The organism is Pseudarthrobacter sp. NIBRBAC000502772 (genome assembly GCF_006517235.1).
In the GTDB taxonomy this organism is placed as follows: Bacteria; Actinomycetota; Actinomycetes; order Actinomycetales; family Micrococcaceae; genus Arthrobacter.
Window position 1 is genome coordinate 627,131 of sequence record NZ_CP041188.1, and the last position, 115,343, is coordinate 742,473.

Annotated in this window: 98 protein-coding genes and 3 pseudogenes (2 of these 101 running past the window's edge); 40 read left to right on the forward strand and 61 right to left on the reverse strand. The window is 64.6% G+C overall.

Features of this window, described 5'->3' with window-relative positions:
• Positions 1-448 (forward strand): annotated as a pseudogene (locus tag NIBR502772_RS02935) (amylo-alpha-1,6-glucosidase); its annotated part reaches 615 nt to the left of the window's first position; the annotation flags it as partial.
• Between the two features lie 17 nt (positions 449-465).
• Here NIBR502772_RS02935 and NIBR502772_RS02940 read toward each other — a convergent pair.
• From NIBR502772_RS02940 to NIBR502772_RS02985, 10 genes are all read right to left on the reverse strand, one after another.
• A complete protein-coding gene (locus NIBR502772_RS02940) occupies positions 466-1,686 on the reverse strand; it encodes a glycosyltransferase 87 family protein (protein ID WP_210412379.1) in 1,221 nt (406 codons plus the stop codon).
• Between the two features lie 61 nt (positions 1,687-1,747).
• Complete coding sequence (locus NIBR502772_RS02945) at positions 1,748-3,100, reverse strand: glycosyltransferase family 87 protein (RefSeq protein WP_141139007.1); 1,353 nt, start codon at positions 3,098-3,100, stop codon at positions 1,748-1,750.
• A 131-nt stretch (positions 3,101-3,231) separates the two neighbouring features.
• Entirely contained in the window at positions 3,232-4,341 is a 1,110-nt protein-coding gene (locus NIBR502772_RS02950; RefSeq protein ID WP_104060267.1) for a GTP pyrophosphokinase family protein, read from the reverse strand.
• Positions 4,342-4,394: 53 nt separating this feature from the next.
• Positions 4,395-5,432, reverse strand: coding sequence for a LacI family DNA-binding transcriptional regulator (locus tag NIBR502772_RS02955; protein ID WP_141139008.1), 1,038 nt, complete (start codon positions 5,430-5,432; stop codon positions 4,395-4,397).
• Positions 5,433-5,494: 62 nt separating this feature from the next.
• On the reverse strand, positions 5,495-6,613 hold the full coding sequence (locus NIBR502772_RS02960; RefSeq protein WP_210412380.1) for a Gfo/Idh/MocA family protein: 1,119 nt from the start codon (positions 6,611-6,613) through the stop codon (positions 5,495-5,497).
• Positions 6,598-7,296 carry a ThuA domain-containing protein gene (locus NIBR502772_RS02965; protein WP_141139010.1) on the reverse strand — a complete coding sequence of 233 codons (699 nt, stop codon included), beginning with the start codon at positions 7,294-7,296 and terminating at the stop codon, positions 6,598-6,600. Before NIBR502772_RS02965 ends, NIBR502772_RS02960 begins: the two co-directional genes overlap by 16 nt.
• A gap of 42 nt (positions 7,297-7,338) precedes the next feature.
• A complete protein-coding gene (locus tag NIBR502772_RS02970) occupies positions 7,339-8,517 on the reverse strand; it encodes a Gfo/Idh/MocA family protein (protein ID WP_141139011.1) in 1,179 nt (392 codons plus the stop codon).
• 26 nt (positions 8,518-8,543) lie between these two features.
• Positions 8,544-9,446, reverse strand: a complete 903-nt coding sequence (locus tag NIBR502772_RS02975; protein ID WP_141139012.1) for a carbohydrate ABC transporter permease — start codon at positions 9,444-9,446, stop codon at positions 8,544-8,546.
• Positions 9,446-10,348, reverse strand: coding sequence for a carbohydrate ABC transporter permease (locus tag NIBR502772_RS02980; RefSeq protein ID WP_210412381.1), 903 nt, complete (start codon positions 10,346-10,348; stop codon positions 9,446-9,448). The genes NIBR502772_RS02975 and NIBR502772_RS02980 overlap by 1 nt, the downstream gene beginning before the upstream one ends.
• Before the next feature lie 2 nt (positions 10,349-10,350).
• Positions 10,351-11,655, reverse strand: coding sequence for an extracellular solute-binding protein (locus tag NIBR502772_RS02985; protein WP_141139014.1), 1,305 nt, complete (start codon positions 11,653-11,655; stop codon positions 10,351-10,353).
• Positions 11,656-11,933: 278 nt separating this feature from the next.
• Between NIBR502772_RS02985 and NIBR502772_RS02990 the strand changes: the two genes are divergently transcribed.
• The 4 genes from NIBR502772_RS02990 (at position 11,934) to NIBR502772_RS03005 (ending at position 16,654) form a co-directional block, all read left to right on the forward strand.
• Positions 11,934-12,986, forward strand: a complete 1,053-nt coding sequence (locus NIBR502772_RS02990) for a LacI family DNA-binding transcriptional regulator (RefSeq protein ID WP_141139015.1) — start codon at positions 11,934-11,936, stop codon at positions 12,984-12,986.
• Positions 12,987-13,172: 186 nt separating this feature from the next.
• Positions 13,173-14,228, forward strand: a complete 1,056-nt coding sequence (locus tag NIBR502772_RS02995) for a nucleoside hydrolase (protein ID WP_371706757.1) — start codon at positions 13,173-13,175, stop codon at positions 14,226-14,228.
• Entirely contained in the window at positions 14,229-15,656 is a 1,428-nt protein-coding gene (locus NIBR502772_RS03000; protein WP_141139016.1) for an MFS transporter, read from the forward strand.
• Positions 15,653-16,654 (forward strand): ribokinase, encoded by a 1,002-nt coding sequence (locus NIBR502772_RS03005; RefSeq protein ID WP_141139017.1) that lies wholly within the window; start codon positions 15,653-15,655, stop codon positions 16,652-16,654. Before NIBR502772_RS03000 ends, NIBR502772_RS03005 begins: the two co-directional genes overlap by 4 nt.
• Before the next feature lie 87 nt (positions 16,655-16,741).
• Here NIBR502772_RS03005 and NIBR502772_RS03010 read toward each other — a convergent pair whose 3' ends face one another.
• Entirely contained in the window at positions 16,742-17,701 is a 960-nt protein-coding gene (locus NIBR502772_RS03010) for a polysaccharide deacetylase (RefSeq protein WP_141139018.1), read from the reverse strand.
• 52 nt (positions 17,702-17,753) lie between these two features.
• The gene (locus NIBR502772_RS03015; protein WP_246848672.1) at positions 17,754-19,280 is read right to left on the reverse strand and encodes a cytosine permease; all 1,527 of its coding nucleotides are present in this window, start codon (positions 19,278-19,280) and stop codon (positions 17,754-17,756) included.
• Positions 19,281-19,389: 109 nt separating this feature from the next.
• Here NIBR502772_RS03015 and NIBR502772_RS03020 point away from each other — a divergent pair, with 109 nt between their 5' ends.
• On the forward strand, positions 19,390-20,943 hold the full coding sequence (locus NIBR502772_RS03020; RefSeq protein ID WP_141139019.1) for a PucR family transcriptional regulator: 1,554 nt from the start codon (positions 19,390-19,392) through the stop codon (positions 20,941-20,943).
• A gap of 8 nt (positions 20,944-20,951) precedes the next feature.
• Positions 20,952-21,133: pseudogene (locus NIBR502772_RS03025) on the forward strand (GntR family transcriptional regulator); the annotation flags it as partial.
• A 309-nt stretch (positions 21,134-21,442) separates the two neighbouring features.
• Here NIBR502772_RS03025 and NIBR502772_RS03030 read toward each other — a convergent pair.
• The 4 genes from NIBR502772_RS03030 to NIBR502772_RS03045 all read right to left on the reverse strand — a co-directional run bounded on the left by NIBR502772_RS03030 (position 21,443) and on the right by NIBR502772_RS03045 (position 27,727).
• Positions 21,443-23,497: a BCCT family transporter gene (locus NIBR502772_RS03030; RefSeq protein WP_141139020.1), complete on the reverse strand. Its 2,055-nt coding sequence runs from the start codon at positions 23,495-23,497 to the stop codon at positions 21,443-21,445.
• 191 nt (positions 23,498-23,688) lie between these two features.
• On the reverse strand, positions 23,689-24,906 hold the full coding sequence (fdhA, locus tag NIBR502772_RS03035) for a formaldehyde dehydrogenase, glutathione-independent (RefSeq protein WP_141139021.1): 1,218 nt from the start codon (positions 24,904-24,906) through the stop codon (positions 23,689-23,691).
• A gap of 107 nt (positions 24,907-25,013) precedes the next feature.
• A complete protein-coding gene (locus NIBR502772_RS03040; RefSeq protein ID WP_141139022.1) occupies positions 25,014-26,429 on the reverse strand; it encodes a ferredoxin reductase in 1,416 nt (471 codons plus the stop codon).
• Positions 26,426-27,727, reverse strand: a complete 1,302-nt coding sequence (locus NIBR502772_RS03045) for an SRPBCC family protein (RefSeq protein ID WP_141139023.1) — start codon at positions 27,725-27,727, stop codon at positions 26,426-26,428. Before NIBR502772_RS03045 ends, NIBR502772_RS03040 begins: the two co-directional genes overlap by 4 nt.
• A gap of 161 nt (positions 27,728-27,888) precedes the next feature.
• Between NIBR502772_RS03045 and NIBR502772_RS03050 the strand changes: the two genes are divergently transcribed.
• Positions 27,889-28,821: a LysR family transcriptional regulator gene (locus NIBR502772_RS03050; RefSeq protein WP_141139024.1), complete on the forward strand. Its 933-nt coding sequence runs from the start codon at positions 27,889-27,891 to the stop codon at positions 28,819-28,821.
• A 398-nt stretch (positions 28,822-29,219) separates the two neighbouring features.
• On the opposite strand, the gene NIBR502772_RS03055 is transcribed toward NIBR502772_RS03050, so the two are convergent.
• From NIBR502772_RS03055 to NIBR502772_RS03090, 9 genes and pseudogenes are all read right to left on the reverse strand, one after another.
• Complete coding sequence (locus tag NIBR502772_RS03055; RefSeq protein ID WP_141139025.1) at positions 29,220-31,193, reverse strand: BCCT family transporter; 1,974 nt, start codon at positions 31,191-31,193, stop codon at positions 29,220-29,222.
• A 56-nt stretch (positions 31,194-31,249) separates the two neighbouring features.
• Positions 31,250-31,375, reverse strand: a complete 126-nt coding sequence (locus NIBR502772_RS22915; RefSeq protein ID WP_256370769.1) for a hypothetical protein — start codon at positions 31,373-31,375, stop codon at positions 31,250-31,252.
• A gap of 369 nt (positions 31,376-31,744) precedes the next feature.
• Positions 31,745-32,545 (reverse strand): IclR family transcriptional regulator, encoded by an 801-nt coding sequence (locus NIBR502772_RS03060; RefSeq protein ID WP_141141904.1) that lies wholly within the window; start codon positions 32,543-32,545, stop codon positions 31,745-31,747.
• 217 nt (positions 32,546-32,762) lie between these two features.
• A pseudogene (locus NIBR502772_RS03065) lies at positions 32,763-32,921 on the reverse strand (molybdenum cofactor biosynthesis protein MoaE); the annotation flags it as partial.
• 22 nt (positions 32,922-32,943) lie between these two features.
• On the reverse strand, positions 32,944-33,825 hold the full coding sequence (fdhD, locus tag NIBR502772_RS03070; protein ID WP_141139026.1) for a formate dehydrogenase accessory sulfurtransferase FdhD: 882 nt from the start codon (positions 33,823-33,825) through the stop codon (positions 32,944-32,946).
• The gene (locus tag NIBR502772_RS03075) at positions 33,813-35,129 is read right to left on the reverse strand and encodes a molybdopterin molybdotransferase MoeA (protein ID WP_371706758.1); all 1,317 of its coding nucleotides are present in this window, start codon (positions 35,127-35,129) and stop codon (positions 33,813-33,815) included. The genes fdhD and NIBR502772_RS03075 overlap by 13 nt, the downstream gene beginning before the upstream one ends.
• A gap of 203 nt (positions 35,130-35,332) precedes the next feature.
• The gene (folE, locus tag NIBR502772_RS03080) at positions 35,333-35,935 is read right to left on the reverse strand and encodes a GTP cyclohydrolase I FolE (protein ID WP_246848674.1); all 603 of its coding nucleotides are present in this window, start codon (positions 35,933-35,935) and stop codon (positions 35,333-35,335) included.
• Positions 35,932-38,259 (reverse strand): FdhF/YdeP family oxidoreductase, encoded by a 2,328-nt coding sequence (locus tag NIBR502772_RS03085; protein WP_141139027.1) that lies wholly within the window; start codon positions 38,257-38,259, stop codon positions 35,932-35,934. The genes folE and NIBR502772_RS03085 overlap by 4 nt, the downstream gene beginning before the upstream one ends.
• 12 nt (positions 38,260-38,271) lie before the next feature.
• Positions 38,272-39,147, reverse strand: coding sequence for a methylenetetrahydrofolate reductase (locus NIBR502772_RS03090; protein WP_141139028.1), 876 nt, complete (start codon positions 39,145-39,147; stop codon positions 38,272-38,274).
• Positions 39,148-39,370: 223 nt separating this feature from the next.
• Between NIBR502772_RS03090 and NIBR502772_RS03095 the strand changes: the two genes are divergently transcribed.
• On the forward strand, positions 39,371-40,021 hold the full coding sequence (locus NIBR502772_RS03095) for a GntR family transcriptional regulator (RefSeq protein WP_141139029.1): 651 nt from the start codon (positions 39,371-39,373) through the stop codon (positions 40,019-40,021).
• 104 nt (positions 40,022-40,125) lie between these two features.
• Here the strand turns inward: NIBR502772_RS03095 and NIBR502772_RS03100 are convergent, their stop codons facing one another.
• The 4 genes from NIBR502772_RS03100 to purU all read right to left on the reverse strand — a co-directional run bounded on the left by NIBR502772_RS03100 (position 40,126) and on the right by purU (position 45,214).
• Positions 40,126-41,001 (reverse strand): bifunctional 5,10-methylenetetrahydrofolate dehydrogenase/5,10-methenyltetrahydrofolate cyclohydrolase, encoded by an 876-nt coding sequence (locus tag NIBR502772_RS03100; protein WP_141139030.1) that lies wholly within the window; start codon positions 40,999-41,001, stop codon positions 40,126-40,128.
• The gene (locus tag NIBR502772_RS03105; RefSeq protein ID WP_141139031.1) at positions 40,998-41,624 is read right to left on the reverse strand and encodes a cyclodeaminase/cyclohydrolase family protein; all 627 of its coding nucleotides are present in this window, start codon (positions 41,622-41,624) and stop codon (positions 40,998-41,000) included. The genes NIBR502772_RS03100 and NIBR502772_RS03105 overlap by 4 nt, the downstream gene beginning before the upstream one ends.
• Before the next feature lie 128 nt (positions 41,625-41,752).
• Entirely contained in the window at positions 41,753-44,245 is a 2,493-nt protein-coding gene (locus NIBR502772_RS03110) for an FAD-dependent oxidoreductase (RefSeq protein WP_141139032.1), read from the reverse strand.
• A 54-nt stretch (positions 44,246-44,299) separates the two neighbouring features.
• Positions 44,300-45,214, reverse strand: a complete 915-nt coding sequence (gene purU, locus NIBR502772_RS03115; protein ID WP_141139033.1) for a formyltetrahydrofolate deformylase — start codon at positions 45,212-45,214, stop codon at positions 44,300-44,302.
• A 136-nt stretch (positions 45,215-45,350) separates the two neighbouring features.
• Here purU and NIBR502772_RS03120 point away from each other — a divergent pair, with 136 nt between their 5' ends.
• The 10 genes from NIBR502772_RS03120 to NIBR502772_RS03165 all read left to right on the forward strand — a co-directional run bounded on the left by NIBR502772_RS03120 (position 45,351) and on the right by NIBR502772_RS03165 (position 57,143).
• Positions 45,351-46,028 (forward strand): GntR family transcriptional regulator, encoded by a 678-nt coding sequence (locus NIBR502772_RS03120; protein ID WP_141139034.1) that lies wholly within the window; start codon positions 45,351-45,353, stop codon positions 46,026-46,028.
• Positions 46,029-46,195: 167 nt separating this feature from the next.
• Positions 46,196-47,494 carry a serine hydroxymethyltransferase gene (gene glyA, locus NIBR502772_RS03125; RefSeq protein WP_141139035.1) on the forward strand — a complete coding sequence of 433 codons (1,299 nt, stop codon included), beginning with the start codon at positions 46,196-46,198 and terminating at the stop codon, positions 47,492-47,494.
• On the forward strand, positions 47,491-48,711 hold the full coding sequence (locus tag NIBR502772_RS03130) for a sarcosine oxidase subunit beta family protein (protein WP_371706759.1): 1,221 nt from the start codon (positions 47,491-47,493) through the stop codon (positions 48,709-48,711). Before glyA ends, NIBR502772_RS03130 begins: the two co-directional genes overlap by 4 nt.
• 14 nt (positions 48,712-48,725) lie before the next feature.
• Complete coding sequence (locus tag NIBR502772_RS03135) at positions 48,726-49,145, forward strand: sarcosine oxidase subunit delta (protein ID WP_141139036.1); 420 nt, start codon at positions 48,726-48,728, stop codon at positions 49,143-49,145.
• The gene (locus tag NIBR502772_RS03140; RefSeq protein ID WP_141139037.1) at positions 49,142-52,084 is read left to right on the forward strand and encodes a 2Fe-2S iron-sulfur cluster-binding protein; all 2,943 of its coding nucleotides are present in this window, start codon (positions 49,142-49,144) and stop codon (positions 52,082-52,084) included. Before NIBR502772_RS03135 ends, NIBR502772_RS03140 begins: the two co-directional genes overlap by 4 nt.
• Entirely contained in the window at positions 52,077-52,712 is a 636-nt protein-coding gene (locus tag NIBR502772_RS03145) for a sarcosine oxidase subunit gamma (protein ID WP_141139038.1), read from the forward strand. The genes NIBR502772_RS03140 and NIBR502772_RS03145 overlap by 8 nt, the downstream gene beginning before the upstream one ends.
• Positions 52,713-54,086: an L-serine ammonia-lyase gene (locus NIBR502772_RS03150; protein ID WP_141139039.1), complete on the forward strand. Its 1,374-nt coding sequence runs from the start codon at positions 52,713-52,715 to the stop codon at positions 54,084-54,086.
• Between the two features lie 168 nt (positions 54,087-54,254).
• Positions 54,255-55,103 (forward strand): pyridoxal 5'-phosphate synthase lyase subunit PdxS, encoded by an 849-nt coding sequence (gene pdxS / locus NIBR502772_RS03155; protein ID WP_305775673.1) that lies wholly within the window; start codon positions 54,255-54,257, stop codon positions 55,101-55,103.
• 105 nt (positions 55,104-55,208) lie between these two features.
• Complete coding sequence (locus NIBR502772_RS22920) at positions 55,209-55,340, forward strand: hypothetical protein (RefSeq protein ID WP_256370770.1); 132 nt, start codon at positions 55,209-55,211, stop codon at positions 55,338-55,340.
• A gap of 81 nt (positions 55,341-55,421) precedes the next feature.
• Positions 55,422-57,143, forward strand: a complete 1,722-nt coding sequence (locus NIBR502772_RS03165) for an alkaline phosphatase D family protein (RefSeq protein ID WP_141139042.1) — start codon at positions 55,422-55,424, stop codon at positions 57,141-57,143.
• Here the strand turns inward: NIBR502772_RS03165 and NIBR502772_RS03170 are convergent.
• From NIBR502772_RS03170 to NIBR502772_RS03180, 3 genes are all read right to left on the reverse strand, one after another.
• Positions 57,140-57,979, reverse strand: a complete 840-nt coding sequence (locus NIBR502772_RS03170) for a PhzF family phenazine biosynthesis protein (protein ID WP_141139043.1) — start codon at positions 57,977-57,979, stop codon at positions 57,140-57,142. The genes NIBR502772_RS03165 and NIBR502772_RS03170 overlap by 4 nt on opposite strands.
• Before the next feature lie 77 nt (positions 57,980-58,056).
• Positions 58,057-58,716 carry an MBL fold metallo-hydrolase gene (locus NIBR502772_RS03175; protein ID WP_141139044.1) on the reverse strand — a complete coding sequence of 220 codons (660 nt, stop codon included), beginning with the start codon at positions 58,714-58,716 and terminating at the stop codon, positions 58,057-58,059.
• Positions 58,713-59,819: an S-(hydroxymethyl)mycothiol dehydrogenase gene (locus tag NIBR502772_RS03180; protein ID WP_141139045.1), complete on the reverse strand. Its 1,107-nt coding sequence runs from the start codon at positions 59,817-59,819 to the stop codon at positions 58,713-58,715. The genes NIBR502772_RS03175 and NIBR502772_RS03180 overlap by 4 nt, the downstream gene beginning before the upstream one ends.
• A gap of 462 nt (positions 59,820-60,281) precedes the next feature.
• Here NIBR502772_RS03180 and NIBR502772_RS03185 point away from each other — a divergent pair, with 462 nt between their 5' ends.
• From NIBR502772_RS03185 to NIBR502772_RS03195, 3 genes are all read left to right on the forward strand, one after another.
• Positions 60,282-61,685 (forward strand): MFS transporter, encoded by a 1,404-nt coding sequence (locus tag NIBR502772_RS03185; protein ID WP_141139046.1) that lies wholly within the window; start codon positions 60,282-60,284, stop codon positions 61,683-61,685.
• Positions 61,686-61,746: 61 nt separating this feature from the next.
• Positions 61,747-63,003, forward strand: a complete 1,257-nt coding sequence (locus NIBR502772_RS03190) for an aminopeptidase P family protein (protein ID WP_141139047.1) — start codon at positions 61,747-61,749, stop codon at positions 63,001-63,003.
• Positions 63,004-63,137: 134 nt separating this feature from the next.
• Complete coding sequence (locus tag NIBR502772_RS03195) at positions 63,138-63,977, forward strand: IclR family transcriptional regulator (protein ID WP_141139048.1); 840 nt, start codon at positions 63,138-63,140, stop codon at positions 63,975-63,977.
• A gap of 93 nt (positions 63,978-64,070) precedes the next feature.
• Here the strand turns inward: NIBR502772_RS03195 and NIBR502772_RS03200 are convergent, their stop codons facing one another.
• The 5 genes from NIBR502772_RS03200 to NIBR502772_RS03220 all read right to left on the reverse strand — a co-directional run bounded on the left by NIBR502772_RS03200 (position 64,071) and on the right by NIBR502772_RS03220 (position 66,994).
• The gene (locus tag NIBR502772_RS03200; protein ID WP_056347570.1) at positions 64,071-64,358 is read right to left on the reverse strand and encodes a hypothetical protein; all 288 of its coding nucleotides are present in this window, start codon (positions 64,356-64,358) and stop codon (positions 64,071-64,073) included.
• Entirely contained in the window at positions 64,345-65,088 is a 744-nt protein-coding gene (locus tag NIBR502772_RS03205; RefSeq protein WP_141139049.1) for a GAF and ANTAR domain-containing protein, read from the reverse strand. Before NIBR502772_RS03205 ends, NIBR502772_RS03200 begins: the two co-directional genes overlap by 14 nt.
• Positions 65,089-65,227: 139 nt before the next feature.
• Positions 65,228-66,010 carry a GAF and ANTAR domain-containing protein gene (locus NIBR502772_RS03210; RefSeq protein ID WP_141139050.1) on the reverse strand — a complete coding sequence of 261 codons (783 nt, stop codon included), beginning with the start codon at positions 66,008-66,010 and terminating at the stop codon, positions 65,228-65,230.
• Complete coding sequence (locus NIBR502772_RS03215) at positions 65,994-66,266, reverse strand: hypothetical protein (RefSeq protein ID WP_141139051.1); 273 nt, start codon at positions 66,264-66,266, stop codon at positions 65,994-65,996. The genes NIBR502772_RS03210 and NIBR502772_RS03215 overlap by 17 nt, the downstream gene beginning before the upstream one ends.
• On the reverse strand, positions 66,263-66,994 hold the full coding sequence (locus NIBR502772_RS03220) for a GAF and ANTAR domain-containing protein (RefSeq protein WP_141139052.1): 732 nt from the start codon (positions 66,992-66,994) through the stop codon (positions 66,263-66,265). Before NIBR502772_RS03220 ends, NIBR502772_RS03215 begins: the two co-directional genes overlap by 4 nt.
• A 477-nt stretch (positions 66,995-67,471) precedes the next feature.
• Between NIBR502772_RS03220 and NIBR502772_RS03225 the strand changes: the two genes are divergently transcribed.
• From NIBR502772_RS03225 to NIBR502772_RS03235, 3 genes are all read left to right on the forward strand, one after another.
• Positions 67,472-68,275 carry an alpha/beta hydrolase gene (locus tag NIBR502772_RS03225; protein ID WP_141141908.1) on the forward strand — a complete coding sequence of 268 codons (804 nt, stop codon included), beginning with the start codon at positions 67,472-67,474 and terminating at the stop codon, positions 68,273-68,275.
• A 156-nt stretch (positions 68,276-68,431) separates the two neighbouring features.
• On the forward strand, positions 68,432-69,157 hold the full coding sequence (locus NIBR502772_RS03230; protein ID WP_371706857.1) for a FadR/GntR family transcriptional regulator: 726 nt from the start codon (positions 68,432-68,434) through the stop codon (positions 69,155-69,157).
• 80 nt (positions 69,158-69,237) lie between these two features.
• Positions 69,238-70,005: a glucosamine-6-phosphate deaminase gene (locus NIBR502772_RS03235; RefSeq protein ID WP_141139053.1), complete on the forward strand. Its 768-nt coding sequence runs from the start codon at positions 69,238-69,240 to the stop codon at positions 70,003-70,005.
• 1,176 nt (positions 70,006-71,181) lie between these two features.
• Here the strand turns inward: NIBR502772_RS03235 and NIBR502772_RS03240 are convergent.
• A complete protein-coding gene (locus tag NIBR502772_RS03240) occupies positions 71,182-71,484 on the reverse strand; it encodes a hypothetical protein (RefSeq protein ID WP_141139054.1) in 303 nt (100 codons plus the stop codon).
• A 248-nt stretch (positions 71,485-71,732) separates the two neighbouring features.
• On the opposite strand from NIBR502772_RS03240, the gene NIBR502772_RS03245 reads away from it, so the two are divergent.
• From NIBR502772_RS03245 to NIBR502772_RS23005, 4 genes are all read left to right on the forward strand, one after another.
• The gene (locus NIBR502772_RS03245) at positions 71,733-72,299 is read left to right on the forward strand and encodes a hypothetical protein (RefSeq protein ID WP_141139055.1); all 567 of its coding nucleotides are present in this window, start codon (positions 71,733-71,735) and stop codon (positions 72,297-72,299) included.
• Positions 72,300-72,380: 81 nt separating this feature from the next.
• Positions 72,381-73,700: a ParM/StbA family protein gene (locus NIBR502772_RS03250; RefSeq protein WP_141139056.1), complete on the forward strand. Its 1,320-nt coding sequence runs from the start codon at positions 72,381-72,383 to the stop codon at positions 73,698-73,700.
• A 750-nt stretch (positions 73,701-74,450) separates the two neighbouring features.
• A complete protein-coding gene (locus NIBR502772_RS03260) occupies positions 74,451-74,855 on the forward strand; it encodes an SHOCT domain-containing protein (RefSeq protein WP_141139057.1) in 405 nt (134 codons plus the stop codon).
• A 758-nt stretch (positions 74,856-75,613) separates the two neighbouring features.
• Positions 75,614-75,928, forward strand: coding sequence for an META domain-containing protein (locus tag NIBR502772_RS23005; protein WP_371706859.1), 315 nt, complete (start codon positions 75,614-75,616; stop codon positions 75,926-75,928).
• A 147-nt stretch (positions 75,929-76,075) separates the two neighbouring features.
• Here the strand turns inward: NIBR502772_RS23005 and NIBR502772_RS03270 are convergent, their stop codons facing one another.
• Positions 76,076-76,390, reverse strand: coding sequence for a helix-turn-helix transcriptional regulator (locus NIBR502772_RS03270; RefSeq protein ID WP_141139059.1), 315 nt, complete (start codon positions 76,388-76,390; stop codon positions 76,076-76,078).
• 96 nt (positions 76,391-76,486) lie between these two features.
• Between NIBR502772_RS03270 and NIBR502772_RS03275 the strand changes: the two genes are divergently transcribed.
• Entirely contained in the window at positions 76,487-77,539 is a 1,053-nt protein-coding gene (locus NIBR502772_RS03275) for an SDR family oxidoreductase (RefSeq protein WP_141139060.1), read from the forward strand.
• 611 nt (positions 77,540-78,150) lie between these two features.
• Here the strand turns inward: NIBR502772_RS03275 and NIBR502772_RS03280 are convergent.
• The 3 genes from NIBR502772_RS03280 to NIBR502772_RS03290 form a co-directional block, all read right to left on the reverse strand.
• On the reverse strand, positions 78,151-80,040 hold the full coding sequence (locus NIBR502772_RS03280) for a glycosyltransferase (RefSeq protein ID WP_141141909.1): 1,890 nt from the start codon (positions 80,038-80,040) through the stop codon (positions 78,151-78,153).
• Positions 80,041-80,185: 145 nt separating this feature from the next.
• Positions 80,186-81,472 (reverse strand): glycoside hydrolase family 26 protein, encoded by a 1,287-nt coding sequence (locus tag NIBR502772_RS03285; protein WP_246848676.1) that lies wholly within the window; start codon positions 81,470-81,472, stop codon positions 80,186-80,188.
• A gap of 607 nt (positions 81,473-82,079) precedes the next feature.
• Positions 82,080-82,328, reverse strand: a complete 249-nt coding sequence (locus tag NIBR502772_RS03290; protein WP_141139062.1) for a DUF1508 domain-containing protein — start codon at positions 82,326-82,328, stop codon at positions 82,080-82,082.
• A gap of 549 nt (positions 82,329-82,877) precedes the next feature.
• On the opposite strand from NIBR502772_RS03290, the gene NIBR502772_RS03295 reads away from it, so the two are divergent.
• Positions 82,878-83,699, forward strand: a complete 822-nt coding sequence (locus NIBR502772_RS03295) for an MBL fold metallo-hydrolase (protein ID WP_141139063.1) — start codon at positions 82,878-82,880, stop codon at positions 83,697-83,699.
• 234 nt (positions 83,700-83,933) lie between these two features.
• On the opposite strand, the gene NIBR502772_RS03300 is transcribed toward NIBR502772_RS03295, so the two are convergent.
• The 13 genes from NIBR502772_RS03300 to NIBR502772_RS03360 form a co-directional block, all read right to left on the reverse strand.
• Positions 83,934-84,446 (reverse strand): MepB family protein, encoded by a 513-nt coding sequence (locus NIBR502772_RS03300; protein ID WP_141139064.1) that lies wholly within the window; start codon positions 84,444-84,446, stop codon positions 83,934-83,936.
• Between the two features lie 104 nt (positions 84,447-84,550).
• A complete protein-coding gene (locus NIBR502772_RS03305) occupies positions 84,551-85,366 on the reverse strand; it encodes a hypothetical protein (protein ID WP_141139065.1) in 816 nt (271 codons plus the stop codon).
• Positions 85,363-85,887 carry a CPBP family intramembrane glutamic endopeptidase gene (locus tag NIBR502772_RS03310; RefSeq protein WP_168223480.1) on the reverse strand — a complete coding sequence of 175 codons (525 nt, stop codon included), beginning with the start codon at positions 85,885-85,887 and terminating at the stop codon, positions 85,363-85,365. The genes NIBR502772_RS03305 and NIBR502772_RS03310 overlap by 4 nt, the downstream gene beginning before the upstream one ends.
• Before the next feature lie 39 nt (positions 85,888-85,926).
• A complete protein-coding gene (locus tag NIBR502772_RS03315; RefSeq protein WP_141139067.1) occupies positions 85,927-87,339 on the reverse strand; it encodes an amino acid permease in 1,413 nt (470 codons plus the stop codon).
• 267 nt (positions 87,340-87,606) lie between these two features.
• Positions 87,607-88,863 (reverse strand): N-acetylglucosamine-6-phosphate deacetylase, encoded by a 1,257-nt coding sequence (gene nagA / locus NIBR502772_RS03320; protein ID WP_141139068.1) that lies wholly within the window; start codon positions 88,861-88,863, stop codon positions 87,607-87,609.
• Positions 88,860-89,543: an N-acetylmannosamine-6-phosphate 2-epimerase gene (locus NIBR502772_RS03325; RefSeq protein ID WP_141139069.1), complete on the reverse strand. Its 684-nt coding sequence runs from the start codon at positions 89,541-89,543 to the stop codon at positions 88,860-88,862. Before NIBR502772_RS03325 ends, nagA begins: the two co-directional genes overlap by 4 nt.
• A gap of 87 nt (positions 89,544-89,630) precedes the next feature.
• Positions 89,631-90,578, reverse strand: coding sequence for an ROK family protein (locus NIBR502772_RS03330; RefSeq protein WP_141139070.1), 948 nt, complete (start codon positions 90,576-90,578; stop codon positions 89,631-89,633).
• Positions 90,579-90,773: 195 nt separating this feature from the next.
• Positions 90,774-91,703 (reverse strand): dihydrodipicolinate synthase family protein, encoded by a 930-nt coding sequence (locus NIBR502772_RS03335; protein ID WP_141139071.1) that lies wholly within the window; start codon positions 91,701-91,703, stop codon positions 90,774-90,776.
• 48 nt (positions 91,704-91,751) lie between these two features.
• A complete protein-coding gene (locus tag NIBR502772_RS03340) occupies positions 91,752-92,558 on the reverse strand; it encodes an ATP-binding cassette domain-containing protein (protein ID WP_141139072.1) in 807 nt (268 codons plus the stop codon).
• Positions 92,555-94,690, reverse strand: a complete 2,136-nt coding sequence (locus tag NIBR502772_RS03345) for a dipeptide/oligopeptide/nickel ABC transporter permease/ATP-binding protein (protein ID WP_141139073.1) — start codon at positions 94,688-94,690, stop codon at positions 92,555-92,557. Before NIBR502772_RS03345 ends, NIBR502772_RS03340 begins: the two co-directional genes overlap by 4 nt.
• 4 nt (positions 94,691-94,694) lie before the next feature.
• Positions 94,695-95,600 (reverse strand): ABC transporter permease, encoded by a 906-nt coding sequence (locus NIBR502772_RS03350; protein ID WP_056347607.1) that lies wholly within the window; start codon positions 95,598-95,600, stop codon positions 94,695-94,697.
• A gap of 162 nt (positions 95,601-95,762) precedes the next feature.
• Positions 95,763-97,385 (reverse strand): ABC transporter substrate-binding protein, encoded by a 1,623-nt coding sequence (locus NIBR502772_RS03355; RefSeq protein ID WP_141139075.1) that lies wholly within the window; start codon positions 97,383-97,385, stop codon positions 95,763-95,765.
• 141 nt (positions 97,386-97,526) lie between these two features.
• On the reverse strand, positions 97,527-99,290 hold the full coding sequence (locus NIBR502772_RS03360) for an exo-alpha-sialidase (protein WP_141139076.1): 1,764 nt from the start codon (positions 99,288-99,290) through the stop codon (positions 97,527-97,529).
• Positions 99,291-99,355: 65 nt separating this feature from the next.
• Between NIBR502772_RS03360 and NIBR502772_RS03365 the strand changes: the two genes are divergently transcribed.
• Positions 99,356-100,294, forward strand: a complete 939-nt coding sequence (locus NIBR502772_RS03365) for a PfkB family carbohydrate kinase (RefSeq protein ID WP_141139077.1) — start codon at positions 99,356-99,358, stop codon at positions 100,292-100,294.
• A 51-nt stretch (positions 100,295-100,345) separates the two neighbouring features.
• Here the strand turns inward: NIBR502772_RS03365 and NIBR502772_RS03370 are convergent, their stop codons facing one another.
• Positions 100,346-101,380, reverse strand: coding sequence for a LacI family DNA-binding transcriptional regulator (locus NIBR502772_RS03370; RefSeq protein ID WP_141139078.1), 1,035 nt, complete (start codon positions 101,378-101,380; stop codon positions 100,346-100,348).
• A gap of 163 nt (positions 101,381-101,543) precedes the next feature.
• On the opposite strand from NIBR502772_RS03370, the gene NIBR502772_RS03375 reads away from it, so the two are divergent.
• Complete coding sequence (locus NIBR502772_RS03375) at positions 101,544-102,479, forward strand: dihydrodipicolinate synthase family protein (RefSeq protein ID WP_141139079.1); 936 nt, start codon at positions 101,544-101,546, stop codon at positions 102,477-102,479.
• Positions 102,480-102,594: 115 nt separating this feature from the next.
• Positions 102,595-103,893 (forward strand): Nramp family divalent metal transporter, encoded by a 1,299-nt coding sequence (locus NIBR502772_RS03380; protein ID WP_141139080.1) that lies wholly within the window; start codon positions 102,595-102,597, stop codon positions 103,891-103,893.
• A gap of 96 nt (positions 103,894-103,989) precedes the next feature.
• Here the strand turns inward: NIBR502772_RS03380 and NIBR502772_RS03385 are convergent, their stop codons facing one another.
• Both NIBR502772_RS03385 and NIBR502772_RS03390 read right to left on the reverse strand, forming a co-directional pair.
• On the reverse strand, positions 103,990-104,904 hold the full coding sequence (locus NIBR502772_RS03385) for a DUF1905 domain-containing protein (RefSeq protein WP_141139081.1): 915 nt from the start codon (positions 104,902-104,904) through the stop codon (positions 103,990-103,992).
• Between the two features lie 117 nt (positions 104,905-105,021).
• Complete coding sequence (locus tag NIBR502772_RS03390; protein WP_141139082.1) at positions 105,022-106,206, reverse strand: ABC transporter substrate-binding protein; 1,185 nt, start codon at positions 106,204-106,206, stop codon at positions 105,022-105,024.
• Positions 106,207-106,420: 214 nt separating this feature from the next.
• Here NIBR502772_RS03390 and NIBR502772_RS03395 point away from each other — a divergent pair, with 214 nt between their 5' ends.
• The 3 genes from NIBR502772_RS03395 (at position 106,421) to NIBR502772_RS03405 (ending at position 108,424) form a co-directional block, all read left to right on the forward strand.
• Positions 106,421-107,239 (forward strand): HAD family hydrolase, encoded by an 819-nt coding sequence (locus NIBR502772_RS03395; protein WP_104060211.1) that lies wholly within the window; start codon positions 106,421-106,423, stop codon positions 107,237-107,239.
• Positions 107,240-107,341: 102 nt separating this feature from the next.
• The gene (locus NIBR502772_RS03400) at positions 107,342-107,590 is read left to right on the forward strand and encodes a hypothetical protein (RefSeq protein WP_141139083.1); all 249 of its coding nucleotides are present in this window, start codon (positions 107,342-107,344) and stop codon (positions 107,588-107,590) included.
• Positions 107,591-107,617: 27 nt separating this feature from the next.
• Positions 107,618-108,424 (forward strand): glycerophosphodiester phosphodiesterase, encoded by an 807-nt coding sequence (locus NIBR502772_RS03405; protein ID WP_371706761.1) that lies wholly within the window; start codon positions 107,618-107,620, stop codon positions 108,422-108,424.
• A 6-nt stretch (positions 108,425-108,430) separates the two neighbouring features.
• Here the strand turns inward: NIBR502772_RS03405 and NIBR502772_RS03410 are convergent, their stop codons facing one another.
• The 3 genes from NIBR502772_RS03410 to NIBR502772_RS03420 form a co-directional block, all read right to left on the reverse strand.
• Complete coding sequence (locus tag NIBR502772_RS03410) at positions 108,431-109,372, reverse strand: EAL domain-containing protein (RefSeq protein WP_141139084.1); 942 nt, start codon at positions 109,370-109,372, stop codon at positions 108,431-108,433.
• Between the two features lie 294 nt (positions 109,373-109,666).
• Positions 109,667-111,199 carry a bifunctional diguanylate cyclase/phosphodiesterase gene (locus NIBR502772_RS03415; protein WP_141139085.1) on the reverse strand — a complete coding sequence of 511 codons (1,533 nt, stop codon included), beginning with the start codon at positions 111,197-111,199 and terminating at the stop codon, positions 109,667-109,669.
• 20 nt (positions 111,200-111,219) lie between these two features.
• Positions 111,220-112,845, reverse strand: a complete 1,626-nt coding sequence (locus NIBR502772_RS03420; protein ID WP_246848677.1) for an ATP-binding protein — start codon at positions 112,843-112,845, stop codon at positions 111,220-111,222.
• A 134-nt stretch (positions 112,846-112,979) separates the two neighbouring features.
• On the opposite strand from NIBR502772_RS03420, the gene NIBR502772_RS03425 reads away from it, so the two are divergent.
• The 3 genes from NIBR502772_RS03425 to NIBR502772_RS03435 form a co-directional block, all read left to right on the forward strand.
• On the forward strand, positions 112,980-113,366 hold the full coding sequence (locus NIBR502772_RS03425) for an STAS/SEC14 domain-containing protein (RefSeq protein WP_141139087.1): 387 nt from the start codon (positions 112,980-112,982) through the stop codon (positions 113,364-113,366).
• A 54-nt stretch (positions 113,367-113,420) separates the two neighbouring features.
• Positions 113,421-114,245: a class I SAM-dependent methyltransferase gene (locus tag NIBR502772_RS03430; protein WP_210412383.1), complete on the forward strand. Its 825-nt coding sequence runs from the start codon at positions 113,421-113,423 to the stop codon at positions 114,243-114,245.
• A 72-nt stretch (positions 114,246-114,317) separates the two neighbouring features.
• On the forward strand, positions 114,318-115,343 hold the 5' portion of the coding sequence (locus NIBR502772_RS03435) for a glycerate kinase (protein ID WP_141139088.1). 99 nt of this gene lie beyond the right edge of the window; 1,026 of the gene's 1,125 nt are visible here — the first part of the coding sequence; the start codon lies at positions 114,318-114,320; its stop codon lies off the right edge, out of view.

Below are 115,343 nucleotides of genomic sequence, written 5' to 3' on the forward strand. Positions count from 1 at the left end.
CCTCCTGCGGTACGGCTTCATAGCCCAGGCACAGCGGATATCTACGGCCATTTTGGAGGCAGCCGAGTTCTACGACGGCCGCCTGCCGGAGCTGTTCTGCGGTTTCGGCAGAGACCAGATTGCCGAGCCTGTACCCTATCCGACGGCCTGCTCGCCCCAGGCCTGGGCGGCCACCACACCCATCCGGCTGGTGACGAATCTGATGCGGTACGACACCCATGTTTCCCTCGGCGGGCTATGGGTGGATCCAGTATTGCCCGAGTCTTACGGCGACCTGCATATCAGCAACGCCCCCGTGGCTGGGGGCCGGATCACTATCGACATCGTTAGCTCCATCCCCTCCGTTCTGGGGCTGCCAGAAGGACTGAATCTGCGTCCGGGGCAACGGCCTTACCTGACAGAACTGGTGGAGCAAGCCGGCTTACACCGAGAGCCCCGGCGGCGTTAGTGCGCCTGCTGACGTAGTCAGGCGGCCTGCGGGACCGCCTGCGACTTGCGGCCAAGCTCCGCGGTCCGTTTCACGGACCACCACAGCAGCACTACCAGCAGCACGTTGCGCGTGGTGAGAATGGCGGCCATGACCGGGTGGGCGTGGATGAGGGGCGTGTAGAAGAGCGGGTAGATCACGAAGGTGGTCACCGCGATGCCCATGAGGAGCGCAGCCGGGACCTTCCAGCGGTCCCAGTCGTGCGTGAGGCCGGCGATGATCACTGGGGCCAGCCAGATGATGAACTGCGGCGAACCCACCTTGTTGAACACGATGAACGCAGTGGTCATCATCAGCGCGCCCTCGAGGAAGAGCTCCTCCCGCTCGGCGCCGCGGTTCAGTGCCCGGACCAGCAGGACCGCGGCCACTACGGCGGCAAGGATCAGCAGCGGCTGCATCAGGAACGCGGCCACATCGGCGCCGGGGCCGTAGACCTCGGTGGAGTTGATGGCCGTGTTGTCCGCCATCTTGGACCCGGCGATGTTGAAGACACTGAGCCACACCCACGGCGTGGAGAACGTGGCTTCAAGCTGCATGCCACGCTCGCCCTGGTTGGTCAGGAAGTCCATGATGTGCGGCAGCCCGCCGGACAGGTACGTGCCCAGGCCCACGACGGCGGTGACCGCGATGCCGGAAGCCAGCACCTGGATCCGCTTGCGGCTGGCAATGACGATCGGGACCAGGACCGCTGCCGGCCACACCTTGAGCCAGGTAGCCACGCTCAGCAGGATCCCCGCCACGACGGGGCGTTCGGCCGCGTACAAGAGCGCAATCAGCACGATGGGGGCCGTGATGCCCTCCACCCGGGCGAAGCTGAGATAACCCATAAAGACGGTGAAAAACAGCCACCACCAGGCCGGGGCAATGCCCTTCACCTTCCGCGGTCCGCGGGTCAGGAAAGCAAGCCCGACGGCGTTGAGTGCTGTGATGATCAGGAACCAGCACAGGAGGTACAGGCTGGGTCCGGCAATGTTCGCGAGGAAGATGGGGATCTGCGCCAGCACCGGGTATACCCAGGGGCTGATCTTGCCGTCCAGGCTGTCCGGGTTATAGCCGTCCATGGCCCACTGGCGGTACTGCTCGGTGTCGCTGAACGTATCGCCGTTGAGGAAGAACGACGCCATCCAGCCCAGGAAATACAGGTGGATTACTGCGAAGCCCCACCAGACGCTGGACGGACGGGCGAACCAGTCCACCACTCGGGCGGGCAGGACGGTGCTGCGGACGCTGACCAGCCGGTCGAAGAACTTCGTGGAAATCTCAGGACTCCTTGAGCGCGGGGACGGACGCGGACGTCTTTTTGCCCAGCGAGTACAGGCGCCGGACCGACCACAGGAACAGGACCACCAGGAGGACGTTGCGGATAGTCAGCACGCCGGCCATGAGGGGGTTGTTGTGGCTGAGGGCATCGTAGAACAGCGGGTAGATGAAGAACGTGGCCACGGCGATGGCGATGAGCATGGCCGCGGGGACCCGCCACTCACGCCAGCTGTGCGCCAGGCCCACCGCCACGGCCGGGGCCAGCCACACCATGAACTGGGGCGAGCCCACCTTGTTGAACACCACAAAGGCGGTGGCCAGGGTGAGCGCGCCGGCCAGCAGCAGCTCAGTGCGGTCCACGCCGCCGTCGGCCGTTCCGTTGCCGTTGAGCTTGCCGTTGTGCAGCGCCCAGAACGTCAGGCCGGCCACGAGCAGCGCGGCAAGGATGAGGAGCGGCTGCATCAGCACGGACATCACGGCGGTGCCGGGGCCGTCCACCTGCATGGAGTTGATATCGGTGTTCATGTACATCCGGGAGTCGCCGATGTTCAGCACGGACAGCCACAGCCACGGGGTGGTGAACGTTGCCTCAAGCTGCATGCCCCGGTCACCCTGCTGGGTCAGGAAGTTCAGCAGCTTGGGCACGCTGCCAACCGCGGCGGCGAGTGCCACCACCACCGCTGACGTGGCCACGCCGGCCAGCACCACCAGCAGGCGGTTCTTGACGACGGCGAACAGGGCCAGCATGACCGCGGCGGGCCAGACCTTCACCCAGGTCGCGGCGGCGAGGATGACCGACGCGATGAACGGCCGGCCCACACCGTAGGCCAGGGCCACCAGGACGATCGGTGCGGTGAGGCCGTCCACGCGGGCGAAGCCGAGCCATCCCATGAGCAGCGTGAAGATCAGCCACCACCAGCCCGCGGGGATGGCGTCCTGGTTGCGGCCACGGTCCGTGAGCTTGGCCAGGGCCCAGCCGTTGAGGAGGGTGGTCATCAGCACCCAGAGGAAGAAGAACGGTCCGGGTCCGGCCAGCCCTGCCAGTGCCATGGGGATCAGCGCGAGGATGGGGTAGACCCATGGGCTGGGGCCGCCGCTGAGGTGTGTTTCGTCAAAACCCGCCCGGGCCCACTCGCGGTAGATGAAGGTGTCGCTGAAGGCCTCACCGCGCAAGGACAGCAGCGCCGCGAAAATCAGGAAACCCAGGTGCACCAGGATGAAGCCGGTGAGGAGCCCCCGCGGCGTGTTCAGCCAGGACCGTACGGCCGCTGGAAGGATGACGTTGCGGATCCGGGTGAGCGTGGCGAAGAATGCGTCCGTGGAAATGGCGGAATCCTTGTCAGAGAGGGGCATAAACAGGTGCCGGATCTTGCCGCGGGGCTGGAACCGGGAGCATCGGAGGTCCGTCTACAACAGCCTCCACCATGAGTCAAGGGTAGTTGAATGTCAGTGGTGGCCAATAATCCTGCGGCTCGGTGAGCGGTCTACTCGGACTTGGCCAGGCGGTAGCGCTCGATCTGTTTCAGCCGCCGCAGGAGGCTGTCGCGCCGCGGGTGCGGGACGGCGTCGGGCGCCTCTGCGGTGAGGTCGATGTGTTTGGTGCCGTATTGCCAGAGCAGGAGGTCATCGAGCAGGCGGTCCGGTCCGGGGGAGTAGCGGTGGTCCAGCGCCTTGCGGACCTCGGTGATCCGCTGGGCGCTGAGCAGGCCGGCCAGCTGGACGGTCTGGTTGAGGCCGTGGGCGGCCATGAGCTCGGCAGCCCAGCCCCAGTCGTCATCGACTTTGCGGTCCACGTGCGGCAACAGCGTGCGCCAGACGTCACGGATCCGGTTGGGTGTGAGCTGCGCGGCCCCCTCACCCTCGACGTCCCAGTAGCTGCGGACTTCCTCGTAACGTTCGTGCAGGTCCGCGAAGGCGCTTTCCACGGTTTCCAGCATGGCGGCGGTGGCGGTGAACTGGCGGTCGAAATGCGGCGTCCAGGCGCGGGGGTCCTCGGCCTTGAAGCGGATGTCGTGCTCGATCTCGCTCCAGGCGTGGGCGAAGACGGTGCGGATCTGGCATTCGAAGAAGTAGCTGCCGTTGGCCGGAATGTCCGGGTTGAAGGCCTGCTGGTAATCCTTGACGGCCTCGTTCTGGATTGTGCGAAGGATGAGGTGGCGGCTGGAATAGCCGTACGTGCCTGACTCGATGGAGCCGATGTCCTTCTCGCGGTCACCGCGGCAGTCGAATATCTGGCGCTGGCGCTTGATGATGTTGGCCACCAGCGCGTTCTCGGCCGGCAGCTTGGTGATGACGCGCACGCCCACCATGTCGTTGAGGGTGCGGAACGGGTCCGGGAACTTCAGCACCGGGGGCCCGCCGGGTTCCAGCGGTTCCTCAATCCGGGAAATTTTTTCCCGGAACGATTCCACCGACTTGGTGCGCCCCGTGACAAACAGCGGCGTGACCTCGGTGTCCTTCAGCATGTCGCGGAGGATGTGGAGAACGTCCTTGGTGACCAGCTTCAGGGCAGGGCGGACGCGCTCGTAGATCTCCACGTTCTCCTGCACGGATTCACGGAGGCTGATGTCCAGGCTGTCCCAGTTACTCGGCATGCACCCAGCTTACGGCGGGGGTGTGACACCGGCTCGTCATGCCCGGCGCAGTGTTACGCCGACGTGGAGTTGCGGACCACCAGCGAGCTCTCCAGCGTCAGCTGCGGCTGCTCCAGCTGGCGGCCTTCCATGAGCAGGCGCAGCTGTCCGCCTGCCTTCAGCCCCAGCGAGGTTGCCGGCAGGTGCACGCTGGTCAGGCTGGGATTGCTCGTGGCGGAGTACGGCAGATCGTCGAAGCCGGCGATGGCCAGCTGGCCCGGGATCTGCACGCCTGCCACCCGTGCTTCCTGCAGCACCCCGTAGGCGTGGGTGTCCGTGCAACAGACGACGGCGGTGACCCCGGCCTGCTGCCATGCCGGCCAGGCGGAGGCGAATGCGGCGGCGGACGCGCCGACGTCGATGGTAGTACTGATAATGCCGTCGGCGGGCACCGAGATTCCGTGTGCGCTGGCCGCGGCCAGGAAGGCGCGGCGCCTGACCTCAAACGTGGCCGTGCCGGTGACGCTGTCCACGTAGGCCACCCGGCGGTGGCCCGCCCCGGCCAGATGCGCGGCCAGCTGGCGCGCGCCGTGCGCAACGTCCAGGTTCACGGACGGGGCGTAGGCCTCAAGCCCCGGCGCGTCCAGCAGGACAACGGGGCCGGCGGCAGAGAGTTCTTCCAGGAATTCGGCGTTGGGAGCGTCAACCAGAAGCCCGGCCGGCCGGAGCGCCATCAGCTTGCGGACGTCGTCCGCCTGCGGGAACTCCCCGGCGTCGGTGACGGACAGCAGCAGCTGGTAATCAGCCCCGAGGGATTCCCGGACGCCGGCGATCACCTTCGCGAAAAACGGGTTGGAGATGTCCGGGGCCACGAGTAAGACGATGGAGCTGACGCCTTTGGCCAGCGAACTGCCCACGCTGTCCACGACGTAGCCGAGCTCGGAAATGGCCTCCCGCACCCTGGCGATGTTGTCCTCAGAGACGCGGCCGGCAGTCTTGCCGTTGGCCACCAGGGAAACCGTCGCTGTCGAGACGCCGGCGCGGGCCGCAACCATGGCCGCCGTGATCCGCGGCGAGCGGACGGATTGCTGCACCTGCTCCGCGGATTCCATACCTCGATCGTAGTAGCCAGACAGCAGCATGCAGGCCTTCCGCCCGCATGCCCGCCGCGATCCTACGCACTGACCTCCTGAACGCGGGCGGCATCCGGTGACGCTGTGAGGGGCACAGGTTCCGGACGCGGCACCGTGCTTTGGATCGGGACCAGGGCTCCGCTCCGGGCCGATTCGAGCACCGATTCCATAACTTCAAGGGCGTGATAGGCCAGCCGGCCGCCGGCGCGCGGTTCTGCACCCTCCGGCGTCGCCGCCAGATCGGCGATGCCGAACCCCCGGCCGGAGTCCAGGTACCCGGCCGAGACCGGAAGGGTCTTCCAGGAGTCGGCGCCGAGGGTGAACAGTTCCACGTCACCGTCGAAGTGGTTCGGATCCGGGACCACCAGGGAGCCGCGCTCGCCGTGGATCTCAATGTTCGACGACCGTGTCTTGACGGCGTCGAAGCTCATGACCAGGGTGGACAGCGCCCCGTTGGCGTGGACCAGGATACCGGTCACATGCGAGTCGAAGTTGACCGGGATCACCTCGCCTTCCCGCGGACCCGACCCGATGGTCCGCTGGGTCCGCGTGTGGCTGGCCGCCCCGGTCACGGAGACCACCGGCCCCAGCAGGCTAACCAGCGCACTGACGTAATACGGCCCCATGTCCAGCAGCGGGCCCCCGCCGGGCTGGTAGTAAAAATCCGGGTTAGGGTGCCAGCGTTCGTGGCCGGGTGTGACCATCGTGGCGGTGGCCGAGATGGGGGATCCGATCAGGCCGTCGTCGATCGCTTTGCGGGCCGTCTGGATGCCGGTTCCGAGAACGGTATCCGGGGCGCAGCCGACGGCGACACCGGCGGCGCGCGCCGCTTCCAGCACCCGGCGGGCCTCGCCGGTCGTGGCAGCCAAGGGCTTTTCCCCGTAGACGCTCTTGCCCGCGGCGATTGCCTTGAGGGCCACTTCGGCGTGGGCGGCGGGGATGGTCAGGTTCAGGACCAGGTCCACGTCATCGGCGGCGATCAGTTCGTCGACCGTGAGCGCCCGGACGCCGTCGTAGCCAGCGGCTACAGCCTGCGCGCGGGACGGATCCAGATCCGCCACCGCGACAAGTTCGATGGCATCGAGCCGCCGGAAGTTGGCGAGGTACTGGGCGATGATGGCCCCGCACCCAATGATTCCTACTTTCAACGGCTTGCCCACAGCAGGCCCCTTTCGATGATGGTGCGGACGTTGCTGTCCTGGAGAATTTCCACCCGGTGCCCGGGGGTGGCGACGAAGATTCTGCCCTGGCCCCATTGCCGGGTCCAGATGGCCGGCGAAGTCACTTCACGGTTCCAGGGATCCCACGCGCGGACCTTCTGGGTGGTGGTGGCGAGGACGTCGATGTAGTCGTCGGCCAGAACCCAGTACTGTTCGGTGACCAGTTCGAAGTCGCCGATGCCGCGGGTAATGGGATGGGTTTCCGCGGCGGGAAGCATGTTGATGGTGTACGGGACGTAGTTGTCGGACTGTTCGCCGCTGCGCTCGTCGGGGTGTTTGCCGGGATGGCAGGCAAACTGTCCGCCGATCAGGTGGAGGTAGTCCGAGGTGTTCCGGTAGGAGTCGGCGATCCCGCCGTGCCAGCCGGCCAGGCCGGTGCCATTCTCGACGGCGGCCCGCAGGCCCTCGAATTCATCCTTCTCGATGGTGGACATCGTCATGCACTGCATGATGAGGTCAACGCCGGCCATGTAGCCGGCATCGGCGTACATTTTGGGGGACTCTTCGACCCGGACGTCAAAGCCGTTGTCCTTCAGGTACGGAATGAAAAGCTCTGTGGCCTCTAAGGGCTGGTGTCCATCCCATCCGCCACGGACCACGAGTGCGGTCTTTTTGTCTGTCATGGGTTTTCCTTTGCTGGGGTTCCGTGTTCTGTACTCAACGTCCTAGACCTTCTGCCATTGGCTGGAGTTTGCTGCGCTGTCCTCGACGGCGGCCAGCACCTGCTGGACCTGTAAGGCATCGGCGAAGGACGGTTCCGGCTGGCGGTTCTCCGCGATGGCGGTGACGAAGTCCACCACCTGGTGGGTGAAACCGTGTTCGTAGCCCAAGCCGTGGCCGGTGGGCCACCAGTTGCCGACGTACGGATGCTCGGGCTCGGTGACGAAAATCCGCCGGAAGCCGGCATCGGGGGATTCGGCCGCGTCGTAGAAGGACAACACGTTCATTTCCTCGAAATCAAAGGCCAGGGACCCCTTGGTGCCGTTCAGTTCCAGCCGCATTGCGTTCTTGCGGCCCAACGCGTAGCGGGTTGCCTCGAAGACGCCGATGGGACCGCCGTCGAACCGGGCACTGAAGATCGCGGCGTCATCGACCGTGACGGAACCGCGCGGCGCATCATTGCCCGGCTCACCGTGTCCGCCCAGGCCGACAAGATCGCCGGCCAACGGACGCTCAGCAACGAATGTTTCCAACAGGGCCGAAACGCCGGTTATCTTCTGCCCGGTGATCCATTGCGCAGCGTCGATGCTGTGCGCACCGATATCGCCGAGGGAACCGGAACCGGACCTGCTCTTGTCCAAGCGCCACGTCATGGGGGCGTTCTCGTCTGAGAGCCAGTCCTGCAGGTACTGCGCCCGCACGTGCCGGATGGTTCCTAGCCTGCCCTGCTCCACGAGCCGCTTGGCCAGCGCCAGCGCGGGCGTCCGCCGGTAGCTGAAGCCGCACAGCGAGAACACCCCGCGTTTGGCGGCCGCCTCCGCCGCAACGGTCATCCGCTCCGCTTCCTCCACGGAGTTGGCGAGCGGCTTTTCGCACAGCACGTGCTTGCCCGCCTCGAGGGCGGCGATCGCGATTTCGGCATGCGTGTCGCCAGGCGTACAGATGTCAATCAGGTCAATGTCATCGCGTTCGATCAGGCGCCGCCAGTCCGTCTCCGCGGAGTTCCAGCCCAGCTTGTCGGCCGCGGCGCGGACGCCGTCCCCGTTCCGGCCGGCTACAGCCGTGAGCTGGGGTTCCAGCGGCAGGTCAAAGAACCGGGGGGCTGTCCGCCATGCGTGGGAGTGGGCGGTGCCCATAAAGGCGTGGCCCACCATGCCGACGCGCAATGGCTTTGCGGAAGTCATTCATTTCCTTTCGTAGGTATTTCGGTTTACTTGCTGAATCCGGCGGTCAGGCCGCTGAGCAGCTGGCGCCGGGCGATGACGTAGATGACCAGCAGCGGCAGCGTGGCGAGCACCACGGATGCCAGCACGGCGGGGATATTGACGCTGAACTCCCCTTGGAACGTCCATAGCGACAAGGGGAGCACCCGGGTGGAAGGGCTCTGCGTCAGGATGAGCGGGAAGAGGAAGCCGTTCCACACGTGGAGGGCGTTGTAGATGCCCACGGTGATGACGGCGGGCTTGGTCATGGGCAGGGCGAGCCGCCACATCATCGCCCAGTCTGAGCAGCCGTCCAGGCGCATGGATTCGAAGAGTTCATTGGGCACATCCCGCATGAAGTTGGACAGGATGAGGACGGAGATGGGGATCGCGAAGGCGATGGACGGGAGCACCAGTGCGAGCAGCGTGTCGTAGAGGTGGGCCCTGGTGATCATCCAGTAGATCGGGATAATCGTGGCATGCAGCGGAATGGCCAGGCCAAGGAGGAAGAGGTTGTTGGTCCAATTCAGGAACCTCCCCTTGCCGCGGACAATCGCGTAGGCGGCCATAAACGCCACGAACAGTCCCGGCACCACACTGCCCACCGTCACAATGAGGCTGTTCATGAAGTACTTGGCGAAGTCGTTCTCAAGCACCAGTTTGTAGTTATCCAGCGTCGGCTCGGTGGGCGGCATCATCGGGTTCGAGGTGAAGAATCCGGCCTGGTTCTTCAGGCTGGTCACCACCACGTAATACACGGGGATGATGATGAAGGCCAGCCAGGCCCAGCCGCCCAGGCCACCCAGGAAGTTGGGCCGCTGCCGGGCAGTGCGGGCGGTGCGCCGCCCTGCGCTGCCCGGACGGCGTACGACGGCGGCAGGAGACGTGGGTAGCTGAATCTCGGTGGCCATCAGGCACCTTCCAATTGGCTGTCGTTGCGGTTTTTCCCACCAAGGCGCTGCAGCAGCAGGGCAAGGACCAGGCCGATGACCACCAGGATGACGCCGAGTGCGCTCGCGGCACCCATGTCATTGGCCTTGAATCCGGTCAGGTACATGTGAAGGGGAAGCAGGCGCGTGGCATAGCCGGGTCCGCCGGCGGTCAGGACGAAGATGAGGTCGAAGTAGGCCAGTGAGCCCACCACCATCAGCGTGGAGGAGGTGATGATGGTGTACTTCAGCTGCGGCAAGGTGATGCTGAAGAACTGCTGGATGCGCCCTGCGCCGTCGATCTGGGCGGCCTCATACAACGACGTGGGGATCTGCCGGACACCGCCTTGGTAGATCAGGGTGTGGAACGGCACGAACTGCCACGCGATCACAAAAACGACGACGAACAGCACCAGGTCCGAATTGCCCAGCCAGTCCTGCGTGAGGAACGGCAGGCCCAGGCCGGGGCCCAGCCCGAAGTTGGGATCCAGGAGTGCCTTGAAGGCGATGGCCACGGCGGCGGAGGAGAGCAGGAGGGGCACGAAATACAGGACGGCAAGAGCTGCCCGGTACTTCTGGCCTGCGGCGGTGAAGACACCCAGCAGCAGGCTGATCGGTGCCTGGACGATGAAGGAGAAGAACATGATTTTAGCTGTAACCAGCAGTGCGTTGCCGGTGATCGGATCGGTCAGGACGGTGGTCCAGCTGGAGACTCCATCAAGCGTGATTTCGCCCAGCCCGTCCCATCTCGTGAAGCTGAGGAACAGCACGCCGAACAACGGGATGATCGCGAAGAGGAGGAAGAAGACGAGGGCTGGAGCGGCCAGCCACCCCGACGGACCCTTTTCCAGGGTCCGCCGGGAAGCTCCGGTGGTAACGGACACAGCTATTTTCCGATCGTTGCGTTCATCGTTGCGACAAACTGCTCCGGGGTGATCTTGTTCAGGAAGATCTGATCCAGGTTGGCGAGCATCGCGTCGCCCTGCGCGGGGCTCAGTGCCTGGTCCCAGGAGAGCTGGAAGTTGGGAGCGTCTTTGGCCAGGCCGTACGCGAAGTTCAGGAATTCCTTGTCCGGTGAGGCTTCCAGCTTGCTTTCGATGCCGGTGACCACCGGCACTGCGCCGGAGTCGATGAGGGTCTGGGTGTCCGCATCGGTAAACATCCCGTCCTTGATGTATTCAAGGGCGGCTGCCTTCTGGCTGTCCGTGGCCTTAGAGGAGACGGACCAGAAGTTGGACGGGTTGCCCACGATGTTGGCGGGATCGCCCTTGCCGCCTTCAACGGTGGGGAATGTGGTGAAGCCCAACTTGCCGCCCTTGGTGAAGTCCGGCGCGTCCTTCTTCATGCCCTGGTAGATCCAGCCGCCTTGGAGCACCATCGCAGCTTTGCCCGTGTAGAGCAGGGCCTGGTCCGCGTTGGAATCGGCCGCGATCGAGGAGAAGCCATTGATGAAGCCGCCCGCATTGACCAGGTCCTGGATCTTGGTCAGGGATTCAAGCACTGCAGGGTCTGACCAGGCATCGGGCTTGTTGGCCGCAATGTTGTTGAACACCTCGGGTCCGCCGATGCGGTCCACCAGGTATTCAAGCCACATCAGGTCCGGCCATTTGGACTGGCCGCCCAGCGAGAAGGGAGCCACCCCGGCCTCTTTGAACTTCGGCACGAGGGCCATCAGCTGGTCCCAAGTTTTGGGTGGCTGGGCGCCGATCCTGTCGAACAGATCCTTGTTGAAATAGAGCACAACCGGCTGGACGTTGTTGTTGGGCAGGGCGTAAATTTTGCCGTCCACCTGGCCGTTCTTGATGATGGACGGCAGGTAGCGATCCTTGACCTCCGGGTTTTCCGCAATGAAGTCCGTGAGGTCCTCGATCTGCCCGGAGTCAACGTAGGACTTGAGGACGCCGCCGCCCCAGCCGTAAATGAAAGTGGGACCTTCACCGGCGCCGATGGCGGTACGCACCTTGGTCTTGTAGGCATCGTTTGCGAAGAAGTCGAGTTTGATGGACTGGTCGGGATGCGCAGTGTTCCACGCGTCGATAGATTTTTGGGTATTGGCCTGGTTCCCGCCGGTCAGACCCCACATCGAGGGCGAATCGGCGCTGACATTTGCGGGGCCGCTGGAACCGCAGGCGGCCAGGGAGAGCGTCAGTGCGGCAGCCAGGGCTGTGGAACGCAGCTTTCGATTGAACATATGGTTTCCGTCCATCCTTCGGGGGTCGTCACTGAGCGCCCGGTGTGAGTTCAGAAGTCCAGCCTCAGGAAAGAGGCAGCACTGTGAGTGGAGTTGGTTTCACCTAAAGTCTTCGAAATATTTCGATAATGCTTTCGGTTGAGTGACACAAAGGTAACGGATATCACAATTGGACGTCAAGGCATTTTGTGCAACAAATTCCAGTAATGCATTGACGCAGCCTGAGACTTGCTGCAAAACTGGCGGAGCGAAATATTTCGAAAGTCAAGGAGAACTAAATGACCGCCGTCGAGCAACAGGGAAAGCTCACCCTGGCAGCGATTGCCCAGGAGGCCGGCGTTTCCGCGCCCACAGTCTCTAAGGTCATCAACGGCCGGGATGACGTGGCGGCGGAGACCCGGTCCAAGGTGATGGCCGTGCTGGCGCGGACCGGCTACAAGTCCCCGGTCCAGCAGCGGCGGAACCTTGCGGGCCGGCAGGCGGTGGAGGTGGTCTTCGATTCCCTGGACTCCGCCTACTCCATCGAAGTCCTCAATGGAATCCTGGATGCGGCCGGCGCCGCGGACATTGAAGTGCTGCTGAACGTCACCAGCAAACAGGGGCCTTCGCGGTTGACCCCGGAGCAGCGCGCCCGCCGGATTGTGGACGAGGGACGCTGCGGAATGATCGTGGTGACCTCCGCCTTCAGCGAGCCCCAGCTTGATGCCTTCAACCGCAGGGGAGTTCCCACAGTGGTCATTGATCCGCTCAACCCTCCGGCCGGAAATGTGGTCAGCATCGGCGCCACCAACTGGGCCGGCGGCAAGGACGCAACGTCCCACCTGCTGGATCTTGGCCACCGCAGGATCGCCTACCTGGGCGGTCCGGATGGCGCCGAATGCAACCAGGCCCGGCTCCACGGTTACCTGGCCGCCCTGCGGGCGAGGAACGTCCCGGTGGACGATCGCTACATCGTGCAGGGCAGCTTCAGGTCCGAGGCGGGGGTCCGGGGCATGAGGCAGCTGTTGCAGCTGGATGAGCGCCCCACTGCAGTTTTTGCGGCAAATGACACGGTTGCCCTGGGTGCGCTTGCCGAGGCGCGGCGGCAGAACGTACGGGTGCCGGAGGACCTGAGCCTGGTGGGGTTTGACGGCACGTACCAGGCGGAGGAATCCGTACCGGCGCTGACCTCCGTGGCCCAGCCGCTGCAGGAGATGGGCCGTGCCGCGCTGCGCTTCATCCTGCGCCAAATGCGCGGAGAGACCCTGGACTCCCGCAGGGTCGAGCTGGCCACGAACCTCGTCATCCGCGAATCCACGGCGCCGCCGCAGGCGCTCGGGCCCGTGGCCTGACTGCGTGGCCTGACTGCGTGGCCTGACTGCGTGGCCTGACTGCGTGGCCTGACTGCGTGGCCTGAACTGCTGGCGCTTCACGGCGTCAAGCGCTTGACGTGCGGCAACGTTAAGCGCTTGACGCACAGCCTTGGCGGGTGCCATGATCACTCTGAATACTTTCGGCCACTGCTTCGGCAGGCCCCAATGACGTGGAGATTTAACGTGGAATCCAAACCGATGAAACCCGGCCCCAAGAAAATCATTCTTGACTGCGACCCCGGGCATGACGACGCCGTGGCCATCCTGCTCGCACACGGCAACCCTGACATTGAACTGCTGGCCGTCACCACCGTGGTGGGCAACCAGACGCTCGAAAAGGTCACCCGCAACGCCCTGTCCGTGGGCACCATCGCCGGCATCACCGGCGTGCCTTTCGCCGCCGGCTGCGGCCGGCCCCTGGTCCGCACCATCGAAACCGCGCCGTCCATCCACGGCGAGACGGGCATGGACGGCCCCGCGCAGCCCGAGTCCACCATCGAGCTGGACCCGCGCCACGCCGTCGACCTCATCATCGACATCGTGATGGCCCACGAACCGGGCACGGTCACCCTCGTCCCCACCGGCGGCCTCACCAACATCGCGCTGGCAGCCCGCAAGGAGCCGCGCATCGTGGAACGCGTCAAGGAAGTTGTCCTGATGGGCGGCGGCTACCACGTGGGCAACTGGAGTGCCGTTGCCGAATTCAACATCATCATCGACCCCGAGGCCGCCCACATCGTGTTCAACGAAAAGTGGCCCGTGGTGATGGTGGGCCTGGACCTCACGCACCAGGCCCTCGCCACTCCGGACGTCGTCGAGAAGATCGCCGCCGTCGGCACCAAGCCGGCCCAGTTCGTGATGGAACTGATGGAGTTCTTCACCCAGACCTACAAGGACGCCCAGGGCTTTGACTTCCCGCCGGTCCACGATCCGTGCGCCGTGGCCTACGTGATCGATCCCAGCATCGTCACCACGCGCAAGGTTCCGGTGGACATCGAACTCCAGGGCACACTGACGCTCGGCATGACCGTGGCCGACTTCCGCGCCCCCGCACCGGACGACTGCACCACCTCCGTGGCCGTTGACCTGGACCACGCCCGTTTCTGGGACCTGGTCACGGACGCCCTGGTGCGGATTGGGGAACCTCTGACAGAAACAGTCGGCACTCCCGCCACCGCTCCCGAAATGGTCACCGCCGCTGCAGCCACGGGAGGCAAGTAGATGAGCGCCACCCTCACCGACACGAAGACCAGCCGGGGCAACGTCACCGCCCTGATGGTCGCCCTTCTGGCCGCGTGCGTCGCGTTCCAGCTCAACGCCTCCATGCTTAGCCCTGCCCTGGTCACCATGGGCAAGGAACTGAATACCGATCAGGCCGTCATCGGCCTCTCGCAGACCTGGTTCTTCACCGCGGCTGCTTTGTTCTCCCTCTTCCTGCCCCGCCTGAGCGACATCATCGGGCGGAAGAAGATCCTGATCGGCATGATGCTCCTGATGGCCGTCGGTTCGGTCATCGCGGCCATGGCCCCTGACGTGACCTGGCTCTTTGTTGGCCGTATCATCCAGGGCGTCAGCGGCCCCACCGTGCCGCTGTGCCTGATCATGCTGCGCTCCGCCGTCAGCAACCCCCGCAAGTACGGGACGCTTATGGGCCTCATCACCGCGGTCAACGGCGGCGTGGCCGGCGTCGATTCCTTTGTGGGCGGCTACTTCGCCGAGCACTTCGGGTTCCGCAGCATCTTCTGGCTCATGGTGGTCCTGGCCGTTGTCGCCACGGCCCTGATTGCCGTCCTCGCCGGCGAAAGCAAGCCCGCCGCCGGCACCTCCATGGATTGGCTCGGCGTGTTCTTCATCGTCGTCGCCGTGGGTGCGCTGCTCACGGCCCTGAACGAGGGCTCCAAGCTGGTGGGCGCCTTCGCACCCGGCACGCTCCTCCTGGCCATCGGGCTGGTGGTGGTTGCCGCCGTCGCGTTCTACTGCTTCTGGACCGTGGAAAAGCGCGCCAAACAGCCCATGGTGGAAACCGTCCACCTGCGCCAGCGCTCCACCTGGGCGCCGCTGCTGACCACCACGCTGACCATGACCGGCATCTTCGCCGTCATCAACGGAATCGTGCCGGCGTATGTGCAGGCCGCGGACCCGGGATTCGGCATCGGCCCGACGGAGATGTCGCTCATCATCCTCACCCCGTACGCCCTGCTCGGCTGGCTGGTGGGTCCCCTCAGCGGCAGGCTCGCGCCCATCCTCGGCTACACCAAGGTCCTGCGCATCGGTATGCTGGGCAGCATCGCCGCCCTGGCCATCATCGCGTTCTTCGGCCTCAGCAGCCTGCCCATGATGATCGCCGGAACCGTCTTGCTGGGCATCATGTACGCCGGTACGGTCAACATCATGCTGAACGGACTCGGAGTTGTCCTCTCGCCCGCCGGAAACCCGGGATTCCTTCCGGGCATGAACGCGGGCGCCTTCAACCTGGGCGCCGGCCTGAGCTTCCTGGTGCTGCCGGCAGTGCTGGTGGCCACCTCGGCCCTCGGCGACGCCCAAGCGTCCTACCTCTCCGTGGTGGTGACGGGCCTGGTCATCACTGTGGCCGCGTTCGCCGCGTCGCTCCTCATCCCCAAGCCCGTCGAGGCTGAGGTGACCGAATGAGTTCCGCAACGGCCGGCACCCAAGGCCGGATCGTCGTCGTCGGTTCCCTGAACGCGGACCTGACCATCTATTGCGAGCGGCTGCCGCTGCCCGGCGAGACGGTGCACGGCAACGGATTCGCAGTGAACCCGGGCGGCAAGAGCGCCAACCAGGCCGTCGCCGCCAGCCTGCTGGGCGGGAGCGTCAGCCTGGTGGGTGCCGTCGGTGCGGACGCGAACGGCGACATGCTCCTGTCCTCCGCTGCCGGCGCCGGGGTGGACATCTCCGGCGTGCGGACCTCAGCAACCGAGGCCACCGGCGTCGCCGTCATCGCCGTGGATTCCAACGGCGAGAACAACATCATCATCTCGGCCGGCGCCAACGGCACCCTCTCGCCGGTGGACGTCGCCGCCGCGGCGGAAACGTTCGACGGCGCCGCGGTGGTCTGCCTCTGCCTGGAGGTCAGCCTCGACACGGTTGAGGCCGCCGCCCGGGCAGGGCACGACGCCGGCGCCACAGTTCTGCTTAACCTCTCGCCTTACGCGGAGGTCCCGCAGCAGCTGGCTGACCTGACCGATATCCTGCTGGTCAACGCCCATGAGGCGTCGCTGTTCCTCGGCTCCGCCGGGAATCCCGTCTCCGCCGCCATTCCCGGCAGTGATGCGGATGCCAGCGACTGGGAAGCGGTCAGGCTGCGTTTTGCCGAGCGCGGGCTCGAGCGGGTCCTGGTCACGCTGGGGGCCTACGGCTCGGTGGTGCTGGATTCGCTGGCGCCTGCCGGGCAGCAGCTGGTCCGGGTGGCACCCATCAAGGTCAAGGCCGTGGACACCACCGGCGCGGGCGACGCCTTCACCGGTGCCGTGGCCGCCCGCCTGGCAGCCGGTGCGCCGCTGGCTGACGCCGCTGCCTTCGCCTCGATTGCCGCCGCGCTGGCCACCACCCGCAAGGGAACCCAGGCCGCCTATCCGCAGGTGGCGGACGTGGAGCGCCTGCTCGCTTCGGGTGCCGGCGCTCTGTAACGGACTGACGGAAACGCGGGAAACGCCGACGGCGACAGGTGACTGTCGCCGTCGGCGTTCCTTGTATTTGGGGTTGCGGAGCCCGGGCTACCGGCTGTGGCTGCCGGATGGATTCCGCTGGTGAACGGCGGCCGGCGTGAACCGGGCCCCCGTGTCCGGGAAGGAAGGGACCTCGATCCGGGCGTGGGTGTGGACCTCCTCGACGGTTCTGCGGGTGTGTTCGGCGATCTCCTCCATGGTGGTGACCCACATGCCGTCCATTGATTTCACCCGGGCAATCAGCTTTTCCAGGGCGACGGCCTTGGATGGCCGCCCAGAGATGAACGGGTGGTTGGTCAGGACAAAGCAGCTGCCCTGGGCATGGTGTGCCTCCGCCTCCAGGGTCCACATTTCCAGGACCTTGGCCGGGCTTTCGATGACGCCGCTGCCGGTGACTCCGGGGTAGAACGCGTACTGTTCCCAGTCGTCCAGGGTCCAGTCGACCGGGATCTCCACGATGTCCCGACTGTCGCCGGGGGCGACGCTGAAACGGTACGGTGCGTCGCCGTCGAGCAGGCTCGAATCGTAGAGGAAACCTCGGTCCGCCAGGAGCGCAGGGGAGTGCCAGTTCAGTTCCCACCACGGCGCGCGATAACCCACCGGTTCCACACCGACCTTCGCGAGGGCCTCGAGCCCGCGGTCGATGTAGCGGGCCTCGGTCTCGGCATCGATCCCCTGCATGGGTTCGTGCAGGTACCCGTGGTGGGCCACCTCGTGTCCGGCGTCCATGATGCGCCGGACCGTGTCCGGGTAGCAGTCTGCCGTGAAGCCGGGAACGAAGAAGGTGGCCCGGATGTCCTGTCGCTGGAGGATCTGAAGCAGCCGCGGGACCGCCACCTTGGGCCCGTACGACTGGTGGGTCATCAGGGACATCCGGTGCGTGCTCTTCGGATCGTGGGCGATGGTGCAGGACTCGGCGTCGACGTCGAATGTGAATGAGGCTGCTGCACGCTTGCCCTCAGGCCAGGTGATGGGGTGGGCGGAATCCGCGAATGCTTCAAAGGTCATGGTGTGGTTCCTAGAGGTTCAGTGTCCGTCAGTAATTCAGGTCCGGGGCGTTTCAGAGGCCGGCGGGAGCGTTGGTCCGGGCGGCGAATCCCAGGTCCGCGGACGCCAGGTGGGCGGCGGTGTCCGTTTGGTCGGCCTCGAGGTATTTGCGGTGGACTTTCGGCCCGAGGATGGCGTAGGTGCCGGCACTGGCAAGGCCACCGGCAAGCCAGGACAGGTCCCAGCCGCCCAGGGCCACGGCAATGGGACCCTGCATCGCCGGAACGAGTCCGTACATAAACAGCCAGGTGGCGAAGATGCCGACCAGGAGGGAGGCGACGCCCGCCCAGTTGACGCCGGGGAGACGTTTGGTGCCGACGGCGTCGAAGAGCCTCTCCGGGTTGCCCGGCCAGCGCTTCTCGATCCAGAAGTAGTGGACCAGCATGACTCCGCCCCACGCGGCAACCCACGCTACGAGCCCGATGAGCCAGGCGTCGAGGACTGTTGCGAAGTCTTCCTGGAAGATGAAGAACACGACCGCGGCGAGGGAGAAGAGTCCGACGAACAGGTTGAGTTTGCGGCGGCTGATGGTGATATCCAGCGACTGCGTGGCCACGGAGAAAGTGTAGATGTTGAGGATATTCGTGGCTATGGGGCCGTGCAGCACCATCAGCAGCACCGGCAGCGCGAGGACGCCGAAGTTCTGGACGATGAGCTTCCCGGGGTCGATCTCGCCGCTGTTGGTGGCCAGGCTTGCGCCGAGGATTCCCAGCCAGACAACGGGGATGAACTGGCCAAGCACGGATGCCAGGTAGACCTTTTTCTTGGGAACTTGGGTGCTCACGAAGCGGGAGTAGTCTGCGGCGTAGGTGAACCAGGTGATGCCCCAGCCGATGCCGATGGCGGTCATCACGGCGCTCATGGCCGCGATCCGTTCGGAGCCTTCCAGGATGTTGCCGGCGGGACCGGCGTACGTCCAGTTGATCTTCATGCCGAACCAGGCCACGGCGGACATGACGGCCAGGATGAGGATGGTGGGCGGCACCGTCCATTTTTCGAAGGCGGCGATGGCTTTGTAGCCGAACCAGGCGATGGCTACCTGCGCGGCCATGATGGCGGTGGCGACGCCGATCTTCCAGCCATAGTTGTGTGCCGTGGGATCCACCCATCCGAGCGTGCCGAAGAGTGCCATGACCAGGTCCAGGATGATCCACGTGTTGACCGCGCACCAGCCGATCACCAGGACCGCCTGGATGGCTGCGGGCAGGTAGTTGCCGCGGCGGCCGAAGGCTGCGCGGGCCAGGACCATGCCGGTGGCGCCGGTCTTTTGGCCGAGGAGCACAAAGCAGCCGAAGAGCAGCATGCCGATCAGGTTGCCCAGGACCAGGACGATGACGGTATCCGCGAAACCCAGCCCCAAGTGGATTCCGAGGGCACCCAGTACCCAGTTGATCGGCGCCAGGTTGGCGCCGGCCCAGATCCAGAACTGTCCGGAGACCTTGTGCGTCCGCTGGGATTCGGGGATCGGCTGGAGCCAGGCTTCGCAATCTTCAAGTGCAGGTTGCTGTCCTGCTCCTGCGGTTGAGGGTTTTTGTTGCATTGGGGCCTCTTCGTTGAGGGGATGGGGATTCCTCAAGATTATGTGTCCCAGACCACATGCACCACATACAATGTGTCTTGAAGTTTATGAGAAGACGCGACGGAGTGTCATGCCAATACGCCTGCAGGATGTTTTGAAACATTCCACCCTCACGCCCGCGGATCCGGTGATCCGCGCAGCGGCGGCCGTTGCGGCCCAGACGCAGCTGCGCTGGATTCACTCCAGTGAGGTTTTGGATATTGCCCCGCTGCTTGGCGGCGGTGAACTGTTGCTGACCGGCGGCCAGGCTCTTGCTTTGGCAACGGACAAACGTCGCGCGGACTACATCTGGGAGCTGGCAGAACGCGGCGTGGCCGCGCTGGCCATAGAGACTGGCACGGAGCTGGCCTCGATACCGTCGTCGATGGTGGCAGCAGCTGAAGCGGCCGGCCTTCCGCTGATAGAGCTTCGCAAGGTGGTGCCCTTTGTAGGCGTGATGGAAGCCATCAACTCACTCCTGGTGAGCGAATCTGCTGCCCAGCTGCAGGAGGCTGACCGGGCCAGTCACGCGATGGCGGTGGAGTTGGCCCACGGCGGCAGCCTTAACCGGATCCTGGCTGTCCTGGCGGACGCTACCGGCGCGGAAGTTGTCCTGACGTCCACCGCGGGCGCCCCGCTGGCCAGTGCACTGCCGGCTGATCATACGGGGGAGCCGGAGCCCGAAGAATCCAGCGACGCGCCGGACCGTGCCCGGACCATCCAGATTGACGTGTCCGTGCGTGGCATCCCTTCAGCCCGCCTCAGCCTTCATGCCCTGGCGGGAGCGGACGTGAACCTGGCGAGGATCGCGGGGAACCGCTCGGTGGACATTCTGGCGTTGGCCCTGCTGCAGCGCATGCCCCCCGGCCTGAAGGAGATGGCGGGTGCGGCGCTGATCCGCGCCGTCGATTCCGGAACTCAAAACTGGCGTCTCCAGCAGCTCGCTCCTGCGGCCGGGATCCCGTTGTCCGCGCAGCTGGTGGCTGTTGTGGTTCGTTCCCCCGGCTCGCGGCAACCCCGGATGGCTGTGGAGCACCTGCTGGAGCGGGTGGGGCATCACAGTGCAAGCTACGCCGACAACGCGGAACTCTTGGCGCTGGCCGTGCTCCGCCCCGGGAAGACGCAGGAAGACCGGGACGCAATTCTGGCCGGACTGCAGTCGCTGGCGTTGCCGGAGGGAACTGTCAGCGCCGTCGGTCCGGTGGCCACCGGAATCTCCGCCGCGCCATGGTCCCTGACGGAAGCCCGGCTGACGCTGGACCTTGCCGCCGGCGCCGAGCCGGTCAAGGCCGCGCCGCTCAGAGCCGGGCCGGGACAGTCCGGAGTGGTCCTCGACGCCGACGCTTTCGCGGTGGAGCGGCTCGCTTTCCATACGCTGGATGAAACCCAGCGCACGGACTATGTCAGCCAGCAGCTCGGTGCCCTCGTCGTCCACGATGCCCAACGAAATTCCGCGCTGGTTGAGACGCTGCGGGTCTGGCTGGATTCCGGCTGCAACACGGCGCAGGCTGCGCGTGAGCTGCACCTGGAGCGGCAGTCGATGCATCAGCGGCTGCAGCGGATCTTCTCACTCTGCGGCGGCGATCCCCGCGGAACGGGCCGTTTGGCAGCGCTGCACCTGGCCACCCGGCTGGCAGCGCTGTAGCCCAGCAGGTGGAGGATGCGGTCCTCTCCCAGGCCGAGGCTGCCTACCGGCAGCTGCGCGACAAGCTGATCATGTTGGAGATCCGGCCCGGCGAGCCCATCAACGACGGGCAGCTCGCGGCTGAGCTTGGCTTTGGCGCACCCCTGTTCGGGAGGCGATCAAGCGGCTGGAAGCGGACCACCTGGTGATCCCGCCGCGGGACGCCGCCGCCGTCAGCGGGTGCGTGGTTCGCTGTCGACGTAGGAGCCCGGGCGGTTTTCGGTGTGGTGTTGGCAGTTGCAGCTGCTGTCCAGTTGTAGTTGGACGGTTACTGGGTTTGTTGATTCGAGTTGGATTTCCAGGGGTTCTGTTCCGTTTCTGCTGAGGCGGAGGGTTGGTTTTTGATCGTGGTGGTTGTGCATGGGGTGGCCTTTGCTGCTGGGTGGGGGTGTGGGTGTGCCCCGGTGGCACGGGTTGGTTGGCCGCGTGCTACCGGGGCGGGTTGTTTCTGGGGGTGGGTTTAGGTGTTGTCCCGGTCTGTCTGTCGGGCCTGGATGGTGGGGATGCTGCCTGTGTGGGTGCCGCCTTGGTGGGAGTCCGGGTCCGGGCAGGAATCGGCGCAGTCGTGCTTTGTCACGAGGTCGAATTGAATGCCGCCGTGTTGTTCCACGCCGGTTCTGATGGCCCGTTCGACGACGGATGTGGCCAGGCGCCGTCGGAGGGAGAGAGGATCGCGGCGCAGGTCCTTGGCGAGGGCAAAGCAGAGCAGGAGCATGACGACGATGAACGGCAGGGCTGCGACGATGGTGATGCGTTGCAGGCCGGCCAGGGCTTCGGAGGGTTCGTCGCCGCCGGCCAGCAGCATGACTGCTGCCACGGCGCCGGTGAGGCTGCCCCAGAAGATGACGACTCCGCGGCGGGGGTGCTCGGCGCCGTTGGAGCTGAGTGATCCCATCACGATGGAGGCGGCATCGGCGCCGGTGACGAAGAAGATCGCGACCAGGACCATGGCCAGCACGATGACGCCGGCGGTGAGCCAGCCCGGCATGCCAAGGTTTTTGACGAGGTCGAAGAGTGCGCCGTCGAAGTTGACGGAGGATACGCCGTCGGCCGTTGTTACCAGCCCGGGCGTGCCTGCCTTATCGGCTTCCTGCTGGACATGGAAGGCGGCTCCGCCGAAGATGCCGAACCAGATGACGCTGACGACGCTGGGGACCAGCAGCACGCCGGTGACGAACTGGCGGATGGTGCGGCCGCGGCTGATGCGGGCAATGAACATGCCGACGAAGGGCGTCCAGGAGATCCACCAGGCCCAGTAGAAGATGGTCCAGCTGGTCATCCAGCTTCGGAGGGCTTCATCGCCGACTGCTTCGGTCCGGGACGACATCTCGGCCAGGTCGCGGGCGTAGTCGCCGACGGCGGACGGGATCAGGTTGAGGATGAACAGGGTCGGACCGGCGATGAAGACGATGAGTGCGAGGACGACGGCCAGGACCATGTTGATGTTGGAGAGCCACTGGATGCCGCGGCTGATGCCGGAGACGGCCGAAGCGACGAAGCAGAAGGTCAGGACGGCGACGATCCCCACAAGCACGGGAGTGCCGACTTCGCCGAACCAGCCGTTGGAGGTCATGCCGCTGCCGATCTGCAGGGCGCCGAGGCCCAGGGAAGCGGCGGTGCCAAAGAGGGTGGCGAAAATGGCCAGGATGTTGATGAACTTCCCGAGCGGGCCTTCCACCATCCTCATGCCGAAAAGTGAGGTGAAGGCTGCGGAGACCAGTTGCCGGCGGCCGAGGCGGTAGGTGCCGTATGCCATGGCGATGCCGACCACTGCGTACATGGCCCAGGGGTGCAGTGTCCAGTGGAAGATCGAGGTGGCCATGGCCGTCTGGATCGCTGCGGGGGTGCGGCCGTCCACGGTTCCGGGCGGGGGAGAGATGTAGTGGTAGAGCGGTTCGGCTACACCGTAGAACATCAGTCCGATGCCCATGCCGGCGGCGAACATCATCGCGACCCAGGAGACGGTACGGAATTCGGGTTTCTCGCCGTCTTTGCCCAGCGGGATATTGCCGAACTTGCCCAGGGCCAGCCACAGGACGAACACGACGAACAGGGACGCCAGGACCATAAAGAGCCAGCCGGTGTATTCCATGACCCAATTCAGGGCAACCGTGGAGGACGAGGCGAGGCTGTCCCGGCCCACGAAGCCCCAGATCACGAAGGCGATGGCGATGGCGCCGGTGATCCCGAAGGTGACTTTGTCGAGGGTGAGTGAGTGGTTCCGGCGCAGGGAGACGGCCTGCTCGGTCTTGGCAGTACGAAGCTCTTCGAGGATCTGTTCGTACTCTTCAACGTCCGGCAGTGGTTCTGCGGCGCCGTCCTCCGGATCGAGGACAGCAGGGTTGGTGTTTTCTCCCGCGGGGACACCAATGACTGTTTTGGTGTTTCGCGTACTTTCGGGGTTTTCGTTGGGGGGAATTGCTGCCAAAGCGTTGTCGGCAGTCAACTCTTCGGGGGTTGAGGGTTTTAAGCCACGGCTTATAGCCATGAGCGAATCCTTTGCTCGGCGGATCATGGGCTTTGCGGATAAGACATGGCCTTGAGGGGTGAGCCCGGGGGAACGTTGGGGGCTTCCTCCGATTCAAGGCCTTGTCCATGGGGCACCTCTTTGGGGTCAGGGATCAGTTTGCTTAGGTAAGGCCGGACGCCTCCGATCGTTCGGTACGGATCAACGCATTCCCCCGGACTAGTTGAGATTTCCTCGGACTAGTTGAGGTAGCCGTTCGGGTTCAGGACATACTTCGTGGCCGCTCCGGCATCGAATTCTGCGTAACCCCGCGGGGCATCCTCGAGCGAAATGGCCGTGGCGTTGACCGCCTTGGCGATCTGGATCCTGTCATGCAGGATCGCCATCATGAGTTGCCGGTTGTACTTCATCACCGGGCACTGGCCGGTCGCGAAGGAGAGCGACTTCGCCCAGCCGGTGCCCAGGGACAGGGACAGGCTGCCCTTCTGGGCCGCCTCGTCCGCGGCACCCGGATCCCCGGTGACATAAAGGCCGGGAATGCCCAGGGAACCGCCGGCGGCGGTGAGGTCCATCAGGGAATTGAGCACGGCGGCCGGCGCCTCCTGGGCCCCGGCACCGTGTCCGTGTCCGCGGGCCTCGAAACCGACCGCGTCGATACCGGCATCGACCTCCCGGACGCCGAGAAGCTGCTCGATCTGGTCAGCCGGATCGCCGTTGGCCACATTGACGGTTTCGCAGCCAAAGGATCGGGCCTGGGCCAGGCGGTCCTCATTGAGGTCCCCCACGATGACCACCGCGGCCCCCAGCAGTTGCGCGCTGGCCGCCGCGGCAAGCCCCACGGGACCGGCCCCGGCAACATAGACGGTGGATCCGACGCCGACACCTGCCGTAACGGCCCCGTGGAATCCGGTCGGGAGGATGTCCGAGAGCATGGTCAGGTCCATGATCTTCTCCAGGGCCTGGTCGCGATCAGGGAACCGCAACAGGTTCCAGTCCGCGTAGGGGACCAGGACGAACTCCGCCTGCCCGCCGACCCATCCGCCCATGTCAACATAGCCGTAGGCGGACCCGGGACGGTCCGGGTTCACGTTCAGGCAGATCCCGGTCTTGCCCTCCTTGCAGTTCCGGCAGCGCCCGCAGGAGATATTGAAGGGGACCGAGACGATGTCCCCGACCTTGATGAACTCCACGTCGGGCCCGGTCTCGATGACTTCCCCGGTGATCTCGTGCCCCAGGACGAGGCCGGCCGGGGCGGTCGTGCGGCCACGAACCATGTGCTGGTCCGAGCCGCAGATGTTGGTGCTTACGGTGCGCAGGATGACCCCGTGCGGGACCTTCCGGCCGACATTGACGGGATTGACGCCGGGCCCGGCCTGCAGTTCAAAGGTCGGAAACGGGGTATCGATGATTTCCACGATCCCCGGCGCCTTGTATGCAACGGCTTTGTTACCTGACATTGAATGGCTCCTATGGGTTGGCGATCGAACCCTCACGGTGATGCTGGTCGCATCAGGCTGTCTGTGAGGTAGTTGTTGTCAGTCTTGGTGAAGCAAGCTGGAAGCGGCTAGGCGTCGATCACCAAATCGGTGCGCGCTGTGGAGCAGCAGGGCAGGAACTTGCCTGCATCGATTTCCCGTGCCCGGATCCCGCCCTGGTGGTTCATCTCGACGTCCCCGGAAAGCTTGACGACCTTGCAGGAGCCACACATGCCCTCCTTGCAGTTAGCGCCGATCCTGACGCCCGCACGCTGGGCCGCCCCGAGGATGTGCTCGGTGGGGTCGATGCGCACATTGATGCCGGTGCGCATGAAGGACAGCGTGAGGCTTCCCGTTCCCACGGTGTCGAAGCTCGAGGCATCAGGGGAGTCGGCCTCCGGCGCCATGCCGGAACCGCCGTCGGGGGCCTCGGTAGGGGGCGCGTCCGGGTCGACGGTTTCCAGCGGCAGCCCCGTGGCCTTCAGGGTTCCCTCGGCGTCGTAGCCTGGCTCGTAGAGCCCGAACGCGGTGGGCTGGCTTTCGTAGTAGTCCTCGGCGGAGTCAGCGATTTCCTCGGCGATTTCCTCAGCAATGTCCACGGCAAACGCGAGCTCCGCCTGGTATTCAAGGAGCGTCTGGCGATCTCCCGAGAAGAATTCCATGTAGATGGAGGTGTCGTCGACGCCAACCTTCCCCAGGAGCTCGGTGGCGGTGTTCAGGTAACCCTCGGGGCCGCAGGCATAGACCTGGCGGCCGTTGGCATCGGGGGCCACCTCGTCCAGCATGGCTGCCGTCAGTCTTCCGCTGAGCCCTTCCCACCCCTCGGGTCTGTTGCGGTCGCCGAGGGAGTAGAAGACCTTGATGCGCGAGTCCACGGAGGCGATGTAGGCCAGCTCCTTGTGGAAGGCAAAGCCTCCGGCCTCCGCTCCGTGGTAGAGCACCACAACATCGGCATGTCCGGGCAGGGAGTGGATGGTCCGCACCATGGACATGATGGGGGTGATGCCTGCGCCGGCGGCCAGCAAGAGATACCGCGCCCGCCGGTCGGCATCCGGCAAGTGGAACGCGCCGACCGGCCCGAGCATCTCGAGCACAGTGCCGGGTTTGACATTCTCGTGCACCCACGGTGAAACCAGTCCTGTGGGGTCGCGTTTGACACTGATGTTGAAGGTCCAAGGCTCAGTCGGGGAACTGGACAGCGAATAGCTGCGGTCCACCGGATCCTGGCCCTCGCCATTCACCGGAAAAGCGATGTTCACATACTGGCCCGCACGGAACGCCAGGGGCGCACCGTCGCAGCGGCGGAACACGAAGGTCATTAAGCCGCCCGCCTCGGGAACGGTCTCCACACATTCGGCCATGAACTCCTGTGGATGCCAGGGGCCCAGTGCACGGGCAGCACGGGCGGGTGCCTCGGTGCTGCCCATGACCCTGTTCCACGGCATCTCAAGACCGCGAATGCGCTGTGGCTCCCGGATGGCCGTCTCGGTGAGGAGTTCAATCATGCCAAGTGCTCCTGCACACGCTGCACGTACCAGTTGATGAACGCCTCCACCTGGTACTCGCTCTTCATGTACGGGCCGGGCTCGTAGGCCGGGCTTCCGGCACCCTGCTGGCACAACTCCACGAACGCCTTGTCCTGCAGGTTTGTCTGCTTCCAGGTGTAGGTGAGCTTCTCAAGGTCGTAGTCGACGCCTTCCTCGGCGTCGTCGGCCACCAGCCAGGTGGTGCGTACCAGGGTCTGGTGTTCGTTGACGGGGAAGACGCCGAACGTGATGACGTGGTCGCTCTGGAAGTGGAACCAGCTGTTGGGCTGCAGGTGCATCGAGCAGCGGCCAAGGCGGAAGTCCGGCAAGTCGCCGAGCAGCTTCTTGGAGAGCCTGCGCCCGTCGGGCGAGAACGATTCGCCCTCTCCGTCGAGCGATTCACGTGAGATGCGGATTCCTGCGATGCGTGTGTCGAGCTCCTCGACCACCTCGTAGGGAAGGCCGTAGCGGCGGCAACGCTCCTCGAGCGAGGACTGGGCTTCCTTGTTGCGGTCCCACACTTCTTCGAGATGGGCCGGGATCAGGCCCTCCGTCAGTCCCCAGGTGGGAAAGAGGGAACAGGCGAGCTCCGGGTGTCCGTCGCAGTGGTAGCACTCACGGTTGTTCTCCATGACGAGCTTCCAGTTGCCCTCCTCGATGATGTTCTGCTGGTAGGCGATTTTCGTCTTCGACAGATCGTGGGGCGCGAGGTATGGCTCGAAGATCTTTGAGGTTTCGTCGAAGTCGGTTGGCGGTTCGTCCGCAATGCAGACGAAGATGAGTCCGGCCACCTCGCGGCTGTGGGCACGCTTGAGGCCGAAGCAGCCCTTGTCGAACTTCGTCTCCCCCGGTGCCGAGGCGTGGATCAGATTACCTTCTGGAGAGTATGTCCAGGAGTGGTAGCCGCAGACCAGGTTTCCTGTTGACCCCGCGGCTTCTGTGAGGACGCGGGCGCCGCGGTGGCGGCACACGTTGTGCAGGACGTTAACGCCGCCGTCGTCGTTGCGCAGGACGATCAGGGAGTAGGGCCCGTAGTCGACGGTGATGTAGTCACCCGGCTCCGGCAGTTCGGCGATGCTGCCGGCAAAGATCCAGTGCTGGCCAAAGATGGCCTTCATGTCGATGCTGAAGATCGTCGGGTCGGTGTAGAAGGGGGCATCGAGGGAATATCCCGTGCGCCGGAACTCGAACAACTCGCTGATTTCCGCCAGCTGCTCTGCAGGCAAGGATGAAGCGAGTTTTCCGCGTGAGTTGAGGGGCAAGACTGGAGCAGACATGTGTTTCCTCCCGGGAGGCGTGGGTAAGTGTGTGATTCGTGGGACCACGGCTGCGTGGGGGTGCGAGCGGCGTTGTCGAAAACCTTGTAATCATGAGATTAGAGATCATTGATCCGCAACAAAAGCGCAAGATTTGGAAGATATCCGTGCACAATAGGTGCATGATCGATGCGAGGCTCATCACACTTCGGGTGCTTGCCCGGTGCGGCACCATTGGCGCAACCGCGGAGCTCACGGGGTATTCTCCCTCCGCCGTCTCCGCGCAATTGCGGGAGCTCCAGCGTGTGCTTGGAATGCAGCTGCTGACGAAGGACGGCCGGGGCGTGCGGCTGACCGCCACGGGCCGCTTTCTCGTGGCCGGCTCGGACACCCTCATTGCCGAATGGGAGCGCCTGCGCGCAGCAGCCATGGAGGCCGGCGACCAGGTGCAGTCCCGTTTTGGCCTGGGCGGTTTCTCCACGGCGGCCGCACAGTTGCTCGCGCCGCTGGCCGCCACCCTGCGCTCGACACGCCCACTGCTTGAGGTGCAGGTACTCGAGGCCAACCCGGCCCGCTGCTTCGATTTGTTGGTTGCCGAGCGAATCGACCTCGCGGTCATTGTTGCCATGCAGTCCGACACCTATGTTGAGGACGATCCTCGCTTCGAACAGACCGTTCTGCTCGACGATCCCCTGGACGTGATCATTCCCGCTGACCATCCGTTGGCATCGCGGGAAACTGTGACGCTCGAAGAGCTCGCGTCGGAACCATGGATCACCGAAGCCGCCGGTTCCACCTACCACTCCCTCTTCACGGCAGCCTTCACGGCAGTCGGGGTGACACCGCGCATTGCCCATGAGGCCGTTGAATGGGAAACCCAAATCGCCTTCGTGGGTGCGGGGCTGGGTGTGGGCCTGCTGCCGCGACTGGCACCCTTGCATAGCGCCGAAAACGTGGTTCGACTGCGCATCAGTGGCAAAGGGAAGCCATCGCGCCGCATCGTCGCTGCGGTGCGCAGGGGCAGCATCGCATCGCCCCTGATCCAGGAGTCGCTCGGTATCCTGCAGGTCAGCGCCAATCGGATCCTCGCCGCCCGACCCGAAGACGATCTCTAAAATCGCCTGGCCGCTATTCGTTGACGGCGGGCGAGCAGGTCTAAAAGGTGGCGACACGAGCGCGGCAGGCGTTCTACGCCGTACTAGGCGGGCCGCGGCACTGGATGGAGCCAGAGCGTGCCCTAAGCGGCCCACGAAAGGGCCGTTTGCGGGCTGTAACCACGCCCGGCGTCCGTCGGCTGCACGGCTTCACCTACTGCAATCAACACAGCTCTGGCTTATGTTCTGCTCGCGGTCGTCCTGGCGATTCTGAGGGTCGATATTCGTGAGCTCGTCGGTCCGGTCACGCTGGTGCCGTGTGGTGGTTGCTGTTGGCGTTAGCGGGGGTGTGGGTGTGCCCCGGTGGCACGGGTTGGTTGGCCGCGTGCTACCGGGGCGGGTTGTTTCTGGGGGTGGGTTTAGGTGTTGTCCCGGTCTGTCTGTCGGGCCTGGATGGTGGGGATGCTGCCTGTGTGGGTGCCGCCTTGGTGGGAGTCCGGGTCCGGGCAGGAATCGGCGCAGTCGTGCTTTGTCACGAGGTCGAATTGAATGCCGCCGTGTTGTTCCACGCCGGTTCTGATGGCCCGTTCGACGACGGATGTGGCCAGGCGCCGTCGGAGGGAGAGAGGATCGCGGCGCAGGTCCTTGGCGAGGGCAAAGCAGAGCAGGAGCATGACGACGATGAACGGCAGGGCTGCGACGATGGTGATGCGTTGCAGGCCGGCCAGGGCTTCGGAGGGTTCGTCGCCGCCGGCCAGCAGCATGACTGCTGCCACGGCGCCGGTGAGGCTGCCCCAGAAGATGACGACTCCGCGGCGGGGGTGCTCGGCGCCGTTGGAGCTGAGTGATCCCATCACGATGGAGGCGGCATCGGCGCCGGTGACGAAGAAGATCGCGACCAGGACCATGGCCAGCACGATGACGCCGGCGGTGAGCCAGCCCGGCATGCCAAGGTTTTTGACGAGGTCGAAGAGTGCGCCGTCGAAGTTGACGGAGGATACGCCGTCGGCCGTTGTTACCAGCCCGGGCGTGCCTGCCTTATCGGCTTCCTGCTGGACATGGAAGGCGGCTCCGCCGAAGATGCCGAACCAGATGACGCTGACGACGCTGGGGACCAGCAGCACGCCGGTGACGAACTGGCGGATGGTGCGGCCGCGGCTGATGCGGGCAATGAACATGCCGACGAAGGGCGTCCAGGAGATCCACCAGGCCCAGTAGAAGATGGTCCAGCTGGTCATCCAGCTTCGGAGGGCTTCATCGCCGACTGCTTCGGTCCGGGACGACATCTCGGCCAGGTCGCGGGCGTAGTCGCCGACGGCGGACGGGATCAGGTTGAGGATGAACAGGGTCGGACCGGCGATGAAGACGATGAGTGCGAGGACGACGGCCAGGACCATGTTGATGTTGGAGAGCCACTGGATGCCGCGGCTGATGCCGGAGACGGCCGAAGCGACGAAGCAGAAGGTCAGGACGGCGACGATCCCCACAAGCACGGGAGTGCCGACTTCGCCGAACCAGCCGTTGGAGGTCATGCCGCTGCCGATCTGCAGGGCGCCGAGGCCCAGGGAAGCGGCGGTGCCAAAGAGGGTGGCGAAAATGGCCAGGATGTTGATGAACTTCCCGAGCGGGCCTTCCACCATCCTCATGCCGAAAAGTGAGGTGAAGGCTGCGGAGACCAGTTGCCGGCGGCCGAGGCGGTAGGTGCCGTATGCCATGGCGATGCCGACCACTGCGTACATGGCCCAGGGGTGCAGTGTCCAGTGGAAGATCGAGGTGGCCATGGCCGTCTGGATCGCTGCGGGGGTGCGGCCGTCCACGGTTCCGGGCGGGGGAGAGATGTAGTGGTAGAGCGGTTCGGCTACGCCGTAGAACATCAGTCCGATGCCCATGCCGGCGGCGAACATCATCGCGACCCAGGAGACGGTACGGAATTCGGGTTTCTCGCCGTCTTTGCCCAGCGGGATATTGCCGAACTTGCCCAGGGCCAGCCACAGGACGAACACGACGAACAGGGACGCCAGGACCATAAAGAGCCAGCCGGTGTATTCCATGACCCAATTCAGGGCAACCGTGGAGGACGAGGCGAGGCTGTCCCGGCCCACGAAGCCCCAGATCACGAAGGCGATGGCGATGGCGCCGGTGATCCCGAAGGTGACTTTGTCGAGGGTGAGTGAGTGGTTCCGGCGCAGGGAGACGGCCTGCTCGGTCTTGGCAGTACGAAGCTCTTCGAGGATCTGTTCGTACTCTTCAACGTCCGGCAGTGGTTCTGCGGCGCCGTCCTCCGGATCGAGGACAGCAGGATTGGCGTCTACGTTGCGGGGAAATGCTGCCAAATCGTTCACGGCAGGCACCTCCTCGGGTGTGTGGGATTTTAGATCACTATTTAGAGCCATGAACGGTCCTTTGATCGGTGAGGCAGGGGCCTACGGCAAAACATGGCCCTCGGGAATCAGGCCGGAAGGTTGGGGGCCTCGTCCGATTCGATGATCATGTTGTTGCCGTCGACAATTTGCACTTCGTGGTGCCCACCGGCAGTTTGCCGGGGGTGCATCCGGGGCTCCGGTGCATGGGGCACCTTTTTATGTTGAGGGGATTGATTTCGCGCTAAGTGGGTTAAGGCGGGATCGTTCCGCATGGCTCAACTGTGTTCGCAGTAAGCAACAGATTGCGCTCGATAATAAGAGATGTCAAGGGTTGGGACTGATTTGCCGGGAATGTGACACTCAACGGGGGGATGCGTCAAACTGTTGCGTATCACGAGTGTCGTTGCGCATCAAGCGGTTGAAAGGAGAGCTGTGGAGGACCACGTCATCATCCACAGTGTTCCCGATGGCTGCGGACCACACGGTCGTTGAATGCGGTTGGCTCTGTGTGCCAAGCCTTGTGGAAAGCGCAGGGATCCTCGACCCCCACCAGGATTGCTAGGCGGCCCGTCGGGCCGGGCCTACCGGCGCCTGTAGCCCATTTTTGTGCTGATGGTCAGGCCTGCATCCTTGAGGCCGTCAACAAGCCCGGGCTGTTCTTCCGGCGTAAACCGGAAGGCGGGGCCGGAAATACTCACCGCAGCGATGACGTTTCCCAGGTGGTTGTAGATCGGCACTGCAACCGCCGTCAGCCCGATCTCGAACTCCTCGTGAACGACGGCATAGCCATTGCGGGCGACGTCCAGCAGCTGCTTCTCCAGCTCCGAGCGGTTGGTGATGGTACGAGGCGTGCGGGCTGGGAGGCCGATCCTCTTGAAGATCGTGTCCCTTTCGTCGGCAGTCAGGGCAGCGAGCAGCACTTTTCCACTGGACGTGGCGTGCAGCGGTGTCAGGCTGCCCACCCAGTCATACGTGGCCAGCGTTGAGGGTCCCATTGCCTGGTCCACGTTGACCGCAAAATTCGATCGCAGCACGGCCAGGTTGACTGTTTCCTTATATGCCGCTGCGAGGCTCTCGAGGACCTCCCTGGCTTCGTGAACTACGCTCAACCTGCCCGGGATGGACGATGCCAGGCGCAGGATGCCAAATCCCAGCTGGTACTTTCCACGTTCGCTGTTCTGCCGCACCAGCTCGCGCCCGACCAAGGATCCCACAAGCCTCGACACGGTGGACTTGTGTATGCCCATCTCTTCGGCGATTTCACTGACGCCGGCGTCGCCTTCGCGGGCCAGGATGTCCAGGATCTGGAGGGCGCGGTCCACCGATTGGACGCCTCCAGCCTGCGCATCTGCGTCCTTGTCCGGGTCATTGCGTGCGGCCATCATGCCTCGTGTCGTCATCTATGCCGGGTGTGCGAGCCCGGGGGGAGGTTCCAGCCAACCTTCCGGCTCATCTTGATTCATCCTAGACCGACACTGCCGCAAGGCCGTCAATCGGCGTCAGGCGCGGCAACGCAGGACACCGTCGGCACCAACTGACTTCGAGTGCGCTATTTCTCTATTACTTGTGAGGGACGATCAGAAGGAAGTTGTTCGCCTGCGCAGGATCGCCCACCTCCAGCATCCCGACGCGGTGGGCGGCCCAGACGCGAACCGGCTTGTCCGCCTTCCCGGCATGCTCCGCGACCAATTCCGCCACGACGTCGGCCAAGATCTGATGTGCCGTGGGGTGGGCCGAGTAGCTTAACCTGCTGTCAGCGCTGAGCTCGGCGAGGACAACGTCAAAGCCTGGCATAGGTTTCCTCGCGGGCCACCTTCTGCGGACGGCCAAGCCTTTCGCGACCGGCGTAGACGTTCAGGCTGTGTCCCCGGCTGAATCCAACCAGCGTCAGTCCGGTCTCGACGGCGAGGTCGGCGGCCAGGCTCGAGGGGGCGCTCACGGCAGACAGAACGGGAATGCCGGCCATGGCGGCCTTCTGGACAAGTTCGAAAGACGCGCGCCCGGACACCTGGAGGACGGTGCCACTCAGAGGCAGCAGGTTTTGGCGCAGCGCCCATCCCACCACTTTGTCCACAGCGTTATGGCGTCCGACATCCTCCCGGAGACAAAGCAACTCAGGGCGGGCGCCATCTACTTTGAACAGGCCAGCCGCGTGGACGCCGCCCGTCTTGTCGAAGACCGCCTGGGCCTCGCGAAGCCGCTCCGGCAGTTCGGCGAGGACATCCGCGGGAATCTGCAGCGTGTCCTGGGCAGGATCGAAGGGAAGGGTCTTGCGGACGGAGTCGATCGAGTCTGTCCCACAGATGCCGCAGGAGGTTGAGGTGTAGACGTGCCGCATGGTGTCAGGCATGGGTACATCCGGCCTTAGCTGGGCCTCGACTACGTTATATGTCTGTTCTCCCCCGGCATCGCCGGTGCAAAAGCGCAGCGATACCAGCTCGGAGGGGGAACTGATGATGCCTTCCGAGACCAGGAACCCGGCCACCAGGTCAAAATCGTCCCCCGGGGTCCTCATGGTGACAGCGAAGGAGCGGCCGCCGATGCGGATTTCCAGGGGCTCCTCGGCGGCGAGTACGTCTTCCTTGAACCGCACCGGGTATTCGGCGCCGGAACCATCCAGCTGGAAGCGGTGGATCTTGCGGCGCTGTGTCATGCGGGCCATGCGCTGCTCCGTGCTCGGTTGGTGGTGGAAAGGATTGTTTCGTTGGCCTGCGTCCAGGGGAGTGGGAGCACGGAAACCGGCTCGCCGGACTGGACTCCAGCAGGGGGAACGGCCATGACGCCGTCGGCCCAAGCCAGTCCACGCATCATGCCGGGCCCCGTATGCGAGGTGGGGAAGGCAAGCCCCTCGATGAACGTGCAGGGAATCAGTCGCGTACGGCCGGGGCACGGATCAACGTCAGCCGCGGAAGTCACCTGTCCAATGGCGCTCAGGGGCCTGCCGCCGAGTGCCTCCAGCAGCGGTGCACCCATAGTGATGAGAGCCATCATTGCTGCCAGGGGGTTACCGGGCAGCCCGACGACGAAGCGGCCGTCCGGGAGCCTCGCCAGGACTGCCGGGTGGCCCGGCCGCATGGCGATGCCATCCACCAACAGCCGTCCGCCGAGGGCAGCTATGGCGGCGCGAAAATGATCTGTCCCGGAACAGCCGGTTCCGCCGGTGGTTATGGTCAGGTCCGGCATCCGCCCGGGGAACGCGTCAGACCCGCCAATTGCCGCGAGCCACTCGGGGTAGGAATCCCCGATCCGCAGGGAGCCGGCAGGCGTGCCCCCCAGAAGGGAAATGACCGTCCCCAGCTGCGGACCAAAAGTGTCCCGGACATGTCCTGGTTCCGGAACGCCTGACGTGACCACTTCGGAACCGGTCAATACGATGCCGACCATGGGCTTGGCCTGCACATGCAGGTTGTCGTGGCCAGCCACGGCGGCGAGGGCAATGTGGCCCGGGTTCAGTGTTGTGCCGGCGGGGATCAGCACCTCACCTGCAGCAGCTTCCTCGCCCGCGAGACGAATGTGTTGGCCGAGGCCCGGCTCACCTTCCTTTGCGTTGTCAGTGAGCCGCAGGAGAAGGCTGCCGTCGGCATCTTGGTGGATCTGGCCACTTTCCTTGCGGAGTATCGACTGGGAGCCAACAGGTACCAGTCCGCCGGTGGCTATGACGCTGGCACTCCCGGGGCGCAAAAAGGGTTCGTGGCCGGCAAGGATCCATGGACCGTCGCCGTTGATTGCCCAGCCATCCATGGCAGAAGAGTCGTAATGGGGGAGTTCTTGCAGGGCGGAGACGTTGCGGGTAAGCGCGTGGCCTGCTGCCAATGCGAGGGGAACCTCCACGGGCGCGAGTGGAACCGCGCAATCGAAAGCCAGTTGCCGGGCTTCGAGCCAGGTGGGGGAGGGATGTCCGGAAGGTGGCCATGCAGAGCGCAACTCCGAACTGCTGCCGATGGTGGCGGTATCTTGGGCCAGCAAGGGTGCCCCTTTCCTGTAGGTAGTGATGCAATAAAACGCCCTTGCACTATCCGGCAATTGCCGGTGCTGCCCCGTTGCCCGAAAGCGGTGCTTCGGCGAGGGTACCTCCCCAGGTTTCAGGCCACCGAAGCACCATTTACAGGAACGGGACGGTGCATCCTTCGCCAGGACGAAGCTGTCGATGGGATGCCGGGCAAGATTTCTTATCGACCGTGGATGAGACTCAGCGCTTCGGCCCGGGCGGCCGGCAGGCGCAGTTCACCACGGACTGCGGACGTGATGGTCTTTGCCCCGGGCTTGCGGACGCCCCGCATTGACATGCACAGGTGCTCGCACTCGATCACGACAATCGCACCCAGTGGCCGCAGCGATTCGACCAGCGCCTCCACCACCTGGGTGGTGAGCCTCTCCTGGACCTGCGGCCTGCGCGCAAAGACGTCCACCAGCCTGGCAAGCTTGCTGAGGCCGGTTACGAGTCCCTCAGCGGACGGGATGTAGCCCACGTGCGCCACGCCATGGAACGGCACCAGGTGATGTTCGCAGGTGGAATAGAACGGGATGTCCTTAACGATGACCATTTCACCGTGGCCGAGGTCGAAGGTCTTGTCCAGGACTACCAGGGGATCCTCATGGAGCCCGCCGAACATTTCCGCGGCGGCGCGGGCAACGCGGGCCGGCGTGTCCACCAGCCCAGGCCTTTCGGGGTCCTCCCCGATGGCCAGGAGGTATTCGCGGACAGCCCGTTCCACCCTTGGCCCGTCCACACCCTTCGTGACGATTGCTTCCGTCGTCAGGACGGAGCTCACGCTTCGGCCCGCTCAAGCCGCACGATAACGGACTTGGAGGTCGGCGTGCCGCTGGTGTCGGCGACGGAGTCAAGTGGCACGAGGACGTTGGTTTCCGGGTAGTAGGCCGCCGCGCAACCCTTGGGCGTCGAGTATGAAACGATGCGGAAGTTTTCGGCCCGTCGTTCGGTCCCCTGGAATTCGGAGATGAGATGGACCATATCCCCGTCCGTGAACCCCAGCTCAGTAATGTCGTCGGCGTTGATCATGACGACGCGCCGCCCGCCGTGGATGCCGCGGTAGCGGTCGTCCTTGCCGTAGATGGTGGTGTTGTACTGGTCATGGGAGCGCAGGGTCTGAAGGACGAGCCGTCCCGCGGGGACCCTGATGAATTCCAGTTCGTTGCCTGTGAAGTGGGCCTTGCCCGAAGCAGTATCGAACTTCCTGGCGTCCCGGGGCGGGTGGGGCAGGACGAACCCACCAGGGTTCTGGATCCGTTCCTCGAAGTTCTCGAAGCCGCTGAGGACCGCCTCGATGTGTTTCCGGATGATGGAGTAGTCGTCCCTCATGGCCAGCCAGTCGGCTTTGGGGGTATTGGGCAGCGGGAGGTCGTCGCTGCCGGTGAAGATTTTGTGGGCGATGTTGCAGACAATGGCCACTTCAGAGTGCAGGTGCTCACTGGCGGGCTTCAGGCGTCCGCGGGAGGCGTGGACCGCACTCATGGAGTCCTCCACGGTCACCCTCTGGTCGCCGGTGCGCTGGGTGTCCTTCTCGGTGCGTCCCAGCGTCGGAAGAATCAGTGCACGTCGACCCGTCGATACGTGGGAATGGTTCAGTTTCGTGGAGATCTGCACCGTCAGGCGGGTATTGGCCAGCGCCTGTTCCGTGACCTCGGAATCCGGGGCCGCCCGCACGAAGTTGCCGCCCATGCCAATGAAGACGCGGATCTTGCCGTCCCGCATGGCGCGGATGGCGGCCACGGTGTCGAAGCCATGCGCCCTGGGGGAGAGGAATTGGAACTCGTGGTCAAGCCGGTCGTGGAAGCTCTCCGGCATCTTCTCGAAAATGCCCATGGTCCGGTCGCCCTGGACGTTGGAGTGGCCGCGGACGGGGCAGACGCCGGCTCCGGGTTTGCCGATATTGCCTTGCAGAAGCAGGACGTTGACCACGTCGCGGAGGGTGGGAACTGAGTGCTTGTGCTGGGTGAGTCCCATGGCCCAGCAGACGATGGTGGCGCTCGAAGCCAGCAGGCGCTCGCCAGTGGATTTGATCTGTTCCAGTGTCAGTCCGGTGGCTTCGACGATGTCGTCCCATTCCGCCTTTTCGAGGTACCGCAGATATTCGTCGATGCCAACGGTGTGGTCCTTGATGAACTCGTGGTCCAGCACGGTGGGGAGGCCGGGGGTCTTGCGCCCCTGCGCTTCGGCTTCGAGAAGATATTTGCCAAGCCCCTGGAAGAGGGCCTGATCGCCGCCGGCGCGGATTTGGAGGAAGTCGTCGGTCAGTTGTGTGCCCACCACCATGCCGGAAATGTTCTGCGGGTTCTCGAACCGCAGGAGCCCTGCCTCCGGAAGTGGATTCACGGAGATGATGACGGCGCCGTTTTTCTTCGCCTTCTCCAGCGCGCTGAGCATGCGCGGATGGTTGGTGCCGGGATTTTGGCCCGCCACGAAGATCAGCGACGCCGTCTCCAAGTCCGTGAGGCTGACGGAGCCTTTTCCGATGCCGATGGTTTCCACCAGGGCCGAGCCGGAGGATTCGTGGCACATGTTGGAGCAGTCGGGCAGATTGTTCGTCCCGATGCCGCGAACGAGTAGCTGGTAGGCGAAGGCTGCCTCGTTCGATGTCCGCCCGGAGGTGTAGAAGACCGACTGGTCGGGGTGCTCCATGTCCCTGATCTCCTGGGCGATCAGTTCATAAGCGTCGTCCCATTCGATGGGCTCGTAGTGGGTTGCACCTTCCTCGAGGAGCATCGGATGCGTCAGCCGGCCCTGCTGGCCCAGCCAGTAGTCGTCGCGCGTCTTCAGGTCTGAAATGGAGTGTTGTGCGAAGAATTCGGGCGTGACGCGGCGGCGCGTGCCTTCTTCGGCCACTGCCTTGGCGCCGTTCTCGCAGAATTCCGCAGCATTGCGCTTTTCGTGTTCAGGCCAGGCGCAGCCCATGCAGTCAAAGCCGTCAACCTGGTTGACAGCCAGGAGCGTCTGGATGCTGCGCAGCGGGCCCATCTGCTCGAGGGAAATTTTCAACGCGTTCGCTACAGCCGGAATGCCGACGGCCGTCGTTTTGGGCTTCGTCACGGTCAGTTTTGACTCGTCGATGTTCTGCTTGGGGGCTTTGGAAGCCATGTGATCTTCCCTTCAGATCTTGGCAGGAAACAGTGGAATGGAGGTGCTGCCTGGGGCCAGCGAAATGGTCGGCTGCAGTGCCCGCAGATCATCCAGGAGGCCAGGGAGGCGGCCGAGGTCGTTGAAGGTGTAGACATGGAACCCGGCAAAGAGGGGATCGCCCGCCAACTCCTGGTGAACCTCGCGGATCAGGCGTCCGCTGTCGTAGCTCAGGAAGTCGTCCCGCCGCCAGAGCGCTCCCGCCATCCCGGTCCCGCGGGCGAGCTTGAGGGAGCGGCCGACGCCGAGGCGTGCCCCCAGGGACACCAGTTTCCTGACGGAGACAGGACCCGGGACTCCAACCCACACGGGTAGCTGGATGCCGCTCGTGCGGATTGACCGGACGTACCGGCTGATTGCCTCGGCGGAGAAGCACATCTGCGTGACCATGGAGGACGCCAGCGGCGCTTTCGTGAGGAGGCTGCTGCTGAGTTGCTCCTGGCTAAGCTGCGGGTGGCCTTCCGGATAACCGGCAATTCCTATGGAGAAGTCGGGTGAATAGGCGTTGACCGCCTCCAGGAGTTCTCCGCTCCAGCTGTAAGGGCCGGCGGGCGTGCGCCGGTCGCCGGCAACGAGGAACAGCTCCGAGACGCCGGCCTCCTGCAGCTGCAGCAGCAGCGAATGGAGTTCTGCCTCACCTGTGATGCTGCGGGCTGCGAGATGGGGAACTGTGTGGTAACCGAGGCGTGCCAGGTGGACGGACGCCTCTACGGTCCGGGCAGGCCCGTGGTGCGGGAGGCACGTCACGCTGACGGATCCCGTGGTGTCAAGAGCCGCGGCGAGTTGCGTGAGCAGATCGGCGGACGGAACAACTTCCAGCCGTACCCTTGCAACAGCTTCCTTGCTCATTGCTCTCCGTTCTTCGGCATCACCGCAACACTGCCTGCCGGAGCGGTAAATCTCCAACTGGTACCTACCGGAGGGTTGACATTTTTTTGATGGGATATTGATATATCAGTTCTAGGAATACTATGTACAGGAGGCCTTCGCGTCAAGGCTCGGCCGTGCATCGGGAGGAGGCTTGAAAATGGTAAGCGGTGGAGAACCACGTTCGGATGTTGGGGGGTCGTTAATGCCAACGAGGCAGGTGGACGAGTCCTTTGCCGACTTCGCCTACAGGGTGCTCTGTGATGAACTGATCGTTTTGGACATCAAGCCTGGTGAACCATTGAATGACGAAGTGATTTCCAAGCGGCTCGGAGTGGGGAGGACACCCATCCGGGAGGCCATGAAGCGCCTTGAGAGCGACCACCTGGTGGTGGCGTATCCCCGCCGGGGAACATTCGCCGCAGGGGTGGACATCACGGATCTGGCTGAAATCTCCGAAATCCGGCACCTTTTGGAGCCTGCGGCCGCAGCACGGGCTGCCCGAATGGCATCGCCGCAGCTCCGGCAGGAGATCAAGGAATTTGCCAGGGAAGTCGGGGAGCTCCTGCCGGTAATGCACTCCCAGCGGGACCTGATGCGCCTGGACATGCGGGTACACCGGATGATCTACCGGGCCACAGGGAGCCGGCATCTTGAGGATGTCCTGATCCGGTATGACAACCTGGCGACGCGGATCTGGAGCCTGGTGCTGGAGAAACTTCCTCCGGTATCCGAGCACATTGCCCAGCACATTGAGCTGCTCGAGTGCATCGCGGAAGGGGATTACGAAGCTGCTGCGCGGCTGACCACCAAGCATGTGACGGACTTTGAGAACCTCATCAAGGCCGTCCTGTAGCCCACTGGCAGGACACGGCCTTTGCGCCCGTGGAGATCGCATGGATCTGCACGGGCGCGGAGACAACAACTGGGCCTAAGCGAAGCAGGGGTGCCTGCCGTGGGTCATACCGCTGTTCCCCGGACCAAGGCACGCGACTGTTCCCGCGCGGCCTCGGTGGTGTGCAGGAGCAGCAGGGACGTGGTGACTGAGCCGACGCCACCCGGAACGGGTGTCAGCGCCCCGGCGATGCCCCGGACGCTGGCTTCGTCCACGTCCCCCACGAGGGACCCGTCGGAAAGGACGTTGGTGCCGACGTCGATCACAACTGCCCCGGAGGAAATATGGCCGCCGTTCAGCAGGCCGGTACGCCCGGCGGCGACCACCACGACGTCGGCCGTCTTGGTGTATTTCTCCAGCGCCCCTGACCTGGAGTGGCAGACGGTGACGGTGGCGTCGCGTTCCAGCAGCAGCAGGGACAGCGGCTTTCCGACGACGGCTGAGCGTCCAATCACGACGACGTTCCGGCCCGCCACAGGGATGTCGAAGTGGTCCAGGATCTCGGTGACGGCCCGTGCCGTGGCAGGGGCGAACGAGGGCTGGCCCACAGCCAGCCGGCCAAGGCTCAGAGGGTTCGCGCCGTCGATGTCCTTTTCGGGGGCGATATGCCCAACCAGCGCATCTGCGTCAACGCCGGGAGGCAACGGCGTCTGCAGGATGATGCCGTTGACGGACGGCTCGTCGCTGAGGTCTTTCAGGGCTGAGGCCAGCACCTGTCTTGTCGCGTCGTGGCCCAGGTCCACGATCCGGCAGTTGATGCCTGCGCTTTCTGCAGCCCGTTCGATGGACCGCACATACCAGAGCGTGGAGCCGTCGCCGGTGGCCACAACCACTGCAAGGGTGGGGCGCAGGCCGTCAGTTTCGAGGTTCCTGGCTTGGTCGTGGGCTTTCTGCTGAATGAGCTTTGCCAGGTTTCGTCCAGAGAGGAGAGTCGTGTTCAACCGAGAATCCTTTCGCGCACACGCTTCGCCAGCGAGTCGGCTGCCAGGACGACCTTTTCCTCAAGGCCGTCCGTCTGCTCAGCCAGCCGGGAACGTGCCTCGGTGTCCTTGATGGCCACTACATTGATGTCGATGTTCACCCGTGCAGTGGTGGCGGCTGCCCGGGCTGCGTCGACGGCGGCGGCGACGTCACTGATCACGTTGACATTGGCCACCTCGAACAGTTCCGTGGCAAGATCCACGATGGCACCGGCAAGGAGAATCAGTTCTGCCGGTGTTTCCGCAGCCTGGACGAGCGCGTCCTGGATGGATGCTGTCCGTTCGGCCTTGAGGGAGTCAGTACCGGCGGGGAGCTTGTAGGCATCGATGACGCCTTGGAACGCGTGCTGGTCGGCGTCCGCGAGGCGCAGGGCCTGGGCCACCAGTGCGTCGGCGCTGCTGATGATCCTGGTGACGAGTTCGGCGTGCTGTTGGTATTTCGTGCCGGTGGTGTACCTGGCCACCATGGCGACAAGGGCCGCCCCCTGGGCGGCGTGGAGTGCCGCGGCTGCGCCGCCGCCTGGGGTGGGTTCGCGCGAGGCAAGCCTGGCGAGATAGTCGTTTATTGTTTCTGAACTGATCATGTGTCTTCCTGGGCTGAAGCTCTACTCGACTGGCCTGGGCATGGGACAGGCCATGGAAAAGCAGCGGCCCGGACTCTGGTTGCGAGGAAATGAGTCCGGGCCGCGTGCCTTGAATGGCCCGGCGGCTGTTAGCCGCGGAGCCGGGTCATCGTGGGGTCGTACAGCGGATCGGCCGTGACCGTGGCCTGGATGCGCCGGCCAAAGTACTCGATTTCAACCGCGTCACCCACGGAGACGGCGGCGGGCAGGTACGCGTAGGCAATCGGCTTGGCAACGGTGTAGCCATAAGCGGCGCTCGTGACGTAGCCAACTGCCTGGTCCTTGTAGAAGACAGGTTCCTTGCCCAGCACGATGCTGCGGCCGTCGTCGACCGTCAGGCAGCGAAGCCGGCGGGCGGAGTTTTCCTCGGTCCGGCCTTCCAGTGCTGCCTTGCCGACGAAGTTTTCCTTCGTCATCTTCACGGCGAAACCGAGTCCCGCTTCCAGCGGGTCGTGCTCGGTGGTCATGTCGGTGCCCCACGAGCGGTAGCCCTTTTCCAGGCGCAGCGAGCTGAACGCGGCGCGGCCGGCAGCGATCACGCCGAACGGCTGACCTGCCTTCCACAGTGCGTCCCACAGGCGCTGGCCGTTGTCCGCGCTGGTGTACAGTTCCCAGCCCAGCTCGCCGACGTAGGACAGCCGCATTGCGGTGACCGTGACGCCGCCGATGACAACCTTCTTGGCCCGGAAGTAGCGCAGGCCGTCATTGGAGAAGTCGTCGCTGCTGACCGTGCTGATCAGGTCCCGGGCGAGGGGTCCCCACAAGCCGATGCAGCATGTCCCGCCGGTGGTGTCGCGAACCTGGACCCAGTCGCTGGCGGTTCCGTTTTCCGTCTGGTGGCGTGCGGCCCGCTCAAAGTAGGCCGTGTCGATGTTTCCATTGGCTCCGAGCTGGAAGGTGTCTTCGCTCAGGCGGGCCACGGTGATATCGCTTCGGATCCCGCCGGCGTGGTCCAGCAGGAGGGTGTAGGTGACCGCCCCCGGCTTCTTGGTCATGTCGGCGGTGGTCAGCTCCTGCAGCAGCTTCAGGGCTCCGGGGCCGGAGACCTCGAGGCGCTTGAGCGGGGTCATGTCGTACATGGCTACCGCGGTGCGGGTCTTCCAGGCTTCGGCGGCGGCGATGGGCGAGCTGAACATCCCGGACCAGGCGTCACGTGCCGGCGGCTGCCATTCGTCAGGCATCTCCTTGAGCAGTTCAGCGTTGGCTTCGAACCAGTACGGACGTTCCCATCCGGCGCCCTCCAGGAAGTAGCCGCCCAGCTGCTTGTGGCGGGCGTGGAACGGGCTGACGCGCAGGTTCCGCGGAGAGAGCTTTGGCTGCAGCGGGTGCAGGACGTCGTAGATTTCCACGAAGTTCTGTTGGGACGTTTCGCTGACGTATTCGGGAGTCAGCTGGACTTCTTCGAAACGGTGGATGTCGCAGTCACCAAGATCAATGCTGGACTTGCCGGTGGTCAGCAGTTCGGCAACGGCGCGGGCAATGCCGGCGGAGTGGGTCACCCATACGGCCTCAGCCACATAGAAGCCGTCCACTTCCTTCGATTCGCCCACCAGGGAGCCGCCGTCCGGGGTGAAGGAGAAGATGCCGTTGAAGCCATCCTCGATGTCGCTTTCGCGGAGGGCCGGCAGCAGTTGCTTGGTGGCCTCCCACGCAGGAAGGAAGTCCTCCAGGGTGAAGTCCAGGCGCGAAGGCATGTTGTGTTCGCTGATGCTGCTGGGTTCGTAGCTGCCCAGCTCGTCAAGATCCACGGGCATGGGGCGGTGTGCGTAGGAACCAATGCCGTAGCGGTCGCCGTGTTCGCGGTAGTAGAGGTCCTGGTCCTGGTGGCGCAGGATGGGCAGCGACGCGCCGTTGGGCTGTTCGTTCTTGCCCTGCTGTGCCGGGACGGGAGTGGTCTTGACGTACTGGTGGGCCAGCGGGAGGAGCGGGACGGACATCCCGATCATCTCGCCGATCTTGGCGCCCCAGAAGCCGGCGCAGGAAACCACGATGTCCGCGGGGATGACGCCTTCAGCGGTCGCCACTCCTGTGACCCGGCGGTTGGACTGTTCGATTCCGGTGACCTCGGTGTTGCCGATGTACTTAACCCCGGCGGCTTCCGTGCGTTTGATGAGCAGCTGGACTGCGCGGGCGGCGAGTGCCAGGCCATCGCTGGGTACGTGGAGGCCGCCCAGGATGTCTTCCTCATTGATCAGCGGGTAGAGCTCCTTGCATTCCTCGCGGGTAAGGATCTTGCCATCAATGCCCCACGCGGCGGCATAGCCGAGCTTCCGCTTCAGGTCCGCGAGGCGGGTCTCGGTGGTGGCAACTTCCAGACCGCCGACCTGGTTGAAGCAGCTGACGCCGTCTTCGCTCAGGGACAGGAGCTTCTCAACCGTGTACTTGGCGAAGGCAGCCATGCTCTTTGAAGGGTTCGTCTGGAAAACGAGGCCGGGGGCGTGGGACGTGGAGCCTCCAGGCATATTGAGGGGCCCCTGGTCCAGGACGGTGATGTTGTTCCAACCCCGCGCGACCAGTTCGTCGGCCAGGTTCGTGCCTACGATTCCCGCTCCAATAATTACAATGCTTGGCGTCGAAGCCATGTGGTTTCTCCTGCTGATTTTCGTGTGTTGTCTTTGCTGATGTGGTGGTGGTGCTTACCGGAACACGACAGTGCTGGTTTGGTCCAGCAACACACGGTGCTCGCAGTGCCACCGGACGGCGCGGGACAGTGCCAGCGCTTCAGCATCCTGTCCGACTGTTGACAGCGCGGTGGGACCGTAGCTGTGGTCCACCCGGATGACTTCCTGTTCGATGATTGGCCCTTCATCGAGTTCAGCCGTCACGTAGTGGGCGGTGGCACCTACCAGTTTGACGCCACGGTCGTACGCCTGGTGGTACGGGCGCGCTCCCTTGAAACCAGGCAGGAAGGAGTGGTGGATGTTGATGGCCCGGCCTTCGAGGGAGCGGCAGAGGTCATCGGAGAGCACCTGCATGTACCGGGCGAGCACAACGAGGTCAATGTTGTGCTCGTCGACGAGGTCCAGCAGTCGCTGTTCGGCGGCTACCTTCGTCTCCGGGGTCACGGGGAGGTAGACAAAGGGCAGGCCGGCGGCTTCGGCCATGGCCCGGTGGGTTTCATGATTGGACACCACTAGGACGATGTCGCCGCCCAGGCTACCGCCGCGCCAGCGGAAGATCAGGTCATTCAGGCAGTGGCCGAACTTGGACACCATGACCAGAACGCGCTGTTTGGTCTGGTCATGGAAGCTGAACTTCATCTCGAAGCGGTCCGCGATGGAATTGAACTCCGCCTGGAGCCGCTCCGGCGTGTACTCGGGGGAACCAGAGAACGCGGTGCGCAGGTGCAGCGTCTCGCGGAGCCCGTCGTCGAACTGTTGGTGCTCGTCGATGTTGAAGCCACGTTCGAAGAGAAAAGTGGTGACTGCTTGGACAATGCCGGCACGTTCGACGCACGACAGTGTGAGTACGAACTTCTGGGCCTTGTCCTTCACGCGGGGGTCGGTCTGAGTCAGCGTGCTGGTTGATGAGTCTGTTGCCACAATGGTCATGTCTCCTCCTTTGGGTATCTTCAGTTAGATATATTCCAAAAACATCAACTGATATATTAGGGTTGGGAATCAGCGTATACTGGTCAGTGGGCGAGGTCAATAGCCTATTTGGCTTGAATGGAAAGGGGTCCGGGCTATGGCTGTTGAAGCGTTGGCGATCGTGGCAGATGGAGTCAAGAAGTCGTTGGCGGACGTGGCCTACGAGCGCATCCGCGACCGGCTGCTGATGCTGGAGATCAAACCCGGCGATCTTCTCAACGACGACCACCTCGCCAGGGATCTCGGCATGGGGCGGACTCCGGTGCGGGAAGCTTTGAAGCGGCTCGAGCTCGACCGCCTGGTGGTTTCGTATCCGCGCAGGGGCACCTTTGCCACCCGCGTAGAGGTGACCGACCTTGCTTTCATTTCAGAAATCCGGACGCAGCTTGAACCGCTCGCCGCGTCCCGGGCCGCCCGGGTGGCCACGGAACGGCAGCGGGAGAAGTTGCGGGCTGTGATGCGGGCTGTTGAATCCTTCGATACCCATGCGGCCTCCGTCGTCGAAACCCTGCGCCTTGATGCGCGCGTCCATCAGGGCATCTACGCGGCTGCGGGCAACCCCCACCTCGAGGACGTCCTGATCCGGTACGACAATCTCGCCACCCGCATCTGGTGCATGGTTCTGGATCGCCTTCCCGACCTTTCCCGCCATGTGCATGAGCACCTGGACCTGCTCGGCGCAGTGATTGACGGCGATGAGGCACGGGCCGCTGATCTGGCAAGGAGCCACGTCAGTGGCTTCGAGGATGCCGTCCGCAAGGCGCTCTTCACCTGATCCAAGCCCCACCTCGCAAACTTTCTACCAGAAGCGCGGCCCTCCAGCCGCGCTTCTGGCGCCTCTGGGATGGCTTGAAAAATCTGTTGACACCCACCTGACTGAATAGCATACTTGAGTCACGAAACTAATATATCAACAGGATATTAGATAGCAGAGGAGAAAAGATGGTCGACGTTCTGACCCGTACGCTCGCAGAGACCGATCCTGCGATCCATGCAGCTGTTCAGCAGGAGCTCCTGCGCCAGCAGGGCACGCTGGAGATGATCGCCTCCGAAAACTTTGCGCCGACTGCCGTCATGGAGGCGCAGGGATCCGTCCTGACCAACAAGTACGCCGAAGGCTACCCGGGCAAGCGCTATTACGGCGGCTGCGAACACGTTGACGTGGTTGAGCAGCTGGCCATCGACCGTCTTAAGTCATTGTTCGGCTCCGAGTTCGCCAATGTGCAGCCCCACTCCGGAGCCCAGGCCAACGCCGCGGCGATGTTCGCCCTGATCCAGCCCGGCGATACCATCCTGGGGCTGAACCTCGCACACGGTGGCCACCTGACCCACGGCATGAAGATCAACTTCTCCGGCAAGCTCTACAAAGTGGTCCCGTACGGAGTCAGCGAAGACACCCATACCATTGACATGGCCGAGGTTGAGCGCCTGGCCGTTGAGAACAAGCCGAAGCTCATCGTGGCCGGCTGGTCCGCCTACTCCCGGCAGTTGGACTTCGCCGAATTCCGCCGTATCGCGGACTTGGTAGGCGCCTACCTGATGGTGGACATGGCCCATTTCGCCGGCCTCGTGGCCGCAGGGCTTCACCCCAGCCCCGTGCCTCACGCCCACATCGTCACAAGTACCACCCACAAGACCCTTGGCGGCCCGCGCGGTGGCGTGATCCTGACCAACGACGCCGACATCGCCAAGAAGGTCAACTCCGCGGTGTTCCCCGGACAGCAGGGTGGCCCGCTGGAGCACGTTATTGCCGCGAAGGCTGTGGCGTTCAAGCTCGCCGCCGAGCCGGAGTTCCGCGACCGCCAGGAACGAACCCTGGAAGGCGCCCGCATCATCGCAGAACGCATGCTGGCTGCCGACGTTGCAGAGTCCGGCGTGACCGTCGTCAGCGGTGGCACCGACGTGCACCTGGTCCTGGTGGATCTGCGCAATTCGGAACTGGACGGCCAGCAGGGCGAAGACCGTCTCCACCGGATCGGCATCACGGTCAACCGCAACGCCGTGCCGTTCGACCCGCGTCCGCCGATGATCTCGTCCGGTCTTCGTATCGGCACGCCGGCACTGGCCACGCGTGGATTCGGGAAGGCAGAGTTCACCGAGGTCGCAGACATTATCGCCGCAGCACTCAAGCGCGAGTTCAGCGACGAGGCCGTGGCGGAACTGCGGCAGCGGGTTGAAATCCTGGCCGGAAAGTTCCCGCTCTACCCCAACCTTTCTACTGACGCGATCGAGGTGGCATGATGGGCGATCAGCTCCCGGAACACCCGGATTTCCTCTGGCGGAACCCGGAACCCAAGTCCTCGTACGACGCCGTGATTGTCGGCGGCGGCGGGCACGGTCTGGCCACGGCCTACTTCCTGGCCAAGAACCACGGCATGACCAACATCGCCATCCTCGAAAAGGGCTGGCTGGCCGGCGGCAATATGGCCCGGAACACCACCATCATCCGGTCCAACTACCTCTGGGACGAGAGCGCGGCTATCTACGAGCACGCACTCAAGCTCTGGGAAGTCCTGCCGGAGGAGCTCGAATATGACTTCCTCTTCAGCCAGCGCGGTGTGATGAACCTCGCCCACACCCTGGGTGATGTACGTGAAAGCATGCGGCGCGTGGGCGCGAACAAACTCAACGGAGTGGACGCCGAGTGGCTGGACCCCCAGCAGGTCAAGGAACTCTGCCCCATCCTGAACATCAACGACAACATCCGCTACCCCGTCATGGGCGCCACGTACCAGCCGCGCGCCGGCATCGCCAAGCATGACCACGTGGCCTGGGCCTTCGCCCGCAAGTGCGACGAACTGGGCGTGGACATCATCCAGAACTGCGAAGTCACCGGCTTCGTCAAGGACGGCAATCGGGTCACCGGCGTCAAGACCAACCGCGGCACCATCAACACCGAAAAGGTGGGCCTTTGCGCCGCCGGGCACAGCTCGGTCCTGGCCGAAATGGCCGGCTTCCGGCTCCCCATCCAGTCCCATCCGCTGCAGGCGCTGGTTTCCGAACTGCACGAACCGGTCCACCCCACAGTGGTCATGTCCAACCACGTGCACGTCTACGTTTCCCAGGCCCACAAGGGCGAGCTTGTCATGGGCGCCGGAGTGGACTCCTACAACGGTTACGGCCAGCGCGGCTCGTTCCATGTGATCGAGCACCAGATGGCGGCCGCCGTCGAGCTCTTCCCGATCTTTGCCCGTGCGCACGTACTCAGGACCTGGGGCGGCATCGTTGATACGACGCTGGACGCCTCCCCGATCGTGGGCACCACCCCGGTGGACAACATGTTCGTGAACTGTGGCTGGGGCACCGGCGGCTTCAAGGGCACGCCGGCCGCGGGCCTCACCTTTGCCCACACCATCGCCACGGGAACGCCGCACGAACTGAACAAGCCGTTTGCGCTGGAGCGGTTCGAAACCGGCGCCCTGATCGACGAGCACGGCGCAGCCGCCGTGGCCCACTAGAAGAGAGTCCGGACATGCTCCTCATTTCATGCCCCAACTGCGGCTCCCGCGACGAGACCGAGTTCCACTACGGCGGCCAGGCCCACGTGGCCTATCCGGAAAACCCGAACGAACTGAACGACCGCGAATGGGCCGAGTTCCTGTTCTACCGGGACAACACCAAGGGCGCCTTTGCCGAACGCTGGCTCCACAGCACCGGCTGCCGCCAGTGGTTCAACATGCTCCGCGACACGGTCAGCTACGAGATCCAGGCGATCTACCCCATGGGCGCGCCCCGGCCTGACGCAGCCGCCCCGGCACGTGAGTCCGGCACGGCCAGCCTCGCCGCTGACAGCACCACCACCGGCACCGCTGCGCCGAGCACCGCCACGACAAGCATCGCCGCCAGCACCTCATCTGCCAGCACCACCGCCCCGGAAGGAGCAACCAAGTGACTTCCCAGAATGCCCGCCTCGCCGCCGGCGGACGCATCGACCGCACCATCTCCTGGCGATTCACCGTGGACGGCGAGGAATTCACCGGCCACCCCGGCGACACACTCGCCTCGGCCCTGCTCGCCAACGGCCGGATCGCCGCCGGAAACTCGCTGTACGAGGACCGCGCACGCGGCATCATGTCCGCCGGCGTTGAGGAATCCAACGCACTGGTTCGCGTTGAAGCCCGGTTCCCGGGCCACGTGGCAGAGTCCATGCTTCCCGCCACCACCGTCACCCTGGTGGACGGCCTCGCAGCCAGCATGCTGAACGGCCTGGGCAAACTGGACCCGGAAGATGACCGTGCCGAGTACGACAAGAAGTACGTCCACACCGACGTCCTGATCATCGGCGGTGGCCCTGCCGGCCTGGCCGCGGCCCGTGAAGCGGTCCGCACCGGCGCCCGCGTGATCCTGATGGACGACCAGCCCGAACTGGGCGGCTCCCTTCTTTCCGGGTCCACGGCCCCCGGCCTGGCCGAGGCCATCGAAGGCAAGCCGGCCCTGGAGTGGGTGGCGGACGTGGAAGCCGAACTGGTTTCCGGGGCCGAAAGCACGGTCCTGAACCGCACCACGGCCTTCGGCGCCTACGACGCCAACTACGTCATTGCGGTCCAGAACCGCACCGACCACCTGTCCAGCCCGGCAGCGCCCGGCGTCTCCCGGCAGCGGATTTGGCACGTGCGTGCTAATCAGGTGGTTCTGGCCCCCGGCGCCCACGAGCGTCCCCTGGTCTTCGAGAACAACGACCGCCCCGGCATCATGCTGGCCTCCGCCGTCCGCAGCTACCTCAACCGTTACGCCGTCGCCGCTGGCCAGCGCGTCGTCATCAGCACTACCAACGACAGCGCCTACGCCCTCGCCGCGGACCTGCGGGCCGCCGGCGTCAAGGTGGCGGCCGTGGTCGACGCCCGCCCCGCCCTCACCCAGGTGGCAGCAGCCGCTGTCGAATCCGGCACCCGGGTCCTGATCGGCAGTGCCGTTGCCAACACGGCAGCCGGCGATGACGGCCGGCTGTTCGCAGTCACCGTCCGCAGCATCAACGACGACGGCGAGCTCACCTCCGGCGTCGAAGAGATCGCCTGCGATCTACTGGCAGTCTCCGGCGGCTGGAGCCCGCTGGTGCACCTCCACTCCCAGCGGCAGGGCAAGCTGCGCTGGGACGATGACCTGGCAGCTTTCGTGCCAAGCACCGTAGTTCCGAACCAGCAGACCATCGGCTCGGGCCGCGGCAGCTTCGAACTTGCCGATGTCCTTGCCGAGGGCATTTCCGCCGGCGCCGCCGCGGCCATCGCCGCTGGATTCGCGTCGGAAACCAAACCGTCAGTGCTCGGCGAACCGAAAGCTTCAGGTCCGACCCGCCAGCTGTGGCTGGTCCCGGGACAGACCGGTACTCCGGATGACTGGCACCACCACTTCGTGGACTTCCAGCGGGACCAGTCAGTGGCTGACGTGCTGCGGTCCACCGGTGCCGGCATGCGGTCTGTGGAGCACATCAAGCGGTACACCTCCATCAGCACCGCCAACGACCAGGGCAAGACCTCCGGCGTCAACGCGATCGGCGTCATCGCCGCCGCGCTCCGGAGCGCCGGCGAAGCGTCCCGCGGCATCGGCGACATCGGCACCACTACGTACCGCGCACCGTTCACTCCGGTGGCATTCGCAGCACTGGCCGGACGCCAGCGCGGCGAGCTGTTCGACCCCGCCCGCGTCACGTCGATCAACCCGTGGCACGTGGCCCAGGGCGCCCTGTTCGAGGACGTGGGGCAGTGGAAGCGCCCCTGGTACTACCCGCAGGGCAGCGAGGACATGGACGAGGCCGTGCTGCGCGAATGCGCTGCAGTCCGCGACTCGGTCGGGTTCATGGACGCCACCACCCTCGGCAAGATCGAAATCCGCGGCAAGGATGCCGGTGAGTTCCTCAACCGGATCTACACCAACGCGTTCAAGAAGCTCGCCCCGGGTTCGGCCCGCTACGGCGTGATGTGCATGGCGGACGGCATGATCTTCGACGACGGCGTGACCCTGCGCCTGGATGAGGACCGGTTCTTCATGACCACCACCACCGGCGGCGCCGCGAAGGTGCTGGACTGGCTGGAGGAATGGCTGCAGACCGAATGGCCCGAGCTCGACGTGCACTGCACGTCGGTGACCGAACAGTGGAGCACCATTGCCGTCGTCGGGCCTAAATCCCGGGCCGTGATTGCCAAACTGGCGCCGGACCTCGCCGCGGACGGCGGGCTGGAGGCGGAAGCCTTCCCGTTCATGACGTTCCGAGAAACCACCCTCGCCTCCGGCGTGCAGGCGCGGGTCTGCCGGATCTCCTTCTCCGGCGAACTGGCCTACGAGATCAACGTGCCGTCCTGGTACGGGCTGAACACCTGGGAAGCCGTGGCCGCGGCAGGCGCCGAATTCAACATCACCCCCTACGGCACCGAAACCATGCACGTTCTCCGCGCCGAAAAGGGCTACCCGATCGTCGGGCAGGACACCGACGGCACCGTCACCCCGCAGGATGCGGGCATGGAATGGGTGGTGTCCAAGGCCAAGGACTTCATCGGCAAGCGCTCCTACGCCCGGGCCGATGCCCGGCGCGAGGACCGCAAGCACCTGGTCAGCGTCCTGCCCGTGGACGGCACCATCCGGCTGCCGGAAGGCACCCAGCTCGTGGAAAAGGGCATCAGCACCAGCCCCGCCTACGGCCCGGTCCCCATGCAGGGATTCGTGACGTCGAGCTACCACAGCGCCGCCCTGAGCCGCTCGTTTGGGCTGGCACTGATCAAGAATGGCCGCAACCGCATCGGCGAGACCCTACTGGCCGCAGCCGGCGACCAGCTGGTTGATGTTGTTGTCGCAGAAACCGTACTTTTTGACCCCGAAGGGACCCGCAAAGATGGTTAATTCAGCAGCACTCGAAGGCATCAACGGACTCCGGGACATCCGCCGGAGCCCCGCCTCCCACCTGGCCCCGGCACTGGTGGCAGGCTCCGTCCAGGGCAAGGTTGTCCTGGCCGAGGGCCCCTTCCAGACCATGGCCGGGATCCGCGTGGACCCCAGGTCTGAAGAGGGTGCACGGATCGCTGCGGCCACCGGCGGCCTGCCGGCACGCTGCGGCGACGTGGACGGCGCTGACGGCGTCAGCGTCCTCTGGCTGGGACCGGCGGAGTTCCTGGTGGTTGCACCTGAAGAGGCCCACGACTCCCTGGGCGGCGACCTCATCGGTTCCCTCACCGAAGCGTTGGGCGACGCCCCCGGCCAGGTGGTGGACCTGTCCGCCAACCGCACCACCTTTGAACTGTCCGGCCCCCGCGCCCGGGCCGTCCTGGAAAAAGGCTGCGCCCTTGACCTGCACCCGCGCAGCTTCACCCCGGGAACCGCCCTGAACACCGAGGTGGGCAACATCCCGGTGGTCCTGCAGAAGACCGGGGAGGAAAGCTTCCGGCTTTTCCCCCGCGCCTCCTTCGCGGACTTCCTGGGCCGGTGGCTCCTCGATGCAATGCGCGAGTATGCCTCGCCAGAGGTCCCCTAAATGGCACTCAGCGTCTTGGACCTCTTCTCCGTTGGTATCGGGCCCTCGTCGTCGCACACGGTGGGCCCGATGCGGGCGGCGAAGCTCTTCGCCGACGGACTCAAGGGCGACGGCCACCTGAGCGCCACCAGGCGCGTCCAGGCTGAGCTGTTCGGTTCGCTCGGTGCCACCGGGCGGGGCCACGGCTCGGACAAGGCCGTGGTCCTGGGCTTCAAAGGACTGGACCCGGAAACCGTGGACACCGCCACGGCGGACGACCAGGTGGCTGCCGCGGCCCTCGACGCCGAACTCCTTGTCGGTGGCCACCACCGCGTGGACTTCAACTGGGACGAGGATGTGGTGCTGCACCGGCGCAAGTCCCTCCCGACCCACCCCAACGGCATGACCTTCCGCGCCCTGGACCATGCCGGGGCGGTGCTGAGCGAACGGAGTTTCTACTCGATCGGCGGCGGCTTTGTAGTGGACGGCGATGCCGGCGCCGAAGACAGGGTGGTGGCGGACTCCACCGTCCTCCCGTACCCCTTCACCACCGCCGACGAACTCCTGGCGATCTGCAAGCGCGAGGGCATGTCCATCTCCGACGTTATGCTGGCCAACGAACTCACATGGCGCAGCGAAGCGGAACTCCGGGAAAAACTGCTGGCACTCTGGGCAGTCATGCGCGAATGCGTGGACAACGGCTGCGCCGCGGAAGGGATTCTTCCAGGCGGCCTTAACGTCAGGCGCCGGGCGCCGTCGTTATTCCAGACCCTGACGGCGGACACCGGAGTGACTGACCCGCTCCGGGCGATGGAGTGGGTGAACCTGTTCGCTCTGGCCGTCAACGAGGAAAATGCCGCTGGCGGCCGGATCGTCACCGCACCTACGAACGGCGCGGCCGGCATCGTCCCCGCGGTGCTGCACTACTACGTGAAGTTCGTACCCGGCGCCAACGACGACGGTGTGGTCCGCTTCCTGCTGGCTGCGGCCGCCGTCGGAATTCTGTTCAAGATAAACGCCTCCATCTCCGGTGCGGAGGTTGGGTGCCAGGGCGAAGTGGGCTCGGCCTGCTCCATGGCGGCCGCGGGCCTGTGCGAGGTCCTCGGCGGAACGCCCGAGCAGGTGGAGAACGCCGCCGAAGTGGGGATCGAACACAACCTCGGCCTGACCTGCGACCCCGTGGGCGGCCTGGTGCAGATTCCCTGCATCGAACGCAACGCCATCGCCAGCGTCAAAGCCATCAACGCGGCGCGACTGTCCCTCCACGGGGACGGCAGCCACAAAGTATCCCTGGACAAAGCGATCAAGACCATGAGGGAAACCGGCGCCGACATGAAGAGCAAATACAAGGAGACGTCCCGGGGTGGCCTCGCGGTAAACGTCATCGAATGCTGACTCGGTGAAGTACGTGTAGCCCCGGGTGTGCACATACACCCGGGCCAGTCCCTTAACTCGAATGCCTGGCTTCGCAGGCGCCTCGTCCCCTTGGAGCATGAAGTGACCCTAAAACGACTCCCCTACGAACACATCGCTGTTACGGGCAGCAGCCGCGTCAAGCGCGGCATGGCTGAGATGCTCATTGGCGGCGTCATCATGGACGTCGTCAACGTTGAACAGGCCCGCATCGCCGAAGATGCCGGTGCCGTTGCAGTGATGGCGCTCGAACGCGTTCCGGCCGATATCCGTGCCCAGGGCGGCGTGTCCCGCATGTCGGATCCGGACATGATCGACAAGATCATCGCAGCCGTGTCCGTCCCGGTGATGGCCAAGGCCCGGATCGGCCACTTCGTGGAGGCCCAGGTCCTGCAGTCCCTCGGCGTGGACTATATCGACGAGTCCGAGGTCCTGACCCCGGCCGACTACGTCCACCACATCGACAAGTGGAACTTCACCGTTCCCTTCGTCTGTGGCGCCACCAACCTTGGTGAGGCGCTGCGCCGCATCCACGAGGGCGCGGCGATGATCCGGTCCAAGGGTGAAGCCGGCACGGGAGATGTCTCCAACGCGACCGGGCACATGCGCCAGATCCGCGCCGAGATCGCCAAGCTTGCCGCCCTGCCCGAGGACGAGCTGTACGTTGCGGCCAAGGAACTGCAGGCCCCGTACGAACTGGTCAAGGAAATCGCAACCACCGGCAAGCTTCCCGTGGTGCTGTTCACCGCCGGCGGCATCGCCACCCCGGCCGACGCCGCCATGATGATGCAGCTTGGCGCAGACGGCGTGTTCGTCGGCTCCGGCATCTTCAAGTCCGGAAACCCGGCCCAGCGTGCCGCCGCCGTCGTCAGGGCTACTGCCTATTATGACGACCCGGACGTCATCGCCCAGGTCTCGCGCGGCCTCGGCGAAGCCATGGTGGGCATCAACGTCGACGAGATCCCGCAGCCCCACCGCCTCGCCGAGCGCGGTTGGTAAAAAGGGGCGGCCATGACTGGAAATCAATTAGAAAAGGCTGCCGGCGCACGTGGGTGGCGCACAGACTGGGCACGCCTCACGGGCCGTACAGTCGAGGTCTGGTGCATGGACGAATACATTGTGACGGGTGTTGTTGACCAGGCCTCAGCAGACGACTCCGTACTCTGGATTGCCGCAGCCGGAAACGACAGGCGACGGCTTTTCGACAAGCGGAGTGGGTTTCAGGTCCGGGCCTAGGCAGCAGTGCCTTGGGAGTTGTTTCCTTGGTTCCCGGGTGCTCGTATGGTTGCCGCGCGCCGGAACGGGTACAACTGAGTCATGACGACGTCGCCCCTGGTGTTGGGCCCCATGATGCGGTACGTGGACGAGACTTCTGCCAGCATCTGGGTGGAGACCCGGGGCGATTCCCGCGTCTCCGTCCGGGCCGGTGACCGCAGCTGGGAGGCCCGAACCTTTGCCGTGCACGGCCACCACTATGCCCTGGTGGAGGCGGACGGGATGGAGCCGGGATCAGTGCTGCCCTACACTCTGGACATCAATGACGAGCAGGTCTGGCCCGTTCCGGATTCCGGGTTTCCGCCGCCGGTGATCGCGACGCTGAAGCCCGGCAAGCCGCTGCGCCTGGCCTACGGCTCCTGCCGGACCAGCGTCCCGCACGACGCGACCGGAAATCGGACCCACGGCGTCGATTCGCTCCGCGCCTACGCGTTGGCGATGGCGTCCGACGCTGACCTGCCGTGGCCGGACCTCGTGGCCTTCCTCGGGGACCAGGTGTACGCCGACCTGACCAGCGAGCAGATGCAGGAGTTCATCCGCGCCCGCCGAGACATCGAGGCCCCGCCAGGCGAGGAGCTCAAGGATTACGAGGAATACGCCCACCTCTACAACCTCGCCTGGTCCGACCCGGCAAACAGGTGGCTGCTGTCCACCCTGCCCAGCGTCATGATCTTCGACGATCACGACATCCGCGACGACTGGAACGCCTCGCTTAGCTGGAAGCAGAAGATGGAAGCCACCTCGTGGTGGCACGGACGTATTGTCTCGGGGCTGGCCTCCTACTGGGTGTACCAGCATCTTGGTAACCTGTCCCCGCAGGAGCGGCATGACGATGCTGTCTGGCAGCTGATCGCCGGGCACCGGAGCGAAGCCGAACCCGACGTCAGCGCCGAACTCGACAGTTTCGCGGAACGCGCGGACCGGGACCCGGAATCCTACCGGTGGAGCTTCTGCCGGGATTTCGGGGATACCAGGCTGATCGTGGTGGACTCCCGCGCCGCCAGGAATCTGGACCCGGAAGCACGCGCCTTGCTTGACGACGACGAAATGGCGTGGCTTGACGGACGCATGCGCGGCGGATTCCGCCATCTGCTCGTGGCAACGTCACTTCCTTTCCTGCTGCCGATGGGCCTGCACCACGTCGAGTCGTGGAATGAGGCCTTGTCCGAAGGTGCGTGGGGCAAGCGTCCTGCCCGGGCCGGCGAGAAGCTGCGCCAGGCGGTTGACCTGGAACACTGGGCCGCCTTCCAAAAAAGCTTCCGGCAGGTCGCTTTGATGGCAGCCGAGGTGGCCGATGGCAAACGCGGCACGTCCCCGGACACTGTCACCTTCCTGTCCGGGGACGTGCACTTCTCCTACGTGGCGGAAGTGGTGCGGTCATCGGGCAGCCGGATCATCCAGGCCGTCTGTTCCCCGATCCGTAACCCTCTTCCCCGGCTGATGAGATATTTCGGGGCCGTCATGGCTTATGGCCTGGCTTCTCCGGTAGGTGCCTTGGTGGCCCGCTCGGCGCGGGTGCCGGACCCGCCGTTCCGCTGGAAACGCGTCGAGGGACCCTGGTTCAACAACAACCTGGCCGGCCTGGAGGTTGTTCCGGAGGGGCTGAAGCTGTGGTGGCAGACCGGCGTAGTGGACGCCGGTGACGAACTGCACCCGCGACTCGAACAAGTGACATCCGTTACCGTGGCCTCCCGGGAGGAAGGCCGGAGGCCACCTGCCGGGAGGGGTCTGGACAGGCCCCACCGGCGCGCGGAACAAACCTAGCCAGCAAGACCTCCAACAGCCAGGGACACAGTACCTTCCAGGTACCGCACGCACGTGCCGGACAGCAGCGTGCGCTCCCCTTCCACACGGCAGAGCACGGTCCCGCCCCGGGCCGAGAGCTGGCGGGCGGACAGGACCGTGCTGCCCAGCCTGCCGGCCCAGAGCGGTGCCAGCTGGGAGTGCGCCGAACCGGTCACCGGGTCCTCATCGATGCCGGCCCGGGCACCAAAGAACCGTGAGACGAAGTCGTGGCCGGTCCCGTCACCCGCCGCGGTGACGACGACGCCCCGCACGGGCAGCTTCGCAAGCGCCCCGAAGTCGGGGCTCAGGTTGCGCACGGTCTCGGCATCCCTGACGACATGGATGAGGTCGGTTGCCAGGAAAGCCTCGAGAGCCGGGACCCCGAGGGCTTCTGATACGAAGGGGTCCACGGCCACCGGTTCGGGCATCTCGGACGGGAAGTCCAGGATGTAGCCGTCGCCGTCGCGTTCCACAAAAAGCCAGCCGCTGCGGCTCCAGAACTGCAGCCGCTTGGCGTCCGGGTGGACGTCGGTGAAGAGGTACGACGCCGTGGCCAGCGTCGCGTGCCCGCAGAGGTCTACTTCAATGGCGGGCGTGAACCAGCGGAGGTGGTAGGCCGGCTGTGACAGGTCGAAGGCAGGGGCCTCGGCGGGGATATCCGCCACGATGAAGGCCGTCTCGGAGAGGTTGTTCTCCTCGGCCAACTGTTGGAGGACACTGTCAACCAGCCAGCCCTCCAAAGGCATTACGGCTGCTGGATTCCCCTCGAAGGGCTTGGTGGCGAAGGCGTCGATCTGGATCAGGGGTATGTGCATGCCACCCACCGTAGCGGCGAACTGGACTGGAAAAATATAGCCAGTTTGAGAAAGTGGCCTGCGCCGGCGGCTCCGGTTCAGCCGCTGGCGCTCTGCACCGACTCAGCAAATTCCACCGAGTCCGCCAGCGGTGCCAGGGTTTCCCGCTCGGCCCCGATGGTGGTGTCGTCGCCGTGGCCGGTGCGGACCACGGTCTCGGGAGGCAGTGTCAGGAGCCGTTCCCGGATGGAGGCCAGGATGGTGGGGTAGTGGCTGTAGGACCTTCCAGTGGCGCCTGGCCCGCCGTTGAAAAGCGTGTCCCCGGTGAAGACCGTACCCTCGCTTTCGAAGTAGAAGCAGGTGGAGCCGGGGGAGTGGCCGGGGGTGTGGATTGCTCGCAGCGTTGCGCCGCCAACCTCGAAAACGTCGCCGTGCGCGTGGTGCCGGTCCGGTTCCGAATCCGGGTAGACCTGCTTCCAGAGGACCAGGTCCTCCGGGTTCAGGACGATCGGGGCGCCGACAGCGCCTGCGACCTCCCGCGCGGCGCCGATGTGGTCGTTGTGCGCGTGGGTCAGCAGGATGGCCAGGACCTTCCGGCCGCGGACCTGGCTGATGATCGCGGCGGCGTCGTGCGGGCAGTCGATGATCACGCATTCGTCGTCGTTGCCCACGATCCAGACGTTGTTGTCCACGTCCCATGTGCCGCCGTCGAGCGCAAAAGTGCCCGAGGTGACCAGGTTTTCGATGGTGACTGTCATGAGAGCTCCTTCAGGGACTGTACTTCGACGACCGAGCGCAGGACCTTGCCCTCGTGCATCTTGGCGAAGGCCTCCTCCACCTGGTCGATGGTGATGCGCTCGGTGACGAAGGCATCCAGGTCCAGGTTGCCCTGCTTGTAGTGCGCCACCAGCATCGGGAAATCACGGGAGGGCAGGCAGTCCCCATACCAGGAGGACTTCAGCGACCCGCCCCGGCCAAAGACGTCCAGCAGGGGCAGCTCGAGCAACATGTCCGGCGTCGGAACGCCCACCAGCACCACCCGGCCGGCGAGGTCGCGGGCGTAGAACGCCTGCTTGTACGTCTCGGGACGTCCGACGGCGTCAATCACCACGTCCGCTCCGTTGCCGTTCGTGAGGGCCCGGATGGCCTCGACGGGGTCTTCGGTGCTGGAATCCACGCCGTGCGTTGCGCCCAGGGATTTGGCCATGGCCACCTTGTTCGCGTCGATGTCCACGGCGATGATCGTGGTGGCCCCGGCCAGCCTGGCGCCGGCGATCGCGGCGATGCCTACCCCGCCGCAGCCGATCACCGCCACCGATTCGCCGCGCTTGACCTCGCCGGTGTTGATCGCCGCGCCGATTCCGGCCATCACGCCGCAGCCGAGCAGCCCGACGGCGGCGGGATCGACGTCGTCGTCAATCTTGGTGCACTGCCCGGCGGCGACCAGGGTCTTCTCCGCGAAGGCGCCGATGCCCAGCGCGGGCGAAAGCTCCGTGCCGTCCTCAAGCGTCATCTTCTGCGAGGCGTTGTGCGTGTTGAAGCAGTACTGCGGCTGGCCCTTGGCGCAGGCGCGGCATTCCCCGCAGACAGCACGCCAGTTCAGGATCACGCGGTCGCCCGGGGCGACGTTCGTGACGTCCGGGCCCACGGCGCTGACCACACCGGTGGCCTCATGGCCCAGCAGGATGGGGAAATCATCGGTGATGCCGCCCTGCTTGTAATGCAGGTCCGTGTGGCAGACCCCGCACGTGAGGATGTCCACCAGCGCCTCCCCCGGACCGGGGTCCGGCACCAGGATGGTCTCCACCGATACCGGGGCATTCTTTTCCTTGGCGATGACCGCCTTGACTCTGTGAACCATTAGCTGGTGTTCCTTTCCTGAGTCCAGGGACTCCTGGGCGACGGCGCTCCGGGCAATCCGGCCGACCCGTCGGGTTCAAAAGGTTCTCACGCCGCAGCTCCAGGCCCTCAACCGCTGGTTGCCGGAACTGGAGTTATTGCGTATTACACAACTCGGTGCACATAGCGCGTACTCGAAAATATGTCAGCCGTCACGGAGCGTGTCAATAGAACGCTCTTGTGCTGCGTTCGTCTGCTGTCCGAGTTGGGGTGTTGGACTCACGCCACTATCGCAACATGATTTCATCCTATGCAACTGACCGCGATGTTCTCTCCTGCCGCGCGCCGCCGGGAAGCCAGGTGCTGTCCTCGCGGGGATCCATGTCCCGAGCCACAAAATAACCATTGACTGTGTTGCTCATCACGCCTAGTCTGTTGCAACAGCGTTGCGCTGATTGCAACCCCAAACAAACTTGGTGGATACATGAGTAACGAAACTTCCTCTCCCGCTCGTGCGGGAGGCCCTGGACCGCAACCGCATGATGTACATGACGGCCACCGGGCCGGCCGCAGCACCACGAGCGGCCAGAATTTTGAACCCGCTGACAACGTGGTCAGCAAAGAAACGCGCCGCAGAGTCATTGCGGCCAGCTTCATCGGCAACTTCGTTGAATGGTTCGATTACGCCGTTTACGGCTATCTTGCCGTCACGATTGCCACAGTCTTTTTCCCTGAATCAGATCCCCAGACCGGGCTTCTGCTGACCTTCGCCCTGTTTGCGATTTCATTCCTGGTGCGTCCGCTCGGCGGGTTCGTCTGGGGCCACATCGGTGACAGGGTAGGCCGGCGGACAGCGCTGTCCCTCTCGATCTTGATCATGTCGGGAGCAACCTTCTGTATAGCCCTCATTCCGGGCTATGCCACGATCGGCATCTGGGCTCCCATCCTGCTTCTGGTCATCCGGGTAGCGCAGGGCTTCTCCGCCTCTGGTGAATACGCTGGGGCGTCGGCCTTCCTGGTCGAGTACGCTCCGGCCAACAAGCGCGGCCTATACGCCGCGGTTGTTCCCGCCAGTACCGCGGCCGGCCTGCTCCTCGGCTCCCTGATCGCAGGCCTGTTGACAGTCCTCCTGAGTTCCGATGCCATGCAAAGCTGGGGTTGGCGCCTGCCGTTCCTGCTCGCAGCCCCGATGGGACTGATCGGCCGCTACATCCGGACCAAGCTCGAAGACACCCCGGTGTTCCGCGAGCTGGCAGCGGAGGACGAGGCAATCAAGGCACCCGTGTCCAGCCTGTTCCGGAACCACTGGCGGCAGCTGCTGCAGGCCGTCGGCGCCGTGCTGCTCAACGCCGTCGGGTTCTACGTGATCCTCAGCTACATGCCCACCTATTTGTCCTCGGAACTGGGCCTTGGCGAAACCGAATCGTTCCTTGCGACCACCATCGCGCTGGTCACGTACATCGGCTTTATCTTCCTGACCGGCATGCTTTCGGACCGTTACGGACGCAAGAAGGTGCTGATCAGTGCATCCATCGCCTTCATTGTGCTGACCGTGCCCGCCTTCGCGCTGCTCGGAACCGGGAATTTCCTGGTCATCGTCCTCGTGCAGATCCTGCTGGGAGCGATGCTCACCCTCAATGACGGAACACTTCCCAGCTTCCTGGCCGAAATGTTCCCCACCCGGGTCCGCTACAGCGGCTTCGCGGTCAGCTTCAACCTCTCAAACGCCCTGTTCGGCGGTACCGCCCCGTTCATGGCCACGCTCCTGATCGCGGCCACCGCAAGCGATCTGGCCCCGGCCTGGTATCTCGTCGCCGCGGCTGTCATCTCGCTGATCGCCGTTTCACTGTCCAGGGAAACCTGCAAAGAACCGCTGCGCCACGAATAGCCAACCCCTTCCAACCGCTTCTCCCCTCAAGCAAACCGCACCAAAGAAAGGCATCACCACAATGACCACCACAGCATCTGAAAACGCCACGTCCGTCGCCGAACTGGAGCGACTGAAGGTCCTCAACAACGGCCAGAAGGTCTCCCTGACCTTCTCCGATGCCGAATTCGAGCGGCGCATTGCCGGTCTTCGCCGGATCATGGCAGAGAAGGAACTGGACGCCGTTGTCCTCACCAGCTACCACTCCATCAAGTACTACTCCGACTTCCTGTTCACCACGTTCGGCCGCTCCTACGGCATGGTGGTCACCAAGGATGACACCGTCACCGTCACCGCCAACATCGACGCCGGCATGCCCTGGCGCCGCAGCTACGGCGACAACCTGGTCTACACGGACTGGCGCCGGGACAACTACATCTTCGCCATCCAGGAGGTCCTGCGGACCCGAGGCATCAGCCCGCGCCGCCTCGGCGTCGAGGACGACTCGCTGCCGCTGGATAACCGCAACAAGATCCAGGCAGCGTTCTCCGGCGCAACGCTCGTGGACGTGGCGCAGGCAGCGATGCGCCAGCGCATGATCAAGTCAGCGGAGGAAATCGAGGTCATCAAGCATGGTGCCCGGATCGGCGACCTCGGCGGCGAGGCCATCCGCAACGCCATCACGGCCGGCATCACGGAGTACGAGGTCGCCCTGATTGGCACCGAGGCGATGGTCCACGAGATCGCCAGGACGTTCCCCAACTCCGAAATCCGGGACACGTGGGTCTGGTTCCAGTCCGGCATCAACACTGACGGCGCCCACAACTGGGCCACAACCCGCAAGGTCCAGGAACACGACATCCTGTCCCTGAACTGTTTCCCGATGACCAGCGGGTACTACACGGCACTGGAGCGGACGCTGTTCTACGGCGAACCCGATGCCCGCTCGCTGGAACTGTGGAACATTAACGTGGAGGTCCACAAGCGCGGACTTGAGCTGATCAAGCCCGGCGCCGTGTGCAAGGACATCGCCGCGGAGCTCAACGAGATCTACGTGGGCCACGGGCTCCTCGCCAACCGGACGTTCGGCTACGGACACTCCTTCGGTGTCCTCAGCCACTACTACGGCCGCGAAGCCGGGCTGGAGCTCCGCGAGGACATCGACACCGTTCTGGAACCGGGCATGGTGGTCTCCATGGAACCCATGATTACCGTCCTGGATGGCCAGCCGGGCGCCGGCGGCTACCGCGAGCACGACATCCTGGTGGTGGGCAAAGAGGGCGCCGAGAACATCACCAAGTTCCCGTTCGGCCCCGAGTACAACATCATCGGAGCCTAACCCCGGTGGTTGAGCCTGACCCCGGTTGTTGAGCCTGCCGAAACCCTGACAGGCTCAACCACCGCCCCGGGGAGTGGCGCCGTGTCTGACACGGCGCCGCTTTCCGCTGACTATGCGCAATGATAGTGAGCATCATGACCACACCTGATTCCATTGACACCAACGGCAGCGACACCAACGGCAAGGGCGATACCAAGGGCGCCTCAGTCATCGTCAACGCCATCGCCGTCCTTCGATCATTCACGGCCGACGAGCCGCTGCTTGGCGTGACGGAGATCGCCAACCGGGTGGGCCTGCACAAGAGCACCGTGTCAAGGATCCTGGCAACCTTCGAACAGGAAAACCTCGTGGAACGCGATGCGGACACACGCCGTTTCCGCCTCGGACTGGGCCTGATCGCCGTCGCCGGTCCGCTGCTGGCCGAACTGGAGGAGCGGCGCGTCGCCTATCCCGTCCTGCGCGAACTCACGGAACTGACCGGCGAAACCAGTGCCCTGATGATGTGGGAGGGCAACGAGTCGATCTGCGTGGAGCAGATTGCCAGCCGCCACCAGATCAAGCACACTGCACCGCTGGGGGCCCGGTACAGCGACGCGTTGAGTTCCTCGGTCCAGGTGTTCCTTGGAATCCAACCGGAGGAGAAGGTGCGTGCCCTCCTGCGCAGCGGAGCCATTACCTACCCCGGGCTGGACGAGGCCTCCCTTGAGGACTATCTGCTCCGCCTTAAGGACGACTCCCGCCGCGGGTGGGCAATCAACTACGGCGAGTCCTCCTTGGATGAAGTCGGCGTCGCCGCCCCCGTCTACGATCACCGCGGCGACGTTGTGGCAGCAGTCCTCATTCCGGCCCCGCGGTTCCGGGTCTCCAAGGAGCGCCTGCAGAGCCTCGGCGAATCCTGCAGGGCAGCGGCGGACAAAGTCACCGCACGGCTGGGCGGCAACGCACCCGGCACCATCAAACGCTCTCTCACTTAACGCAGGAAAATCACCAACGCTCTCTCACTTGCCTCAAGAAAGTGAGAGAGCGTTGGGCTAAAGACCGCATTAAGTGAGAGAGCGTCTGGCCCGCTAGGGCTCTTCGGACCGTGGTGGATCTTCAGACCCAAGCTCGTCCGCATAGGGCGCGCGGGGGCCGGCGTGGTCATTGAACAGTTCATTTGCCGCCATGGCCAGGAGGTCCCGCTGCAGTTCGGGCAGGGAAAGAAGTCCCTGCAGGTAGGCCTCCACTTCATACTCGCCCACAGATCCGCCGATGCCGAAGTAGTAGAGCCACAGGTCACCCGTGCTGACTTGTGCTGCTGTCAATGCTGCCTGGAGCCTGCGGCGTTGCTCCGGTTCGCTGCTATCGAAGCCCATCACTACTGCCTCTACGCGGGTGGGAGGCCACGCCTGCCAAGACAATGGTGCTGACTTCCTTAAGCGTGCTGCGCGTCGCGCGGGCCTGCCGCATCAACTGCTGCAGGGCAGCGTCCTCGGCGATGGTGTGGCGCTCCATGAGGATTCCGCAGGCCCGATTGATAAGGTCCCTGCTGAAGAGTGCCGATTGAAGGCCCGCACTGATGCGTTCCGGAGTTTCGGCAGTCTGGATATGGGACAGAAGGGTTGCCGCGGGGGAGGCAAAAAGCTCCATGAGGGCAGCGGTGGCATCCTCAAAAGCGCCGGGGGTGGCGGCGTAAATCTTCATCGCACCTATGGCCTGCCCGTCGGCGATCAGCGGGGTGCTGATCACTGAGCGGATTGGGAAGTCAACGACGGCGGCGCTCCAGTTTGGCCAGCGGGCTTCAGCTGCAACGTCATGGATGAGGATGCTCTCCTGGGTGGCCCAGGCTGTCAGGCAGGGCCCCTGGACCAGCTCATACTGAAGGGCGTCGGCGCGTTCCACCACACTGCCGGTAAAACCGGAACTAACAGGGCGGGCATGGGGATCAAGGATTGAGACACCTGCCCCAACAGTCCCCGGGATGGAATCCCTGACGGCGCGGGAGAGATGCTGGACGGCGTGGTCCACTTTTTCTTCCGTGAGGAGCAGCCCCATGATCCTGCCCAGGGCAGTGGATAGTTCATCCAGGGGATACTTCTTGGTCATGTTTTTGCCTCCGGCCATTCTGCGTGACCGGCCTCCGGCGGGCCGGATGAGCCTGTTTGTGACCGTTCAGCGCTTCAGGTAAAGCCTAACGTGTGTGGTGGGCTGCGTACCCGGACCTGCACGGATTCAGGCTGTTTGGCTATTCATCGTAGGTGGTGGGGAATTCCCGTTCGCCGCCAATTCCGGAAATGATCATGGCGGCCACCTCCTTTAGTTTGATATTGCGGTAACTGGACGCCTTGACCAATATCTGGAATGCCGCATCGCGGTTGCAACGGTTCTGCGCCATGATGGCCCCAATGGCTGTGTCAATGACCGTTCGGGATTTCAGGGCGGCGGCGAGGTCGTCACGCGCGTCGCGCAACTGTGCGATGTTCAGGGCAAGGTCCAGCGCCTTGGCGGCGATGCCCGTCAGGCCGATGGCCGCATCAATCCCGTACTGCGGGAAGCCATCCGTGTTGGGGGAGTAGAGGTTAATCACCGCCTGCGCAGGAGCCTGCAGAGGCATTGGTACTGCCAGGATGGAGCCGATGCCCATTTGGCGGGCAGCCTGGTTGTATTTCGGCCAACGGACATCGGCGTCCAGATCCGGGACGTGGACCATCGACTCTGTCCGAAGGGCTGTCAGGCAGGGTCCATGGCCGATGCTGTTTTGCAGTTCGTCCAGGTTCCGCGCACGCGCGTCACTGCTGGCCACAGCGACCGGGCGCTTCTGCCGGACTACCGTGATCCCGCAGGACAAATGGTTCCCGGGCTGTGACAGTTGCGTCCCAAGAATCGCGGCGGTGTCCGTCAGGAATTCACGGACGTCGGAGCTTGCCAGGACGAGGTCCTGCAGGTGGAGCACAAAGTCGTGCAGGCCGGCGTCGGCACGTCCATCTTTGCCGGATTGGGGTTCTCGGATATCAAAGTCCTGGGACATGTGCACTTCCCGGTCCGTCCGCCGTGATCTCCTTGATGGCGGTTTGGATGAGATCCATCTGCAGCGGGGCCAATTCCATGAGCTCGTGCAGGTAGGCGTCCACCCCGAGCTGATCGACGTTTCCGCCGATCCCGTAATAGTAGGTCCATAGCGCCGGGAGGCTGATGTTACCGCTCCGGAACTGGGCGGCTGCTAACTTGCGCTGGTCCGCGCCGAAGGCAGGCTGGGGGGTGCCCAGTCCGCCGTCGTCCATCATTTCTCCCCGCCTCCGGTGATGACGGGGATATCTGACGCATGGTGCAGGATGTCCCCGGCGATGTCATGCAGCCGGCGGTTGCTGCTGCGGGAGGCAAGGTGCAGGAGCTTGACGGCGGCTTCATGGCTGCAGCGGTTCTGCACCATGATCAGGGCCACGGCCGAGTCCACAACGGCCCGGGACCGCAGCGCCGACCTCAAATGATCCGGGTAGGGGTCCGAAGGGTGCACGCGGATTGCCAGCCGCAGGATCCGGGAAAGCGATGCAGCGTGCTCCTCAATGGCGGTCACCGTGTCCGGGGCAAACGTATTCAGCTGGGTTGAGTAGCAGTTAAGGGCGGAGCGGGAACCGTTGTCGGTGGGGATGGGGACGGCCAGGATTGTCCGGATGCCTTCGTCTGCGACCGCCCCGGCATACCAGGCCCAACTCTCGTCCGCCTGAAGATCACGGATGAGGACTGTGCGCTGCTCCCGCAGCGCAGTAAGGCAGGGACCGTCGTCGAATGCGTACTGGCGTTCGTCCAGGCTCCGGGCCGTTTCCGTGCTGCTGGCTACCGTCACGGGCCCGGTCTCCCGTTCCACTGTGATGGCACATAGCAGGGGCGTCTCCCCGCCCAGCAAGGACGCGGAAATCGCTGTCAGTCCCAAGAGGAATTCGGTGAAGCCCGGACTTTCAAGGAGTAGGTCCTGCAATTGCTCCGCCGTTGGCAGAGCATCATTCTCGGCCATGCGGCCTCAATTCCAAGCATCGCCGGGGTCACACGACCCGGCTGGCGGCTGAGCGCTCTCTTCGCGCGCGGCCCGTATATTCAACCCCGGACCTACATGCCACCCCGAAATCTCCTACTACTGACACTACGCCCTTCCAGGGCGGCCGCCTGTGGTCCCGGCGAAGTATTAGCAGCCGGGAGCTCCACGGAGCGCCCGCAGGAAACGCGCGACGGCGGCTGTTGCGTCCCGGTAGTCCCTCCAGGTCATCCCGAGGATGGAATTTACGGGCACAAATGTACGGTTTCCTGCTCGGCGACTTTGCCGGGAGGCACCACGCTGTAGGCTCTGCACATGGCTGATCTGCGGCGTCGGACGTTTGTCTTTCGCACGCTGGTTGGTGCGGCGGCCGCGGCGGCCGTTGGAATTCTCGGCGCCGCGTGTTCGCCCGGCGCCGAGCGGGACGGTACCGCCGGTGGCGGTGCCAAGGGGGATGCAGTGAAGCGGCACAAGTACCAGTACGGCGAGGATGCCAGCCAATGGGGCGAGCTCTTCCTGCCGGAGCTGCCGGCCGGCGGCGAGCACCGCGGCGTGGTGGTGGTGATCCATGGCGGCTACTGGCGCTCGCAGTACGGCGCAGAGCTGGGGGAGCCCATCGCCAAGGACTTGGCCGCCCATGGCATGGCCGCCTGGAACCTTGAATACCGCCGGGCCGGAAACGGCGGCGGCTGGCCAAACACGTTCATTGACGTGCTGGCCGGTATCGACAAGCTGGGGGACCTCGCGGCCAAGCATGCCCTGAACCTGGGTCCGGTGGTGGCGCTGGGCCATTCAGCCGGCGGGCATCTGGCCGCCTGGGCTGCCGGTAGGGGGAAGCTTGCCCAGCTGGGAATGCCGGATGCTGACCGCCAGGTGCCCCGTACCTCAGATGCCTCCGCGGTGCACCTCACCGGGGTGGTCAGCCAGTCCGGCCTGCTCAACCTGGCCGAGGCGGAGAGGCTAAACCTCAGCAATGGTGCGGTGAGCAACCTCCTGGGCGGGTCGTCGTCGAAATATCCGCACCGCTACAGGTACGCCGACCCCATGACCGCCCTTCCGCTGGCCGTGCCGGTCATCGCAGTCCATGGATCCGAGGACACCACCGTTCCCTTGGGCCAGTCCGAGTCCTATGCGAACGCTGGAACCACGGCGAACATGGAGACCCGGCTGGTCAGGGTCCCCGGGGACCATTACGCCCTGATCGACCCCAAAACGCCCGGTTACCGGGCGTGCCGCGAGCTTGTTCGGTCCCTTTTGGGTTAGATTCGGCGCTCCTGGGTTAGATTCGGTCCCTCAGGGTTGGAACTTCTCAAAAATACGTTCCCAATATCTAGACATTGGACGTCCCATCTCCTGTACTCTTGAGATGTAGGACAAGTCGCGACCCCTAAGCGCGGCAAGGAGGAGACCCACGTGGCCATCGCATCGCAAGAAGTATCGCCCGCCCGTTTCAGTGCGCAGCTCCGTTCGCATGCCCTGCAGACGCGGATCATGGACCTTATTCTGGACCGCGGCCTGGACGTCGGTGACGCGCTGCCCACCGAAAGTGAGCTCTCCGCCGAGCTCGGGGTGGGCCGCAACACCGTCCGCGAGTCCCTGAAAGTACTGCAGGCTCTGGGCGTCATCGAGATCCGGCATGGCTTTGGCATGTTCGTAGCACCCAACAACTTCAGCGCCCTGGTGTCCGGCCTGACGTTCCGCGGCCGGCTGTCCCTCCGCCACAAGGGCGAGGAAGCCATGGAGCTCATCGACGTGCGCCAGGCCCTCGAATCCGGGCTAATCGGACCGGCCATTGACCTGCTCACCGACGAGCACGTGGCTGACCTGCGCTCCACCATGGAAGCCATGGAGGACGCGGCCAAGAAGGGGGAGCCGATGCATGAGCACGACGCCGAATTCCACCGCCGCCTGTACGCCCCCCTGAACAATGAGCTGCTGATCAACCTCATGGATGTCTTCTGGCAGGTTTACCGCAAGATCCACCTGGCCATCGGTACCGGCCCGGTCAACCTCGAGCAGCAGACGCAGGACCACTGGGACATCTTCGAGGCCGTGGCCAACAAGGACAAGGCTCTTGCGTCCGAACGCCTGCAGCGCCACTTTGACGGCATCCGCCTGAAACTCAAGGATGTCGCGGCCGCCTAGCCTGTTTCCCTCCGCCTTTCCTTCGCCGCCTGCGCCCGGGCGGATTTAGCCCTGCCCTTTTCGTAGAGAGTGCCTTTGCCGTGGAAATTTTCGTTGTGCCTACCGCCTCAGCTACCGGTTCCGTCGCCGCCGGGATCCTCGCTGCCGTTATCCGCAGCAAGCCCGACGCCGTCCTGGGCGTGGCCACGGGCGGATCGCCGCTGCCCATCTACGCGGCGCTCGCCAACCACCGGCTCGACATGTCTTCCGTCCGGGCCTTCGCCCTCGACGAGTACGTGGGCCTGCCCGCCGGACACTCCGAAAGCTACGCCGAAGTTGTCCGCCGCGAAGTGACTGAACGGCTGCACCTGGATCCCGTCAACGTAGCGGTGCCGGACGGAAGCGCCGCAGACCCCGAGGCTGCCGCCGCTGACTACGACGCCGCCATTGCCGGCGTTGGCGGCATCGACGTGCAGATCCTCGGCATCGGCCACAACGGCCACTTGGCCTTCAACGAACCAGGCTCCGCCCTGGACTCCCGGACCCGCGTGGAAGTCCTCACGGAACGCACCCGCGAGGCGAACGCCCGCTACTTCAGCACCCCGGAAGAAGTGCCGCTCCGCTGTATCACACAGGGACTGGGCACCATCCTGGAAGCCCGCCATCTCCTGCTGGTGGTCAACGGCACGGACAAGGCCGGCATCCTGGCCGCCGCCCTCAACGGGCCCGTCACTGCTGACTGCCCGGGGTCGGTCCTGCAGCTGCACCCGCACGTGACGGTGGTGGCTGACGAAGCCGCAGCCTCGCAACTGGCGCAGGGGAGCGGGCAGGTCGCCGTGCGCGTGTCCGGGGCGGCTGCCAGCGTCTAGGCGCTGGCTGTTTGCCGTTCTTACTGCGGATCTGATGTCTCAGGAATGTGTGAATCGCAGCGGTATATGGCGTTGTTCTGGTCCTGCATCCACTTGTGGCTGATTAGTTGGCGCTACCGGCTTCGCTGGATGTATGGGACCGTCTGGAACGAACCTGTCGGTAGGCGCCAGGCCACTTCCCGCAGGTCCGATGACGAACTCCGACCGCTGCTTTGCCCCGTTATGTCGTAGGCGGGGGCCGAGATGACTTTCCGCGGCGGGCCTCCTGCCAGGCCACTGCGTGGGACGGGGTCCTGAAGGTTTTTCATCGCCGCTGTGCCGTCCGCCTCCGCGTTGCGGAACACCGCTTCCGGGCCCACCGGCGGCAGCTCCCGCATTCCTTCCCGGTCAAGGATGATCAGCTCGTCCGGGTAGCAAACGCATCAAAAACTCGATGCTCCGGCCGCCCGCTGATACTTCGGCGCCCGGTCCGATTCCAGCGCCCGGTCCACCGTTCCGCGGGAAACCCTCACGATTCTGCCGATCTCCCGCTTCGAGGGCTTGCCTGTCGAGAGGTGGCGTATCTCCGCCCAATCATCCAAATTGGTCACCTTCCATAGTGGTCGGTGGCCCTATTTTCAGTTGGCGTTCCTGGCCCTATTTTGGACTGGCGTTAACACGACCACGTAACGCTCCTAAAACGGCTTCCCACCATCATCCAAAATGGAAGACGCCGTGCGCCCGGTAATAACAACCGGTTCTCCCTGAACCCGCAGGAAATCAAGGTTTTTCAGGACACGGAACGACGGGAGTGTGCGGACGCCTTCGGAAATTCCGTGCTGTCCACTGTTGACGAAAATGGTCTGTGCGCCCGACTACGGACATCTCTGCACTCGTCTTGGGAAAATGTCAGCTGTGTCGGACACCCTCGACGTCGGCCGGACTCAGCCTGTCGCCCAGTCCGACGCTCGGGGTGCGGCGAGCACATCCACATTGCCGGGTTGAACACTCTCGCCTTCGCTTCGGCGCAGCCTGTCGACCTGTCCGCCGTGTCGGACAGCCTGTCCGACGGAGGAAGTCAGATGAACGAAGTCTCAACAGAAGGCCAATGGGCACCCGCCCAGGCAGGCTACTACAGCCTGCCCTCTGGCTGAAAAAATAGGCCCCACGCGGATGACTTGGGGGCTTATTTCTTAATTAGGTCATTGGCTCAAAATGAATGCCACGGCGACCAGAAGGTCGTGCTGGTGAAGGGATCAGGATTTCGGGGGAGGGTCGCTCCGCCGCGACGTGTTTGGTGAATCCGAGCGCCTCGGCGATGCTTGCCGAGCTCATTCCTTCGTCGTGGGCCCGAATGACAGCTTCGATGAGGAGCTGGTCAACCGCCTCGCTGAGGGTCTTGAGGTCACGAAGAGCAGCTTCGGTCGCGGGTAACTGGAGGTTGACCTGGTGCCAACGGAATTCTTGGGCGTGGCGGCTGGCTTTTCGTTCTGCGCTCATGTGGACAACATTAGTTGTACGGGCAGATACCAACAAAAAAGAAACCGCTGCGCCGAGGCGCAGGGAATAGTTGTAGTGGTGCGTAAGTTGCTCCAAAGTTTCCGATAAATTGCGGGCTAAGGTTGGGTTGTTCCTGACCCAGAACTGACCGCAGGCGGGTTTTATGTGGGTTGAGAGCTACGCGAGCGAGGGGTTCAGCCTGAGTCTCATCATGAACTTTTGTTAATCAGAGAGAGGGGGAGGGGTCCATGGCCAATCTTCAGAGCAAGGTGGCAGCACCCAAGGCGAAGGCCGCTGCTGTGAAAACGGTAAAAACTTCTGCTGTAACAACTGTGAAGCCGCAGCCGCACCGTTTCCGCGTGAGCGTCCCCGCAGCCGATGAGGCTGTATTGGTGTGGATGAATTTGCAGGACAACCCATCGCTGTCTGTTCGGATGCTGATCCGTGAGAGCATCGAGCGCCTGGGCTACGTCGATGTCTTCAACCGACCAGTTGCTCAGCTTCCCATGGGCGGGCGTGCTGTTGGTTCTGAAAAGGAATCAACAGAGACAGAGTGGAATGCAGAAACGGCTGCGGCTCCGGTTGCGTTGGTTCAGCAGGTGGCAACACCTGCTGCGTCCCCGGACCTGGATCTAAACCAGGAGACAAACACCGAACCCGAGATCCTGAGCATCGCCCTGGCAGCCTCGACACTGGTTCAGAAGCCTGCACCAAAACAGGACGACATCCACACTTCCTCCTCGACTACTCCCGAACCGGAGCAGCCTTCTGTCGGACAGCTTGAAGTCAACGACATTTTCTCGATGCTGCGCTAACTCCCGTGACAACTCCCAGCACTTTCTCTTGTATGGCAACCGAGTAACCACACCAAACACTTCCACGAAGGGATCACATTCATGACCATTTCGATCAATCTCACCGGTGGCATCGACGTTGGCAACGGCTACGTCAAGGGCATCATCCGCGGCGCCGGTGCATCACGTACAACCGACGTCGACGAGATCGACCTACCAAGCGGCGTGTCAACGATCACGCGCCCGAACTCTCTGCCGACCCCTGACGGTGAAGCTCCAGCGAAGATGGAAGGCAATTTCTATAATGAGTTGGACGTCAGCTTCGTCTCCCCTCTGGTAAGCAATTATCACCGCAGGCTCTTCGGCCTGCGTGCCCTGAGCGCCCAAGGCGCCTTTGATGAGTTCGACGTGGTCGGCCGTCGCAGCAAGGCCCAGCAGGAGCTGAGCAAGGTTCTGGTCATGGGCGCTTTCGCCGCCAAGGCCCTGCGTGACTACGTGCGTCAGCACGGTGGATTGCCGCCGGCTATCGAAACGTTAAGTGTGGAGGCTCGGGTAGCACTTGCGCTGCCGATCAACGAGTACGTCTCACACCGCACCAGCTACGTAACCGAGTTCATGAGCGGCACGCATACGGTTACCGTGCATAACTTCGAGACTCCCGTCACCGTGAAGCTTAAATTCGTGGATGTACAGGTGCTCCCCGAGGGCGCGTCGGCTCAGTATGCGATCACTGCAAAGGGTGAGCCATTGATGGACGCTATGCTCGCCGATGTCCGCCGCCGGGGTCTGTCGCTGGAGGGCATCACTTCTGGTGACGTGCTTGCAGCCCAGAACACTGTCGGCATTGATATCGGCGAAGGGACAGTCAATTTTCCGGTGTTCACCGCCGGAGAGTTCAACGCCGACGCCTCGACCACGCACAACCGAGGCTACGGTTCGGTTCTTACTGACGCGCTGAAGGCGATGGAGGACCAGAGCTTCTCGCCTGGCTTCACTTCCCGCAAGCAGTTGGCCGAGTACTTGCAGGCCGGAGCGTCGCCGTTGAAGCGTAACTTCTACGACAAGGTCGCTCAGTTCGTGGATGAAGAGATGCGGTTCTTTGCCAAGGAAGTTGCCGAGCGGTTCGGCCGCGTTCTGGCCGTCGTTGGTGCCACCACAGAGGTCGCGTATGTCTTCGGCGGCGGGGCAGGTCCGGTGAAGGCACATCTGTATCCGGCACTTCTTGCTAAGGCCACGGAGATGAACTCGGTGGATGCGTTCCCGACTCTGTACCTGGATTCCTCCTACTCGCGTCACCTGAACCGTGAGGGTCTCTACATTGCCGCCGAGTTCGTGGAAAGCCAAGCCGGCGCCGCACCGGCTGCCAATGGTAAGCGCAGCGCTCGTTCAAGCGAGAAGAAGCTCGTCGAGGCTGCTGTGTAGGTAGCGGGGGTCGGGCGGCCAAGGGCCGGCTGCCGGATGTGCGCCATGTCAGCGGTTCGCGCATCCGGCGGGCCCTGCCTGGCGGCCCGGACCACCGGCATCAGCCCGGGGATATCGCCCCGGCCGGACCATCCTGGGGTGTGATTTTGGGTCGGGCCTCCTGAAGATGCTGCTGCAGTTTGACCTCGGCATCGCGGCGCCGCTAGCCCACGGTGCGCAGCTTCCGGGTGATCGGTGTGATCCCAGGCTGCCGAGGTCAAGCCCATACCTCTGGCGAACTGCAGGCTTTTCTTTGCGGCAGCAATACGGGCCGCGGGGGAAATGCCATGTACTGCGTCCGCTTGTTCGCGGTCCATCAGGGCATCCAGACCAGGGTGTCCCCGGCCCAGCAGGCGGCCGACGCTTCCCTGAGTCCAGGCCGCGCCCGGTTGGCACCGGTGAGGCCCTGGTCCGTGAGCGTCTTCTCCGGCGTCACCCCAAGAGCAACCAGCGCATTGCCAATCCGCAGAAGTTGCGGAGCTGGCAGGAGCCAGATTTGCCTTCATGTACCTGCTCCGCTTCTGTCTGAGTGATCCGTCACGGCTTAGGATCACCCTAACGGGCGACCCTTCACTGCTACTGGGCCGCACACCGGTCGATGAACTGTTCAGATGCATCGCGACACCCGCACAGGGTTGCAGTTGCGGACGCATGCCCCTGACCACGGTCCGCAGGATGTTCAGAAAGCGTTCCGAGGGCTATTCTCGGCACATGAACCAACACTTGGTTTCGGCCGAGGCCGAGGGATACACATTTACGTTCGGCATTAGCCGATCGTCGCTTCGGATAGCTGGGCTGTGTGCGGTTGTTGCTGGGGCAATCCTTGCTGTCTTGATAAACGCAACGGAGCCGTTCCGCATCCCTTTGGGAATTGCGCTGGGCGTCCTCGCGATCACCCCGCTAATCGCATATGCCGTCAACAGCTCATCACGGGCGCATGAGCTGAAGCCGGCGCCGACTAAACGCACCAGGGAGCGACAAGTGATGGCCGGCAAGATAATGGGCAAGAAGTCTCTGGCGGCGGACCTTGCCCTTCTTGCTGAACTCCATGGAAGTGGCGCTCTTTCTGACGAGGAATTTAGCGCCGCCAAGCGCCGCATCCTTGGCAGCAGATAACCCAGAAGTGCGCGCTCTCGATTGAGCCATAAGTGTTGCTCAATGCTGCCAGTTCGGGGAGGGGCAAATATGACGAATCGTCGGTGGGTCCTTGGTATAAGTCTTCTTACACTTGCTTTGGGAAGCTGCGCACAGATCCCCAATGATGTGAACATCGCCACCGGCACCTCCGACCGCTGGCTAGTTGGCGTTTCCGGCCCGAGAAGCGGCGGCATCGACGGATGCCTAGAAGACCCGGTCATCGAGGAAGCAATTGAAAGCGCAAATCTGCCTTCCACGCACCTAGGCATCAAACTTCGAGAAGCGGCGAAAGAAGAAGACGCCAAACGGATTGCAGACTGTCTTAGGCGGGGCTTGAAAAGTGGAGATGTATCTATCGTTAGCCCAAGGACCTGAACCAGCGCTCCAATTTCTTAGCCTCAGTCCCGCAGAGGGTTCGTGCTATGGGACAGTCTTTCCTGCAGCCCTGAGCTGTTTTCCCTTCGGCGTACTATTGCCTCAACACTGGCCATTGGGGGCATATGGAGATCCGGATTTTCACAGCTGCCGCGTTTGCGGTGGCCGGCATAGGCATTGCGTTGTCCTCGTGCGCAGTCCAATCCGTTCCAGAAGGCACGACGAGCCTTTCTGCGGCCCCCTCTGCACGTGACTCGATTCCGGTGACGTCGCCTGCCACTGAGCTACCGCTTGCCTGTTCACTACCAAAGGAATTCCTGGAGACCTGCGGCTCCTACCGCAGCGTCAGTGGATCCGGAATTATGGAGTGGACCGCGGAGCGGCCCGTCACCTTGCGGCTCGACCAGACGCCGGGGTCAGTGCTGGTTTCACTAACGACGCCGTGCAACCCCATCTCGGCTCCCGCAGCAATAAGCTCCGAGACCCTAACCATAAATCCCTCAGGTATGACGGCCGGGGCCAAGGGTTGTAATAGTCCCGAAAAGGGCATGGAAACCGCTGCGGTCAGCTTCTTGCAATCTCAAGTGAACTACACATCTCAGGGCTCACTCCTGCTTCTAGAGAACGTGACTGGTTCCATCGAACTTCAGCTTGAACCTGCCGCACCAGCCAGCTAAATGGTCCGGGGTAGAAGGCCTCGTGGTGCAAGTAGGCGACGATCACGGACTTTCGTCCCGTTTAGGGTTCGCCTTGCAGGCGTGCGTCAGAGCGATATTGCCTAGGGTTCGCATGGCGATCTTGTCGCGAACGGGACGGCGGTGCGGCTAAACGTCGGCGCCGATGGCCTTGCCGAGCTTGGCTATGGTCTGCTCGTTACGTCGGTAGTGGGAGAACTGGCCGATGCGAGTACAGATCACAAGATCCGCGCGTTGCAACGTCGCCATGAACTGTGAGGCGGTGGACTGAGACACCTTTGCACGCGCCTGAATGTGTTTCAAACACACTCCGACCTCGTCCGCCGGCCGATCCTGCGGCGGAAATGAGTTGCCGTCCTTGAGCCAGCTCAGAATTGCCAGGCGGGTTGGGTGGCCGAGCGCTTTGAATGCGCTCACCAGTTGATCGTCACTGAGTTCTGCCATGCCTCCAGAGTAGCCCGACATCGCAATATCGCGATGTCACGATGCTGTGCTACAAATTAGATCGGTAAATCACGTTTTTACGATGAAGGAGGAAGCATGGCACCGAGAACTGCATTAGTCGTCGGAGCACGGGGTGTGATCGGCGGAAACTTGATCGAGCACCTCGACCGCGTGGGAGGCTGGACGATCATCGGACTTTCTCGGCGGGGAGGGGCCAATCAGGGCTCGGTTCGGCATATCGCCGTTGACCTTCTGGACAAAGACGACACCGCTTTGAAACTCAACAGCCTGACTGGGGTCACTCATGTCTTCTATGCCGCGTATCAGGATCGCGCCAGCTGGGCGGAACTGGTGCCGCCGAACTTGGCGATGCTCACGAATGTCGTCGACGCGATCGAACCCGTGGCGCCGAACCTGGAGCACATCAGTTTGATGCAGGGGTACAAGGTCTATGGCGCTCATCTGGGGCCCTTCCCGACGCCGGCCCGTGAGGACGATCCGCCGCATATGCCGCCGGAGTTCAACGTCGACCAGCAACAGTTCCTCGAGCGCCGGCAGGCTGACGCCGCTTGGTCGTGGTCCGCACTGCGACCCTCGGTTGTGGCCGGCATTGGGCTCGGCAACCCCATGAACCTCGCCATGGTGATTGCGGTGTACGCCTCTATCAGCAAAGAGCTCGGCGTCCCGTTCCGGTTCCCCGGCAAGCCCGGGGCCTACACAAGCCTGATCGAGATGACGGACTCAGGGCTGCTGGCGGAAGCTACCGCCTGGGTTGCAACAAACCCCGGCAGCAGGAACCAAGCCTTCAACATCACAAACGGTGACATGTTCCGCTGGTCCTCGATGTGGCCGAAAATTGCCGCGTTCTTCGACCTCGATGTAGCGCCACCTTTGCCGATGAGCCTTAGCGACGTGATGGCAGACAAATCTGAACTCTGGGATGCAATGGTTGCGAAGCACGCTCTGGCCAAGACCCCCTACTCTGATGTGTCCTCCTGGCAGTTTGGCGACTTCGTCTTTGCGTGGGACTACGACGTCATCGCCGACACGTCAAAGTCGAGGCGTGCCGGCTTCCACACATATGTTGACAGCGAAGCGATGTTCTTGAGAATCTTCCAGAGTCTCCGAGACCAGCGACTGATTCCCTAAGCAAGCGGCAGGGGCCTCGCATTCAAAGGGCCTGCCCGGACGATGTTACAAACTTACGCGGCCGCTACTCGGGCTGCGGCTGCGTCAGTCGTTCCCGCTGAGGGATCCGCTCTTTAGTGTCAGTTCGATTTTTGTGGAGGCCGTGGCCACTTCTGGTGGCCGCGTAGCCCGTGATTTGCCCATAGAAACGGAATCAACCGGGGAGCACCCCTTCGGACCCGAGTGCGGCGAGCTTTTCAGGTTCAAGCCCGTGCAAGTGGCTTTTAGCTGAAGCAGCGAGCTCATGGGGGCTTGGCTTTGGGCCAAATCTAGCGAGGAGGCTGGCGGTCTTTCTAATGGACAGTGCGCTGTCTCGAGGCGGTTTGGATAGACCTCAAGGATGAGGTTGCAGAGGGTGCGACCTTCGTCGGAGCCGTGGCCGACGATGTTGGCTGTGATTTCGATGACGGCGGTTTCGAACATGGCCCGGTCCAGCTCGGAAACTCTCCGGCGATTCGCCCGACATTTCGGCCAGCAGGTCGTGGACCATGCCCAGACATTCCGGGTAGGCGCAGGCGTGGAGCTCATGGATCTGGAGGCGTGCACCGCTCATCGAAAGCTGGCCGGATGGTTCAGAGTTGAATTCCATCTTTCTTAACTTCTTCCGTGGGAGTGTATCCCTTGTAGAGAGCGGCTCGGATGATCACGCTGAGGATCAGCAGATCGAACACGACCCAGGCAATGTTGACCAGCGTTCCCGCGGGTGCGCCCAGGCCCGTGAACATCCGGATGAGTCCGGTGATGGCTGCGATGATCAGGGCCGTTATGGCCACGAGCTGAGGGCGGATCAGGGACCAGGGCGGGCCGTCGCCCTGGCGGGTTTTGGGGGTCACCGCGAATCCGAGGTCACGGCCGAACAGGACGTTCCCTGCCGCCGTCGTGCATGCTTTGATCCAGATGGGGAAGAGCGCCACACTGTATTGCTGGCCGCGCCAGGTTTTCCTGCCGCGGGCGGCAACGAAGAACAGCAGCTGGTTCACCACCAGGAACGGGATGAGCCTGGCGAAGAAGTCGATGCTGAATGCATCCACCGGCATGGTTCCAAAGCACAGGAAGATGATGGGCGCGGCGATGTAGATGACCGCGGCAAAGCCGGAGAGGTAGCTCCACATCGTGGAGAAGTACATTAGGCGCTGGCCCCAGGTGAGTCCGCTCTGGAGGAGGGGATTTTCGCGGAGGAACACCTGCATGGTTCCTTGGGCCCAGCGCAGCCGCTGGGTCAGCATGGTCCGGAGGTCTTCGGGTGCCAGGCCCTTGGCCAGGATCTCGTGGTGGTAGACGCTCTCCCAGCCCTGGGCGTGGAGCCGCATGCAGGTGGCCATGTCCTCGGTCACGGAGTTCGTGGCCATGGGCATGACAGGGAGGGCCTCGTCGGAGCGGTCCACGTCCAGGGCCTGGACCATTTTGCGGACCGATCTGATGGCGCCGATGGGTGACCAGTCGCGGCGGGCCAGGCGGTCGATGGCGGCGTCGTCGATGTAGACGCCGGTCCTGCCGTCTCCGGAGAGGCGGGCGATTTCGTCCAGGTCTGCCTGAATGGATGCGACGTCGATCGTGACGATGCTCCTGGCTGCGGCGTCGACCTTGCGCTGGAAGTCGTAGGTGATGGATGCGACGGGTTTGTTCTGGTGCAGTTCCTTTCGTGCGGCCCGGGCAGCGAGGCCGACGTCGTCCAGCGCACGGGTCAGGTGCTCACCTGTCGCGCCGTGTTTGGCGCGTGCCTTGGCGATGACCTTGTCGGCGGCCTTCAGCGTCTGCTGGACGCTGTGCCGTACGCCTTCGACATAGCCGGTGATCCCGATCTGCATGAGGGCTTCGCGCCGGATCATGGCGTTGGAGCCGCAGAAGAACGCGGCGTTCCAGCCGTCCTTGCCTTGCTGGATGGGGCCATAGAACAAGGGTGCCTGGCTTCCCAGGATGTCGTCGTCGGTGACGTTGTGGAACCATTGCGGGGTCTGCACCAGTGCAACTTTTTCGTTGGTGAAGTGGCCCAGCATGCTGTCCACGATTCCGGGTTCGGGGATCTGGTCGGCATCGAGAATGAGGAGGAATTCGCCCTGTGTTGCGGCCAGGGCGTTGTTGAGGTTTCCGGCCTTCGCGTGCCGGCGGTGGTTTTCCCAGTCGGGGGAGCGAATGATGTAGCCGATGCCGGCATCCTCGGCCGCCCGTTTCATGGCGGGCCGTGCGCCGTCGTCCAGGATCCAGGTCTTGTGCGGGTAGCTGATGCGGCTGGCCGCGACGGCGGTGGTCATGACCAGGCCGGTGGGCTCGTTGTAGGTAGTGATGAAGACGTCCACAGTGAGGCCCTCCGGTGGGGCAGGAGGGGTGTCGCGGACGCGCAGCTTCCACATGGTGAGCCCGAACAGGACGGCATCGATGAGGCTGTAGGTTTCGACCATGACCAGCGGCACGCTGATCCAGGCTGCGGACCAGTTTACGGAGAACAGCCAACGCCAGGCCATGTAGTTCACGCCCAGGATTATGGTCACCGTGGTGAGGATCCGGACGACGAGTTGGTGGTTCAAGGAGCGGCCTTTCCAGCCTCGGTTCCGGGTTGCCGCTGCGCGCCCGCACCGGGTAAACCCGGCGCGGGCGCGACGGGCGGAATCAGGAGTTCCTGGCCGCCAATGCCGCGGCGAGGGCGCTGGCCGAGGCGGTGGAGCTGTTGATCCGCCAGTCGACTTCTTTGTTGTGGTGAAACCAGACGAAGGCGGTGATGTCGGACTGGGCGGCGAGGTACGAAACGAGGGCGGTGTTCCAGTCAGCCTTGGAGCCTCCGGCCTCTGCGGAGGCTGTCTCGGAGATCATGATCGGCTTGCCGGGTGCGAGGCTGCGGAGTGCGGTCAGTCCGTCGCCGAAGAGGGCCGATGGCGATGTCCAGGAGCTCCACGATGCGGCGGTTCCCCAGTTGTAGCCGTCCAGACCAACAATGTCGACGTAGCCGGCGCCGGGGAAGAGCCCGGAGAGCGGGGTGGAGCCCCAGTAGGGGACGTTCGGGCTCCAGACCCACTGCACGTTGGTGGCGCCTGTTGCGGCTACGACATCGTGCACGTGGCGCCATGCTGCGGCGTAGTCCCCGGCCTGGTTGCCGTTGGCGGATTCAGCCCAGGGGTACCAGTTGCCGTTCATTTCGTGGGCGAACCGCAGCATGACGGGCTTGTCCCATGAAGCCAGGGCGGTACCCCATTGGGCGATGTAGGTGTCGAAATCTCCGGCGGTGATGCGGTCCAGGGCGTAGGCGGGCTGGTTGGCGCCGTTGCCGCTCCAGAGCCAGGGCTCCCAGGTGATGAGGCTGGTGGCGCCCCGGGCGTCGACGGCGTTCAGGTCAGCGATCGGCGCGGCCTGGCTGAAGTCTTTGTAGGACATGACGATGGAGGGATTTTCGTTGACCAGCGTTGCGACGGCGTCCAGCTCGCTGGTGGCCAGCGGACCTCCGGGCGTGGACACTCCGAACCGCAGCGGGGCCGAGCTGATGGGAGGGTTGAGGGTTGTTGTGGACGTCTCGGTCCGGGCCGCCATCGTGACCGGAGCAGCACTGGCCGTGGCCGCGCTGTCACGGCCGGCGGAGGTGGAGGCCGGGCTATACGTGACGGTGTAGGGTGCGGACGCCGAGGGCTTTCCCGCCTTGGCCGTCACCACAACAGTTGCTGCGGTTGTTGCCGGTATGTTCACGTCCGCCGTGAAGGAACCGTTGGCCCCGGTGGTGAACGGGATGCTCGATGAACCGGCTGTCAGCGTTCCGAACGACTGGCGCGCAAAGCCGGTGCCGGTCACTGAGATGGACGCTCCGGCCGGCCCTGCGGAGGTGCTCAGGGTAATCCCGGCCCGTTCTGCAGCCTCCGATGGCACTGCGATACCCAACACAACAGCCAGTGGCAGCACCAAGCTGGCCACGAGAAACCGAACCAATCGATTCTTACGCACAAACACTCCCCAGCATCAGTGAAAAATGAGGCCCCGGGACGGGGCAAAATGTTGGCCTCGGTGGACGGTAGTCAGGGGTTGCGCCGCGATTCGCATTCGACGAAAGCCACCGAGTTCCCCCAGAGTTTTCACTTCCAAGTAGTCAACTACTGACTTGAAAAGGATCCCCCAGACAATGTTTGCAGGCGGCACACGTTCACACCTAGTGCTGGGGCGAAATCCTTGGCAAACACTGCGCATGCCCCGGCGAAGCTTGGACAATCCTAGGTAAAGCCTGCATCGGCTCGGCGTCCCTTCGAATCTGCGTGAACAACTCCACTCTCGACCCCATCCGGCCTTCCAGCACATGTTCGCGTCTTAGGCCGAGTACGAACGCTCGCGTTTGTCCGAACGCACCAAGGCAGGGCTAGCGGCCGCGAAAACCAGGGCCCGGCATGGCGGAAGTCCGCCGGCGATGACTGCGGCGAAACTTGAGGCAGCCAGAGACCTGCGTCGTCAGGCTAAGAAAACTGCAGGAGATCGCGTATACCTGAGCGTGTCCCACCCGACCAAGGCCCTTGGCCTGCGAACGTGTATGTCAGGACCGGTGTCTGAGGCCATCGTTCGGGGCGTCGCTTAAATCAGTTCCGTCCGCGTCGGGAGTCGGGTCCGAGAGGTCGGTGACCAGGCCCGTGCCCGCACATTCTCGTACGGCATCGATTCCGGCGACGGCTGTTAACTTGTCATCGAAACCGGACGACACGGCCATTACCGTTCCTCTGTCGTCGAGGAGCCGGAACCTGAACTGCGATTGCGCATCAACGAATAACTCAAAAAGACCAGCCATGGTGTTTCCCCCCTGCAGACGGGTGCACCCCGCCCGACAGCCCTCGGTAAGGGCCTGTGAAACCGCCTGCTGCTGGACGGATCCGGACTACTCGAACGCGGCGTTGCGTTGGAAGTGGTCCGTCAATAAGATGTGGCGACCTGCCCGTCATCACTCCTCATCCAACCATGTCGTGTCAGGGGACCCAACAAACGGCCACAGGTTCCTAGGAAGCCGTTTCTCCGGCGGGCACAAACAGCACCGATCAGGGCGCCACCGGTTGCGGCCTAATGGGTGGACCCTAGCTGCTGTCAGACCCAAGGTAATGTCCGGCCTCTCATTTCTCCTCGTCGTCGCTGGCTTTTGGCTTAGCCGTTATCGGCGTCCTCCTTTACGGACAGTCCCGATCCGGTCTCGATCAGGGTCCAGCGATCGCCGAACGCCTCCACCGCGCGTTGATCGGGCACCTTGACTGCGGCTCATCCGCTTCGCCAATAGTGCTTGCAATCTACTACCGCCAGCTAATACCGTCTCGACAAGGGGCTGCAAACCACAAGCGGAAGGCATTTCATGCTGGAGGAAGTCGCTGAGGGCGTTCTGGTTCACGAGAGCGAGTTCATCCAGAGTAATTCCGTTGTCGTGCAGGGCCGGGACGGTGTGTTGCTCATTGACCCCGGTATAACGGGCGACGAAATGTCGGCCCTCGCGAACGACCTTCACGAGTTGGGCCAGCCCGTCGTGGCAGGCTTCTCGACGCATCCTGATTGGGACCATGTGCTCTGGCACGCGAACTTCCGCGACGCGCCCCGTTACGGTACAGCCCGCTGCGCGGCCTCTATCCAAAATTTGCTGTCGAACGCGGACTGGAAGGCCCGCATAGCCGAGGGGCTCCCGCCGGAGTACGCCGAGGATATCCCGATGGATCTGCTGGGTCTCATTACCGGTCTGCCCGCCGATACTGCGCAGATTCCTTGGGATGGCCCCACAGCCCGGATCATCGAACATCAGGCCCATGCCCCCGGCCATGCGGCGCTGTTGATCGAGGAGCGCCGCGTCCTCGTCGCCGGCGATATGCTTTCTGACATCCTGATGCCGTTCCTCGACCTGGAGGCCGCGAATCCGATCGAGGACTACCTCGCCGCGTTGAGGCTGTTTGACAGCGTGGCCGACGACGTTGATGCCGTCATCCCTGGTCACGGCTCGGTCGGCGGAGCTGGGCAGCTACGGGCACGTATCAACCAGGATCGCGCGTACGTGCGGGCCCTGCGAGACGGCGGTGTTCCCGACGACCCGCGTGTCGGCCCATCGGCCCCGTTGGATTGGCTGCCCGACGTACATAGATGGCAACTCCAGCGGCTCGCCCAAAGAGAACAGAACGAGACACCCAAATAGCGGTCGCATACCGGCACTACGGGCTGTCCCGTGCAGGGTTCTTCAAACGGATACCCGCATCTACCGCTGACAGAACAAGGCCAAATGCCGCTAGATTCACAACCAAGCCGGCTGCTGATTGCAACTCTAGTGGCAGCACTTCGCGACAAAGTCTGTCGGATTCGCTTGGGGTGGAGCAGCGCTCGACGGCGGCCCGCCACCTGAGCTGGCCTGACCGAATGTCGCCGAATCCGTCTAGGCCACAACGAAAAGTCGACTGGCTCGCTGCGCATCGGTGGCGGATCCGTCAGCCATCTCGAAGAAGTAATTACACTGCCACTGCTGGGATTTTTTCGCCTGCCGATTCGTCGTAGATGACCAGGGCGGATAGATGCGGAACCCTCGCTTGCCTCCGGCGCCGCCAACGGACACGACGCCGTGCTTGACCAGCGCCGCCTTCGGAAAAGCGAATGCTCCGACTCGGGAATCCTCCCGTACGCAGATCACCAGCACGTCGCTGCACTCCTCCGCGGGCAGAGGTTCGGTCGACCCATCGAGAGAGCGCCGCCACACTGTCACGAATAAGCCCACCTTCGTCGGGGTCAGTTTTCCGACCCTGAAGCGAACCGGAGACCGACCGATTGCCGAGATCGCGGCACCGTACTCAGCGTTGTCGGCCTCGACTTTGGCGGGGGAACAGACGAGGCCGAGGTCGCCGAGAACCCTCATCACCATGGCGACATCCGGATGGACCTGAAGACCTGACATAGCACTCCCATCGAAACGAATCCCCGACAGGAGCGACGGGGCTGTGCGCGAAGAGCTCAGCCCTCACTACCCCGACGATATCCCCACGTGCACAAAAGGCGTGGTCAGGCCTCGGCCTGCGGCAGCACCAGCAGGTAGCCCGCCGGCAGATCGCTGCTCCAGCGTCGCGGCTCGCGGACCACGAACTGCGTCGCCAGCTGCTCGGGGCTGAGCAGGCTGTTGGGCGCAGGCGATGGACCCCACTGCCCGCTGCCGTGCGGGTAGAGCGGATCCTGGACGCGGACGCCGGTGACCGAGAACTCCGGGAACTGGCCGGGATCGCCGAGCGACTCGAACCCGCTCATCACCCAGGCATGGCGGCCGCTCCACATGACCAGCCCGACCGGCCGGCCCGTTTCGGTGATGGCACGCGCCGCCGTTCGCAGCGCGTCCTCATAGTCGGCGATGCTGACAACGGCATATGGCCCCATCCCGACGTCGGTCAGCACCTCTGCCCAACCGAGCGGATTTGCACCGTTGAACGAGTTGGACGACCGTGCCCGGGCCCTCTCCCACAGGTCGCCCTGCTGAGCGCGATCGGCCCACGTGCCGCCCCCCGTGTCATCGATGAGGTTGTGCGCGATCTGGATGCTCGCCGCAACACACCAGTCGAAGGTGTACTGCGGCACGAAGTCCCCCTCCTGGTAGAGGTTCAGGGCAAACGCCTGGGGCACCGCCGTTGGCGTGGGAACCGGCGTCGGTGTGGGGGCTGGAGTCCGGTGAGGGGCGGGGGCGACGTCGCCAGCGGCTGGCCGGGCCGAGGACGTTGCTATCGGTCGATCGGTGGCGGTCTCGTCAAAGCCGATCGCGGGCGCGCACGCCGTGAGGAGCATCGTCAGGGCAACGAGCCAGGCCAGAAGACGGGCAGGGGCACCGGTCATAATCGAAAGTCTAGCGCGATGCGGCCAGGTCTTGACGGGGTACAGAGGCGCCGTTCGCAGGGCGACTGTTGCCCGCCGTCGTTCACCTGGGACGCCTCCTGAAGGAGAAACGCCCGACGGCGGTGGCCGGGCGGGGTGCCTTGCGCCAGGCCCGGCGGTCCAGCGCCACAGAGTGTCAGAACCGCAAGGACGACGACCCCGAAGTAGATCAGCTCCGCGCGGTCGGCGCCGGGACCGGTGAAGCCGAAGGAACCCGTGGTGAAAGTGCCCTGGCTGTTGTGGAACAGGAGCGTCAGCAGGACGCTGCCGCCTGTGCGGTTGAAAAGCAACACATAGAGGAAGGTGATGGCGAACGTCGTCGGCAAGCTGATCAGGCTTAGCCCGCCAAAGAGGACCAGCGGCAGGTGCCACAGGGCCACGAGGACGCCGAGAATGGCTGCGGACAGCAGCGGAGGCCGGGACGCCTGAAGGAGGGGGAGGGCGTAGCCGCGGAACCCGGGGTCTTCGCCCAGTGGGCCCACGCGACGCGCCACCGGACGAGTCGCCGTCGCAGCTGCTGGCTACAGGGCGGGAGTGCGCAGCGACGCGTCTTCGGGTTCGTTGACGTCGTTGGGCTGATGTGGGCTGAGGTTCTTCCGGTATCGCCATACGGCAATGCCGACGACGACGGCGGCGAGTGCCATGGAGAGCAGCAGCGATTCGCGGGTTGCGTCCAGGATCAGCATGCCGATGAGCAGGGCGACGATGCTGGCGATTGCGACCCACGTCAGGTACGGGAAAAGCCACATCTTCATGGCGAGGTCCTTGGCGGCTGCGCCCATGCGGCGGCGCAGGATCAGCTGTGAGGTGGCGATGACCAGCCACACGAAGAGTGCGATGGCGCCGGAGGTATTGACCAGGAAAAGAAATACCGTTTCCGGGGCAACATAGTTCAGTCCGACCGTGATGAATCCGACCACGGTGGATGACAGAACGGCAGCAGCCGGAACGCCGCGCTTGGAGATCTTGGTCCAGGCCTTCGGGGCGTCTCCTCGCTGGGAGAGGGAGAACAGCATGCGGCTGGCGGTGTAGAGACCGGAATTCAGGCAAGACAGGACCGATGTCAGCACGACGATATCCATGATGGTTCCCGCACCCGGGATGCCGAACAGCTCAATGACGGCCACATACGGGCTCTTGGCCACGCTGGCGGAGTTCCAAGGCAGCAGGGTTACGACGATGGCGATGGAGCCGATGTAGAAGACCAGGATGCGCCATACGGTGGACTGGACGGCCTTCTTGACCGCGTCCACGGGATTTTCGGACTCGCCGGCGGCGATCGTGGCGATCTCGGCCCCGAAGAAGGAGAACACCACCACCAGAATGCCGGCGAGTACGGCGCCTGGACCGTTCGGAAAGAACCCGCCGTTCTCAAGGAGGTTGCTGACTCCTGGGGCGGGAACCCCGGGGACAAGGCCGAGGATGGCGGCAATACCGAACAGCAGGAAAAGCACGATAGCCGTCACTTTGATGGACGCGAACCAGAACTCGAATTCACCATAGGACTTCACCGAGCCAAGGTTGGTCAGCGTCAGAAGGACCATGAGCAGCAGCGCCCACACCCATTGGTCGATGCCAGGCACCCAGCGGTGCATAATTGCTGCGCCGGCGGTCGCCTCGATTCCCAGGACGATGATCCAGAACCAGGCATACAGCCAACCGATGCTGAACCCCGCCCAGCGTCCCAGCGCTTTGTCGGCGTAAGCGGAAAAGGACCCGGTTTCCGGATTGGCCGCGGCCATTTCGCCGAGCATCCGCATGACCAGGATGACCACGAGTCCGGCTGCCGCGTAAGCAAGGAGTATGCCTGGGCCAGCTTGCTTAATCGCGGCTCCTGAGCCAACGAACAGCCCGGCGCCAATAACGCCGGCGATCGCGATCATGGAGAGATGCCGTGGCTTGAGTGTTTTTGACAGCTGTGTGTCCGTGTTCATGGTGACGAGGCTTTCGATAGGCGGACCGTCAGGTTCAACGCTGGGCGGCGGGTGACCTGAGCCACATGCCCTATAGACGCTAGACGCCGCTCGCGGAAAGGGCGCTGTTCGTTTGCCCAACCAGGCGGCGCGGCGGATGTGCGATTGCGAAATTCTTGACCTGGAGCCCGCCCTGCTGTGTCCTATAGGTAAACATTGAACACGGTCGCCTATGCACTCTCCGCCAGGCCCTCGTCACCACGGAGCGTCAGGCGGCCACCGCCGGCGCTAAACCCCGACGGCGGGCAGGCCCAGGGTGCGCCCCTCGCGCAGGACCAGGACGCGGCGGAAGTTGCGATCCGCCACCACGACGTCGGCCCGCAGGCCCGCGCGGAGGCTTCCGATTTCCTGCGCCTGGCCGATGATCGCGGCCGGAACCGCGGTGGCTGACAAAACAGCGGCGGCCGGCTCCACACCGGCGCCAATGGTCCGCCGCACAACGTCCAGCATGGTGGCCGTCCCGCCGGCGAGCGTGCCGTTGCTCAGCCGGGCGACGGCACCGCTGACGGAGACGGCTGCGGGGCCAAGCTCGTAGTCGCCGTCGGGCAGCCCGGTGGCGGCCATGGAGTCCGTCACCAGGACCACGTTTTCGGCCCCCACCAGCTCGAAGACCATCCGGACCGTTTCGGGGTCCAGGTGCGCGCCGTCGGCGATGAGTTCGACGGCAATCGTGCCGGCCCCGGCCAGCCGGAGGCACGCGGCGACCGGTCCGGGGCTGCGGTGGTGCAGCGGCGGCATGCCGTTGAAGAGGTGTGTGATCGTGGGGCGCGATACGGTCCCCAGGCCGGATGCCGCCAGCAGCTCCGCCGCCCCGGTGAGGGAGGCCGCCGTCGTCCGCGCGTCCGCGTCAGTGTGGCCCAGCGACGGCGTGACGCCGTGTTCGGCGAGCATGCGCACCACGGCGTCGGCGCCGGGCAGTTCGGGCGCGTAGGTCATGGTCCGCAGGTGGCCGCCGGCCGCAGCCAGCAGCTCGGCCAGCAGGGGGAGGTCCGGCTCGCGCAGGTACCGTGGATCCTGGGCGCCGCAGCGCGCGTGGGACAGGAACGGCCCCTCGGAGTGGATGCCCGCGATGAGCCCTTCATCGGCGAGCAGCCGCAGGGTTTCCAGGCCGCGCAGCAGGTCCTCACGGGACGCGGTCACCGTGCTTGCCAGCAACGTGGTGGTGCCGCTGCGGTGCAGGAAGTCGACGGCGGTCCTGGCAGCCTCGCTGTCGCCGCTGGGGAAGTCGCCGCCGACAGCGCCGTGGCAGTGCAGGTCAACGAGGCCGGGCAGAATCATGCAGCCCGGCGGCAGTTCGAGTTCTTCAAGGCCGGGCAGCGACGCCTCATCAAGACCGGCGCGGGGCCCCACATACGCGATACGGCCGTCTGCGACGGCCACCACTGCGTCGTCCTGGGCCGACCCGTCGGTCAGGACCGTACCGGCCAGCAGGTAGTTCCCGGGCTCAGCGGCGGTGGGCTGTGTTTGTTCCGGCGGCGGGGTCACTTCAGGGCCTCGGCGAACCAGCCGGTGATGGTGGCCGGGTGCGTGATCGCGGTACCGACGACGACGGCGAACGCACCGGCGTCGAGGCACTGGCGGGCCTGGGCGGGGGAGTGGAGGCGGCCTTCGGCGATGAGCGGCACACCGAAGCCGGCCGCGGCGATCTGCTCCAGCAGTTCCAGGTCGGGGCCGTGCGTCTTGGGGCGCTCGCCGGAGTAACCGGACAGCGTGGTGCCGATCAGGTCGGCCCCGGCCTCGACAGCGGCGGCGGCGTCGTCGAACGAGCCGCAGTCCGCCATCACCAAGGCGTGGGAATCCTGGTGGATGCCCGCCACCGTCTGGGCCAGCGTCAGGCCGTCCGGACGCCCCCGGCGCGTGCCGTCGATCGCCACCACGTGGGCGCCCGCGTTGGCCACCGCCAAAGCGTGGCGGAGCGTGGGAGTGATGAAGACGCCGTCGTGCCCGTCCTTCCAGAGCCCGATCACCGGAACCTCCACCGCTGCACGCGTGAACTGCACATCGGCCAGGCCCTGGACCCGGACAGCAGCGGCGCCGCCGGTCACCGCGGAGGCGGCAAACTGCGCCGTGGTGCGCGGGTCCCGCAGGGGCTCGCCCGGGTACGCCTGGCAGGACACGATCAAATGCCCGCGCAGGGCTTCGAGGGCTTCGGGGGTCAGGATCACGGTCGGTTCCTCTGGAAGGTTTGGCGGAGCGGGCTGAAGATCGGGGTGGGGCGTGGTGGTCAGGCGAGGTGCTTTACGACGACGGTGTCAGGACCGAGCGGTGAGGACCAGTCGCGCGGCGCCCACCATTGCTGCTGCGTTGCCGAGTTTAGCGGGAAGGACGGGGAGGCCGAGCAACGCGGGCAGGAGTTCGGCGCGCAGGGCGCGTTCCATGGGACGCCACCAGGGGGCGCCGGCGTCGGAGAGGCCGCCGGAAACCACCACCACTTCGGGGTCCAGGATGTTGGCGAGTCCGCCCACGGCCTGGCCGGCCGCGGCGGCGCCCATACCCATAGCCTGGATGGCTATGGCGTCGCTGGCGCCGGCAAGGGCAAAGACGCCGCGGGCGTCCATCACCGGCTCGTTGCCGCCCAGCCGCACGTACGCCTCGCGGATGGCGGGTCCGGAGGCGATGGCCTCAACATGCCCGGCGCCGCCGCAGACGCAGGGCACAGGCTTGCCCTCGTGGAACGCATACGGGGAAGCGAAATGGCCCACGTGTCCGCCCGCGTAGCGGTGTCCGAGGACCGGGTGCCCGGCCAGGACAAAACTGCCGCCGACGCCGGTGCCGAAGGCCACCAGGAGCGAGCTTGAGGTTCCTGCGGCGGAACCCGTCCACGACTCGCCCAGGGCGTGCGCATGGACATCGTTCACGGCCTGGACAGCCTCCGGCGCCAGGCCGAGCCGGGCGGCCAACCCTGCGGTCAGCTCGGTCCCGGCCCACCCGAGGATGGCATCGGTAGCGGACACCACAACACCGCGCCCGGCATCGATAACGCCAGCTGAACCAACGCCAACCCCCACAACAACGAGGCCCTCTGCTTGTGCCCGCGACATAAGGGAAGAAACCAGCGCCGCAGTAGCGTCCAGGATCGCGTCGCCGCCATCCCGGTTCAGCGTAGGAATGGTCTCCGAAAACAAGACCCTCCCGTCCCCGGAAACAACCCCGGCAGCAGTCTTAGTACCCCCAAGGTCAACACCGATCGCGTACTGCATTTCTTTCCTTCTCATCGTTGTGGCTCCGGCGAGGTACGCACCGAGTGTCTGAGGGGTTGTTTTGCGTAGTCCCGCATCGCCGACCAGAATGTCGCGGAGGTCGCCCAGCGACCGGAGAGGCATGGCGGGAGGTGTCTAAGGGACGGCAAAATGACCCCTCAGACGCGACCCAACCACGACTCAGCCCAGTAAGACCTACATCAGGCCGTTGCGTTCCAGGATGGCGCGGATTGCCTTGGTCTCGTCCTCGTCCAGGGAGAGCATGGGGGCGCTCATGACGTTCGTCTTGATGATGCCCATGAGCTGCAGGGCGGTCTTGAAGGCGCCCAGGCCCGCGGCGTTGCCGGACATGCGGCCTGCCTTGGGGGTGTAGACGATCTCGAAGACGTCGGCCAAGCGGTCCTGCTCGGCTGCGGCCTGGGCCCAGTCGCCGGCCTGTGCGGCGTCGAACAGGCGGCGGTAGCCGGCCGGGTCAACGTTGCCGAGGCCCGGAACAACACCTTGGGCGCCGCCCAGGAGGGCGCCGTCCACAACCACTTCGTGGCCGGTGAAGATGTCGAAGTTGGGGATGTCCTTGGCCGCCAGCAGCAGCTGGCGGAACGAGACGTCGTCGCCGGAGGAGTCTTTCACCCCGGCAATGACGCCCTCGCGGCCCAGCTCGACCAGAAGGTCGGTGGGCAGCTTGAAGTGGGTGCGCACCGGCACATCGTAGGCGAAGACGGGAACGTCAACGGCGGCGGCGATGGAGCGGAAATGCGTGCCGTTCTCCTGGGCGTTGGAGATGGCGTAGTACAGGCTGGTGGCCACGATCGAGTCGGCGCCCAGCGCGATGACGCGCTTGGCTTCTTCAATGACGCGGTTGGTGGTCTGCTCTACAGCGCCCACGATCAGCGGCACCTGGCCGGCGTTCACGCCTGCCACGGTCTGCACGACGAGGTCGCGCTCGGTGTTGGTCATGTGCGTGACCTCGCCGGAGGAACCCAGCACAAACAGGCCGCTGACGCCGCCGTCGAGCAGGTGCTTGGTGACGTTTTCCAGCGACGGAACGTCGATGGCTCCATCGGCGGTGCGGGGGGTTACGACGGGCGGAATGACGCCCTGGAAACGGGAAGCGACGGTGGTCACAGAGTTCTCCAAATATTGATGGTTAGACGAAAATTTGAGGTAGGAAAGCTAGATGTGGAGCAGGCTCGGGGCGGCGCCCAGGAGCTTCTTGGTGTAGTCGTTGGTGGGGCTGTCGAAGACCTGAGTGGCGGTGCCCTGCTCGACGATCTTGCCGAAGTACATAACGCAGATGCGGTCCGAGACGTAACGGACGGTCTGGATGTCATGCGAGATGAACACCATGCCGAGGTTCAGCTGCGTCTTCAGGTCAGAGAGCAGGTTCAGCACCTGGGCGCGGACGGAAACGTCCAGGGCCGACGTCGGCTCGTCCGCCACGATGATGTCTGGGTCCAGTGCCAGGGCGCGGGCGATCGCCACACGCTGGCGCTGGCCGCCGGAAACCTGCGACGGCGTGACCTCGGCCGCGGACTGCGGCAGGCCCACGAGGGCCAGCAGTTCCTTGACCTTGGCCGCACGGGATGCTGCGTTGCCGATGCCGTGGATCTGCAGCGGGTCGGTGAGGATGTCCTGGACGGTCATGCGCGGGTTCAGCGCCGTGGCGGGGTCCTGGAAGACCACCGACACGGACCGGCCGAATTCCTTGCGCATGGCGGCGTTGCGCTTGATGGCGGGCTTGCCGTGGAAGAGGACCTCGCCCGACGTCGGCGTCTGCAGTCCCACAAGCACGGACGCGAGCGTGGACTTGCCGCAGCCGGACTCACCCACGATGCCCACGGTTTCGCCGCGGCTGATGCTGAAGTTGACGCCGTCGACCGCTTTGACGATGTTCGGGCGGAAGAGCCCGCCGCCACGTGCGTGGTGGTAGACCTTGACGTCCTTGAGCTCGATGACGGGCTTGCCGGTTGAAACGCTCATTTTGCATCCTCCTTCAGGTGGCTCGCCCAGTAGTGGTCAGCGTCCCCGCCGTTGGCGGCTCCCACTGTCGTCAGGACGAGCTGCTGGTTGGGGTCGGCGTCGGACCGCAGTGAACGCGGGGCGAAGCGGTCTCCCGGGGCGAAGTCGCGCGGGGACGGGACGGTGCCGGGGATCTGGTGCAGGCGGACGGCGTCGGCCTCGATGGAGAGGACGGCGCCGAGCAGGCCGCGGGTGTACTCGTGCTTGGGGTTCTGCAGCAGCTCCGAAGCCTGTGCGGATTCCACCACCTGGCCGGCGTACATCACGGTGATGCGGTGGGCCAGGGAGGCCACCAGGGCGAGGTCGTGGCTGACGAAGACCATGGCGAAGCCGAGCTGTTCGCGCAGCTCGTTGAGCAGGTCCACTACCTGCTTCTGGACGGTGACGTCCAGGGCGGTGGTGGGCTCATCGGCAACCACGATCTTCGGCGAACGGGACAGGGCCATGGCGATCAGCACGCGCTGGCGCTGGCCGCCGGAGAGCTCGTGCGGGTAGCTGGCAAGCGTCCGGACCGGATCGAGCTTGACCAGTTCCAGCAGCTCGGTGGGGGTCTTGCGGCCGCCGCGCTTGGTCAGCTGCTCCATCTGGTCCTTGATCTTCATGGACGGGTTCAGGGAGCTCAGGGCGTCCTGGTAGACCATGGCGATCTGCTGGCCGCGGAGGCCTTCGTAGGCCTTGATGCTGCTGTGGCTGGTGGCCGGATCCAGCAGTTCCTTGCCGTCGAACGTGATGGAACCGGTGACCTGCGCGGTCTTGGGCAGCAGGCCCATGACCGCGAGGGACGTGATGGACTTGCCGCAGCCGGATTCGCCCACCAGGCCCATGGTTTCGCCTTCGCGGACCGTGAAGGAGACGTTGTCCACAATCGCGGTGTCGCCGAAGCGGCCCGGGAAGCGGATGGACAGGTTCCTGACCTCCAGGACGTTGCGTGCGCCGGCCGGGACCTGGGGGAGCCGGTCGGCGCGCGTGGCCTCGATGCCGGAGAGCAGTTCCAGTTCCTTGTCCAGCAGCAGGTGCGGGTTCGCCGCGGCCAGCTTCGGGTCGGAGAGGATGGCTGCCTCGTTGTAGTGCTCCTCGGTGAGGACATCACCGAAAGCGGCGCGCACGCCGTCGAGCTCGTGCTCTTCCACCACTGACGGTTGGGCCACAGACGTGGCGATCTGAGTGTCGACGCCGGCACCCACCGCTGCGCCGGCAACAACAGCCGACGCGCCGTCGTCGTCCTTTACTACAGGTGCCTTGCGCAGTTTCGGGTTCACCATCGCGTCGGTGAGGCCCTCGGCGAGGATGTTCAGCGAGAGAACGGTGAGCAGGATGGTCACACCGGCGAAGGTGGTGGCCCACCAGCCGCCGGACAGGACCAGGTTGCGGCCGTAGGAGATCACGTTGCCCCACGACGGTGCGGGGTCCTGGACACCGGCGCCGAGGAAGGACAGCGAGGCTTCGAGGATGATGGCGTCGGCCACCATCACCGTGGCGAACACCAGCACGGGGGCGGCGGTGTTGCGGACGATGTGCTTGAGCAGGATGTAGAAGCGGCCTGCGCCGATCACACGCTCGGCACGGACGTAGTCTTCGCCGTACTGGGAGAGCACGTTGGCGCGGACCACGCGGGCCAGCTGCGGGGTGTAGATGATGGCGATCGCGATGATGATGGTGGGAACCGAGTTGCCGAACGCGGCCAGCAGCACTGCGGCCAGGGCGATGCCCGGGAACGCCATCAGGATGTCCATCAGGCGCATGATCAGTTCGTTGACGGCCTTGCTGGACGTTGCGGCGAAGGAGCCCAGCAGGGCGCCCACCAGGATGGCCAGGATGACCGCGCCGAGGCCGATCATCAGCGATGACTGGGCGCCGAAGAGCAGGCGGGAGAAGATGTCGCGGCCCAGCCGGTCGGTGCCGAAGAAGTGCTCGGCGCCTGGCGGGGTGGCGGGGATGAAGGTCTCCAGCGGATCGTGCGGCGCGATGACCGGCGCGAACACCGCGGAGAGGACGATCATGATGAGGAAGAGGAGGGCGATGCGGGAGCCCCAAGGCAGGGCCTTGAAACGGAGGCCCGGGGCACTCAGCCGTTCAGCAAGCTTGCTACGCATGAAGCTATACCGTCCTGATTCGGGGGTTGATGAGCAGGTACAGGAGGTCCACCACGATGTTCACCAGAACGAAAGTAACGGAGATGGTGAGCACCACGCCCTGGACCAGGTTGACGTCCAGGTTGGTGATGCCGTTGAGGATCAGCTGGCCCATGCCGGGCAGGGCGAAGATCATTTCAATCACGACGGCGCCGCCCAGCAGGTAGCCCACGCGGAGTCCCAGCACGGTCACCGGGGTCACCAGGGCGTTGCGGAGGACGTTCTTGGAGACCACTTCGCGGTAGGGGACGCCGTTGCCGATGGCGGTGCGGACGTAGTCGCGGTCCAGCTCCTCCACCATCGAGGTGCGGACCACGCGGATCAGCGAGGCGGAGACCGGGATGCCCAGCGCCAGGGCCGGGAGGGCCATCGAGTTGAGCCAACCGCCGAAGCCGGATTCCGGCGTCGCGATTCCCCCGGAGGGGAACAGGGGGCTGGCGCCGAGGGCGAACCACTGGATCAGCAGGATGCCGAGCCAGAACGACGGCGTGGCGATCGCGGCGATCGAGAAAACGCGGACCAGCTGGTCCTGCCATTTGTCCCGGTAGAGGGCGCCGAGGATGCCGAAGGTCAGGGACAGGACGATCGCGATCAGCACGCCCAGGAAAGTCAGCTGCAGCGTCAGGGGGAACGCGGAGCCGATCATGGAGGCCACCGACTTGGCCGGCGGCGTGGTGACGCCGAGGTCCAGCTGCAGCAGCTTGCCGAGGAAGCTGAAGTACTGGATGACCAGTGGATCGTTCAGGCCGTTTTCCTGGCGGTACTGCTGCTTCGCTTCTTCGCTGGCGCCGTCGCCGAGGGCGGAGCTTGCCTGGTCGCCGGGAGCGGCCTGCAGGACAAGGAAGACGAGCAGGGTGATGCCCAGGATCATCAATGGCAGTGCTGCGAGTCTGCGGCCAAGCAGACGCAATATCGTGACCAATTTGTTCTCCGGTTTGTTTGGGTGCTGCAGTTCAAGATGTTGCGAGGCCCGCTCTGCGTGCTCCCGGGGTACTGGGGGCGCAGAGCAGGCCTCGCAACGCAAGTTGGCTGCTTAGGCGGTGCGGCCGACGTCGATGAACGACATGCCGGTGGTGGGCAGCGGCTTGAAGCCCTTGAGCTTCTTGTCGTCCCAGGCGGAGGGCAGCTGGCGGTGGAAGATCGGATACAGGGGAACTTCGTCGGAGACAAGGTCCACAATTTCGCCGGTGATCTTCTTGGCGTCTGCTGCGGCAGCCTGCGAGCCCTTGTTCATGAGCTCCTGCAGCTTGGCACGTTCCGGGGCGGTCCAGTAGGCGCGCTTTTCCATCCAGGTGGCGCCCGAGTAGAACCAGCTCAGGAGCAGGTCCGCGTCGTTGCCGAAGACCGACGGGTCGCCGGGGGCTGCGACCACTGAGTAGTCGCCCGTACCGACGCGGTCCGTGTACAGGGCGCCGGACTGGATGCTCTTCACGGAGACCTTCACGCCCGGGATCTTGTTCCAGGATTCGAGGATCAGCGGGGCAACGTCCTTGACCCAGGCGGTGTCCGTGGTGAGCAATTCGAATTCGAGGCTGGTGACGCCGGCCTGCTTCAGGAGGTCCGCGGCTTTCGATGCGTCGTAGCCGTAGACGTTCTTGGCCTTGACGTAGTCCGGGTGGCCTTCCTGGAAGTAGGAGCTGGCGGCCTTGGCGTTGCCGAACAGGGCCTTCTTGATGATGGCTTCCTTGTCCAGCCCGTAGTGCAGGGCCTGTCGGACCAGCTTGTTGTTGAACGGCGCCTTGTTGCAGTTGAACATCAGGAACATCAGGCCGAAGGACTGGACTGATTCGACCTTGACCTTGGACTTGAGGCCGTCGATGTCGAGGTAGGGGACGTCCTCGATGGCCTGGACACGGCCGGACTGGACGGCGGTGACGCGGGCTGCGGCGTCGGAGAGCAGGAGCCAGGTCATGCCCTTGGCCAGTGCCGGCTTGGGGCCGTTGTAGTCAGCGAACGCTTCGAAGACGATCTTGTCGTCCTTGGCGGCGGAGATGAGCTTGTAGGGGCCGGTGCCGACGGGCTTGGCGTCGAAGGCCTTGAGGTCCGTGGCCAAGGCCTTGGGGACAACCTTGACCACGGAGATGCGGGGGCCGAAGCCGGGGAAGGCGTACTTGAGGGTGAACTCGACCGTCTTGGCGTCAACGGGCTTGACTTCCTTGATGAACGGGATGAACTGCGAGAACAGGGACTTGTTCGCCGGATCCATCACGCGGGTGAAGGAGAAGGCCACGTCTTCGGTGGTGACCGGAGTGCCGTCATGGAACTTGGCGCCGTCGCGGATGGTCACCTGGTAGGTGGTGTCGTTGACCTTCTTGGGGTCCGATGCCGCCAGCGCGTTGTAGGGCTCGCGGGTGGCCGGGTGCAGCTCGATGAGGCCTTCGAAGATGTGCAGGTTGGCGGCCATCGGCGTGGCGCCCGAGGAGCTCAGCGGGTCGAAGCCGGTGGAGAGGGCGTAGGAGATGCCCGCTTCGATGGTGAGGTCCTTGTTGACTGCCGCGGCGCCTGCCGAGCTGCCGGTGGTGGTAGCTGCCGGGCTGCCGCACGCGGCGACAGAGGCGGTGAATGCTGCGGCGGCGCCCATGGCCCCGGTCAGCTTGAGGAAGTTCCGGCGGCTGGCGTCATTGACCAGCGGCAGGTTCTTGGTGATGTTGTTCATGAGGGCCTCGCCATTCCAGAAGGTTTATCGGATGTAGGACGTCCGAGCTCGTATGTCGACTGTAAGCGTCATCACAGGTTCACGTCAAGCGTCAGTTTGTAACGCTCTCTCACTTAACGTGGCTTTCCGCCGGACGCTCTCTCACTTCGGCTCGCTGACGTGGCCTGTGGCGGTGTCAAACGTGAAAGCACGACGGCGGCGCTGGGCAGTGCCGCCGCGCTCGCCGACCACTTCAAAGACCACGTCCGCGTGGCCCTGTGCCACATCCGCCTTTGTGACGGTGTATCCGGGCGTGAAATAGAGAGCCTCTTCCCCGGGGCCAAGATCCGCCGCGGGGAAGGCGTCCGAGCCCGGACCGGACAGTCGGACCCCGGTAATGGACTGGGCTCCGTCATTGCGTGCCCTGCCCGTGAAGGCCAGGATGTCCCCGGCCTTGTAGCCGGGAATGATCGGGCCGTAATTCAGGTCCTGTGCCTCCCGCGTGCCGATGACCTGCGCAGCTTCGGTCGAGTAACCCTGACCGATTTCCTTCCAGGTGTGCACACCCCAGTCCTCACCGCCGGACCGCATCACGTGAAACTCGCCGACGTTCTGCCAGGCCCGCGGGCGGCCGGGCGTGATGGAGCGCAGTTCCATGTCGAACACCAGCCCGGCACCGTCGTCCTGAGCCCTCGCATCGGCGGAGGACTCGGGGGGCACACTCCCGGCGGCACTCCCAGTGGCGGCGGCGCCGGAGTCAGTGGGGCGGGCGGTGAGCTGTGCGGTGAGTTGTGCCGCGGGCACCGAGGCAAACACGATTTCCCGGTAGCCCTGGCGTTCGTAGAGGACGCCGATGTTGCCGTCGGGGAGCCGGGCGGCCGTCGAATAGGCCGAGCTGCCCGGGCACAGGACCAGCTTCGCGGGCCAGCTGAGGCCGTCATCGGGGGACAGGCTGATCACCGTGTTCCGCCGCAATGCCGTGTCCTGGTTGTTGGTGGCCAGCAGCCAGGAGTCCGTTGCCTCGTCGGCGAAGGAAGTCGGGGACGGCAGGCCGTCGAAGCGGACCAGCGAGCCGTTGTCACCCGGGTCCGTGAGGTCTTCGACGGGGCACAGGGCGCTCCAGGTGGCCCCGCCGTCGTCGGACATTGCGGCAAGGCGGCGCGGCGTGCCGCGGCTGTGCAGCAGGAGCCGGCCGTCCTGGAGGGCGGCAACCTTGTTTTCGTTGGGGGCGTGGCCGTGCGTCCGGACGCCGATGAGCTCCCCGAGCACCCAGGTGTCGCCGTGGTCGTCGCTGTACGCGGAAGCGGCCATGATCTCGCCGCCGGCCAGGACCACAAACTGCTGGACCAGGCGGCCGCGGTAGGGGCCGGTGTGGATCTGGATGCCCTGGCCCGCCGCGGCGAAGATTCCGGTGATGTCCGGCTCGCCCGTACTTGGCCCACGCGGGTGAACAGGCGGGCGGAGCTTGAGCTGGGCGGTGATCCGGCGGTGCTGCCAGGTCAGGCCGTCGTCGTCCGAGTAGCTGAGATCGCAGTGCTGCACATCGTCGTCCGGCTCCATACCGGCCACGGCCTCGAAGAAGCCGGCGCGGGTTCCGGCTGCGTGGAACATGAAGATCCGGCCGGTCTCAACGTCCACCAGGAGGCTCGGATCGCCGTAACCGTTGAGGCCGCCGCCCGTCCTGACGACCTGCTGGTCGCCCCAGGTCCGGCCGTTGTCCGAGCTGCGCCGGAGCAGGAGGTCGATCGGGTTGGGCAGGTCATCGAGGTTGGGGCGGCCGTCATAGGCGGCCAGCAGGGTGCCCTGCCGCGAGACGGCCAGGGCGGGGATCCTGAATTGCCTGTAGCCGCCGGTGCCGCGGACCGCCAGGATGTGTTCGACGTCGGGCATGGCGGCCGTCATTGGCTGGAGGACATGGGATGTCATATCTCCATGGTAGGCGACGCGTAACACGCCTGTGTAGGCGGGCGCATCTCTGGCAGAGTATGACCATGCTCACAGTTATAGGCGAGGGCCTTGTTGACGTTGTCCAGCGCGCCTCCGGAATCGAAGCCCACGTGGGCGGCAGTCCCCTTAACGTCGCGGTGGGCCTGGCCCGCCTCGACCATCCCGTGCAGTTCGTCGGCCGTTACGGCCGCGACGCCTACGGGGATTCGGTGGCGGCGCACCTGCGCTCCAGCTCCGTTATGCTGCCGCTCGGCCCCGACGAGCTGCCAACCAGCGTGGCCACCGCCGTAATTGACGACGACGGCGCCGCCACCTACACGTTCGACCTCGCCTGGGAGCTTCCCGGCCTGGCGGACCGCCTCGCCTTTATGCTGCAGGGAACCACCTTGCTGCACACCGGCTCCATCGCCACGATGCTGGCGCCGGGGGCCGCGGCGGTGCTCGCCGCCGTCGAGCATGCCCACCCCGCCGCCACGATCAGCTTCGATCCCAACTGCCGGCCCAGCATCATCACGGACGTGGACTATGCGCGAACGCAGGCGGAGAAATTTGTCACCCTCGCGGACGTGGTCAAGGCCTCGGACGAGGACCTCGAGTGGCTGTACCCGGGCGTGGATGCGCTGGAATCAGCGCGCCGCTGGCTGTCGCTGGGCGGTTCCGAGGGCCCGGCCCTGGTAGTCGTCACGCGCGGCGCGGCCGGTCCGTGGGGAATTACGGCCGCCGGTGAAGCCGCCATTGACGCGCCTCGCGTGGAAGTGGCCGACACCGTGGGCGCCGGTGATTCCTTTATGGCCGCGCTGCTTTCGGGGATCGTGGACCGCGGCCTGGACGGCGCGCAGAACCGGAAGGACCTGCGCGAGCTTCCGGCCGAGGGCCTGGCCGAGCTCCTGGCCCATGCTGCCCGTGCGGCGGCAATCACTGTTTCCCGCCCGGGCGCCAATCCGCCTACTCGCGCCGAACTGAACGCGGTTCCGGCGGAGTAGCGCGGGTTTGGGCTGCGCCGAAGCCTGATGTTTCGTGCCGCGTCTGGTTTGCTAGTGAGCTCTTGGTGCGGAGTGCTTGGGCGGACCGCTCGATTCGCGGGGTATTAGCGTGGGCAGGGATTTCCGGATTCTTGGTTCTTTGCCGGGGTTCACGATGAGGTCGATCGCATTGCCGGCGATCTGGTCGAGAGGGACGCGGACGGATGACAGCGGGGTTGAGAGCCGGGATGAGAGCGGTATGTCGTTGTAGCCGACAAGTGCCAGTTCTTCGCCGACAGTGACCTGGGCGCGGTGGGCGGCAGCGATGATGCCCATGGCCAGGTTGTCATTGGCTGCGAACACGGCAGTGGGGCGTCGCCCGTCCCGCCGCAGCAGCGTTTCCCCGGCGGCGAAGCCGTTTTCGATACCGTAACCGGCGGCGAGCAGCCATTCCTCCGGCGGCTTGATGTCCGCTTCCTTCATCGCCCGGCGGGCGCCGGTAAGGCGGGTGATCCCGGTGGACGTATAGGACGGGCCGGTCACAACGGCGATGTCCCGGTGGCCCAGATCGATGAGGTGGCGCACGGCAAGGTAACCTCCCACCTCGTCGTCGCCGAGCGCGGATGGGCTGACCCCGTCCGTGCGCAGCACCAAAGCGTGCGCCACGCCGCGTTCACGCAGGCGCTTGGGCAGTTCGTCGTCGAGGCGGGCCGTTGCCAAGATCAGCCCGTCCACGTTCCGGTCCAGCAGGGTTTCCGCGGCACGGCGTTCGTCCTCTGGGTCATCCCCGCTGGTGGCGACCATGGCGAAGTAGCCACGGCCTGCGGCCGCACGTTCAAGTTCTTCGAACATCAGCGCCATCACGGTGTCACTCAAGCGAGGCACGAGCACTCCGAGCGTGCGTGTTTCGCCTCTCCGCAGGTTTGAGGCGAACGAATTGCGGCGGTAGCCGAGTTCCTCGGCGACTTTGCGTACGTGTGCTGCTGCCGCTGACCGCGATGCGGTGCCCCGTTCGTCCAGTGCGCGGCTGGCGGTCGAAAGACTGACTCCGCTGGCGGCAGCCACGTCGCGGAGGGTAACTGTGGTTCCTGGGCCGGCCGGTTCCATGCGAGTGCTCCTGTTCGAGAATGTCCTAGCTGACACTCTATTTCCTCCTTGTTCCCAACTTGCCCCTTGACAGTGAGTTCGAACACACCGCACAATGAAAACGTTCCCGCAATCGTTCTCACATTCTAGCGGGACTTCGAACGACAAGACAGAGGAAGCTCTCATGACCATCGACCTCCGCGGGCTGGTTCCCGCACCCGTAACGCCGTTCAACCGTGACGGCAGCGTCGACGTTGACGCGATCCACCGTCTCGGAGGCTGGCTGGCCAGCGTCGAAGGCGTCAAGGGCCTGGTGGTCCTCGGCCACGCCGGTGAAGGTACCTTCCTGACGCAGGATGAGCAGGCACTCGTTATCCGGGAATTCAAGAACGCCGTCAATGGCGAAATCCCGATCATCGCCGGCATAACCGGTGAGGGCAACACCGTCGCTGCCCTCGAGGCTAAAAGGGCCGTCGAAGCTGGCGCATCTGCCGGTCTGGTTTATCCCTCGCATGGCTGGCTGCGTTTCGGTTACCAGAAGGGCGCGCCGCAGACCCGCTACAAGGAAATTTACGAAACGTCCGGACTGCCGCTGATTCTCTTTCAGTACCCGGACGCCACCAAGGCCACGTATGACCTTGAGACCCAGCTGGAGATCGCCGGCATGGAGGGCGTCTTTGCCACGAAGAACGGCGTGCGGAACATGAAGCGCTGGGATACCGAAATTCCGGTCCTGCGGGAAACGTACCCTGACCTGCAGATCCTGACCTGCCATGACGAGTACCTGCTTCATACAATGTTCGACGTCGACGGCGCCCTTGTTGGTTACGGCGGGCTCGCGCCGGAACCGTTGGTGGAGCTCATCGCCGCCGGCAAGGCTAAGGATTATGCAGCGGCCCGCGCCATCCACGACCGCCTGCTGCCGGTCACCAAGAACGTCTACCACCGCGGATCGCACATGGAAGGCACCGTCGCACTCAAGGAAGGACTCGTTGCCCGCGGCATTCTCGAGCACGCCACGGTCCGGCCCCCGCTGCTCCCCTTGGCCGAAGGCGCCAGCGACGAGATCGCACTCGCGCTGAAGTCCGCGAACCTGGGCAGCGTCACCGTCTCCGCCTGATCTCCCGATCCCCAAGGGTGGCGGGCGGCAGCCCGCCACCCTTCCCCACATGCTTTATTCTCCAATTAGGTCAACGACGACCCACAGCATCGCCGCTGTAGAAGGAGGACTCGCCATGAGCGAGCCAAACAAGACCACCACCTCCCCGCGCGCTCACCGAGGACAGATCATCATCCACGAAGCCAGCCCGACTCCCGGGCTACCAGCCAAGCGGCGGACCTTCCTCGGATACCTCGCGCTCATGGGCCCGGCATTTGTCGTCGGAGCCTGGCAGTTCGGCCCGGGCAACCTCACCACCGCAGTACAGGCCGGCAGCCGGTTCGACTACAGCCTCGTCTGGGTCATCGCCGTCTCCACCATCCTGATGATCTTCTTCACCGATATGAGCGTCAGGCTCGGCATCGCCACCCCCACTTCCCTGATCACCTCCATCAAAGACCACCTCGGCAAATGGGTGGGCGTCCTTGCAGGCTTCGGCGTCTTCGGCATTACGCTGATGTTCTCCGTCGGCAACGCCGTCGGATCCGGGCTGGGACTTTCCCTGATCTTCGGCGGATCCCCGGTCCTCTGGACCGTGGTCTGCACCGCCGCCGTCGGCTTCGTCCTGGCCTTCCGCAACGTCTACGGAATCGTCGAAAAGGCCCTTCTGGTCATCGTTGTCCTCATGGGCCTGGCCTTCATCGCCAGCACCGTAGTGGCCCAACCCGACTGGTACCGGTCCATGGCAGGCATGGTTCCAAGCCTGCCGCCAGGAAGTGAGATCCTCATCGTGGCCCTGGTTGGGACCAACTTCTCAATCAACGCCGCCTTCTATACCTCCTACGGCATCAAGGAACACCGTCGCACCCGCGCCGACTATCGCGACATCACCCTGGTGGACACCATCCCTGGCATCGTCGCACCCGGCATCATGACCGCCCTGGTCATCATGGTCGCGGCCGCCGTGCTCGGAAAAACCGGCGCCGAAGCCGGAACCATCAACGCACTCGCCTCCGTATTCACGCCCCTGGCAGGGCCGGTCGGCGCGATGGTGTTCGCCCTCGGACTCTCCGGGGCAGCCTTCTCCTCCATGATCGCCAACGCCACCGCCGGCGGCACCATGCTCTCCGACGCCCTCGGCCGCGGCGCCAAGGCAGGATCACCCACCGCTCGCATCCTCACCGGCATTATCTTGGCCTTCGGTCTGATCATCACACTCTCCTTTCAGGCCTCACCCGTGGGACTCATCGTCATCGCCCAATCCCTCACCGTGCTCATCGCTCCTCTGCTCGGCATCCTGATCGTCATCATGGCCAACAAAACGTCCGTCATGGGAGACCTCCGCAACAGGTGGTGGCACAACCTCCTTGGCGCCATCGGACTCATAACCATCATCGCTTCCTCCCTACGCCTCATCACCACACTGATCGGCTAGAAAGGCCTGTCACTCAAGCGCAACGCACATAGTGCCCTCACCCGGTAACGGATGGGGGCACTGTTCACGGAACGCGACGCCCAAGCAGCAGGGCCGTCAGGCGGTTGGGTTGCGCAGGTGCTCCTGGCAGCCCACCGCGTAGGCCTCGCGGAGCCAGGCGGCCAGTTTGCCGTCGACGTCGGATGGCTCAGCCACCCGCACCGTGTAGAGATGCGTGTACGGAGACAGCGTTTCAACCCTCCGGAATCTGGGCGACTCAACCCTCCGCGTGAGCCAGAACTCCACGTCGAGCCACTTGTTCGCGGGTTTGACCCCGGCGAACCGGACCCGAACCATAAAGGCGACGCGGTCGCGGTAGGGAACCAGCGTTACCGGGCCGATCGCCTCAACCATCCGGCGAACCAGACCGAACAGCCGGTGAATGCTTTCCGGCCGGTCGCGGAACGGCTCGTCGAGGGTGTGCTGTGAGCAGGAATGGTTCATGTTCCGCGTGACAAACTGCCGTCCGCAAGAGGGGCAGGTCCACAAAGCGCGGCCAGTGCGCCGGCCCGGTGGCGGGACGTCCGCGCCCAGCACCTGGGCCACGAGCTGTTCAACGCGGCGCGCCCGCGTCGACGGCGTCCGCGCGTCCTCGAGGAAACGCATCAGCTCCCGCCGCTGCGAAACGGGCAGCTGCCCCCAGTTGCCTGCCGCTCCCACGGCCGCGTCCAGGGCGGCAGCCAAATCTCCGGGCGGAATGACCTCGTGGGCTTCGAGCGCCTGAATGTCCAATGTGACCGTTTCCCCGACACGCACGCCCGTTGCCGTCCGCAGGCCGCCGGAAAGATACAGGACGTGCCGTCCGGATCTGACCGGCATCACCGTGGCGTTGAACTCCGCACCCCTGAGCGTGCCGGTCACCCTGATCCGGCCATGCTCCGCGAGCGGCAGCAGCTCGGCCGCAGCTGCCGCCGGGACGTCCACGAATGGATTGGAGCCCCGCAGCTGAATGTCGGCGGTGAAGCGAACCATAGGGTCATTATCGACCCGGCCGGTCGGCTCGGAAAGGAACGCTGAGGGATCGCGAAAACCCGCCCACTTGTCTGCAATCCGGAGAAGTTGCAGGCAAGCAGGCGGGTTGAACGCGGGCTATTCCTTGCCGAGTCCGGCGGCTGACGTCTTCTGCCCGGTAACCTCGTTGAGGGCCGTCAGGTCGAAGATGCCGTTGATGTCCGCCTGCTTGGTGGTGCCGGCTGCCACGCCGTCCTTGAGCAGCTTGGGGTAGGTTCCGGCGAGCGGATCCACGGTGAAGACGATGTTCTTCAGGGGCCGCTCGATCACGTCGGCCTTGAGTTCGGCGCCGGCAGCTTCCTTGAGGGCAGCGTTGATGACGCTGGCCTTTTCGCCGGCAGCGGCACTGTTCAGCCAGTCAACAGACTTGGCGTGGCCCTTGAGCAGCGCCTTCACGGTGTCCGGGTGCTCGGCGGCGAACTTCTTGTTGACGATCAGGATGGTGGTGGGGAACTCGCCTGCCTTGCCGGAAAGGGATCCGTCCCACAGGTCCTTTTCGTCCACCAGGACCTTGGCTCCGGCGGTCAGCACCAGGCGCGAGGCCCAGGGCTCGGGCAGCCACGCGCCGTCGAGTTTTCCGTCCTGGAACAGTTTCAGCGTCTGGGCATTTTCGGTGGGGTTGATGGCCACGTCGCCGCTGCCGTCCACATTGGTCTTGTAGCCCTGCGTGGCGAGCCAGGCACGGAGCGCCACATCCTGCGTGCCGCCGAGCTGCGGCGAGGCGAGGGTCTTGCCCTTCAGGTCCGCGGCGGAGTTGATTTCCGGTTTGACCACCAGCTGCGCACCGCCCGCAGCCGCCCCGGCGATGATGCTGACGGACTCCCCGCCGCTCTTGACGAACGAGTTGATGGCCGGGTTAGGGCCGATGTAGGTGGCGTCGATGGCGCCGGCGTTCAGGGCCTCGATCGCGGCGGGCCCGGCGTTGAAGACCTGCGTGCTGAGCTTGGTATCGCCCAGTTCTTTGGCGATGTAGCCCTGGCTGACACCCACCAATGCCGGTGCGTGCGTCACGTTGCCGAAGTAGCCGAGTTTGAGCTCTGCTGCCGGGTTGCCGGCCGGTGGGGCGGAGGATGCCGCGGAGGTGGCGGCGTTGTTGCCGGAGACGGCCGACGCCACAGCCACGCCGCCGCCGACCAGCGCCAGAATTCCGGCCACGATGCCGATCTTCAGGCCCAGCGGACGCTTCGGAGCGGAAGCCTGGCCGGCCACGATGCGGGTGGCGGCCGGCTGGTTTTGCGGAGTGTTATCCGGGGGAGTTGTCACGGTATTTCCTTTGCTTGCGGAGATGTTGAAGATGAGGTTACGGACGGACCCCAGGCCCCACAACGGCACCGGACACGGACGTTCATGCAACGACGTGAAGGCTCAACAGAACGTAGCGCGGCGTTAAAAGACGTCGCCGGGCGACTCCAACAGGCCAGCTCAGGGAGGAGGCTTCACGGCCCGGGAAGCCCGCCGCCCCACGTAGACTGGCAGGATGCGGCTGGTAGCAAGTGATATTGACGGAACGATTCTTGGGCACGACGGAAAGATCAGCGACCGCACCGTCCGGGCCTTCCACGCCTGCAGGGACGCCGGCATCGAGCTCGTTTTTGTCACCGGCCGCCCGCCGCGCTGGCTCCACCCGCTGGAGGAACAGCTGGGCCACACCGGCACTGTCATCTGTTCCAACGGCGCCGTGGTGTGGGACCTCGAAGCGGACCGGCTGGTTTCCGCCCGGACGCTGGGCATTGACGCGGTGCTGGAACTGCGGCGGATCATCAAGGAACTGCGCCCCGCCGCGCTCTTCGCCGCGGAAACACTGACCGGATTCCATCTTGAGCCCGGTTTCATCGAGAACGGCACCAGCGAGCTGCTGGCCGAATTTACCCCCGCCCCGCTGGCCGAAACGCTGACCCCGGACGACGCCGTCGTGAAGTTCCTGGCGATTGTCAGGGATGGCACCGCGGACGACTTCCTGGCCGCGGTGCGGCCCGCCGTCGCCCATCTGGCGTCCGCCACGCACTCCGCGCCCACCGTGGCGATGCTGGAACTGTCCCTCCCCGGCGTCAACAAGGCCGTCACCCTGGCCGAATACGCCAACTCCCTGTCCATTGACGCGGCCGACGTCGTGGCGTTCGGGGACATGCCCAACGACGTCGAGATGCTGCGCTGGGCAGGCCACGGGTACGCCATGGCCAGCGGCCATCCGGACGCCATCAGCGCCGCCGGGCAGCAGGCACCCCACTTTGACGACGACGGCGTGGCCCAGGTTCTCGAGGCCAGGCTCGCGGCGCTGGGCGTAGAGCTGTCCTGATTCGGCTCTGTAGCCGGAAATTCACAGCCTCCGCTCACCTTCCGTTCACGTTTGCCGCCTACCGTGGGCTACGGATACACATCCGCGGCTAAAGGGGAAGTCATGGCAAGGAACGGCAACCAACGCGCGGCCGAAGCGCCGCTGCGCCCGGCAGAGCCGGCTGCGCACTGGAAGGCACTGAAAGAGGGCGACCGCGTGCGCGTCCGCCTCACCCAGGGATACGAAACCAGCGGTTTCGTGGACGCCATCACCTGGGACCACACCGCTGTGTGGGTGGATCTCGACAACGGCCATGGCCGCACACTGCTGCACTGCAGTGACGGCGTGGAGATTGTGCCGCAGGACGGATAGCCCAGCGGCTCCGGTACGCTCGCAAACGTGACTGAGCCGTTTTTTGATGCTTCCGGCGGTGCTGCCCGTCCCTCGCATCCCATCGCCATGGCCCACCGCGGATTCTCGCGGGAGGGGTTGGAGAACTCGATGGCCGCCTTCCGGGCCGCCGCCGAACTTGGCTATGAGTACCTCGAGACGGATGTGCACACCACCTCCGATGGCGTGCTGCTGCTCTTCCACGACGACACCCTGGACCGGGTCACTGACGGCCGTGGCCGGATTTCCGAGCTGACCGCCGCCGAGGTTTCCACCGCGCGGATCGGCGGGCACGAGCCCGTGCCGCTCTTCGATGACCTGCTGATGGCCTTCCCGGCCGCCCGGCTGAACCTGGACGTCAAAGACTGGAACTCCGTGCAAAGCCTTGCCGCAGGCATCGAACGGCACGCCGCACATGACCGGGTCCTGGTGGCCAGTTTTTCAGACCGCCGACGCCGGGCGGTGCTGAAGCTGCTGAGCCGTCCGGTGGCGTCGTCGGCAGGGATGGTGACGAACGCGCTGCTTGTCCTCTTGGGCCCGGTGCTTCCGGCCGCGTGGCTGCGATTTGTCCTGCAGGGTCCGTTGCGGGATGTCCAGGCGCTCCAGGTTCCGGTCCGGTACGGGGCGATCCGCGTGGTGACGCCTGCCTATGTGCGGAGGGCGCACGCCCTGGGCCTGGTGGTCCATGTGTGGACCATCAACCACCCCGCCGAAATGCACCGGTTGCTGGACCTGGGCGTGGACGGGATCGTGACGGACCGCGCGGATCTGCTGAAGCAGGTCCTGCAGGAGCGAGGCGAGTGGCCCGGCAGCTGACTTGCGTTAGTCGGAGCCGCCGGGACCGTGGGTGCCGTGATCGGCTGCGGCGGCGAGGCGGCGGAGCCCGTCGGGGTCAAGCGGCGTATTCCATGCCGCCCAATCCTTCGGCTGCACCGAGGGCCGGCCCAACAGGTAGCCCTGGCCGGCGCTGAAGCCCAACTCGGTGAGGACCATCAGTTCCTCGGCGGTTTCAACACCTTCGGCCACCAGAATACTGCCGATCTGCTCCGCGAAGTCCACCAGGCAAGCGGCCAGGGCGTGCTGGGACGTATCCGTGTCCACGCCGCTGATCACGTTCCTGCCCAGCTTGATGAAGTCGGGCCGCAGATGGAGCATCCGGCTGAGGGCGCCCGCGCCGGGGTGTGAGTCATCGATTGCAATGCGCAGCCCGCGTTCCCGGAGCGGCGTAATTGCGGAAACGAAATGCGAGTATTCCTCGTCCGGAATTCCGTCCGTCAATTCGAGCACAATGCGGTCTATTGGCAGCTCGATGTGGTCGAACAATTCGGGCAGCCGGGGATCCAGGCATGACGTGGGGGAGATGTTCAGGGCAACGTAGACGTGCGGGGGGAGTTTTGCGGCAGCGGCGGCTGCGGCTGCGAGTGCCGAGAATTCCAGGTTGGCGCCCAATCCAACGGCGGCCGCCTCGGCGAACCAGAGTTCCGCGCTGGCGCCGTCGTCGCTGACAAAGCGCGACAACGCCTCTACGCCCACAACGGCCTTGGACTCGAGGCCGTAGATGGGCTGGAACGCGGTCATCAGCATCTGGTTTTCCAGCAGCGCGCTGATCCGCGACAGGCTGCGCAGGGAATCCAGCTGCTCGGCCACGTGTGGCGGCATGGCGCTGGGAGGCTGCGGGAAGCGCGCGGTGTCGGGCGTATCCGCGTCTGTGGTGTCTTGTTGCCGGCGTTCCAGAAGATATTCCAGCAGGGCCCGTTCCGGCATACCGGGGTTTTCCCCCAAGCGGTTGCTAAGGCGCTGACGTATTGCCGCTCCGGCAGGATCGGAATCCGCCAAAACCGCCGCAATAACTCCCCAAGCTTGTACCCGAACCGTCATTAGCAACGCCCCCAGTTGACGAAGTAATGGCTCCTTGGCCCCTTTATTTTCAAATTTCCAGATGCCTTCGGAATTCGTTACTTCTGATTAATGCCGATCTTCCTGGCCTCGAAGAATCGGATACCGCAACTTGATCGTATATCGGGATGATCCAAAAGCGCAGCCCTTAATCGATCAACCTCAATTACTTTCGGAAGAAGTTTCGGCCAACAGCGCAGGAATCCGCTCGGGCGGGACGGGCTTGCTGAAGAAGTAGCCCTGCGCGCTGAGGCACCCGAGGTTCCGGAGGTGCTCGGCCTGTTCCGCCGTTTCCACGCCTTCCCACACAGCTTCGAGCCCGCAGGCGCGCACCAACTGCAGGACTGCAGCCACCAGTGCCGGCTGGCTGGGGTCTGTGCCCAGGCCCTCGATCAGGGACCGGTCCACTTTGACCCGGTCCACGGGGAGCCGGCGCAGGTAGCTGATGGAGGAGTATCCGGTACCGAAGTCGTCGATCTCGATCCCTACCCCCAGCCCGCGCAGCCCGCCCAGGGAATACCGGTCCAGTTCGTTGCCCCTGACGATGGCCGCTTCGGTCAGCTCCAGGACAACCTGCTCGGGGCGGACGCCTGTCTCCTTGAGCACGGCGCGGACGTCCTCGATGAACTGCAGGCTCTGCAGATCCGTTGCCGAGATGTTGACCCGCACGGAAAACCGGCTGTCCACCACGTCGGCATCAATCCAGGTGCGTAGCTGGCCTACAGCGGTGCTGAGCACCCACAGGCCCAGTTCGGAGATCAGGCCGGCATCTTCTGCCAGCGGGATGAACTCGTCCGGCATGATGCGGCCGCGGGTGGGGTGGTCCCAGCGGATCAGGGCTTCCACCCCTTCAATGCGGCCGGTGCCCAGTTCAACCACGGGCTGGTAGTGCAGCACCAGGCCGTTGCCCTTGATGGCGGCCCGGAGATCCTCCAGGAGTTGGCTGCGGAGCCTCCGGATGAGCAGGAGCCCGGGTTCGAAGACGTGAAGCCGGTTCTGGCCCTCGGCTTTGGAGGCGTACATGGCCACATCGGCCTCCATCAGCAGGTCCTCGGCCCTCCGCCCGGCCGCCCCGACGCTGAGTCCTACGCTCGCCCCGCAGCGGACGGTCCGGTCAGGCAGGTCAATGGGTTCCTTGATGGCGGCCAGGATGCGCTGGCCTACGACGGTGGCCTGGTCGGCGCCCGTGGCCGGCATAACGATGGCGAACTCGTCCCCGCCCAGCCGGGCAACCACGTCGCTGGTCCGGACGGCGCTGCGGATGCGCTGCGCCACGGTGATCAGGACCTGATCGCCGGCAGTGTGGCCGAGGGTGTCGTTGATGGATTTGAAGGCATCAAGGTCAAGGAGGAGGATGACGGGCTGGCTGAGGGGATCGCCGTCGTGGTCCTGGGCGGACTTCAGCGCGGACAGAAGCGCCGAGCGGTTGGCGAGGCCCGTGAGGGGATCCTGCATGGCCATCATCTGCATTTCGCGGTGGGCTTCGTGCAGCAGCTGTGTGCGGACCTCAACACGCTGCTCAAGCTCTTCGTAGATGATCTGCAGGTCCTCGGCCAGGAGGTTGGTGCCCATGATGATGGCGTCGAGCTCGTCCCGGGCCGGCGATACTTCTATCCGCGACTGGAGGTCTCCGGAGGCGAGCCGGACGATGCCATCGAGCAGCTGGGAGAGCCTGGGGTCATCGTCAGCGAACATCTGGTGCCTCCTTTCCGGGTTCAGGTTCCGTGGGACGCGTGGGCTCCAAGGCGGAGGTTCACGGTGACAGTGGTGCCAACGCCCAGCTCCGAGGTTACGTCAATGCGGCCGCCGTGGCGTTGGACGATGTCCTGCGTGATGGCGAGCCCAAGCCCGGTGCCCGGAACCGCCCCGGACATCGCGTTCGAGGCGCGGTAGAAGCGGGTGAAGATGTGGGCTATCTCGTCGCTGGAGATCCCTATCCCGCTGTCCGAGACGCTGACCGTCGCCCAGCGGGTGCCGTCTGCATCTGCCCGCGTCAGGCTGACGACGTCGATCTGTCCGCCGCTGGGGGTGAACTTGATGGCGTTGGAGACCAGGTTCGTGAAAACCTGCTGCAGCTGAACCTCATCGGCAAGGATTTCCTGATCCTCCGAGGCGTGGGCCATCACAATGGCGACGTTCTGCACTGTCGCGAGCGGCCTGAGCGCGGCGGTGACGATCTCCAGAGTCCGAGCCAGCCGGACAGGGGTCAGGTGCAGCGGGCTTTGTTCATGCCCGTTGCGGGAAACGCTCAGCATGTCTTCGATCAGCAACCGCAGCCGTTCCGCGTTCCTGACCACGATGTCCAGCATCTGGTGGACCTCGCTGGACACGGGATCAGACGTATTCTCCTGGATCATGTCCAGGTACGCCATGATCGATGTCAGCGGCGTGCGGAGCTCATGGTTGACCGTGGCCAGGAAGTCGGTTTTGGCTTTGTCCAGCTGCTGGAGCTGCTTGACCACCTGCTGCTGGCTGGTGATCAGGTGGCTTTGGATCAGGCCGTGGGCGGTATTGCCTGCCACGTGCTGGATCAGTGCCAGCTCGGCCCGCGACCATTCCCTGGGCGAGTTAAGCAGGGCGATCCAAATGATTCCCAGGGACGAGCTGCCGTCCCCCATCGGGACGGCCACGGATGCCGCGGCGCGCAGCTTCGCGAGTTCGGCCGGCAATTGGACGTCGCCGGTGCCCAGCGGTGCGAAAGCTCCGTCCGCCGTCAGGGCCTCAGCCCGCGACCACAGTGCGTCAGCCGTCCTGCGCACCGGGTCTTCGTCCGTGAACAATCCTTCGGGCAGCGGAGCCAGGCCGGGCCGCTGCCACTGGGCGGTGATGGGTGGCACCCTGTCGTCGTCGAATGTGGTCAGCCAGACCCGGTCCGCGCCGAACGTCTCGCCGAACCCCCTGACCACAAAGTCGGCGATCTGTTGCGGATGGTTGGTGCCGCGGACCGCCGCGGATACCTGCCGCAGCCTTTCGCGGAGCGTCTCCGCTTCCTGCCGCGCTTCGTTCCGGCGGGAGACCAGGTTGATCAGGGCTGTGGCGCGGTGGACGAGTTCCTTGGCAGCAGGCGGCTTGGCGATGGAGTCCCGTACGCCGGCATGCTCCACTGACTTGACCTCTGCCGGACTGTCGAGATCCACGAGGACCAGCACAGGGGCGGTCGCGTCGACGTCGGAGAGTGAACTGTCCAGGATCAGGACGGAGGGCTCGCGCTGGTCCAGAAGCGCCGACAGGCTGGCGGCGTCGCCGGCAGTTTTGACCGTGAAGCCCGCAGCTTCCAGTGCCGCCGTGGTGGATTCCCGGCGCCCGGCGTCGGGGTCCGCAACGACAGCCAGGTATGGCACGGTTGCGAAATGTGGTGTGACCGCTGGCAAACCTGCCCCCTTCGCTCCTGAGTGAGCACCTGCTTGCTCCTGACTGAGTACATTGTAGGGTGACGAAGCACACCTATTCCTATAAGAATGCGCGGAGGGTAATCGTGACGAGTCAGCCTGCAGAAGCGGCCAAGGCGGACCTGACGCTGGATGAGCGGGGTGTTATCCAGCTGAAGTGGCCGCGGGGTGTGTCAATTACGGAATCCGACGCTGAGTCGGCCATGCAGAAGGTCAATGACCTGTGCGGCACCCGCCGACACCCCATGCTGGTGGATATGGCCACCACGGCCAAGGTCAGCCGGGGAGCCCGCACGGTTTTTGGCCGTCCCTGCCAGGCCTCGCGCATTGCGCTGCTGGGGGCGTCGCCTGTTGACAGAGTGCTTGCCAACTTCATCCTGGGCATCAACAAAGTGCCCTGCCCCACCCGGTTCTTTACGTCCCGAGACGACGCCATGGCCTGGCTGCTGAAGGAGCCAGCGGCCACCGCCTGAACGAACCCGCCCGGCCAAACCGCTGCGGCGTGTTCGGCGACCTATATTTGTACGATGCCATCCCCAGCGAAACCGGTGCTCGCCGCCTTGCGGAAGTACCTCATCCTGCCCAAACTGATCGCATTGTCCTGGTCGGCGCCCAAAAACAGGACCGTGGCCTGGGACAGGTATTGGGCCGGAATCGCCCGGACAGGCGCCCGCAGCGACGTTCTGTGGGACTCTGGCACGGACCAGGAGCTGCTGGGCTACCGGGACATCCTGCAGCGGCACTTCGATCCCAGTCTTCCCGTGGTGGATGTGGGGTGCGGGCATGGTGCCTTCAGCCGCGCGCTGACTGCTTTTTCACCGCAGGTGCTGGGCGTTGACGTGTCTGCACACGCGGTGGCCCGTGCCCGGGACGAATCGGCGGGCGTTGAGTGTGTCAGCTACCTGGCCCGGGACATGACCGAGCTGGGGGCTGCCTCCGGGCTGGTGGGATCCACGGATGCCAACGTCTTTGTCCGTGGCGTGCTGCACGTCCTGACCGAGGCCGATCAGGCCGCGCTGATGGAAAATCTGAGGCAGCTCGTGGGCGCCCGCGGCACAGTCTTTCTGGCGGAGACGAACTTCCAGGGCAACCCGGTGGAGTACGTCGCGCATCTGGGTGCGTCGCTGCGGAGCATCCCGGCCCCGCTGGAGCTCGCGATCCGGACACTGCCCATGCCGGGCCACTTCGGACCGCAGGAGCTCGCCCGTGTGATGCCCAGGGGCCGGTGGACGCTGGTGGAGGACGGGGCCGTGACCATCGAGACCAACCCGCTGATGGATGCCGGGGGGAGCAGCCGCATACCGGGCTACTTTGCGGTGCTCAAGGCCAAGGATCCCGACGCCGGCCGGTAGTGGGCGTCCCGTGCTGTCCGCATGCCGGATTGGGCAAGCGCTTTCCCAAAGTTGGCTGGCATGATGGACGGCATGCGCATTCTCATCGCTCCGGACAAGTTCAAGGGCTCGCTCACCGCCGCGGAGGCCGCCGCCGCCATCGCCGAAGGTGCGCTGCGCGTCTACCCGGACGCCGTCGCCAACCAGTTTCCAATCGCCGACGGCGGTGAAGGAACCCTGGAGGCTGCCGTTTCGGCCGGCTACGAGGAGCGGCTCAACGCCGTCGTGGGTCCCATCCTCGCCCCCGTGGGCGCCGCCTGGGCCATCCGGAAGAACGCCGACGGCGGTGCTACCGCCGTCATCGAGACGGCGCAGGCCTCCGGCCTGGCCGAGATGGAGCCCACCCCCGCCAACGCCCTGCGGGCCCACAGCTACGGCTGCGGACAGCTGATCGCCGCGGCCCTCGACGCCGGAGCCACCGAGATTGTGCTGGGCCTGGGCGGATCGGCCATGACCGACGGCGGCAGCGGTGCCCTGCGTGCGCTGGGCCTCAAGCCGCTGGACGCCGCCGGCAACGTTGTTCCGCTGGGCGGCGGATCACTCGCCGACGTTGCAGCCCTCGACACCACCGGACTGGACCCGCGGCTGTCCGCCGCCTCGTTCAGGATCGCCGTGGACGTCCAGAACCCCCTCTATGGCGCCACAGGCGCGGCCCACGTCTTCGGGGCCCAGAAGGGCGCCGACGACGAGGCAATGGAACAGCTCGACGCCGGTCTCCGCAACTGGGCGTCTGTACTCCGGGAGGCCACTGGCCGGGACGTCAACATCCCGGGAGCCGGGGCGGCGGGCGGCTTCCCGGCGTCGTTCCTAGCCTTCACCAACGCCCGGCTGGAAGGCGGGTTCGCGCTCGTCGCCGGGCTCACCGGCCTCGCGGGCCACCTGGACAACGCCGACCTGGTGATCACCGGCGAGGGTTCCATGGACTCGCAGTCGCTGACCGGCAAGGCCCCCATCGCGCTCGCCGACGCAGCCCGGGAACGCGGGATCCCGGTGATCGTGGTGGCGGGGCGGATCATGGTGACGCCCGAGGACCTCGCGGCGCACGGCGTGGTAGCCGCC

Bases quoted from the DNA above. Each gene is read 5' to 3' on its own strand.
- NIBR502772_RS03110 (WP_141139032.1), bottom strand. From the start codon at position 44,245: ATGGCTTCGACGCCAAGCATTGTAATTATTGGAGCGGGAATCGTAGGC.
- NIBR502772_RS03020 (WP_141139019.1), top strand. From the start codon at position 19,390: ATGCCAATACGCCTGCAGGATGTTTTGAAACATTCCACCCTCACGCCC.
- NIBR502772_RS03190 (WP_141139047.1), top strand. From the start codon at position 61,747: ATGACCACCACAGCATCTGAAAACGCCACGTCCGTCGCCGAACTGGAG.
- NIBR502772_RS03365 (WP_141139077.1), top strand. From the start codon at position 99,356: ATGCTCACAGTTATAGGCGAGGGCCTTGTTGACGTTGTCCAGCGCGCC.
- NIBR502772_RS03185 (WP_141139046.1), top strand. From the start codon at position 60,282: ATGAGTAACGAAACTTCCTCTCCCGCTCGTGCGGGAGGCCCTGGACCG.
- NIBR502772_RS03150 (WP_141139039.1), top strand. From the start codon at position 52,713: ATGGCACTCAGCGTCTTGGACCTCTTCTCCGTTGGTATCGGGCCCTCG.
- NIBR502772_RS03260 (WP_141139057.1), top strand. From the start codon at position 74,451: ATGAACCAACACTTGGTTTCGGCCGAGGCCGAGGGATACACATTTACG.
- NIBR502772_RS03210 (WP_141139050.1), bottom strand. From the start codon at position 66,010: ATGTCCCAGGACTTTGATATCCGAGAACCCCAATCCGGCAAAGATGGA.
- fdhD (WP_141139026.1), bottom strand. From the start codon at position 33,825: ATGGCCCGCATGACACAGCGCCGCAAGATCCACCGCTTCCAGCTGGAT.
- NIBR502772_RS03245 (WP_141139055.1), top strand. From the start codon at position 71,733: ATGGCCAATCTTCAGAGCAAGGTGGCAGCACCCAAGGCGAAGGCCGCT.
- NIBR502772_RS03290 (WP_141139062.1), bottom strand. From the start codon at position 82,328: ATGGCTGGTCTTTTTGAGTTATTCGTTGATGCGCAATCGCAGTTCAGG.
- NIBR502772_RS03375 (WP_141139079.1), top strand. From the start codon at position 101,544: ATGACCATCGACCTCCGCGGGCTGGTTCCCGCACCCGTAACGCCGTTC.
- NIBR502772_RS03085 (WP_141139027.1), bottom strand. From the start codon at position 38,259: ATGGCTTCCAAAGCCCCCAAGCAGAACATCGACGAGTCAAAACTGACC.
- NIBR502772_RS03415 (WP_141139085.1), bottom strand. From the start codon at position 111,199: ATGTTCGCTGACGATGACCCCAGGCTCTCCCAGCTGCTCGATGGCATC.
- glyA (WP_141139035.1), top strand. From the start codon at position 46,196: ATGGTCGACGTTCTGACCCGTACGCTCGCAGAGACCGATCCTGCGATC.
- NIBR502772_RS03000 (WP_141139016.1), top strand. From the start codon at position 14,229: ATGAGCGCCACCCTCACCGACACGAAGACCAGCCGGGGCAACGTCACC.
- NIBR502772_RS03135 (WP_141139036.1), top strand. From the start codon at position 48,726: ATGCTCCTCATTTCATGCCCCAACTGCGGCTCCCGCGACGAGACCGAG.
- NIBR502772_RS03090 (WP_141139028.1), bottom strand. From the start codon at position 39,147: ATGAGCAAGGAAGCTGTTGCAAGGGTACGGCTGGAAGTTGTTCCGTCC.
- NIBR502772_RS03400 (WP_141139083.1), top strand. From the start codon at position 107,342: ATGGCAAGGAACGGCAACCAACGCGCGGCCGAAGCGCCGCTGCGCCCG.
- NIBR502772_RS02975 (WP_141139012.1), bottom strand. From the start codon at position 9,446: ATGGCCACCGAGATTCAGCTACCCACGTCTCCTGCCGCCGTCGTACGC.
- NIBR502772_RS03350 (WP_056347607.1), bottom strand. From the start codon at position 95,600: ATGATCCTGGGCATCACCCTGCTCGTCTTCCTTGTCCTGCAGGCCGCT.
- NIBR502772_RS03250 (WP_141139056.1), top strand. From the start codon at position 72,381: ATGACCATTTCGATCAATCTCACCGGTGGCATCGACGTTGGCAACGGC.
- NIBR502772_RS03220 (WP_141139052.1), bottom strand. From the start codon at position 66,994: ATGGCCGAGAATGATGCTCTGCCAACGGCGGAGCAATTGCAGGACCTA.
- NIBR502772_RS03175 (WP_141139044.1), bottom strand. From the start codon at position 58,716: ATGACAGTCACCATCGAAAACCTGGTCACCTCGGGCACTTTTGCGCTC.
- NIBR502772_RS03165 (WP_141139042.1), top strand. From the start codon at position 55,422: ATGACGACGTCGCCCCTGGTGTTGGGCCCCATGATGCGGTACGTGGAC.
- NIBR502772_RS03295 (WP_141139063.1), top strand. From the start codon at position 82,878: ATGCTGGAGGAAGTCGCTGAGGGCGTTCTGGTTCACGAGAGCGAGTTC.
- NIBR502772_RS02945 (WP_141139007.1), bottom strand. From the start codon at position 3,100: ATGCCCCTCTCTGACAAGGATTCCGCCATTTCCACGGACGCATTCTTC.
- NIBR502772_RS03345 (WP_141139073.1), bottom strand. From the start codon at position 94,690: ATGCGTAGCAAGCTTGCTGAACGGCTGAGTGCCCCGGGCCTCCGTTTC.
- NIBR502772_RS02985 (WP_141139014.1), bottom strand. From the start codon at position 11,655: ATGTTCAATCGAAAGCTGCGTTCCACAGCCCTGGCTGCCGCACTGACG.
- NIBR502772_RS03095 (WP_141139029.1), top strand. From the start codon at position 39,371: ATGCCAACGAGGCAGGTGGACGAGTCCTTTGCCGACTTCGCCTACAGG.
- NIBR502772_RS03300 (WP_141139064.1), bottom strand. From the start codon at position 84,446: ATGTCAGGTCTTCAGGTCCATCCGGATGTCGCCATGGTGATGAGGGTT.
- NIBR502772_RS03050 (WP_141139024.1), top strand. From the start codon at position 27,889: ATGATCGATGCGAGGCTCATCACACTTCGGGTGCTTGCCCGGTGCGGC.
- NIBR502772_RS03010 (WP_141139018.1), bottom strand. From the start codon at position 17,701: ATGACCTTTGAAGCATTCGCGGATTCCGCCCACCCCATCACCTGGCCT.
- NIBR502772_RS02990 (WP_141139015.1), top strand. From the start codon at position 11,934: ATGACCGCCGTCGAGCAACAGGGAAAGCTCACCCTGGCAGCGATTGCC.
- NIBR502772_RS03030 (WP_141139020.1), bottom strand. From the start codon at position 23,497: ATGATCCGCCGAGCAAAGGATTCGCTCATGGCTATAAGCCGTGGCTTA.
- NIBR502772_RS03215 (WP_141139051.1), bottom strand. From the start codon at position 66,266: ATGATGGACGACGGCGGACTGGGCACCCCCCAGCCTGCCTTCGGCGCG.
- NIBR502772_RS03315 (WP_141139067.1), bottom strand. From the start codon at position 87,339: ATGAACACGGACACACAGCTGTCAAAAACACTCAAGCCACGGCATCTC.
- NIBR502772_RS03360 (WP_141139076.1), bottom strand. From the start codon at position 99,290: ATGACATCCCATGTCCTCCAGCCAATGACGGCCGCCATGCCCGACGTC.
- NIBR502772_RS03180 (WP_141139045.1), bottom strand. From the start codon at position 59,819: ATGGTTCACAGAGTCAAGGCGGTCATCGCCAAGGAAAAGAATGCCCCG.
- NIBR502772_RS03195 (WP_141139048.1), top strand. From the start codon at position 63,138: ATGACCACACCTGATTCCATTGACACCAACGGCAGCGACACCAACGGC.
- purU (WP_141139033.1), bottom strand. From the start codon at position 45,214: ATGACCATTGTGGCAACAGACTCATCAACCAGCACGCTGACTCAGACC.
- NIBR502772_RS03340 (WP_141139072.1), bottom strand. From the start codon at position 92,558: ATGAGCGTTTCAACCGGCAAGCCCGTCATCGAGCTCAAGGACGTCAAG.
- NIBR502772_RS03240 (WP_141139054.1), bottom strand. From the start codon at position 71,484: ATGAGCGCAGAACGAAAAGCCAGCCGCCACGCCCAAGAATTCCGTTGG.
- NIBR502772_RS03015 (WP_246848672.1), bottom strand. From the start codon at position 19,280: ATGCAACAAAAACCCTCAACCGCAGGAGCAGGACAGCAACCTGCACTT.
- NIBR502772_RS03355 (WP_141139075.1), bottom strand. From the start codon at position 97,385: ATGAACAACATCACCAAGAACCTGCCGCTGGTCAATGACGCCAGCCGC.
- NIBR502772_RS03120 (WP_141139034.1), top strand. From the start codon at position 45,351: ATGGCTGTTGAAGCGTTGGCGATCGTGGCAGATGGAGTCAAGAAGTCG.
- NIBR502772_RS02950 (WP_104060267.1), bottom strand. From the start codon at position 4,341: ATGCCGAGTAACTGGGACAGCCTGGACATCAGCCTCCGTGAATCCGTG.
- NIBR502772_RS03130 (WP_371706759.1), top strand. From the start codon at position 47,491: ATGATGGGCGATCAGCTCCCGGAACACCCGGATTTCCTCTGGCGGAAC.
- NIBR502772_RS02970 (WP_141139011.1), bottom strand. From the start codon at position 8,517: ATGACTTCCGCAAAGCCATTGCGCGTCGGCATGGTGGGCCACGCCTTT.
- NIBR502772_RS23005 (WP_371706859.1), top strand. From the start codon at position 75,614: ATGGAGTGGACCGCGGAGCGGCCCGTCACCTTGCGGCTCGACCAGACG.
- NIBR502772_RS02995 (WP_371706757.1), top strand. From the start codon at position 13,173: ATGACGTGGAGATTTAACGTGGAATCCAAACCGATGAAACCCGGCCCC.
- NIBR502772_RS03205 (WP_141139049.1), bottom strand. From the start codon at position 65,088: ATGACCAAGAAGTATCCCCTGGATGAACTATCCACTGCCCTGGGCAGG.
- NIBR502772_RS02965 (WP_141139010.1), bottom strand. From the start codon at position 7,296: ATGACAGACAAAAAGACCGCACTCGTGGTCCGTGGCGGATGGGATGGA.
- NIBR502772_RS03370 (WP_141139078.1), bottom strand. From the start codon at position 101,380: ATGGAACCGGCCGGCCCAGGAACCACAGTTACCCTCCGCGACGTGGCT.
- NIBR502772_RS03040 (WP_141139022.1), bottom strand. From the start codon at position 26,429: ATGATTGAACTCCTCACCGAGACGGCCATCCGGGAGCCACAGCGCATT.
- NIBR502772_RS03060 (WP_141141904.1), bottom strand. From the start codon at position 32,545: ATGGCCGCACGCAATGACCCGGACAAGGACGCAGATGCGCAGGCTGGA.
- NIBR502772_RS03200 (WP_056347570.1), bottom strand. From the start codon at position 64,358: ATGGGCTTCGATAGCAGCGAACCGGAGCAACGCCGCAGGCTCCAGGCA.
- NIBR502772_RS03410 (WP_141139084.1), bottom strand. From the start codon at position 109,372: ATGCCGGAACGGGCCCTGCTGGAATATCTTCTGGAACGCCGGCAACAA.
- NIBR502772_RS03430 (WP_210412383.1), top strand. From the start codon at position 113,421: ATGCCATCCCCAGCGAAACCGGTGCTCGCCGCCTTGCGGAAGTACCTC.
- NIBR502772_RS22920 (WP_256370770.1), top strand. From the start codon at position 55,209: ATGGACGAATACATTGTGACGGGTGTTGTTGACCAGGCCTCAGCAGAC.
- NIBR502772_RS03280 (WP_141141909.1), bottom strand. From the start codon at position 80,040: ATGGCCTGGCGTTGGCTGTTCTCCGTAAACTGGTCCGCAGCCTGGATC.
- NIBR502772_RS03330 (WP_141139070.1), bottom strand. From the start codon at position 90,578: ATGCAGTACGCGATCGGTGTTGACCTTGGGGGTACTAAGACTGCTGCC.
- NIBR502772_RS03170 (WP_141139043.1), bottom strand. From the start codon at position 57,979: ATGCACATACCCCTGATCCAGATCGACGCCTTCGCCACCAAGCCCTTC.
- NIBR502772_RS03305 (WP_141139065.1), bottom strand. From the start codon at position 85,366: ATGACCGGTGCCCCTGCCCGTCTTCTGGCCTGGCTCGTTGCCCTGACG.
- NIBR502772_RS03055 (WP_141139025.1), bottom strand. From the start codon at position 31,193: ATGGCTCTAAATAGTGATCTAAAATCCCACACACCCGAGGAGGTGCCT.
- NIBR502772_RS03105 (WP_141139031.1), bottom strand. From the start codon at position 41,624: ATGATCAGTTCAGAAACAATAAACGACTATCTCGCCAGGCTTGCCTCG.
- NIBR502772_RS03380 (WP_141139080.1), top strand. From the start codon at position 102,595: ATGAGCGAGCCAAACAAGACCACCACCTCCCCGCGCGCTCACCGAGGA.
- NIBR502772_RS03275 (WP_141139060.1), top strand. From the start codon at position 76,487: ATGGCACCGAGAACTGCATTAGTCGTCGGAGCACGGGGTGTGATCGGC.
- pdxS (WP_305775673.1), top strand. From the start codon at position 54,255: ATGGCTGAGATGCTCATTGGCGGCGTCATCATGGACGTCGTCAACGTT.
- NIBR502772_RS02955 (WP_141139008.1), bottom strand. From the start codon at position 5,432: ATGGAATCCGCGGAGCAGGTGCAGCAATCCGTCCGCTCGCCGCGGATC.
- NIBR502772_RS03270 (WP_141139059.1), bottom strand. From the start codon at position 76,390: ATGGCAGAACTCAGTGACGATCAACTGGTGAGCGCATTCAAAGCGCTC.
- NIBR502772_RS03395 (WP_104060211.1), top strand. From the start codon at position 106,421: ATGCGGCTGGTAGCAAGTGATATTGACGGAACGATTCTTGGGCACGAC.
- NIBR502772_RS03145 (WP_141139038.1), top strand. From the start codon at position 52,077: ATGGTTAATTCAGCAGCACTCGAAGGCATCAACGGACTCCGGGACATC.
- fdhA (WP_141139021.1), bottom strand. From the start codon at position 24,906: ATGTCAGGTAACAAAGCCGTTGCATACAAGGCGCCGGGGATCGTGGAA.
- NIBR502772_RS03385 (WP_141139081.1), bottom strand. From the start codon at position 104,904: ATGGTTCGCTTCACCGCCGACATTCAGCTGCGGGGCTCCAATCCATTC.
- NIBR502772_RS03005 (WP_141139017.1), top strand. From the start codon at position 15,653: ATGAGTTCCGCAACGGCCGGCACCCAAGGCCGGATCGTCGTCGTCGGT.
- NIBR502772_RS03045 (WP_141139023.1), bottom strand. From the start codon at position 27,727: ATGTCTGCTCCAGTCTTGCCCCTCAACTCACGCGGAAAACTCGCTTCA.